This is a genomic window from Alteromonas hispanica, assembly GCF_010500915.1.
Taxonomy (GTDB): Bacteria; Pseudomonadota; Gammaproteobacteria; order Enterobacterales; family Alteromonadaceae; genus Alteromonas; species Alteromonas hispanica.
In genome coordinates this window covers 144143-259485 of sequence record NZ_JAAAWP010000006.1, presented here as the reverse complement: position 1 = coordinate 259485, position 115343 = coordinate 144143, and the positions used below count along the sequence as shown (strand labels likewise).

Annotated in this window: 94 protein-coding genes and 1 pseudogene (2 of these 95 running past the window's edge); 50 read left to right on the top strand and 45 right to left on the bottom strand. The window is 44.0% G+C overall.

What is annotated here, in order from left to right:
- Together GTW09_RS11525 and GTW09_RS11520 are read right to left on the bottom strand one after the other, a co-directional pair.
- Window positions 1-702 carry the 5' portion of a sensor histidine kinase gene (locus GTW09_RS11525; RefSeq protein WP_163112005.1) on the bottom strand. The gene continues 300 nt to the left of window position 1, outside the view, so 702 of the gene's 1002 nt are visible here — the first part of the coding sequence; its start codon is at window positions 700-702; its stop codon lies off the left edge, out of view.
- A 251-nt stretch (window positions 703-953) separates the two neighbouring features.
- Complete coding sequence (locus GTW09_RS11520; RefSeq protein WP_163112004.1) at window positions 954-1343, bottom strand: DUF4168 domain-containing protein; 390 nt, start codon at window positions 1341-1343, stop codon at window positions 954-956.
- Window positions 1344-1633: 290 nt separating this feature from the next.
- On the opposite strand from GTW09_RS11520, the gene GTW09_RS11515 reads away from it, so the two are divergent.
- The 4 genes from GTW09_RS11515 to GTW09_RS11500 all read left to right on the top strand — a co-directional run bounded on the left by GTW09_RS11515 (window position 1634) and on the right by GTW09_RS11500 (window position 9549).
- Window positions 1634-3100 (top strand): sensor histidine kinase, encoded by a 1467-nt coding sequence (locus tag GTW09_RS11515; RefSeq protein ID WP_163112003.1) that lies wholly within the window; start codon window positions 1634-1636, stop codon window positions 3098-3100.
- Between the two features lie 4 nt (window positions 3101-3104).
- Complete coding sequence (locus tag GTW09_RS11510; protein ID WP_163112002.1) at window positions 3105-4463, top strand: sigma-54-dependent transcriptional regulator; 1359 nt, start codon at window positions 3105-3107, stop codon at window positions 4461-4463.
- Between the two features lie 228 nt (window positions 4464-4691).
- Window positions 4692-7625: a bifunctional diguanylate cyclase/phosphodiesterase gene (locus GTW09_RS11505; RefSeq protein WP_163112001.1), complete on the top strand. Its 2934-nt coding sequence runs from the start codon at window positions 4692-4694 to the stop codon at window positions 7623-7625.
- A gap of 220 nt (window positions 7626-7845) precedes the next feature.
- Window positions 7846-9549 carry a PAS domain-containing protein gene (locus GTW09_RS11500; RefSeq protein ID WP_163112000.1) on the top strand — a complete coding sequence of 568 codons (1704 nt, stop codon included), beginning with the start codon at window positions 7846-7848 and terminating at the stop codon, window positions 9547-9549.
- Here the strand turns inward: GTW09_RS11500 and GTW09_RS11495 are convergent.
- Entirely contained in the window at window positions 9546-9890 is a 345-nt protein-coding gene (locus GTW09_RS11495; protein ID WP_163111854.1) for a hypothetical protein, read from the bottom strand. The genes GTW09_RS11500 and GTW09_RS11495 overlap by 4 nt on opposite strands.
- A pseudogene (locus GTW09_RS11490) lies at window positions 9876-10060 on the bottom strand (IS5 family transposase); the annotation flags it as partial. The gene GTW09_RS11495 and the pseudogene GTW09_RS11490, both read right to left, overlap by 15 nt.
- Window positions 10061-10399: 339 nt before the next feature.
- Between GTW09_RS11490 and GTW09_RS11485 the strand changes: the two are divergent.
- Window positions 10400-11938: a methyl-accepting chemotaxis protein gene (locus GTW09_RS11485; RefSeq protein ID WP_163111999.1), complete on the top strand. Its 1539-nt coding sequence runs from the start codon at window positions 10400-10402 to the stop codon at window positions 11936-11938.
- 50 nt (window positions 11939-11988) lie between these two features.
- On the top strand, window positions 11989-14541 hold the full coding sequence (locus tag GTW09_RS11480; protein WP_163111998.1) for a sensor domain-containing protein: 2553 nt from the start codon (window positions 11989-11991) through the stop codon (window positions 14539-14541).
- Between the two features lie 267 nt (window positions 14542-14808).
- Here the strand turns inward: GTW09_RS11480 and GTW09_RS11475 are convergent, their stop codons facing one another.
- Window positions 14809-14985 (bottom strand): hypothetical protein, encoded by a 177-nt coding sequence (locus tag GTW09_RS11475; protein WP_163111997.1) that lies wholly within the window; start codon window positions 14983-14985, stop codon window positions 14809-14811.
- Window positions 14986-15552: 567 nt separating this feature from the next.
- Here GTW09_RS11475 and GTW09_RS11470 point away from each other — a divergent pair.
- The gene (locus tag GTW09_RS11470) at window positions 15553-15939 is read left to right on the top strand and encodes a nucleotidyl transferase AbiEii/AbiGii toxin family protein (protein WP_163111996.1); all 387 of its coding nucleotides are present in this window, start codon (window positions 15553-15555) and stop codon (window positions 15937-15939) included.
- Window positions 15940-15959: 20 nt separating this feature from the next.
- Here the strand turns inward: GTW09_RS11470 and GTW09_RS11465 are convergent, their stop codons facing one another.
- Window positions 15960-16781, bottom strand: coding sequence for a MipA/OmpV family protein (locus GTW09_RS11465; RefSeq protein WP_163111995.1), 822 nt, complete (start codon window positions 16779-16781; stop codon window positions 15960-15962).
- A 368-nt stretch (window positions 16782-17149) separates the two neighbouring features.
- Between GTW09_RS11465 and GTW09_RS17770 the strand changes: the two genes are divergently transcribed.
- Together GTW09_RS17770 and GTW09_RS11455 are read left to right on the top strand one after the other, a co-directional pair.
- Window positions 17150-18034 (top strand): LytTR family transcriptional regulator DNA-binding domain-containing protein, encoded by an 885-nt coding sequence (locus GTW09_RS17770; RefSeq protein WP_163111994.1) that lies wholly within the window; start codon window positions 17150-17152, stop codon window positions 18032-18034.
- Window positions 18035-18231: 197 nt separating this feature from the next.
- Window positions 18232-18624 (top strand): OsmC family protein, encoded by a 393-nt coding sequence (locus tag GTW09_RS11455; RefSeq protein ID WP_163111993.1) that lies wholly within the window; start codon window positions 18232-18234, stop codon window positions 18622-18624.
- A gap of 70 nt (window positions 18625-18694) precedes the next feature.
- On the opposite strand, the gene GTW09_RS11450 is transcribed toward GTW09_RS11455, so the two are convergent.
- Both GTW09_RS11450 and GTW09_RS11445 read right to left on the bottom strand, forming a co-directional pair.
- A complete protein-coding gene (locus tag GTW09_RS11450; RefSeq protein WP_163111992.1) occupies window positions 18695-20008 on the bottom strand; it encodes a type II toxin-antitoxin system HipA family toxin in 1314 nt (437 codons plus the stop codon).
- Window positions 20008-20274, bottom strand: a complete 267-nt coding sequence (locus tag GTW09_RS11445; protein WP_163111991.1) for a helix-turn-helix domain-containing protein — start codon at window positions 20272-20274, stop codon at window positions 20008-20010. The genes GTW09_RS11450 and GTW09_RS11445 overlap by 1 nt, the downstream gene beginning before the upstream one ends.
- Before the next feature lie 296 nt (window positions 20275-20570).
- Between GTW09_RS11445 and GTW09_RS11440 the strand changes: the two genes are divergently transcribed.
- Window positions 20571-21362 (top strand): hypothetical protein, encoded by a 792-nt coding sequence (locus GTW09_RS11440; protein WP_338024950.1) that lies wholly within the window; start codon window positions 20571-20573, stop codon window positions 21360-21362.
- Window positions 21363-21368: 6 nt separating this feature from the next.
- On the opposite strand, the gene GTW09_RS11435 is transcribed toward GTW09_RS11440, so the two are convergent.
- Window positions 21369-22223, bottom strand: coding sequence for a transporter substrate-binding domain-containing protein (locus GTW09_RS11435; protein WP_163111990.1), 855 nt, complete (start codon window positions 22221-22223; stop codon window positions 21369-21371).
- Window positions 22224-22298: 75 nt separating this feature from the next.
- On the bottom strand, window positions 22299-22952 hold the full coding sequence (locus tag GTW09_RS11430) for a hypothetical protein (protein ID WP_163111989.1): 654 nt from the start codon (window positions 22950-22952) through the stop codon (window positions 22299-22301).
- A 410-nt stretch (window positions 22953-23362) separates the two neighbouring features.
- Here GTW09_RS11430 and GTW09_RS11425 point away from each other — a divergent pair, with 410 nt between their 5' ends.
- Both GTW09_RS11425 and GTW09_RS11420 read left to right on the top strand, forming a co-directional pair.
- Window positions 23363-23866, top strand: coding sequence for a hypothetical protein (locus GTW09_RS11425; protein WP_163111988.1), 504 nt, complete (start codon window positions 23363-23365; stop codon window positions 23864-23866).
- Window positions 23867-24249: 383 nt separating this feature from the next.
- The gene (locus GTW09_RS11420) at window positions 24250-26790 is read left to right on the top strand and encodes a DEAD/DEAH box helicase (protein WP_163111987.1); all 2541 of its coding nucleotides are present in this window, start codon (window positions 24250-24252) and stop codon (window positions 26788-26790) included.
- A 63-nt stretch (window positions 26791-26853) separates the two neighbouring features.
- On the opposite strand, the gene GTW09_RS11415 is transcribed toward GTW09_RS11420, so the two are convergent.
- Window positions 26854-28011 (bottom strand): replication endonuclease, encoded by a 1158-nt coding sequence (locus GTW09_RS11415; protein ID WP_163112036.1) that lies wholly within the window; start codon window positions 28009-28011, stop codon window positions 26854-26856.
- A gap of 276 nt (window positions 28012-28287) precedes the next feature.
- On the opposite strand from GTW09_RS11415, the gene GTW09_RS11410 reads away from it, so the two are divergent.
- A complete protein-coding gene (locus GTW09_RS11410; RefSeq protein WP_163111986.1) occupies window positions 28288-29949 on the top strand; it encodes a DUF262 domain-containing protein in 1662 nt (553 codons plus the stop codon).
- A 195-nt stretch (window positions 29950-30144) separates the two neighbouring features.
- On the opposite strand, the gene GTW09_RS11405 is transcribed toward GTW09_RS11410, so the two are convergent.
- The 4 genes from GTW09_RS11405 to GTW09_RS11390 form a co-directional block, all read right to left on the bottom strand.
- Window positions 30145-32727, bottom strand: a complete 2583-nt coding sequence (locus GTW09_RS11405) for a DEAD/DEAH box helicase (RefSeq protein ID WP_163111985.1) — start codon at window positions 32725-32727, stop codon at window positions 30145-30147.
- A gap of 27 nt (window positions 32728-32754) precedes the next feature.
- Window positions 32755-33384 carry a class I SAM-dependent methyltransferase gene (locus GTW09_RS11400; protein ID WP_239059359.1) on the bottom strand — a complete coding sequence of 210 codons (630 nt, stop codon included), beginning with the start codon at window positions 33382-33384 and terminating at the stop codon, window positions 32755-32757.
- Between the two features lie 167 nt (window positions 33385-33551).
- Window positions 33552-34763, bottom strand: a complete 1212-nt coding sequence (locus GTW09_RS11395; protein ID WP_163111983.1) for a type II toxin-antitoxin system HipA family toxin — start codon at window positions 34761-34763, stop codon at window positions 33552-33554.
- Window positions 34753-35001 (bottom strand): helix-turn-helix transcriptional regulator, encoded by a 249-nt coding sequence (locus tag GTW09_RS11390; RefSeq protein ID WP_071978217.1) that lies wholly within the window; start codon window positions 34999-35001, stop codon window positions 34753-34755. Before GTW09_RS11390 ends, GTW09_RS11395 begins: the two co-directional genes overlap by 11 nt.
- A gap of 356 nt (window positions 35002-35357) precedes the next feature.
- On the opposite strand from GTW09_RS11390, the gene GTW09_RS11385 reads away from it, so the two are divergent.
- The gene (locus GTW09_RS11385; protein ID WP_239059366.1) at window positions 35358-37427 is read left to right on the top strand and encodes a TonB-dependent siderophore receptor; all 2070 of its coding nucleotides are present in this window, start codon (window positions 35358-35360) and stop codon (window positions 37425-37427) included.
- Between the two features lie 61 nt (window positions 37428-37488).
- Entirely contained in the window at window positions 37489-38598 is a 1110-nt protein-coding gene (locus tag GTW09_RS11380; protein WP_163111982.1) for a PepSY-associated TM helix domain-containing protein, read from the top strand.
- 15 nt (window positions 38599-38613) lie between these two features.
- Here GTW09_RS11380 and GTW09_RS11375 read toward each other — a convergent pair whose 3' ends face one another.
- Window positions 38614-39345 carry a hypothetical protein gene (locus tag GTW09_RS11375; protein ID WP_163111981.1) on the bottom strand — a complete coding sequence of 244 codons (732 nt, stop codon included), beginning with the start codon at window positions 39343-39345 and terminating at the stop codon, window positions 38614-38616.
- A gap of 278 nt (window positions 39346-39623) precedes the next feature.
- Between GTW09_RS11375 and GTW09_RS11370 the strand changes: the two genes are divergently transcribed.
- From GTW09_RS11370 to GTW09_RS17815, 4 genes are all read left to right on the top strand, one after another.
- The gene (locus GTW09_RS11370) at window positions 39624-40769 is read left to right on the top strand and encodes a sensor histidine kinase (protein WP_163111980.1); all 1146 of its coding nucleotides are present in this window, start codon (window positions 39624-39626) and stop codon (window positions 40767-40769) included.
- Window positions 40770-40789: 20 nt separating this feature from the next.
- A complete protein-coding gene (locus tag GTW09_RS11365; RefSeq protein WP_163112034.1) occupies window positions 40790-41440 on the top strand; it encodes a response regulator in 651 nt (216 codons plus the stop codon).
- A 69-nt stretch (window positions 41441-41509) separates the two neighbouring features.
- Window positions 41510-41758 (top strand): type II toxin-antitoxin system Phd/YefM family antitoxin, encoded by a 249-nt coding sequence (locus GTW09_RS11360; RefSeq protein WP_163111979.1) that lies wholly within the window; start codon window positions 41510-41512, stop codon window positions 41756-41758.
- A 1-nt stretch (window position 41759) separates the two neighbouring features.
- Entirely contained in the window at window positions 41760-41939 is a 180-nt protein-coding gene (locus GTW09_RS17815) for a type II toxin-antitoxin system RelE/ParE family toxin (RefSeq protein WP_163111978.1), read from the top strand.
- 150 nt (window positions 41940-42089) lie between these two features.
- Here GTW09_RS17815 and GTW09_RS11350 read toward each other — a convergent pair whose 3' ends face one another.
- From GTW09_RS11350 to GTW09_RS11325, 6 genes are all read right to left on the bottom strand, one after another.
- On the bottom strand, window positions 42090-42452 hold the full coding sequence (locus tag GTW09_RS11350; RefSeq protein ID WP_239059358.1) for a hypothetical protein: 363 nt from the start codon (window positions 42450-42452) through the stop codon (window positions 42090-42092).
- Between the two features lie 49 nt (window positions 42453-42501).
- A complete protein-coding gene (locus GTW09_RS11345; protein ID WP_420809552.1) occupies window positions 42502-43770 on the bottom strand; it encodes a sulfite oxidase in 1269 nt (422 codons plus the stop codon).
- 108 nt (window positions 43771-43878) lie between these two features.
- Complete coding sequence (locus tag GTW09_RS11340) at window positions 43879-44883, bottom strand: YeiH family protein (protein WP_163111976.1); 1005 nt, start codon at window positions 44881-44883, stop codon at window positions 43879-43881.
- A 5-nt stretch (window positions 44884-44888) separates the two neighbouring features.
- Window positions 44889-45896: a TauD/TfdA family dioxygenase gene (locus tag GTW09_RS11335; protein ID WP_083595145.1), complete on the bottom strand. Its 1008-nt coding sequence runs from the start codon at window positions 45894-45896 to the stop codon at window positions 44889-44891.
- A 9-nt stretch (window positions 45897-45905) separates the two neighbouring features.
- A complete protein-coding gene (locus GTW09_RS11330; RefSeq protein WP_083595147.1) occupies window positions 45906-46859 on the bottom strand; it encodes an aldo/keto reductase in 954 nt (317 codons plus the stop codon).
- Between the two features lie 216 nt (window positions 46860-47075).
- Window positions 47076-47825, bottom strand: coding sequence for a GntR family transcriptional regulator (locus GTW09_RS11325; RefSeq protein WP_163111975.1), 750 nt, complete (start codon window positions 47823-47825; stop codon window positions 47076-47078).
- Between the two features lie 241 nt (window positions 47826-48066).
- Between GTW09_RS11325 and GTW09_RS11320 the strand changes: the two genes are divergently transcribed.
- From GTW09_RS11320 to GTW09_RS11305, 4 genes are all read left to right on the top strand, one after another.
- Window positions 48067-50136 (top strand): glycoside hydrolase family 31 protein, encoded by a 2070-nt coding sequence (locus GTW09_RS11320; protein ID WP_163111974.1) that lies wholly within the window; start codon window positions 48067-48069, stop codon window positions 50134-50136.
- 16 nt (window positions 50137-50152) lie between these two features.
- Window positions 50153-51877: a solute:sodium symporter family transporter gene (locus GTW09_RS11315; protein WP_071978229.1), complete on the top strand. Its 1725-nt coding sequence runs from the start codon at window positions 50153-50155 to the stop codon at window positions 51875-51877.
- A 314-nt stretch (window positions 51878-52191) separates the two neighbouring features.
- Window positions 52192-54573, top strand: a complete 2382-nt coding sequence (locus GTW09_RS11310) for a TonB-dependent receptor (protein ID WP_163111973.1) — start codon at window positions 52192-52194, stop codon at window positions 54571-54573.
- 136 nt (window positions 54574-54709) lie between these two features.
- Complete coding sequence (locus GTW09_RS11305) at window positions 54710-56047, top strand: alpha/beta hydrolase family protein (RefSeq protein WP_163111972.1); 1338 nt, start codon at window positions 54710-54712, stop codon at window positions 56045-56047.
- Between the two features lie 61 nt (window positions 56048-56108).
- Here the strand turns inward: GTW09_RS11305 and GTW09_RS11300 are convergent, their stop codons facing one another.
- Window positions 56109-57317 (bottom strand): alanine racemase, encoded by a 1209-nt coding sequence (locus GTW09_RS11300; protein ID WP_163111971.1) that lies wholly within the window; start codon window positions 57315-57317, stop codon window positions 56109-56111.
- A gap of 86 nt (window positions 57318-57403) precedes the next feature.
- On the opposite strand from GTW09_RS11300, the gene GTW09_RS11295 reads away from it, so the two are divergent.
- A complete protein-coding gene (locus GTW09_RS11295) occupies window positions 57404-57637 on the top strand; it encodes a CcdB family protein (protein ID WP_163112032.1) in 234 nt (77 codons plus the stop codon).
- Here the strand turns inward: GTW09_RS11295 and GTW09_RS11290 are convergent.
- The 3 genes from GTW09_RS11290 to GTW09_RS11280 form a co-directional block, all read right to left on the bottom strand.
- Window positions 57573-57929 carry a DUF6768 family protein gene (locus GTW09_RS11290; RefSeq protein WP_071978232.1) on the bottom strand — a complete coding sequence of 119 codons (357 nt, stop codon included), beginning with the start codon at window positions 57927-57929 and terminating at the stop codon, window positions 57573-57575. The two genes, GTW09_RS11295 and GTW09_RS11290, sit on opposite strands and share 65 nt — an antisense overlap.
- Before the next feature lie 3 nt (window positions 57930-57932).
- Window positions 57933-58415 (bottom strand): RNA polymerase sigma factor, encoded by a 483-nt coding sequence (locus GTW09_RS11285; RefSeq protein ID WP_239059364.1) that lies wholly within the window; start codon window positions 58413-58415, stop codon window positions 57933-57935.
- 305 nt (window positions 58416-58720) lie between these two features.
- Complete coding sequence (locus GTW09_RS11280) at window positions 58721-59293, bottom strand: outer membrane beta-barrel protein (protein WP_163111969.1); 573 nt, start codon at window positions 59291-59293, stop codon at window positions 58721-58723.
- Between the two features lie 507 nt (window positions 59294-59800).
- On the opposite strand from GTW09_RS11280, the gene GTW09_RS11275 reads away from it, so the two are divergent.
- The gene (locus tag GTW09_RS11275; RefSeq protein WP_338024949.1) at window positions 59801-62527 is read left to right on the top strand and encodes a TonB-dependent receptor plug domain-containing protein; all 2727 of its coding nucleotides are present in this window, start codon (window positions 59801-59803) and stop codon (window positions 62525-62527) included.
- Window positions 62528-62675: 148 nt separating this feature from the next.
- Here GTW09_RS11275 and GTW09_RS11270 read toward each other — a convergent pair whose 3' ends face one another.
- Window positions 62676-63896, bottom strand: a complete 1221-nt coding sequence (locus tag GTW09_RS11270) for an acyl-CoA dehydrogenase family protein (RefSeq protein ID WP_163111968.1) — start codon at window positions 63894-63896, stop codon at window positions 62676-62678.
- A 318-nt stretch (window positions 63897-64214) separates the two neighbouring features.
- Here GTW09_RS11270 and GTW09_RS11265 point away from each other — a divergent pair, with 318 nt between their 5' ends.
- The 4 genes from GTW09_RS11265 (at window position 64215) to GTW09_RS11250 (ending at window position 68564) form a co-directional block, all read left to right on the top strand.
- Window positions 64215-65138, top strand: a complete 924-nt coding sequence (locus GTW09_RS11265; RefSeq protein WP_163111967.1) for a LysR family transcriptional regulator — start codon at window positions 64215-64217, stop codon at window positions 65136-65138.
- A 40-nt stretch (window positions 65139-65178) separates the two neighbouring features.
- Window positions 65179-65940, top strand: a complete 762-nt coding sequence (locus GTW09_RS11260) for an MBL fold metallo-hydrolase (RefSeq protein WP_163111966.1) — start codon at window positions 65179-65181, stop codon at window positions 65938-65940.
- A gap of 210 nt (window positions 65941-66150) precedes the next feature.
- Window positions 66151-67530, top strand: a complete 1380-nt coding sequence (locus GTW09_RS11255) for a YcjX family protein (RefSeq protein ID WP_163112030.1) — start codon at window positions 66151-66153, stop codon at window positions 67528-67530.
- A complete protein-coding gene (locus tag GTW09_RS11250; protein ID WP_163111965.1) occupies window positions 67527-68564 on the top strand; it encodes a YcjF family protein in 1038 nt (345 codons plus the stop codon). Before GTW09_RS11255 ends, GTW09_RS11250 begins: the two co-directional genes overlap by 4 nt.
- Before the next feature lie 58 nt (window positions 68565-68622).
- Here the strand turns inward: GTW09_RS11250 and GTW09_RS11245 are convergent, their stop codons facing one another.
- From GTW09_RS11245 to hemC, 5 genes are all read right to left on the bottom strand, one after another.
- On the bottom strand, window positions 68623-69849 hold the full coding sequence (locus GTW09_RS11245; RefSeq protein ID WP_071978239.1) for a threonine/serine exporter family protein: 1227 nt from the start codon (window positions 69847-69849) through the stop codon (window positions 68623-68625).
- 176 nt (window positions 69850-70025) lie between these two features.
- Window positions 70026-71201, bottom strand: a complete 1176-nt coding sequence (locus GTW09_RS11240; RefSeq protein WP_163111964.1) for a heme biosynthesis HemY N-terminal domain-containing protein — start codon at window positions 71199-71201, stop codon at window positions 70026-70028.
- Window positions 71198-72445: a uroporphyrinogen-III C-methyltransferase gene (locus GTW09_RS11235; protein ID WP_163111963.1), complete on the bottom strand. Its 1248-nt coding sequence runs from the start codon at window positions 72443-72445 to the stop codon at window positions 71198-71200. The genes GTW09_RS11240 and GTW09_RS11235 overlap by 4 nt, the downstream gene beginning before the upstream one ends.
- A complete protein-coding gene (locus GTW09_RS11230; protein ID WP_163111962.1) occupies window positions 72446-73240 on the bottom strand; it encodes a uroporphyrinogen-III synthase in 795 nt (264 codons plus the stop codon).
- 10 nt (window positions 73241-73250) lie between these two features.
- Complete coding sequence (gene hemC / locus GTW09_RS11225; protein ID WP_071978243.1) at window positions 73251-74189, bottom strand: hydroxymethylbilane synthase; 939 nt, start codon at window positions 74187-74189, stop codon at window positions 73251-73253.
- A 405-nt stretch (window positions 74190-74594) separates the two neighbouring features.
- Here hemC and GTW09_RS11220 point away from each other — a divergent pair, with 405 nt between their 5' ends.
- Entirely contained in the window at window positions 74595-75653 is a 1059-nt protein-coding gene (locus GTW09_RS11220) for a GGDEF domain-containing protein (protein ID WP_163111961.1), read from the top strand.
- Here GTW09_RS11220 and GTW09_RS11215 read toward each other — a convergent pair.
- On the bottom strand, window positions 75650-76321 hold the full coding sequence (locus tag GTW09_RS11215; protein ID WP_163111960.1) for an alpha/beta hydrolase: 672 nt from the start codon (window positions 76319-76321) through the stop codon (window positions 75650-75652). The two genes, GTW09_RS11220 and GTW09_RS11215, sit on opposite strands and share 4 nt — an antisense overlap.
- Before the next feature lie 128 nt (window positions 76322-76449).
- On the opposite strand from GTW09_RS11215, the gene gmk reads away from it, so the two are divergent.
- The 12 genes from gmk to GTW09_RS11155 all read left to right on the top strand — a co-directional run bounded on the left by gmk (window position 76450) and on the right by GTW09_RS11155 (window position 89081).
- Window positions 76450-77091 (top strand): guanylate kinase, encoded by a 642-nt coding sequence (gmk, locus tag GTW09_RS11210; protein WP_163111959.1) that lies wholly within the window; start codon window positions 76450-76452, stop codon window positions 77089-77091.
- 177 nt (window positions 77092-77268) lie between these two features.
- Complete coding sequence (gene rpoZ / locus GTW09_RS11205) at window positions 77269-77541, top strand: DNA-directed RNA polymerase subunit omega (RefSeq protein ID WP_071978247.1); 273 nt, start codon at window positions 77269-77271, stop codon at window positions 77539-77541.
- A 142-nt stretch (window positions 77542-77683) separates the two neighbouring features.
- Window positions 77684-79795 carry a bifunctional GTP diphosphokinase/guanosine-3',5'-bis pyrophosphate 3'-pyrophosphohydrolase gene (gene spoT / locus GTW09_RS11200; RefSeq protein WP_071978248.1) on the top strand — a complete coding sequence of 704 codons (2112 nt, stop codon included), beginning with the start codon at window positions 77684-77686 and terminating at the stop codon, window positions 79793-79795.
- A gap of 24 nt (window positions 79796-79819) precedes the next feature.
- On the top strand, window positions 79820-80206 hold the full coding sequence (locus GTW09_RS11195; protein WP_071978249.1) for a RidA family protein: 387 nt from the start codon (window positions 79820-79822) through the stop codon (window positions 80204-80206).
- 3 nt (window positions 80207-80209) lie between these two features.
- A complete protein-coding gene (gene trmH / locus GTW09_RS11190; protein WP_163111958.1) occupies window positions 80210-80917 on the top strand; it encodes a tRNA (guanosine(18)-2'-O)-methyltransferase TrmH in 708 nt (235 codons plus the stop codon).
- Window positions 80918-81049: 132 nt separating this feature from the next.
- Entirely contained in the window at window positions 81050-83122 is a 2073-nt protein-coding gene (gene recG, locus GTW09_RS11185) for an ATP-dependent DNA helicase RecG (protein WP_163111957.1), read from the top strand.
- Window positions 83115-83930 (top strand): class I SAM-dependent methyltransferase, encoded by an 816-nt coding sequence (locus GTW09_RS11180; RefSeq protein ID WP_163111956.1) that lies wholly within the window; start codon window positions 83115-83117, stop codon window positions 83928-83930. Before recG ends, GTW09_RS11180 begins: the two co-directional genes overlap by 8 nt.
- A 9-nt stretch (window positions 83931-83939) precedes the next feature.
- Window positions 83940-84413, top strand: a complete 474-nt coding sequence (locus GTW09_RS11175; RefSeq protein ID WP_071978253.1) for a peroxiredoxin — start codon at window positions 83940-83942, stop codon at window positions 84411-84413.
- A gap of 269 nt (window positions 84414-84682) precedes the next feature.
- Window positions 84683-85492, top strand: a complete 810-nt coding sequence (locus tag GTW09_RS11170; RefSeq protein ID WP_163111955.1) for a hypothetical protein — start codon at window positions 84683-84685, stop codon at window positions 85490-85492.
- Between the two features lie 9 nt (window positions 85493-85501).
- On the top strand, window positions 85502-86536 hold the full coding sequence (locus GTW09_RS11165; RefSeq protein ID WP_071978255.1) for an extracellular solute-binding protein: 1035 nt from the start codon (window positions 85502-85504) through the stop codon (window positions 86534-86536).
- Complete coding sequence (locus GTW09_RS11160) at window positions 86533-88053, top strand: ABC transporter permease subunit (RefSeq protein WP_163111954.1); 1521 nt, start codon at window positions 86533-86535, stop codon at window positions 88051-88053. Before GTW09_RS11165 ends, GTW09_RS11160 begins: the two co-directional genes overlap by 4 nt.
- The gene (locus tag GTW09_RS11155) at window positions 88053-89081 is read left to right on the top strand and encodes an ABC transporter ATP-binding protein (protein WP_163111953.1); all 1029 of its coding nucleotides are present in this window, start codon (window positions 88053-88055) and stop codon (window positions 89079-89081) included. The genes GTW09_RS11160 and GTW09_RS11155 overlap by 1 nt, the downstream gene beginning before the upstream one ends.
- Window positions 89082-89166: 85 nt before the next feature.
- Here the strand turns inward: GTW09_RS11155 and GTW09_RS11150 are convergent, their stop codons facing one another.
- Both GTW09_RS11150 and GTW09_RS11145 read right to left on the bottom strand, forming a co-directional pair.
- Window positions 89167-91077 carry a putative bifunctional diguanylate cyclase/phosphodiesterase gene (locus GTW09_RS11150; RefSeq protein ID WP_163111952.1) on the bottom strand — a complete coding sequence of 637 codons (1911 nt, stop codon included), beginning with the start codon at window positions 91075-91077 and terminating at the stop codon, window positions 89167-89169.
- Window positions 91078-91098: 21 nt separating this feature from the next.
- Window positions 91099-91314: a YgaP family membrane protein gene (locus tag GTW09_RS11145; protein ID WP_163111951.1), complete on the bottom strand. Its 216-nt coding sequence runs from the start codon at window positions 91312-91314 to the stop codon at window positions 91099-91101.
- 228 nt (window positions 91315-91542) lie between these two features.
- Here GTW09_RS11145 and GTW09_RS11140 point away from each other — a divergent pair, with 228 nt between their 5' ends.
- Both GTW09_RS11140 and GTW09_RS11135 read left to right on the top strand, forming a co-directional pair.
- Window positions 91543-92724: an aminoacetone oxidase family FAD-binding enzyme gene (locus GTW09_RS11140; RefSeq protein ID WP_163111950.1), complete on the top strand. Its 1182-nt coding sequence runs from the start codon at window positions 91543-91545 to the stop codon at window positions 92722-92724.
- A gap of 423 nt (window positions 92725-93147) precedes the next feature.
- Complete coding sequence (locus GTW09_RS11135; RefSeq protein WP_163111949.1) at window positions 93148-95061, top strand: tetratricopeptide repeat protein; 1914 nt, start codon at window positions 93148-93150, stop codon at window positions 95059-95061.
- 94 nt (window positions 95062-95155) lie between these two features.
- On the opposite strand, the gene GTW09_RS11130 is transcribed toward GTW09_RS11135, so the two are convergent.
- Window positions 95156-95788, bottom strand: coding sequence for an MCP four helix bundle domain-containing protein (locus GTW09_RS11130; protein WP_163111948.1), 633 nt, complete (start codon window positions 95786-95788; stop codon window positions 95156-95158).
- Window positions 95789-95977: 189 nt separating this feature from the next.
- Window positions 95978-96205, bottom strand: coding sequence for a hypothetical protein (locus GTW09_RS11125; protein WP_163111947.1), 228 nt, complete (start codon window positions 96203-96205; stop codon window positions 95978-95980).
- A 208-nt stretch (window positions 96206-96413) separates the two neighbouring features.
- On the opposite strand from GTW09_RS11125, the gene GTW09_RS11120 reads away from it, so the two are divergent.
- Together GTW09_RS11120 and GTW09_RS11115 are read left to right on the top strand one after the other, a co-directional pair.
- Window positions 96414-97880, top strand: coding sequence for a RimK family protein (locus GTW09_RS11120; RefSeq protein ID WP_163111946.1), 1467 nt, complete (start codon window positions 96414-96416; stop codon window positions 97878-97880).
- A 19-nt stretch (window positions 97881-97899) separates the two neighbouring features.
- Entirely contained in the window at window positions 97900-99072 is a 1173-nt protein-coding gene (locus tag GTW09_RS11115; RefSeq protein ID WP_338024948.1) for a GNAT family N-acetyltransferase/peptidase C39 family protein, read from the top strand.
- Here GTW09_RS11115 and GTW09_RS11110 read toward each other — a convergent pair.
- From GTW09_RS11110 to GTW09_RS11100, 3 genes are all read right to left on the bottom strand, one after another.
- Complete coding sequence (locus GTW09_RS11110) at window positions 99062-99256, bottom strand: hypothetical protein (RefSeq protein WP_163111944.1); 195 nt, start codon at window positions 99254-99256, stop codon at window positions 99062-99064. The genes GTW09_RS11115 and GTW09_RS11110 overlap by 11 nt on opposite strands.
- A gap of 76 nt (window positions 99257-99332) precedes the next feature.
- Entirely contained in the window at window positions 99333-100376 is a 1044-nt protein-coding gene (locus GTW09_RS11105; RefSeq protein ID WP_163111943.1) for an AraC family transcriptional regulator ligand-binding domain-containing protein, read from the bottom strand.
- Complete coding sequence (locus GTW09_RS11100) at window positions 100351-101250, bottom strand: GGDEF domain-containing protein (protein ID WP_163111942.1); 900 nt, start codon at window positions 101248-101250, stop codon at window positions 100351-100353. Before GTW09_RS11100 ends, GTW09_RS11105 begins: the two co-directional genes overlap by 26 nt.
- 314 nt (window positions 101251-101564) lie before the next feature.
- Between GTW09_RS11100 and GTW09_RS11095 the strand changes: the two genes are divergently transcribed.
- The 3 genes from GTW09_RS11095 to GTW09_RS11085 are packed head-to-tail and all read left to right on the top strand — an operon-like array spanning window position 101565 to window position 106892.
- Window positions 101565-104267 carry a TonB-dependent receptor gene (locus GTW09_RS11095; RefSeq protein WP_163111941.1) on the top strand — a complete coding sequence of 901 codons (2703 nt, stop codon included), beginning with the start codon at window positions 101565-101567 and terminating at the stop codon, window positions 104265-104267.
- A gap of 16 nt (window positions 104268-104283) precedes the next feature.
- Entirely contained in the window at window positions 104284-105270 is a 987-nt protein-coding gene (locus GTW09_RS11090) for a purple acid phosphatase family protein (protein WP_163111940.1), read from the top strand.
- Window positions 105270-106892: a phytase gene (locus tag GTW09_RS11085; protein ID WP_163111939.1), complete on the top strand. Its 1623-nt coding sequence runs from the start codon at window positions 105270-105272 to the stop codon at window positions 106890-106892. Before GTW09_RS11090 ends, GTW09_RS11085 begins: the two co-directional genes overlap by 1 nt.
- A 65-nt stretch (window positions 106893-106957) precedes the next feature.
- Here GTW09_RS11085 and GTW09_RS11080 read toward each other — a convergent pair whose 3' ends face one another.
- A complete protein-coding gene (locus tag GTW09_RS11080; protein ID WP_239059356.1) occupies window positions 106958-107515 on the bottom strand; it encodes a hypothetical protein in 558 nt (185 codons plus the stop codon).
- A 268-nt stretch (window positions 107516-107783) separates the two neighbouring features.
- Between GTW09_RS11080 and GTW09_RS11075 the strand changes: the two genes are divergently transcribed.
- A complete protein-coding gene (locus GTW09_RS11075; protein WP_338024947.1) occupies window positions 107784-109040 on the top strand; it encodes a diguanylate phosphodiesterase in 1257 nt (418 codons plus the stop codon).
- Between the two features lie 235 nt (window positions 109041-109275).
- Here GTW09_RS11075 and GTW09_RS11070 read toward each other — a convergent pair whose 3' ends face one another.
- From GTW09_RS11070 to GTW09_RS11055, 4 genes are all read right to left on the bottom strand, one after another.
- On the bottom strand, window positions 109276-112155 hold the full coding sequence (locus tag GTW09_RS11070) for a M14 family metallopeptidase (protein ID WP_163111937.1): 2880 nt from the start codon (window positions 112153-112155) through the stop codon (window positions 109276-109278).
- A 340-nt stretch (window positions 112156-112495) separates the two neighbouring features.
- Window positions 112496-113317 carry an alpha/beta fold hydrolase gene (locus tag GTW09_RS11065; protein ID WP_163111936.1) on the bottom strand — a complete coding sequence of 274 codons (822 nt, stop codon included), beginning with the start codon at window positions 113315-113317 and terminating at the stop codon, window positions 112496-112498.
- Window positions 113318-113335: 18 nt separating this feature from the next.
- Entirely contained in the window at window positions 113336-113974 is a 639-nt protein-coding gene (locus tag GTW09_RS11060) for a chalcone isomerase family protein (protein ID WP_163111935.1), read from the bottom strand.
- A gap of 249 nt (window positions 113975-114223) precedes the next feature.
- A protein-coding gene (locus GTW09_RS11055) for a TonB-dependent receptor (protein ID WP_163111934.1) crosses the window boundary here: on the bottom strand, window positions 114224-115343 show its 3' portion. Its footprint extends 947 nt past the window's final position; 1120 of the gene's 2067 nt are visible here — the last part of the coding sequence; the start codon falls outside the window, past its right edge — the gene reads right to left on this strand; it ends in the stop codon at window positions 114224-114226.

Sequence of the window (115343 nt, the reverse complement as noted above, 5' to 3'; positions counted from 1 at the left end):
ATTATCAACCACGTTATAAATGGCTTGTTCCAACAAATAGCTACTCACCGTGACGTTAGGTAATGCGTTTCGGATAATTAGGCGAATGCGTGCTTTATCGAACCTATTTATCACATTATTTACAATCGGCAACAGGTCTTGTTGAACGCTATTAAGAGAAATCCCTTGATGTAACTTTGTTGCCTGAAGTAAATTTTCGATATAGCGATGTAACCGGTGACTATCATCTAGTGCCCCATTTAACAGCTCATCTTTTTCTTCTTTGGGTAATTTATTCTGATATTCCTGCATTGTGCTTAGTGAGCCAATAATGGTAGCCAGCGGTGTTCGTAAATCATGGGATACCGACATTAAAATGCTCGCGCGCAATTCTGCTTGTTCAAGAGCCTCTTGCTGTGCTCGATAAGAAGAGGCCAGAATACCAGTAAGCACGGCAACAATGAGGAAAATAGATAAATTTACTATGTCATCAACATTTGACATGTGCAGTGAAAAACGCGGTGTGGTAAAAAAATAATTAAAAATAACTCCGCTCACGATCCCCGAAAATATGGCGCTTTTTTTATTACCAGGCAAAGCCGTGACCACTACGGCCAACTGCAATATAAGCAAGGTTCCATGGGTGGGTAAAAACCAAGCATCCAGAACGTAAGACAAGAGTCCGGCAGCAATTACAACAACGAATGCAAACAAAAAAGGCATTTGTTTGATCAAGGTATAAATGTTTTTCAATGAAACCAACTATGAGTAAAACCGAAAACGCAGTGCTCAATATACTATAATTGGGTGCTCGATAACTGTAATAAACAAAATGATATCGTTGATGTGAGTAAACAGCCTTCAGATACAGAATTATTGCGGGGATTTATCGTGTTTTGCTTTTAAATGAAAGCCGCCTGCATAAAGCGGCCTCCACTAAAATTACACTGATTATTGACTACTTCTTCTGTTGATTAGTCGGCGTTCGACATGTTCAAGATTTTTTTGCGCAGCGCTTCGTCTTGCTGAGCTTGTTGCGCAATGCTTGTATACTCTGTAGCGGATAATCCTGCGGCTTCTATTGCATTTAGCATTTCACCCTGCGCTTCTTCTTGTAGTGCCTGCGCCTCATCTGCGTTTTCTACATCGTTGAATTTGTCTTCGTATTTTTGACGAAGCTGAGCAATATCATCCATTGCAATTGTGAATTGTAATAGCTTTTTGTCATCGTAGTTTTTAGCCGGTGCTTCGTATTTAGGCATATTATCTTGCGTTGTCTGCGCAATTGCACTGTTTGCAGAGAATAAAGTCATTAGTGCTACTGCTGCCGTTGCTACGTTGTTCATCACAAATTTCTTGGTCATCATAAGTCTCCTGACTACTTCATACGTTTATTTTCAATTAAATGCCGTGCAAAAGCGGTTGTGACTAAATCTTTAATGTCGCTTTTGTGCAGCACGCAATTTCATATTGCTAGCTTTCAGCTAACTACTACTTAGCAAATACTACTTAGCGAATACTGTGCCAAGTGAAGGTGTTTTTTGTAACTATATGAATATTAGAGATAAATCTTACTTTTTTGTTTGCGATTTATTTACTCGTTAATTTTGTGTATCATTTTGACACATCAAAAGAATCACAAAAGGTGACATTTTTGAACAGTTCAACATCACAGGTAGCACCGGGTTTGCAACGCAACGTCTTACTGTTCGTTATTATTCCAATGCTGTTACTTTCCGGTATTGCGGTTCGCGTAGGTCTTTATGTGGCCACCGAGTATGTGAATGATAATTTGCGCACCGAGCTTGATCTTATTGGCAGGGCTATTCGAATTCCACTCAGCGACGCTATGACTAACAATGATATGGCAACAGTAAATACCCATCTAGATTCTGTTTTTACCATTGGAAGGATTAATGGCGCTGCTGTTTACAACACCAACGGAGAGATGGTGGCTGCCACCGGCACGATAGAAAAAGACCTCTCTGATAGTAATATGGCAAATTTGGTAGTCACAACAGGCGAGCAAAAAGACAGTTATAGAACCAGCGAAGGAAAGGCTTTTTTCTCCCACTTTTTTCCCATCATAAATCGCAGCGGACAAATACATGGTTTACTGCAGATCAATAGAAAAGCCAGTGATTTCGAAGAATCGTTCAGCGCGCTATCGACCAAAGCATGGTTAGTTTGGTTATTGATTGCAGGGATTAGTTTATTAGTAATGTGGAAGGGATATCAGCATGCAATTGGTAATGCCGTTAACCGACTGATTTCCAGTATGCGTGAGGTGGCAAGTGGCAATCGCCAGCACCGAGCCGATGTGTCGGGCCCTACGGAAATTAGAGAAATTGCGAAAGGGCTTAATTTGATGCTTGATAAGATAAAGTTAAGTGAGGAAGAAACTGCGTTAGAACAAGATAAAAAGCTCCTTGCTGAAAAACAGTTAAAAGAGCAGGAAAGTTTGGCATTAATTGGTCATTTAGTAAGTGGTATCGCACATGAATTAGGCGCGCCGCTTAGCGTAATAAGTGGAAGAACAGAGCGCTTAAAACGAAGAAATAGACCCGCCGAGGAAGAAAAAGAACTCATTGCTATTGATGGTCAGGTAACGCGACTTATCTCTATGGTAGAGCAACTGCAAGCATTTGCTTACAAGCCGGAAGTTAACTTTGAAAAAATAGACCTTCAAGACTTAATTAGCCAAGCAATGCGGCGATTAAGTTATGAATTACCACTTGATGACATCGACCGTTGCGTGTCTCAACACATTCAAAACGACGTGATTTATGCGGACAAAATTCGCCTTGAACTGGCCGTGGTCAATTTATTGCGAAACGCGCTTCAAGCCTGTGTATCTAGCGTTATCATAAGCGCAGAGGTTAAACACCACCACGTTATTATCGCCATTACCGATGATGGCCCCGGCATTGCTGAGGGCTCCTCTTTAGATGCATTGATAAAACCCTTTTATTCCACTAAACCACAAGGCGAGGGTACCGGCTTAGGTCTTGCTATTGTCGATCAGGTCATGCAAGAGCATGGCGGTAAGCTAATGTTGGAAAATAACAAAAATACAGGGCTTTGCGCTACCTTAACGTTTGCTCAAAAAAGGAAGGAATAACAGCATGACACCCAGTGATCACACCATTGCTATTGTTGAAGATGACAGTGCCCTTGCCAATTTATTAGAGGATGAAATATTAAGTCACGGGTATGACGTTGTTACTTTTAATAGTGCAGAAGCATTTAGCGCTCATCATCCACATACGCCGTTTAGTTTGGTTATTACAGATATTAAGCTGCCGGGCATTAGCGGGTTAGCGTTACTTGAGAACGAGAAAAGGGCGGGAACAAAAACACCCTTCTTAATAATTACCGCATTTGGCACAGTGAATCAGGCCGTTGAGGCACTTAAAAAAGGTGCCGATGACTTTTTAACCAAGCCACTCAATTTAGAGCATCTGTTGTTTACGGTTAAAAGAATTATTAGCCACACTGTGGTGGTAAACGAAGTCAACCAGTTAAAAAAGCAAGTCAGCCACTCGTTTTATGGAATTGTTGGAAAAAGTCGTATCATGCGCCAAATGTATGACAATATTGAACGGGTATCAGCGGTTGACAGCGCTGTATTAATTACGGGTGAAAGCGGCACTGGCAAGGAGCTTGTAGCACGAGCAATACACGATGCCAGTCCAAGAAAAAATAGCAATTTTGTTGCGGTAAATTGCGCTGGTATTCCGCCCGATCTTATTGAAAGTGAATTTTTTGGTCATGTGTCTGGGGCATTTAGTGGAGCACAACGCAGTAGAAACGGCTTATTTAAAGAAGCGGATGGCGGCACGCTTTTATTAGATGAAATAGGTGAAATGCCCATGTCATTGCAAGCAAAGCTATTGCGAGTGTTGCAAGAGAATACGATAAGACCCATTGGTAGCGACAGTGAAACGTCGGTAAATGTGAGGATTATCGCTGCTACTCACAAAAACCTTGAAGCCATGACCGAAACGGGAGCGTTTAGAGAAGATCTGTTTTTTCGATTAGAAACGTTAAAAATTGCTGTGCCGCCGCTGCGTGAGCGAGGCGATGATTTAGAGTTACTGGCAGATTTTTTCCTTTCCCAATTAGCGAATGCACAAAATAAACAGGTTGGTTATTTAAGCAGTGATGCATGGCAATTGTTGTACGACTACCCTTTTCCCGGCAATGTTCGTGAGCTCGGCAATGCCATAGAGCGGGCGTTTATTTTTACCACAGGCCAGTGTATTGAAGCAGAACATTTACCCGACAGAATAAAGCACTACCGAAATGTGGGCCAACCCGAACACATCGCTGAACACACCGTGCCAACAATGAGTTGGCTTTCGTTACAAGAATATCAAAAAAGGTATGTTTCGCAGGTCATGAAACATACCAAGGGCAATAAAGCGAAAGCAGCAGAAATACTTGGCATTACGCGCAGAACATTGTATCGATGGCTTGATTAAGCGTTAGCTCAATTGTTCTAATCAGAAGTTCGCTATATTAGCATTAATTGGCTTAATGCTGTTTAACCGCTGTCGTATAAAGTTGACGTTAACATAGCTGAGGTGAAATTTTCAGCGCACCACTGAATCATGCCGTCGTATTCTTCATCAAAGTTCGTCAATTAATGGTTATGATGACAAATGGCTATTTACGGTTTACATTCATAAGCCGTATATACGGAGATGCGCATGAATTCACCAGATTTCCCTGCTGACGAAGCTTCAAGATTACTTGCGTTAAAGCGCACTGCGTTACTCGACTCACAACCGGAAGAACGGTTCGATCGAATTACTCGGTTAGCTGCGTCTGTATTTAATGTTGACATCTGCTTGGTTTCCCTTGTCGATAGCGACAGGCAATGGTTCAAATCAAAAGTGGGTACTGATGATTGCCAGACAAGCCGTTCAATATCGTTCTGCGGGCACGCGATATTACAAAATGACGTATTGGTAGTACAAAATGCTACCAAGGATGCGCGTTTCTCTGACAATCCCTTAGTACTACAAAAGCCAAATATTCGTTTTTATGCGGGTGCGCCACTGCGTGAACCTGGCGGGCAGCCCATAGGCACCTTATGCCTTATCGACCCTGAAGAGCGAGAATTTTCACAACGAGAAAAGCAGCAATTACGTGGGTTTGCTGATTTAGTTGAACATGAAATAGCTAAAATCGATATTGAGCATCTTGAGCATCTTGAGCAGCGCCTTATGGCGAGCAATCTGCGTACGGCCTCAATTATTGAATCGTTACCGGATATGGTCTTTGTTATTGACACACACCTTCGGTTTACCCTGTGTAATGAACATCCTGATTTGCTCAAGCCAAAAGATGAGGTTTTGGGGCAAAAGCTCTTCGATGTATTACCTATCGAATTGGCTAACCAAATGAATCGTTACGTTGAAAAGGCGTTTAATAGTAATACGCTACTTCAACACCAGTATACCCTCAATAAACTGAAGCAATCTTTCGAAGCTAGGTATCAAAAGTTAAATAACAGTGAAGTGCTAGTGATTGTGCGCAATATCACGAATGAGAAGCACAAAGATGACATCATCAACGATAACCAGCACTTACTTGATGCGGTTATTGATACCAATAATATAGGGGTATGGCGTTTAAATTTACAAGATGACCAACTCATTGTTAATGAGAAATGGGCAACCTTACTCGGCTACGAGTTATCTGAGCTCATGCCCATAAACAGGCAAACATGGGAGTGCCTGACCCATCCAGACGACTTGGTTTATGCCGCGCAGCAAATTGATGAATACGCACTGGGTTTAACATCGCATTACGATGTCAATATTCGAATGAAACACAAAAACGGCCAGTGGAAATGGATAAACACGAGAGGAAAAGTGGCGTCAAATTCATCAAATGGTGAAGTTGAATGGGTATTAGGTACGCACTTTAGTATCGATGAGCAGCTGCAAGCAGAAAGTCAGCTCAAAGAGACATCGTCTAAAATGAGCGCTGTAGTAGACAACTTACTTGACGGCATCATCACCATTGATTCAAGCGGCATAATGCTGACAGCTAATCAGGCTGCGCAAAGCATTTTTGGGTACTCACATCGCGAGCTTATTGGTCAAAATGTCAATATGCTGATGGGCTCGCCGCATCGCGAACACCATGATACGTATTTAGCAAACTACCTTAGTCGCGGTATCAGTAATATTACGGGACAAATTCGCGAGCTGGACGCACAGCGAAAAGATGGGTCAGCATTCCCTATTGAACTGGGCGTGGTTGAAGTATCCCTAGATGATGACATTAACTTCATCGGCATAGTGCGTGACATATCAGAACGTAAGAAGCGCGAAGACAAAATACACCAGCTTGCTTTTTACGATCCCCTAACATCCCTTCCAAATCGTCGCTTGTTGTTAGACCGTTTGTATCAAGCGCAATCCAATTGCAACCGCACGGGCGCTTATGCGGCATTACTGTTTCTCGATTTAGATAACTTTAAGGATTTTAATGACAGCGCCGGGCATGACAAAGGCGACTTGTTACTGTGTGAAGTGGCACAAAGACTGGCGCAAACCGTCGGGCATGGGGGTACGGTATCGAGACTGAGTGGTGATGAATTCGTCATCCTCGTGACAGAGTTAAGTGACACCGAAGAGGTGGCTGCGGCACAAAGTGACGCGCTCGCTGTAAAACTGTTAACAAAAATTGGGCAGCAATATGATATCGAGGCAATCACGTATCAGTGTTCAGCCAGTATCGGCATTACTATTTTCAATCGAAGCGCCGACGTCGTTGGCGACTTATTAAAACAGGCCGATATGGCGATGTACAAGGCCAAAGCAGCAGGGCGAAATCGCGTATGTTTTTTCGACCCGAAAATGCAGACTGATGTAAACACAAAAGCGGAAATTATTCAGGAGTTATATACCGCAATTTCAAACGAGCAATTTGAGCTTTATTATCAAAAGCAGATTGACGACCATGGCCGTGCTATTGGTGTAGAGGTGTTGCTGCGCTGGTGTCATCCCGTAAAGGGAGTTATTTCACCAGCGCAATTTATTCCCATCGCAGAAGATACCGGCCTTATCGTTCCAATAGGTCAATGGGTTCTACAGCAAGCGTGCCAAACGCTGGCCCGTTGGGCAAAGCAGTCTGCTACAGAAGCACTTACTATTGCCGTTAATATCAGTGCTATCCAGTTTAATAAAAACAATTTCGTGCAGACAGTGCTTGATGCGCTTCACCATACCGGCGCCAACCCTCATCACTTAAAATTAGAGTTGACGGAGAGCATGCTGGTCAGCGATATAGCTGATATCAAAACTAAAATGTCTGCATTACAGCAACACGGTGTGATGTTTTCTATAGATGACTTTGGGACTGGTTATTCATCGTTATTTTATTTAAAGCAGCTACCGCTAAATCAATTAAAAATAGACCAGGCCTTCGTACGAGATATCTTGGTTGATGACAATGACAGAGCTATTGCACAATCAGTGATAACACTCTCGCAATCATTGAAATTAGAGGTTATCGCTGAAGGCGTTGAAACACAGGCGCAGCGCGCGCTGTTACAGAGTATGGGCTGTAATGTTTATCAAGGATATTTTTTTGGAAAGCCGTGCAGCATCGACGAATTAGAAATTTAATACTGATCAAGCCCACGTAAGGTACTACGAGGAACCAGCCAAAAAATGGCAGCTGGTAGGTCTGCGTAACTGCGGCGAATGTATTTAGATTGCATATATGGCGTTGGATGAGGTTGATGATAGATATTTTGCCGCTTGAGCTTTGCGGCCTTAATAGATTTGGTGCTTCCAAAGGGCATCTTTTTATTCTAAATACAAAAAAAGACAGCGGTGAAAGAAAGTGGAAGAAATAAACAAGCTAAACGAATTGCACATGGAGGTTGCGCGTTTACGACAGATAATTGATGGAACAAACATTGGTACATGGGAATGGAATGTGCAAACTGGGGAAACACGCTTCAATGAGCGCTGGGCGCAGATTATCGGCTATACATTAGACGAGATTTCTCCAACCAACATAGACACATGGCTTAACTTTGCCCATCCCGATGATTTAGCTAAGTCGGAGCGCCTGCTGAATGCGCATTTTGACGGCCACACTCCCTTTTATCACTGTGAAATTAGAATGAAACACAGAGATGGCACCTGGGTTTGGGTAAGGGACCATGGCAGGGTGGTGACTCGCAACCCTGAAGGCTTGCCCGAGTGGATAGTGGGCTCACATATCGACATTACGCAAGAAAAACTAGAGCACATTGCTACACAACGCTTAAATAAAATAGCGAGTTCTGTACCCGGTGTAATCTATGAGTTTGAAATGGACGATGATGGGCAAATGGCCTTCCCTTATGCCAGTCCCGGAATTGTCGATATTTACGGCGTTACGCCGGAAGAGGCAATGGAGCAGGTTGATGAAGTGTTTTCAGCAATACACCCAGCCGATGTGGAATATGTTGAAAAGAGTATATTGCAGTCAGCACAAAATCTAGAGCCTTGGGTCGCAGAGTATCGTGTTGAGTTACATGGCCAAACTCGCTGGGTCTCTGGCTATGCTAGGCCGGAACGCCTCAAAAATAAAACGCGATGGTATGGGCTAATCGTAGATTCGACAGACACAAAAAAGGTGTCGCTCAAATTAGAAGAAAGTCAGCGTAGGCTTAAACAAGCACAAACGCTCGCGCAGCTTGGTCACTGGGAGGCGAATACTGAAACAGGCGATTTATTTTGGTCTCCACAGATTTTTGAGATTTTTGGGTTTGAGCCCGATAGTTTTCAGCCTTCGACCAAGGCGTTTTATGATGCAGTTCATCCAGATGATAGAAAGAGAGTGCAGGCGAGTGAAGAGCAAGCAAAATTAACAGGCATACAAGATGTAGAGCATAGAATTGTTCGACCTGATGGCACAATACGCTGGGTACATGAGTATGCTCATGTTGTTCCGCAGCGCGACAATGCTGATAGCTCGGTGTTAATTGGCACGGTGCAAGATATTACAGAGCGAAAAGCGCTAGAAATAAGATTGAGAGAACAGTCTAACACCGATGCACTCACACAAATTTTTAATCGCCGCTATGCTATGGCCTTTTTGAAAAAGCTGTTCAACGTCAACCATGCCCGTTTGAATGATAATGCAGAATGCGCGGTTATCAGCTTTGATATTGATTATTTTAAGAAAGTTAATGACACATACGGTCATGCCATAGGCGATAGAGCGTTAAGGCTTCTTGCCCAAACAGTGAAAGAAGTGCTTCGTTCAGATGACGTGTTCGCCAGAATGGGCGGCGAAGAGTTCATGATAATTCTTCCGGGTACAACCCTCAGCGAAGGCTACTGTTTAGCCGAACGTGTTAGGGAGTTGGTGGAATCTACCGCCATTTCGACCCGCTCGTGCGTCACCCATATTACAGTAACGCTGGCGGTTGCTTCTTATTCAATGAACGATTCGTCCGTCGAGGATTTCTATGTACGACTTGATGATGGCTTGTATAAAGGGAAAAGAGAAGGGAGAAATCGAGTGGTATTAGTGGAAAATGAAAGAGCTTAAAGTATATAGCCCATCATAGCCGACCGCATTGAGAAATTTTCGTTCACTTCTTCGATAACGCCGGTGACAAAAAATCGAATCATCACCATGGATTTATCTAAAGAGCGTTGAACGTTAGACAGTTTTGTTTCCGCTTGCCTCGCTGCTGTCACATCATTTGCAATTTTAAATATTTTCCGTATGTTTCCACCATTGCTGACAGGAACGCATATCGCCTCAAGCAAAGCTTCATTTCCCTGTTTGTTGATACGGGAAAATGTTAGGGAAGATGATTCACCGATTCCTAGGTCGTGTTGATTTTTGTTGTTCATGTTCTCATCAACCCACATCGGTAACCACATAAGCGCAAAGCCAATGCCAAAACACTGTGGTAGTTTCTGGCTAACTTATCATATCGGGTCGCTACGGCTCGATACTTCTTGATTTTCAACATTGCATTCTCGACTAAATGACGATAGCGATACATCGCCCAATCAATATCATTGTTGCCTGTTTTACTGTTCCCTTTCCTGCTTTTTTTGCTTGGCATAACGCCGTATCCGCATATTTAATGAGATCGTCAAGAAGGTGTCCACGCTGACAAATGATAATGCAGCATACATACTTTCAAGTGCTGGAAAATTGCAATCAATATGATGCCAGCCGATACAAGCGGAAAAAATAGCATTCCGTGTAAACAAAAACGTGCACATCGCATCACAGACTATCTGAAACAGGTATTAACAGTTAGTTTGGCTGCACTAAGTGAAAATTGAGCACTCGTGCTACCTCAAGTCAAGAGATAGCTTTAATTTAACGTTTTCAATATACTTTGAAATATTAAGTGTTTTTAATTTTCTCGGGGTCAATTATGTCTCGCCGTAATCAAGCTATCATCGATGAAGAAGTGACTTTTTCTGATGAGGAAGAGTTAGTTTCAGTCACTGATAAGCGAGGGGTCATCAAATATGTTAACAGTGAATTTTGTCGAGTTGCTGGTTTTACCAGCGATGAACTTATTGGCAAAAACCATAACATAGTCCGTCATCCAGATATGCCAAAAGCAGCATTTGCTGACATGTGGTCAAAGTTACAAGCAGGAAAGTCGTGGCGTGGTGCAGTAAAGAACAGGTGCAAAGATGGAAGATATTATTGGGTTGATGCGTTTGTTACACCTGTTTTTGAATCAGGTGAACTGGCTGGGTTTCAGTCGGTAAGGACGACACTTTCCCTTTCAGTTAAAACGCGCGCGGAATCACTTTACGCTCGCCTAAACAATGGCGAACGTATTAAAGAAACCATGTGGTCTTCTCATCAGTTTCGGCTATGTGGTTTTATACTGTTGTCATTGATTGCTTTGCTTTTGTCTTTTAAATCACCGTATTTTGCCCTTCTTTTCCCTATTGCGACATTCTTTTGTTTTTATGCCGAGCTCATCAGAACACCAAGCATACTCAAAAAGATGTGCCATGAATACGATAGCGTCTCCAGGCATGTTTATAGTGGCTCATCGCTTACTGATGTCATGCATTTTAGGGAGTTGCTACATCAAGGTCGAGCGCAAACGATTCTGGGCAGAGCCAGTGATGGCGCAAAAATGCTATTAGAGAGTGCGATAACTTTAAAGCGAGCCTCTTCCGAAACGCAAAAGGGAGTAGAGCGGCAAACTCGGGAGCTTCATCAGTTGGCTGCGGCAATTGAAGAAATGTCTACGACTATTCGCGATGTGGCATCAAATACTGCCAGTACATCAGAGCGTGTTGATGCTGTACATGCGGAGTGCAGCAAAGCAACAGACTCAATGAAAAATACTATGGATGCCGTTACGGTTTTATCAGATGAGGTCTCTGCGTCTGCTCAGGCGTCAAAGGTATTAGCTGATGAAGCAGAAAAAATTGGCAGCGTGACGAAAGAAATTCAAGGTATTGCAGATCAAACGAATTTATTAGCCTTAAATGCAGCTATTGAGGCTGCCAGAGCGGGAGAGCATGGTAGAGGATTTTCTGTTGTTGCAGAGGAAGTGCGAGCGCTATCAACGCGCACCCACGATGCCACAGAACAAATCCATCATTCCATGGCAGGTATTAGGGAAACGTTACTTGCGTGGGCTGGAAAAATGCAACAGGGTAAGCAAGCGGCAGAGCAGTGTTTGTTAGACTCTCAGGGAACCGTCAATATTATCAATAAGGTTTATGATGACGTCGCTACAATAGCAGGCTATGCAACACAAATTTCAACTGCAGCCGAAGAGCAAAGTGTGGTAGCAGAAGAAATTAGTAGAAATGTTGTTAACGTTAATCACGAAGCGGATAATAACCTTGTATTAGCTAGCAATGTGTCGGAACAATCGGACCAAATTACAGAACGCTCAGAGTCACTGGCTTCTTTACCACTCTCGTTCCGAGAATAGCAGTGTATCTTCAGTCCTATTGGTGCAGAGTGTTTTAGCTAGGGATATTAATGTTTAAATATAAAATAAAATTTGACAGCGATGCATTCACGGTATTGGTTTCCGATGAGGCAGTTTATCTTCAGGAAAAACTTGATACTCTGCTAAAAATACTAGGTGCTGAAGCCCTATTTATTGGTGTAGTTGGCAACCATAAGATCTCGACATTATTAATGGCTAGTTCTCGTGCCATTGAGCAAACAATTACATTTACCATAAATAATTCACATAACGACACAGCTGAAAGGGAAGCAAAAGACCCGAACCATATTCATTCTTCATCAATAATCTGCACTAACTTGCCTAACGAGATAGAGGTGAGTATGAATGCGCCCATTTCCAATGAAAACGCTGGTACTGTAGGTATGCTTATAGGGTGCTTTGCAGCTTCAGCCGATGTTGAGCCACTGAAAAAAAAGCTATTTGAAACCGTTGCAGAGCAATTGAGTGCTTACCTTCAAAAGTGCTTTCTAAATAAACAAACGACGGCACAGCTAGGACTGTTAAGCGACATTCAATCTATCGCAAAAATTGGGGCATGGGAGTATCACTATCACGCCAAAGACGTATTTTGGTCTGATGAAATTTACCGTATTTACGGAGTGTCAAAGAATCAATCACTCACGCCAAATGAAGCCATGAGCTTTTATGCGCCTCAATCGCAGGAAAAAATTAAGCGCGCATTTCACGACCTTACAACCAATCTTGAGGCTTATGATTTAGAGCTTGCTTTTACCGACGCCAGTGGCAATGCGAAGTGGGTGCGAACTACCGGAAACTCTGAGGTAGACCAACAGGGCAAAGTGGTGCGAGTTTATGGCACATTTGAAGATGTAACAGAAGCAAGGCTGATATCTGCTCGCCTTAAGGAGCATACCGAAACACTCGAAAATATTTGGAATAACTTGAACGATGCAGTCATCACTATTAACAGCGAAGGCCAAATACGGCAGTGCAACGAGGTAGCAGTTAGGCTGTTCGGTTATGATAAGAGTGAGCTAATAGGCGCGAATGTTGCCATGTTAATGCCACAGCCCTATGCCATGAAACACGATAGTTACATGCAACACTACAAAGCAACGGGTGAGGCTAAGATTATAGGTGTAGGTCGACAACTCCCGGCTAGAAGAAAAAATGGCGACGTTTTTCAAATGGAGTTATCGCTAACTGAGTCGGTGGAGAAGGGAGAGAAACAATACATTGGGCTGGTAAGAGATATCACCGAGAGGCTTGAAGCTCAAGATGCCATCTATAACTTGGCATTTACAGACAATGTTACGCAGCTTAGGAACAGTCAATGGTTTGAGCGAGAAGCCAAGGAACTGATGTTTGAAGCGATGCGAAAAAATCATTGCATTTATGCGGTGCTGCTTGACGTAGACAAGATGGCATCGTTCAATCAGCGCTTCGGCTTTAATGCGGGAGATAAGGCGTTGAAGCAAATTGCCGACAAGCTGCAAACGGTTATTGGTAACGAGTACGCTATTTTCAAGTTTGATGCCGATGCTTTCATTATTTTATCCCGTCGCACCGCTTGTAAATCAGAGATAAGTGCGTTTAGCGCTCATTTGTTGGAAAGTGCACTGCTAAACGCTGAAAATTATAAAATAAAAATAGGCGACGCGCGCCAAACACTCTCATGTTCAGCGGGGAGTGCTATATTTGACCCCAGTGAACATTCCTTTGAAACTATGCTAAGCGTTTTAGAGCACGCATTACGAAATGCAAAGAAATCTGCGCCTTTTGGGCTTTGCCATCTGGCTAAAGACGGCATAAGAGAGTATGACAAATTTGTAGCACTACAAGAAAAAGTACATTCGGTGGTGAAAAACGGCGAGCTACGTTTAGCGTTTCAACCTCAATTCAATGTTAGCGGAAATGTAGTGGCGTTTGAGGCGCTAGTTCGGTGGCACTCGCCAGACTTCGGTTGGGTAAGTCCCGCTGACTTTATTCCCATTGCCGAGGAAAATGGCGCTATTTATGTTATTGGTGAATGGGTGGTGTCGAGAGCATGTGACGCGCTAAACGAGTTAATCACTATGGGTATTCAAACTACGGTTGCTATCAATATCAGCGCGATGCAAATTGTTATACCCGAATTTTCCCTGTTTTTAATTCGAACACTAAAAGAAAAAAATATACCTCCTCAGCTTCTTATACTTGAGCTTACAGAAACAGCACTCGTATCTGATATGACGCTAGTTCGCAATACTATGCATGAATTGGCAGAGCTTGGATTTCAGTTTTCTATTGATGATTTTGGTACCGGTTATTCGAGTCTCGCTTATCTAAAAGAATTACCTATTTCAGAATTGAAGGTTGATAAATACTTTGTCGATGACATAGACAGTGACTCAGACAATGCAGAGTTTGTGATTGTGGACGCCATTATTAATATTGCCAAGGCCCTAGGCGTACAATGCGTGGCAGAAGGTGTTGAAAATGAAGTGCAACGAAATTATCTATCTCGGATTGGTTGCGATATCTTCCAGGGGTATCACTTCTCCAAACCGCTATTAGATGAAGATTGGAGGCGATTTATTCGCTCAGCGCACTTTAGCTAAACCGTCTTCCGTTGCTAGGGGAATTGAAATTACTGACTAATATTGAGCGATTCAAAGCGCTGCTAGCTTTTCTAAGGTAAAAGGCTTAGTGATGATGTTATCGATACTGGCAGTTTTGTTAACCCTGCATGAAAAGTGCGGGAAGGGCTAGGTCGCTAACCTCACCAGATTTCACGTACGTGCGCCTATTTTTTCACCGCAATCACACCGACTTACTATTCAACGATTGACACGCAACACCACGAAAAGAACGCTACCCATAAGATATTACAGACCACCTTCAAAAAGGTATACCAAAGAAAGGTGTCCCTCATCCACCACCGAGGTGCCCCCCTTGTTCAACTCGCGCGCGCCTTCGGCTGGTCGGGCAGGGCGGGTTTCAAGGTTGATGCTTCTACCTTTTGAACGATAATATTTTATTGCTTCAGAACCATTATTGCTCATATGCTATCAATAATTTGGATTTAGATGAGAGCGATTACGAACAACCTCTTAAACTATGATTTTTTAACAAAAACTGTTTGAATTACAACTGCATGAGAAGCAAACCTCTCTGCGTCATATGCTGTCATGATTGCTGCTGCTCGCATAAGTTAATTTGGCTGAGGTAAAAATTTTCAGCGCAACACTGAATCATGCCGTCGTATTCTTCATCAAAGTTCGTCAATTAATGGTTATGATGACAAATGGCTATTTACGGTTTACGGTTTACATTCATAAGTTGTATATACGGAGATGCGCATGAATTCACCAGATTTCCCTGCTGACGAAGCTTCAAGATTACTAGGTGAAAGCGAAGGTGAGGTAAGCTTGATGCCTAGTCCATGTAGCACCACAAATGTCGCAGCTAGAGTGCAATACTATTGCCATTTACAATTCGAGATAAGGCATTGATACCGACATAACATAGTGCGGCGCAATCAGCGAGTTTCATACCCATCGTCGTTCGCTTGGCTTTAATGTTTTGTCCCAACACGTACGCATCTTCCGGTACAAAGCAGCAAAGGGATAATGGCCGACAAGCTGATTGCGTTAGCGTTTCGAGAGCGCCAGATAAAACCACGGGACGTGTTAGACTTAGCATGGCTAAGCCAACAGAACGTTCCGATTGAAGCTTCACTGGTAAAAAAGAAGCTTGTGATGCGTGGTAAAACTCGGAAAGGTTTTCTCAAAAATCTACAGGTACACAGTGGATCCATTCTGGCGTCGGATGAGACGAAATTAGACTTTGAAAGAGAAATGTTACGATTTGTCCCTAAAGATATCCGCGAACGTACCTTAAATCGCAAGGAGTTTTGGCCATATGTGGGTGAAACGATAGCCTCACAAATCGAGACAATTGGATCGGCGCTGAATAGAAATTCCACAAATGGCCACGATTCATACATGAAGATGTAGAGAGCAAAGCTCAATACACCCTAGAAAATATAAATAAACCCCACGCCAACCTCTGTTTCGTAATCGCTTCGCGCGATAGGGCTATCTTGCACGTCACTGCTGTAATACTCAAAAAGTGCCTCGCCATAAAGCTGCCAACTGTCATTGATATAGTGTCGAAAACTATAGTCAACGCCAATGGAACGCAGGCCACCGCTTAAGTTAGTTTCAGCCAATCCAGAGGCTTGTGCTTGCTCGGCGTTTATGCCGAAACCTCTGTTAGCATACTCACTATCGTGGAACACAGCGACTAAGTTAATTTCATGACCGGTACCGTCAATTTGGTCGCCAAAGCGGCGGCCTATGCCAAATAACCCTAAATTTCCATCTCCGCCGGTTACTACTCGGCTAACCAACCAGTAACGCCAGTCATCAGTAAATGACCGTCGTGCTTGAAGCACCAATTCAAACCCTTCATCTTGTTCACCTAAGCCATCGAGGTTTCCATCGTCAGAATCACCTTCTTCGCGGCCTTCCTCAAAACCTAATAAGGCTTCTAACAGCCACTTGTCACCTTGAAGTCCTCGCCAGCCAAATGCCTCTCCGGCAAAATAAAAAATATTATTACCGCTGCGCCACTGCACGGCTCCTGCAGGTTGAAATTCTAACCCAAACTCATCCGAGCCTTCGTAGGCGGTTTCGTATTCAATACCTAAGCCTAGGCCGAAGCTCCAACCGTCTTCCCCCTTAGTAAAGTCGTCTAGCGATGGCAAAGGAACCAGTGCAGCATTATTCTCTTGTGCCGAAGCTAATTGAAAAATGAGGCAGTAAATACACAATACAAATGAGATAGCCTTTTTCATGTAACAGTAACTCCACATTGTTATTTTTAATTGTAAGTTCTTAGTTGCGTAACACATCAAACAGCCGAGTTTGCTATTGGGTTTCGCGCCATGGTTGATCAGTGTTTTTGAATCAGCCGATACGCTAAAAAACAGGCTACGCTAGTAACGCAGATATTTGGCTTAACATGGACATGAGTATAGACGACCGTTCAGCGATGCATATCGAAAATGTAGAAGCTGTTGATTTTATGTATGAATGGCCAATGATTATTCGACTAAACCCACTAGCAACGTGTGAGAAAAACTAACCGTTAATACAAAAAAGGGGTATTTCGTTGAGTGTTCACTGTATAAATACATGTGATACGAACCTAGGAGCGCAGTAAGTGTTAGTTAGCGATACAGTTTTAGGCAGGGCACCGTTAAAGAGTGGTTTTGCTCTTACAGCATTTGGTCTCACCCTGTTGTTTACGTTAATGGAGCCGGAGTCTTCTTACGGCCTAAACTTTTTCCAACGACTGCTATTCTGGTTTTTGCAAATTTCGGCTGCGTTACTGGGGTTAATGCTTGCTAGCTACATGACCACTAAGATGCCACCCAAGCAATTTCCCTTGTACTTATTGCTACTCATATCTGGGCTTTTAGGGGCGGTGCTGGTTTCTCCTATTTTTGCATCAATCGATTATTGGTTTCCGGGCTTAGAAGATGAGCCGGACAGTTGGGTTGATATGCTCGATCAGAAAGGCCCTTTCTTTCGGGTAGTATCAGAATTTCTTGAAGTGACACCTGGCATCATTACGCTATGGTTTTTAATAAACATTCCGTTACTTCTAAAGGTTACTTACAAGCTCCCTAACGAGAAAGATAATACGCCTGAACAACACAGCCGGCCTAAAACCGAAAAAGAACTAGAACTAGAAAAGCGGAAAAAGCTAAAGGCTGAATTTTACGGAAGGCTTCCGAAAGTGCTTGGCCGAGATATAATTTCCATAAGCTCCGAACTTCATTATGTGAACGTGAAAACCACAAAAGGGAATACACTCATACTTGGTGCGCTAAACCAAATAGCACAGGTGTTAGACGATGAAGGTATATTGATTCATCGTTCTCACTGGGTGCATAGAGATCACGTTATTAGGGTGCATATTTCAGGCAGCGAAGCGTGGTGTGAAATTCCTTATGGGGCAAAACTGCCCATTAGTAGAAGTAAGCGTAAGCTTGTAAAGCTGTATTTTGGTAATGAAACGAAGGTAGATAATGCAAAAAGTTGAATTTGTTTTTTGTTTAACTCCCCGTTAATGCGATACGTTGTTCATTAATTTGCGCGGCATTGTGTTGATAAATGCCGTTTAACAACGGTGCTTCACTATTGTTAGTGTCAAAGCGCACAATAACCTTGACTCCGCGTACAACTCCTTTCAGGATCAACACATCGTTTATTAGCTTAATTGAATATAAGGTTACCGTTATGAAAATAGATATCGCACTTTTGGAAGGGCAAAAACTACAGGCCAGTTTTGGCAAGCATCAAATCATCAGTGACCAAAGCGTATCAGCCGGGGGCGATGAGTCTTACCCTGAGCCGTTCGATTATTTCTTAGCTAGCATGCCTTTATGCGCAGCGTTTTTTATCCGCAAATTTTGTGACGCGAGAGACATCAGCACAGACGGGATCAGTATTAGCCAAGACCATAGCAGCAGTGCCGAAGATAAATTTAAAAAGGCATTTGCTATTAAAGTAACCTTGCCTGACGATTTCCCAGAGAAATATAAAAAGCCACTTTTGGCGTCTGCCAACAGCTGCACAGTAAAGAAAGTCATTCAGGCAATGCCAGAATTTAGTATTGAAATTGAAGAGTGATAGGCTAGAGATAGCTAACGTCAGTTAAAGTACAAAAGAAATGGCGCTGTGAGCTATCAGCGCCCACCAACTATCTCTTTAAAAAGTGAGATATTTTGCGCAAACATGTCAGTGTATTCTCGGTTATAGCCTCACCAACCTCTTTGTCAAAAAGCATATTGGCTTCCTGTAAAGATGCTCGTAATGCTGGTTCTACCTTGTCCACTAACGACGTCATAATAGCGAGCGTTTGAGCTTCACTTATTCCCTGCTTTTTACCATGTTCAGGCCAGTGCCTAGGCATAATTTCATTCCATCTGTAGAGTGTGTTCTTACTGTAGACTTTCATTGCCATCTTTATTTTTTGTGCCTGAATATTCCCTTGCCCAAAATAAGGATAAGCACTGAGCACGTCATAAAATGGAGCCAGTCGGTAGCCATCCTGATTGAGTGTAATACTGAAGTTCTTGCCATGACCATCAATTGCTGCAAGTAGCCAATACACAATCTGCACACGCAAAAATTCGAGTCTATCTTTATAGGCGTTTCTTGAGCCAGAAAGTAATTTCATAACTTCTTGGGAGCCCGGGCCGCCTTGTTCTTCATACTTTGAGCCACTTACTTTTCCTAGCGCCTGACAAATATCCTCTTGAGGAAGTCTTAAAATAACGTCTGATTCAACTTTACGATCAAAGCGCTCGACCACAAGTACCTTTTGATCTTCAAATTGTGCAATGTCACAATTGGCGACATCTAAACCCAAGTTTTTCATAAACGTCTGGCAAAACCATTCATTGTCTACACTCGAAGATAAGTCTACTCCCAAGCTTTCATGATGAAGAATAGGTGGCTTAAATATATGCGTTGTTGGCGTTGAGCCGTGTGGCCTGCACCATTTTCCTCTCCATAGAGTCAGTGCTGTTTTTTCCTGAGCACCGGCAAGAGAAATTCTAAAGTCATCGCCTGAGTGCATACCCAACATTTTTTCAAAGCGAGTGTCTCTGATAATTTGTGCTAATTCACCCTCAGACAATGGTGTAAGCCTTAGAGAGGGTATTCCTCCTGTTGCAGGAGTTTCTGTAAATGTAAGCGCACCCACACAATCTTTTCCAATCTTGGCTAACAAGTCGAAGGGGTTAGCACTATCTGCCCCTAATTGGTCTTTCATATGCTCTCTAATAGCGCCTGTATCGGGCAGCAAGTTATCAAAATAAGCATGTACAGCGTCTCCCGATATCTCAGCCCTTTGCATGGGCATGCTCAGAGAAATAGCACGGCTTCCTTCCACCTCTAACCAGTCTGGGGAGTACTTAAAGCTTATGCGCCCATTTTTTAAATATAAATCACCGACTGGAAATCCATTCATAGAGCAATAAAGGGTTTTGGTATGTGATTTTCGTCCCATTAGAATCTCAACGACTTTTTAGCAAGTGGAGTAACCTGCGTAGACTCTTCATCCTTGTTTACTTTGCCGACATTAAACTCTAAGTTTAGTGCCGCACACAGTTTGATGAGCATTTCGGCCGAGACTTTTTCAGTTTTTGTTTCACAGTTGGAAATATCCCTTTGATATACGCCAATGCGTTCTGCTAAATCTGCCTGAGTCCAGCCTTTGAGCTTACGACTGTCTCTAAAAACCGCGCCTAAATCTTTTGGTGTGTTAATTTTCATATCAGCTTTTATGCACAATAGTGAATAAAATTAGTTTATGCAGAAATGTGTATAAAGCAAGTTTATGCAGATTATTATATAAAGTTAAAATATACATTTCTTAGTATAAAATGTGACTATGCAGCATCTATTTCAAATTCAATATGGAACTTAGTTGTGCCTACTCATCATATTCAATAGACCAAAGAAATGACAACGATCGACTTACCGTTTGTCAGCGTAATTGAAAGAACGGTTACTTTTTATTGGTGAACCTGTAAAGCAGAAATGGGTGACTAAAAACAGGCGGTAAAAGCATGAACTACGAAAAATATTACGAGCCGCTGGTAGCCGTAAACTCTTCAGACTTTAATCGCTGCTTTTACTGTGGCTGCGAAGCTAATCATACCGACTACATTCCTCCTATATCCTTTATTCACCACTGGCGCGATGCAAATAGCGAAGCAGAATTTATTGCCGTTCCCTCCTGCAATGAGTGCTTCGATTTACTGAAAAAGAAAAATAACGGCACGTTGCAAACCCGTTTCGATGTTTTAAAAGCATTGCTTGAAGAGAAATACAAAAAGGCTATAACGGTATATAACATGTGGAGCCCAGAAGAGCTGGAGGAGATGGACAAAGCGTTTCAAATTAGCTTAAGCGCGGGCATAAACTTAGGCAAAGAAACTGTGTCGCGACTTAAATTCAATGGTTTCGACTACGAAATAGGCGGCAGCATTACCCGAGTGGGCAAAGCTCCAGACAAGCTTTACCAAGTATTTGACCAAACCTTTGAAAACTTCAAATTAGCACTAGAGTACGCCAGCAGTACCTATCAAATTAAAAAGGGCCGTTTAAGCGAGTTGTACTTTGAAAACGGTGAGAGCTTCGATAAAGCGATAGAGGCGTTTCATCGCTCGGTGGAAGCGCGCAGGTTATTAGACGCAATCGAGAAGCCCTGCGAAGCTTTTGCAAAGCAATACAATCAGAACAGAAACCTAGTTATTCGCGAGGTAAAAAAATATTTGCGAGCCGATGAAAACCTAACGGTACAAGAGGCGTTAGATAAATTTTATGTCTTAAGGGTGAAAGAGTTGCGCAGAGATTAAAGAGGCCTATTGTAATTCCTCGCTACTACTCCCATCAAAAGGTGTTTCAAAAACGCCTTTGTTTTTTGCGTAGCTGAGAGCTTCGCTGAATGATTCTGCTAAATCCGAATGTACAGAGTGTTTAGACAAAGCAAGGTACACCTTTCTGTCGTCTCTTATTGTATAGTTTTGCTGTAAAATTGTGTCTGTTAAGCCTTGTTCATGTAGCAAATAGTTGAACCTTTGTTCAGAGCCAACAAACGCATCAATGCGCTTATTAAGCAATAAATCGATAAGCTGCATGTGTGTATTGGCTTCAACTTTCGCAAAATTTGTGGCCTTATCAAATTCAGGGAAGTATAGGCTATGACGTAAAAGGCCGACAATTAAGCCATCAAGGTCGGCAAACTCATTAATTGAGATAGATGAACCCGCTCTCGCGAAAAAGGTTTGAACACTGCCTGGTGCAACAGGAGGTTCGATAAAGTGCAAAAACTCTGCTCTTTCGGCGCTGTACGTTAACCCAACAAAAACATCTACCAGCCCCTTTTCAAGTAACACAATACAGCGAGCAAACGGGCATTCCACAAACTTCAAACGCATGTTCAGTTGCTCGGCAACTATTTTCATAGCTTCAACATTCATTCCAGCTGGTGGCTTGCCTTCTGACAATATGGAGTAGGGAGGGAAATGATTTATTGCAAAGCGCAAAACGGGTTGGGTATTAGGCCATTTTACTTTATTTGCATCAGTTTGATGCGTGGGCTCAGCATTAATGTGTGTTTCACTAGCAAGCCCGAAACTCACAATCGCTAAAAAGAAAAACATTGTTGCCTTAAATACCATACACGCTCCACCGAAGCTCTCACGAATTAACTGCATTCGAATAATTTTACTTCGTATTTATGAGTATATCAGACTATACAAATCCTTTGTGCCGGCAACCTATAATTTAATTCAGTCGACAATAACCACAACGGCAGAGTGGTAGGTAATACTTAACGGGCCGCTGGTCACAAAGCGCTTAAACTCTGGGTTGTCTGTTCTATACAGCGTAACTTTGGTTGACGCCATAAAGCCAAGGGGTAGCGGCAATGGGTGGGTATCAAAAGAGAAGTTATACATTACGTATGCGCGAGCATCCTCAAAGCGCAGTTCGTAGGCAAAAAGCTGGTTAGCTACATCTACCTCATAAATGCGCATATCGGCGCGAGCAAGTGGGCCATACTGTTCAATAAAAGAGGTAAGCGTTAACACATCAGCACTCATTGTGTTTGATGGCGGGCTGGGTAATACCGTTACCGCCTGTAGCATTTCGAGCAAGCGTCTTTCGCGGCCCGATAGGCTAGAAGATAAATTAGACGGTAAGCCAGCGGTTAAGTTAGCAGATGAACTAGCAAGTGCAACGCAACCTTGCTCTGTAATCTTTGTGGGTTCAGCGGTGCTCTCTTTAGCAGCAGTCTCTTTAGCGACAGCCTCTTCATCAACAGCCTCTTCATCAAAAACAGGCTTTTCATCGCCCAGAGCGTTAGTTAATGCTTCATGCAGTAGTGCCACATCTCGCTTATCGCTATTTACCGTAAAAAAGTTGCACAAGGCGTTGTTCCACACGCTACTACGCCACGGCTCGGTATAGCCTGGCTTAGTGTTACTATGCTGGGTTTGAAAAAACCAAATAGCGCCAGCTAGTGTGCATAGTAGTAAGAAAAATATCAGACTTTTTTTGATAACAGCCTCGATTGTTTGAGTGTGCACAATTTGTGGGTTATGAAATTATGGGTGTTAAGCTTTAGGTAATAGATTAAAAGTTGTTACGAACTTGGGGGAGAAAAGGGGTATTTCCGATAAACATGCTAACAGCGTTATTTCTGCAGGGTATAACATTCCACTATTCAAATGGCTTGTTGAGCCTAGACTGCCCATTGCATATTGCTAGTTTTTAATTACAAGCAAGCAGCGAAAATGCGTACTATCAAGCATTAATCGGATACACAGAAAAGCAGGATAATTGGAGAGCTAACGTGGTTTACCGAGCGATTATTAACGCCTTTATCGACAACATTTCCCATCCACGGTTTTATCGGTCTATCGAAGATATCGCTATACGGCTCAATGCGGTAGACCCTGCAGTGCTATTTATGATGGCATGCAGCGAAAATAATGTGGCTCAAAAATCAACAGGCAATGAAAACAATATAAATAGCATTGCCTCAGCGGCAAAGCAGATTCTGGGTTATGCGCTTACCTCTGCTGGTTACACAGAAGCCATGATTGCTGAAGACTTTGAAATAATGAAAAGCAGACGAAGCAATGGGTTGTCTCCAAGTGAGCAAATATTACTGGAACAGCTCACTTTGCTTAATTCCCTTATAAACAACGATATCGATTTTAACTTCTTGGCGGTTTGCTTATTTTTGTATAAAGAGCAGCCCGATGCGTATAGTAAACAAAGCGTAAGCCTGGATGTAAAAAGTAATACGGCCACAAAAAGATTGATGTGTTATGTAAAACAGAGGCTGGGGTGAGAGAGCACTGAAAAGTTCTTGTGTGCTTTCTCGGAACGAAGTGAAAAAAGTATTCTGCCCTAGTTCAGTTGTATAAAGCTCAGCCCTCCGGAGGCAAAGGTCATAGGTTCTAATCCTATCGGGTTCGCCATTTATAAGGGGCTGTAGCCTGATTCATTTATCCGAAAAACTCCCGTTTTGAAATATGTAGCAAATATGTAGCAGCTTGACGCTTATTTTTTCTGCTCTGAAGACGTGTCTATTTAATTATCACTGTCATCATCAACTCTTGCTGGTGTACGCTCTTACGATTATGACTCTAGTGATACTGTCAGTTATCCTGTTCGAGTACTGTTATTACTTGTGATAACATTTTGAGTATAAAATTTATCAAAGGATTGAAAATGCCTATCAACTTCAAAAAGAGAACCCCGAATAAAGGCGCAGAGAGAAAAACACACCCTAGAGAAATATACGACACACTTGACAGGCATGCGAATAAAGGCCCTCTCAGAGTTCCGGTACAAAACACTATTCTTGATGAATGGTTCTCGGATCGAAAAGACCAACGTGACGTAATACTAAAGTTACCTACAGGAGAGGGGAAAACTTTGATCGGTCTGCTCATTTTGCAGTCAAAGATAAACCAGAAGAAAGGAAGCTGCTTATACGTTTGCCCAAACAAATACTTAGCTGCTCAAGTTCGAATTCAAGCCGATGAATTTGGAATACAACATTGTGATATAACCGCTCATGGCTTGCCAGAAGACTTTATTAATGGTGAGAAAATACTTATTACCCATGCCCAAACCATTTTTAATGGTCGTAGTGCAAACTTTGGTATAGGCCGCGATTCTGTAGAAGTAGAAAATATCTTACTAGATGACGCGCACAGCTGTATTGAAGCTATTAAAAGCGCTAGCAAGTTTAAAATTCCTCGTAGTTCTGATTGTTACCATGAATTGTTACAGCTGTTTGGAGAAAGCCTGGCTGGTCAAGGGGCTGGTACATTTGCTGATATTCAAAATGAATCTCGGAACGCTATTCTAGCAGTGCCTTATTGGGAATGGGAGGCAAAACAAGATGAGGTAGTCCAAGTACTATCAAAGTATAACAAAAGTAAAGACAAACATGTTTGGTTTGTATGGGAGCTATTAAAAAATAACCTTAGTAATTGTGTTGCTGCTTTTTCTGGTATGGAATTGGAAATATCCCCACGCTTATTGCCAATAGAAATGTTCGGTACATTTGATAAGGCATCACATCGTGTTTTTATGTCCGCAACTATCTCAAACGACTCATTTTTTATACGAGATCTCGGCTTAAAAAGAGAAGTAATAGAGAATCCTCTGACGTTTGAAAAAAAATGGTCAGGCGAAAAAATGATACTGATTCCCTCATTGATAGATGGGACTTTGACTAGAGAAGAGATCATAAATTGGATCGGGCAATGGGGAGAAACAAATTATGGTGTAGTAGCCATTACCCCAAGTAATTGGCATAGAAAGATATGGGAAAGTATAGGTGCCCAAGCTGTAGATAAAACGAATCTTATAACGGAAGTAGAAAAGTTAAAACAAGGCAAATTCCCCCATCCTTTAGTAATGGCTGCAAAGTATGATGGGATAGATCTACCAGACAATATGTGTCGTATTCTCGTCTTGGACTCACTACCAATCACAGAAACAATTTCTGAAAAGTATCTCGAACAATGCGTCCCGAACAGTACATTCACTCAAATCAAAACTGCTCAGACAATCGAGCAGGGATTAGGTCGCGCTGTAAGAGGGGAAAAAGACTATTGCGTTGTTTTAGTGCTTGGGAACGATTTAGTCAAACAAATACGCTTCAAGGGCTCTCGACCATTTTTATCCCCTCAGACAAGAAAGCAAATTGATATTGGGTTGGATTTAGCTAAATTCGCACGTGAAGACATGGATGAATCGAAAGGTTATATCCACATGCTTTTGTCTGTTATAAATCAGGGGCTTGGTCGAGATGAGTCATGGAAAGAGTTTTATGTGGAAAGCATGAATGCTATCAATCTAGATGACGGCAGATCAACGCGAACGAGTGACGAAATGCTTATTCAAGAGCGAAAGGCTGAAATTTATTTCTCTGATGGAAATTATGATAAAGCTGTCGAAGCTATTCAGAGTCTTCTGGATCATCACGCAGATAAGATATCTAAAGATGAAAAAGGGTGGTACCTACAAGAGATGTCTAGGTTTTTATATGCGAAAAACCGAGTGGACGGCATGGCTATGCAGGTAAACGCTCATCGCACAAATAAGCGTCTTTTTTTACCGCCGGATGGGTACCAGGTTACAAAAATAGATCTGAGAGCTCATGAACGCCTATCAAATATTAAGAGCTTTATTGGGGAATATGCTGACTTTGAGGATTTTCTTGTATACATGGACGAAGTTTTTTCTCGTTTGGAATTTGGCATAAAGGCTGAAAAGTTCGAAAAAGCTATTGACGAACTGGGAAAATTGCTGGGCTTTAACACTGAAATGCCGGACTCAAACTGGAAATCCGGGCCTGATAATTTGTGGGCAATTAAAGACGGTGAATATCTTTTTATTGAATGTAAAAGTGAAGTGCTTTTAACAAGAGCTGAAATTCAGAAAGAAGAAACAGGACAGTTTAACAATAATATTGCTTGGTTTAACCGTTTCTATCCAGGAGCAAAAGTTTCTTACACTATCGCTATTCCTACAAAAAAAGTAAAAGCAAATACAGGATTCAACGAACCAGTATCGGTATTAAGGCAAAGGGGGCTGAAGAAGCTCGTTAGAAATGCTAGGTCATTCGTTTTAGGATTTAAAAACAGTGACCTAAAAGGACTGTCTGACGAGATGTTACACCAAAGCATTGCCCAGCATAAATTAAGCTCAGACCTCTTAGTCGAAGAGTATTTTGAACCTGTTCAATACATTTAAAGAATAAGACTAAAGTAGTTAGTACACTTATTTACAGAACTCCAAGTAAAAGCATCTGAGCCGCTATGCGGCTCTAGTGTCACGATTTTCCAAGCGCCATTCGTGAACTCTAGTAATCACTTCCTTTTCGCCTAGCTTTATCCCTCGAAGCGAGATAGAAACTACATCATCAAAGTAACTTTGTTTAAGTTCACCTGTTCCTGTATCACGCTTTTCTTTGTAAAGAGGGCGAATAGCTTGGTCGTTACGTTTACAAAACACGCCACCCATAAGTTTTACAAAGTCTGCCCACTTGCCTTTATCCGCTGCTTCGAAAATATCAGAGAAGAGTTCAGTTTCGTTGCAAAGCGCTTTAAGTCTTCTTAGTTCGCGCCACACAGTAACAGCCCCTGGACCTAATTGCTGAAACTGACGTATGCCCCAACAACTAGCCCATGCTTCCACACGTTGCGCTGCTTCAATTGCGTTGCCGCCGTCAATATCGCTATCTAGATTCGCACCGTTAACGTTTTTACTTACATATTTAGCAATGTAGCCCGTTGCACTGCCTCTTGAATAATCAATATCTTTAAAATCACAACGGTTTTCCTTAGCGCCTGCTTCATCGCCGTCTTCTCTTAGCGCGTAGTGTTCGATAACGTTTTTAAACTCGTTCGCTTGGTGCTGTTCTAGGAAAACAAGCATGTGCCAATGTGGTGTACCATCATGTTGCGGTTCAGCAATGCGGAAGCCGTATAGCTTAATATCCTTACGGTTTAAATCGGCGCGAACAAGCGCCCACATATCATTTAAATACTGCTGCGCTTCATAAGGCGTTGAACCATCCCACTTGGGATTTCGGTCTCCAGACTTAGCATATGTATTGTGAAAGCGGGAAGGGCAAGTAATCGTTACAAACAAGGCTTTGTGGTTTAGCTCTTTAGCAATATCCTCGTAACCAGCCATGCGTGTCATAAGTTCATTTTTACGATTAACAGGGTTAGATACATTTTTATCTGACAATTCAGCAAGCGAAAACGACTCATTATTTTCGTTAACGATAACGAGATTTTCGAGCATTTGCCTTTGCAGTTCTTTTTGAATTAAGCGATGTTTTACAGTGTTATCACTACAGTACTTTCCTTTTCTACTGTTTACCTGTCCTAAATGAATTTGCACTTTTTCTTCTGTACGGCGTAGTAGTTTCCGTAATTTCCGAAGCCACCAGTATTTGTCCTGCATTCTTTTTAGGTTGAGCACTCTTCGATCACTTTATCTCAACTAATAAAATGACCGATAGTAAGTTAAAACATTGTAAAGGCTAAGAAAATAATGGTAATTCTTAATGGTTTTGATATTGTTCTTCAGCTAAATCTTTATAACCTTTCTAGGCGGATAAATGTAAAACTTAATACAGTCAAGAGAGTTTAAGGACTGGCACTAAATACTTCTTGGTGCAAACCAAAGATAACTAGAATTACAAGTGGCTCAAGCTCAAATAATTAATGGATACTGAAAATGGAAGCAAAAGAATGCAAAGTTCAGGACATACTCACTGAAAACAAAAGGTTCGTTATACCTCCTTATCAGCGGCCCTACAGTTGGACGCCAGATAACGCTTATCAGCTTGTAGAGGATATTTACCAGAGCTTCATTTCATCTGAAAAAGAGTATTTCATCGGAAGTATGATTTGCATTAATAAGGGTGATAATTTATATGAGGTAGTGGATGGGCAGCAGCGCTTAACTACACTTAATATTATCGTATCTGAGTTAAAGACACTGATAACACATCAGGGTGTAAAAGACGATCTTCAAAAAAGAATTCTGCCGATAGATGTCTATTCAGATGAGGCTGACGAACCACGCCTACTAGTAAGAGAAAAAGAGAGAGAACTTTTCAAGTTTTACCTTCTACAAGGTAAGAAAGAGTATAAGCCAGAAAAGCCTACATCTACACAGCTTCTATTTATCGATAACTCAACTGCAATCAAAGAGTTTTTGGTTAAGTTCGACGAAGTCACTTTAAAAGGGTTTGCTAAGTATATTTTACAAAATGTTTTTGTCGTTTTCGTTCAAACGAACGATATAGCTTCCTCGTTCAGGCTATTTAATGTTCTCAATAATCGCGGCCTTCCCCTTGGAAACGCAGATCTCTTGAAAAACACTCTTTTTGAATACGCTTCGTCTAATAACAAAGACGCAGTACAAATCGAAAATGCATGGTCGCAGATCGAAGACTTAGTTGGTGTGAGCAGAATTGATAAATTTCTATCGTTACACAAGTTGTCGGAGAAATTAGACCGCGATAGAGTACTCGAAAAAGGATTGGAGTCCTTCATTTTTAATTTAAATGAAGAGTATGGTGGAGATCCGGTCGAGTTTGCACTTATGCTAGTCGGCTCAGCAAAAAACTTCACTAAAATTGAGGATGTTGATTTCGAGCATCCTGGTATTAGAAGAAGAATTTTTTCTTTAAGAAACTTAAATACAGATGAATGGTTACCGCCACTTTTAGCATTTCTGAATAGAATGACACGCAAAGAGAGTTTGGAATTATCACAATTCGCAGATTTTCTTGAGGCATTCGAGAAGGTTTATATGCATGGGTGGCTCAAGAAACAGGTTAAAAGCCAACGTGAAAAAGTATGTTATTCAGCGTTAGTAGCTATTAATAATAACCTCGATTTTTCCGATATTATAAATCATGTTTTACAACATGCTGATAATGAGGGAGTGAAGGCTGCTCTTGATGAGGATTTATACGAACCAAGACCTAACCAAGTAAACTTAATTAAAGCTCTATTATTGAGAGCTGACGTGGAACAACAGGATGAAAGTGTTCTTAAAACTTATACAGGCCGAATTACTATCGAGCATATCGTTCCTCAGAAGCTTGCTAATCAATATTGGAAAGATAGATTTGATACTGAACAACATGCCTTATGGCTTCACAAACTGGGAAACTTGACTCTGATAAGCGGTTCCAAGAACTCTGAGGCGCAAAACAGTGATTTCATAAAAAAGAAAACAATCTATGAAAAACTCAACAACCGAAGTTCTTTCGATATCACCAGGGACCTATGCAGAGAAGATGACTGGAATCTTGAGCGCTTGAAAACTCGCCATCAAAGGTTAAAGCAGTTGATTCAGACAGTTTGGCTAATTGACAATAAATAACTTATTTTGCACTGCGCATAGGCTCTGTAACTCTATACCTAAGCACGAACCTAATATACTTACTTCTGTTACCGTAGCCTTTTTTAAAAATTGAAGCCCTAGTGCCCAATGATTTACTTCACAAATTTTCTAGGGGGCATTCCGACTGCCCCTGCAATCCCCCACTCTTTGACTTTTAACCTTAAACTATTACAACTAGACGCTTTCAAAGACTTCAGTTCTGAACGCGCCAGCCTCAATATGCTTATCGAAGTAACTTCTCCCATCTTCAATCATCTGCTCTCTAATCAACTCAACATCGCCAATTTCAAGCTTTTCCCATAGAAAAGCATCAAATGCCAGCTTGTCCAAATCCTTGGCGTGGTACATAAAGCTTTTGCGCTCAAACTTCTCGAATGGATTTTGTAAAATACTTTTCGTTAGCAACTTCTTGTCATTCAAAAATTCTGGGTTGTTTAGCGGGCTATTACTCTTTTCTGCTTTTCCATATTTCGCTAATAGGCTCTTATAAAACGCCTGATAGTCATCTCTAAGCATTGGAAGAGAGACTTCTCCTGTCTTGTCGGCATGCTTTAGCATTAGCAGCAGAAATATAATTTTGAATGAGAACGTGTAATCACGCTGCTCCAAGAATTCGAAAAAGTCATCTCTTCTTGTCGTTTCACTCCGTAATTTTAGGTTTTTCTCATTGCGTATTTCATCAACTCTGTCTTGTTTGTAGTAGTTGAGTGTTTTATTGCCAAACGGCAATTGCTTGTCTGGTAATACACTTTGGTTTTTCACCCAATTTTTTACTGTGCCAGTAGAAACGAAAAGCTCGCGGGCGAGTTGTTCATCGTTAATAAAGTCACCAAATTCTTCCTCAAAATTAAATAATTTGATAGGCCGAAGGTTACGTTCGTGTTCGTATAAGTGGTCTAATATTATTTCTTCGCCCACAGGGGCTTCGTTTGGATTGAAGACATCAGCAAAAGGTCTGTAATCACTCAAATTAAATATGCTGTGTAGGCTCCATGGCTGAAGTGCTGCCGAGCCATAGCTATCAACAACGTCAATAGCGTATAGCGCCTCTTTGCCTGGGTGATTTCGTGTTCCTCTACCTAACTGTTGCATATACAACACTTTAGACATAGTGGGTCTCGCCATTACAACAATTGAAGTATTCGGTGCATCCCATCCTTCATTTAACAAGTCGCAAGCACACAAAAACCTGAGCTTTCCTTCTTTGTATTTTTTAAGACCCTCTCTACTCGTCGCAGAAACTGCCTCTGCGCTAATCATGTGCTCATTTAGGAGTACAGCAAGTCTTTTGGCGTGTTTCACATCTACGCAGAATATTACGCCTTGCAGTGCAGATAGAGACTGGCCGGTATCGGAATCTACCTGATCAAAATACTTAGAAATAACATCAACGATAAGTTGGTCGCGGGAGGGCAGTATTACGCTTCTGTTAAGGTCGCTTTTAACAAATTCTTTTCCGTTAAATCGTACTTGTGAAAAATCAATATTACTCTCTAATCGAAAAGCGCGTATAGGCGGCAATAGCTTTTGTTTAATAGCCTCTTCCAACGTCATGTTTAACTGATATCGACCAAATATTTCAGCTAAATCTTTCTGGTCTAATCGCTTATCGGTTGCAGTACAGCCAAGCAGTGTTTTCGGATTGAAATGCTCTAGTACCCTTTTAAGGCCTTGAGCTGGCGCATGATGTGCTTCGTCCACCACAATATAATCAAAATGATCCGATGAGAGAGAAGAGAAATGGCGCTGTATTGCTTGTGTCGTCTGTACGATAACATCTGCTTTCAAATCGGATATATCAGAGGAAGTGATCAGGGAATGGTCGCGTTCTAGAAATCGTTCTTTTGTTTGCTCCCGCAAGTCTTTAAATGGAACAATTACTAATGCGCGTTTGGCATTTCCCAAACGGCGCTGCTCACTATAGTCCGCGATAAATACTTCTGTTTTTCCTGTGCCTGTTGGAAGTACCAATAGGAAGGTGCTCTTTCCCTTTGCTCGTCCATTTTGAATATCTTCAAGTGCGGCTTGTTGATGCTTAAAAAGCGAAAAGCTTATGTCTCTAAATTGATTTGCGGATGGTTTTTCACAAAGCGTTCCTTTCTGACCAAAGTAGAGGCGCATTTGATCTGCAAATTTTTTTTCGTCCGACATTCCAGCATTCGACCAACGATATACTTTGATGCCGTCTTTCATTAAAGAATTTTGTTTAAGGAGTTGGGACTGATACTTTTTTCTGGATATAACTAATGGATGATGGAAAGCTTCGCCATTAAGCTCGATGGCTATTTTGGCGTTAGTGGTTTTCAGCAAGTAGTCTACATAACGACTTTTCCCAACTAAGTCTACGTACTGATGCTCTCGTTCTAGAGCATGTAGATATTGTGAGCCATAAACCTGTTCAAAGAGACTTTCAAAGTTGTATTCGGGCCTTGTTGGATCTATCTCGTTTATCTGTCTATCGGTTCCAAATTGTCTAAAATCATATTCGTCGTCAATCTCATCTAAAATTAGGGCAACGTGCCTTCTATTTTCAGGATCTTCATCATCAATAAACCTATATAGTCTGGCAAATTTGTGCATAAGCATATTTTGCCACCCAGTGTATTCGTGGTAGGGATAGCTAGGTTTATTCTCACCGTATAAATGTGTATCTAAAATTATGCCGGTTTCTTGTTCTGCATCGGTGTATAAGAGTGAAGTATATTGCGAGTTAATGAGTTGAAAGCCTTTACTCTCCAGTAATTTCGAAAGACTCATTAACTTCTACCTGTAAATAAATAATTACTAGCTGTCATTTCTTCCCTGTTTCATCAACTCAACCGTCACCCACTCAACATCACTTCGCTGTAACCCATCTTTACTTGGCACTGGGTTTAAATTGCGAGCCGTTAAACCATTTTCTGCCGCTAATGCTTGCAGTTCCTCATAGCTAACTGGGTACATAGGCCGTTCTGGGTCACTTGGTCCATAGCGCAGGCTTATATACATGCGGCCAGTGTTAGAAAGCAGTTCGCTTAAGCGTTTTATAGCTGCTGGCCTTACTTCGCTGGGCAGGTGCATCCATACGGCAGAAAGCAAAATAAGGTCGAAGTGTTGGTGTTTGTGTTGGTGTGGGGTAGGTAAATTTGCCAGCGCGGGTAGGGCGGCGTCACACCAAGTCACTCTTTCGTTGGAATGTTGCTTGGCTAATTTCAGTAATGCTTCGGCAGGCTCTGTTGCAGTTACTTGCCAACCTTTTGCGGCCAGCCAATTAGCGTCGCGCCCACTGCCTGCGCCAACGTCTAATGCAGTAGTGGGCTGTGTGTTAGCAAGTGCTTGTTCAAGGTAGCCATGCACACTGTCTGCACTTATCGATTGATAAAGCGAGTAGTAGTGTTCTGCGTTAGCACTGTAATGGCTAATGGTTGTTTTCAATACTAAAAATCCCTCTTTGTATGCAGTGCAGGTGTATTTGCGCGCCGTATGCATTTGCTGATTTGGCCGCTTCCTAACTACAAACTAGCATACCATTAATACCCTTTAAGGTAAGTGATAAGTGGGAATCCAAAAAAGGTAAGTTACCAGTCTGCCCGCATTATAGTTTATTCATACTTTTTCTTCTTATCATGTCGATAGACACTATATACCTGCTGCTTAGCCATAGTGTCACTTACATGCTTTTCTATCGACTCCTTTAATCCTGCCATAAGAGAAACCTCATTCATTGATGCAAGGCATTCGAGAATACCCTGGGCTATGTTATCAACCTTATCTGCAGCAAAAGAGCGAGATACCCCTGCATTAAAGGCAAACTCGATTAAATCCCGCCTCGTAGGGAAAGCTTTGCTCTTGCGCATTTTCAGTGCCATTGCGTTATCAATGGTTGGATATATGAGCGTATGAGTAACGTCATACACTGGGCTGAGTTTTACATTTGACTGGTTTGTGTCGTATTGCAGTGAGAAATTTTTAAGGTGCGCGTCTCCGTTTCCAATCAAGCAATTGAAGGCTATAAGCGCGAACATCTTGTCCGTCTCTTCAGGGGAGTGCGTATTGCGCAGTGTGGCCCTCATTATATTCTCATAGCTGCCCAAGTACTTTTGGTCGCCCGGGCGCCCCATGAGCGTGGCGTAGTCCTCGATACCCATTTTATTTCCGTCATTATCGACGTCGAAACGTTCTACCACGTAGTGCTGTAAATCATCGGATAGCCATACTTTAGGAGTTTCAAGGCCACAATATTCAGCGCATTTCATACACACGAACTCGTTCACTGTCAGCAGCGGGAATTCATCATCATAGGTTTTAACAATAAGGTCTTTTTGTAAGAGAGTTGAGCGGGATACCACCACCTTAGGCTGAACGCCGGATGCCATACCATTTAGGTAGTAACGATCTAACAGTTGTGGAAATAAACTTCCCTTGCCTGACCAGTGCAGTATGTCGTTAATGGCGATGGGCTCAGGCTCTGACAACGCAATCCCCGCATTATAGGATAAGTGGCCTATGCCTTTGTCGCCCATGAGCGCCAACAAATACATATCATCAACATTAGCGTAGCGGATAAGCTTTTCAGAAATATACCGGCGCAAGTAACCCTCAGGCAGATTCTGCGTGAATATTGGATGCAGTGCACCCCGCGTATACGGCTCAACTTGATATGGCATCGTTAGGGATACCGGAAAATCCTCATTGGTATACGTATAGTTAAACTGAGCTGTCCGATTTAAAGTACCAGAAGGTTGCCCGGCCACATGAACCTTCATCTGTCGAACCCTTTCAGGCAGGCTTGCGAGAATTGAATCAGTCGTCATCGTAAATAGACTCCAGTTCATCTAATGTCGGCCGACGCTTAATAGGGGTGGCTGTTAACTCTAACCCCATCAGAGTTAAGTAACGCTCAAGCAATTGTAATGACCCTTGATAACGGCCATTCTCAATTTGCGAAATCCGGGGGCGTGCTGTTTTGAGTTTGTTGGCAACGTCGTCTTGGCTCATCCGGTGACGTTTTCGTTCTGCCTTTAACTGATTACCGATAGATTCTCTGCTCATTATCTGCACCATAAATGTATCTATATATGAACAAATAGCACTTTTACACAATTATGTACATATATAGATACATAAAATTGATTGGGAAGGAGATTTATTTCTGCGCTAATCATTTACTAACCTTTCTCGCCTAACCTTAAAAGCTATACAAATGATAACGATTGCTATTTACATTACTGTGGCGATGTGTAAAATCTTGCGACCATAAATAACCGAACAACAAAAAGTGTGTACTTATGAAATGGTCAATCCTTACCTTGGCAATTGCTTCTGCAATGAGTTATTCCGCAACCGCAAATACAAGTGCTGAAGCAGACAGCTCTGAAGTGAGCGGCTCTGAAATAAACAGCACTGAAATGAATGGCTCTGATATCGACAGCTCTGAAATAGAAAATATTGAAGTAAGAGGCTCTTACATTGAAGGGTATGGCGCGCACAAGGCCAGCGGTGCGTCGCGTATTAACTTGCCCATTAAAGACATTCCTCAGTCGGTATCGGTTATTACCAGTGCGCAGTTCGACGACTATCAGCTAAATGGCATTAACGATGTGCTCGATACCGCCACCGGCGTTAACGTGCAGCGAGTAGAGACCAGCCGTACCTATTACAGTGCACGTGGTTTCGACATTAACAATTTCCAAATTGATGGTATTGGTCTGCCGCTTATTCGAGGCAACAACCACGGCGATGAAGACTCGGCCATTTACGATCGCATTGAAATTATTCGTGGTGCAAACGGGCTAATGACCGGCGTGGGCAACCCGTCTGCTACGGTTAACTTTATTCGTAAGCGCCCAGGCATGCAAAATGGCCTAACCGTACAAGGCTTAGTGGGCAGCTGGGACAACCGCCGTATTGAAGTAGACGGTACGTATCGCGTAAATGAAGATTTTGGTATTCGCGGCGTGGCGGTATCTCAGTCGCAAGAGTCTTATCTAGACCGTTACGAGCAAGAGCGCCAAGTGGCGTACTTGTTCGCAGAGTACAATATTTCAGATAGCACCACGTTCTCGGTAAGTCACTCGTATCACACCAACAATGCCGACGGTAATAACTGGGGCGCTAACCCGCTGTTTTATTCCGACGGTACAGCCACCAATTTTGATGTGTCTACCAGCACCTCAGCCGATTGGTCGTATTGGGATGTTGAAAAGCACAATACCTTGGTAGAGCTAGATCATGTGTTTGCCAACAACTGGTACATGCGTGCAACTTACTCTCGTAAAGTGACCGATGAAGACTCTGAACTATTTTATGTATTTGGCACACCAAATCGCGAAACAGGTCTTGGCCTCACCGGTTATGCCAGCGAATATGATCACGATGAAGAAACCGATTTAATTGACGTGTATCTAACTGGTGATTTCAATCTTTTTGGGCGCTCGCACGAGTTTGTAGTAGGGGTAAACCATGCCTCTATGACCTTTGAAGATATGTCTTTGTACGATTTCACAACGGGCAATGGCTTCCCTGCAATGCCGCCGCTTGAAACATGGGATGGCAATGCACCCATTCCTACCCTTGTAGATGGGCTAACGGGCGCCGATGTTGATACCGAGCAGTCGGCAGTGTATTTCACTACGCGCTTTAGCTTAACCGATGATTTGCACGTTACCGCGGGCGGCCGCCAGAACAGATGGGATACCAGCGGCATGTCTTACGATGTTGCACAAGACGCTGAAGACAGCGAATTTATCCCTTATGTTGGCGTGGTGTATGCGCTAAACGATTCCATTTCAGCCTATGCCAGCTACACAGAAACCTTCTTGTCTCAAACCGAGCTAGACATAAACAACAATACCCTGGCACCTATTGTGGGCGAGAGTAAAGAAGTGGGCTTTAAAAGCGAGTTTTTTGAAGACCGCCTAATTGCTACAGTGGCTTACTTCGACATTGTGCAAGAGAACTTAGCTATACCCGACCCAGCAACAGCCAACCTACCGCCAGGCGAACAGCGTTTTGTTGGCGCTACCGGTATAGAGTCTAGCGGTTATGAATTTGAAGTGGCCGGCGAGCTATTACCAGGCCTACAAACCAGCATTGGTTATACCGATTTCACCATTGATGGTAACGAGCTGGTGGCCGACTACACGCCAGAGCGACTGCTTAAGTTTGCTGCAACCTACACGCCTGCAAGTTTCGACAAACTGTCTGTAGGTGTGAATGCGCGCTGGCAAGACGACACGTCGCGAGTACAGGGCGTTGTGGGTGAAGGGTTCGCAAACGCAGGCGACACCATTGTTACGCGCCAAGATGCCTATGCCATTATCGATTTAATGGCCAGATATCGTGTGTCTGATAACTTTTCTGTTGCCTTAAATGCCAACAACGTAACTGATGAAAAATACATTAATAGCTTGTACTGGGCCCAAGGTTTTTACGGTGCGCCAGCAAGTTATATGTTAAGCGCAACCTGGTCGCTGTAACGGCATAACGGTTTACCGTGTGCCTCGTTTGGGGCACATGGGCTAAAGATGGAAGGTAAACATGCGCAAAACTCTGTTTAAGTGGCATTCAATAACGGCACTCATTGCAATGGTGCCGCTTTTTGTTATTTCGATTACCGGTAGCATACTGGTATTTAAACCTGAAATTGATACGTGGTTAATGCCCTCGCACATGAGCGTGCAGGCAGCAGAAGGCCAGCCTCGTGAAAACTTAAATCAGTTAATTAGCAAAGTAGAAGCCACCCATCCCGATTATGTATTGGGAAGTTGGGAGCTATTTGATAACAAGCAGCGCAGCGACGCGGCGTACCTTATTAGCAAGTCTGAGGGCGAATGGTACAAGCTGTATGTCGACCAGTATTCGGCCACGCTGTTATCTACTCCTGTGCCTGTTACTCATGATATTACCGACTGGTTACTGTCGCTGCATTACACCTTTTTGCTGGGCGTGATAGGCACATCCTTCGGGTTTGTGTTTTCTCTTATGCTGCTAGTGCTTAGCGTGACAGGCATAATATTGCATCGCAAGTTTTGGACTAAGCTATTCACTCTGCGCTTGCATGCGGCTAAGCGCATCTTTTTTAGCGATGTGCATAAGCTAATAGGCATATTATCTTCACCGGTGCTGCTTATTTTGGCGTTTACCGGGGGCTATTGGAATGCCTCTGAAGTGATACATGAAACCTTAGAGCATGGCGACGAACACGCCTATGTTACCGAGGCCATTTACAGCCCAAATCTCGATTTTCAGCAGCTGGTTTATGGGTCGTCTAAGGCTATTGAAGGTCACCGGCCTACTTATCTTACATTTCCCTACGAGCCTGAAGCGCACATCAATGTATTTGGCGAGGTGCCTAACAAGCCGTACCTTTCAAGCGAATATTCCTCGGTGGTTACCTATAACCGCGACTCAGGTGAGGTATTGGCCACATTTGATGTAAGAGAAGAGTCGGGCTGGGCGGTATTTGTTGATATGTTTAGAAAGCTGCACTTTGGGTACTTTGCAGGGTTACCTAGTAAAATACTGTGGTGTGTGTTGGGTTTAAGCCCTGTCTTGCTTGCGCTGACAGGACTGTATTTTTACCTGTTTAGGAAATCGCCTAAAAAGCCTCGGCGTAGGGTTGTAGCCCATTCGCCTGTGAAAAGCTAGCGCCGCTAAATGAGATCACGTTCGCCGCGTATTTTCTGCAGTGCTTGTTCTGTACTGCCGTGATAGGCGGCTTATCGCTATGCCACCTATCAGTCCTGGCAAAACCCAGAATGCATACTGCCATGCGCCAATATCGCTAAATAAGGTGCGCCCGCCAAATGCTGCAAACGCAGTATACGCGGCAATGCCAGACCCGATATAGCCGCCAAGATGCTCTACCAACCAAGCTTTGGGCGCTACTTGCTTGGCAAAAATAAAGCGAAGCTGACCAATACTAATTGAAAGCCCCAGCGGAGCAAAAATGAGCATGAGAATATGCTGATTCATAACGCCGATAACTCCGATATATAGGCTTGTAGCGGTTAGTAGTACCGCTGGTGCAGTACGGCTAAAACAGCGAAGCGAACGGCGGCTTTGTTTAGCATCAAGCGCCCACTGTCCCATCATTACAGACGCGTGCATTTGCACCGCCAAATGCAGTAGAAAGATGGCAAAGCGCTGCAAGTTTGCCACGCCAGCTGGGTTATCGGCCAAATTAGGGTTAACGGCAACGGGTATAAATAGCCACACGCCAGCCAGCACTGCGCCGCTGGCAATGGTCCACAGCATTGCGCGGCGATAATGCGCGCCAAACTTTTTGTGGTTAAACGCGCCTTTACGAGCGGTAACCGGTACCCAAAAAAGCACCAGAGCAATAGCGCCGGCTAGTATGTGGCTATATAAAATAGCTTGGTATGAATAGCTCATCTAAAATCTCCAATTGTTCTGGTAAAAATCACAGCCTGTATAAGTGCCTGCCTTGATAACGCCCTAGTACTAGTAAAATTCGCCGCTTATAAGTGACTGTCCTAATAAGTGACTGTCTTAATAAGTGCTCGTTTAAAAGTGACTGTCTCAATAAGCGAGGGCGGTGTATTGAGAAGTGTATCTAGAAGGAAACGGGATCATCAGTGGCGAAAGTCACGATGTGAAAAATGACTTTTGGCCTATTCCAAAAAACGCGTTATTAGCCAATACTGAGCCTTATGAAACTATCTCAATTACGTATTGCTTCCGAACAAAGTGGAGCGCTCATTACTATCTTGGTTGTGGCTGCAACCAATGCTTGGTTACTTATAGGTTCCGAAAGGACTAGCACAACAAACATCGTTGCGATTATGTTGTGCTTTGTTCTGTTCAGCTTTGGCTTTTTGCTGATTACTCAAGACAAGCCTTTTGGGAAAAGTGAAGTAATTCGCAGCGTATTAGTGGGCATTGAATACGCGCTTGTTTTGGTACTTTTTGCTTTAAGCCCAATGACCTTTAACGCTATTTTGCTGGTAATTTGGTCTGCGCTACTACCTTATTTTATGCCGTTTAAACGGGCACTTTTACTGTCGCCAATTTGGTCAGCTGTACCGTGGCTGGTGTATAGCTGGGTATGGCAGGCTAATAGCAGTTTGTGGATAAACGCACTGCTATTTTGGACATTCAATTTGTTTGCCTTGGTAATGATGGAAAGCCGAAAAAACGCGGAACGACAAACCGAACGAGCGGAAGAGGCGAATAGAGAGCTACGGGCGTTACAAGATTTGATGCAGCAAGCTAGCCGAAAGGATGAACGCACCCGCATTGCTCGCGATATTCATGACTTGGTGGGGCATCATTTAACGGGGTTGTCGCTGCATTTACAGGTGGCGTCTCGCACAGCGTCGCCTGATCAGCGCCAAACTATCGACCAGTGCTTAAGCATTGCCAAGCTGCTGCTTGCAGATGTTCGCGAGGCGGTATCAGACATGCGTGAATTTAATCAGCTTGATTTACTGCAAGCCCTTGATGCGCTTACCGAGCCTTTAAAAAATAAGATTCGGGTAGAGGTTGATTGCCAAACTGATATCAGCAATTTAACGCTGCTTCAGGCCACTAATTTGCTGCGCTGTATTCAAGAAAGTCTTACTAACACTATGCGCCACAGTAAAGCCGACGAGCTGGTGATTAGCATTTATAAAAAATCCGACCAATTATGCATAGATATAAAGGACAATGGCGCTAGCGCTAATTCTAATAATGTTATTCAGGGAAATGGCCTCAAAGGTATTCAAGAACGCATTAGCGAGTTAAATGGCAGTGCAACGTTTATCAACAGCGGTGAAGGTTTTCATACCTTGCTTACATTGTCGGAGGCGAAATGATGAGTACCGCCGGAGGCGCAATGATTAAGGTATTGGTAGTAGACGACCAGCAACTATTACGACAGGGGTTATGCAGCCTGCTGGGCCTTTCTGACAAAGTAGAAGTGGTGGGCCAATCTAACGACGGACTCGAGGCCATGAAGTGGTTACAAAACAACCCCGGCTGCGCTGATGTTATGCTGTTGGATATTCGCATGCCGCGCATGACAGGCATAGAGTTACTTAATGCGCTTAAACAAGCCAATGCGCTTATTCCAACCATTATGCTTACCACCTTTGACGATCATGAAAACCTAATGGGCGCGTTACGCGCTGGCGCAAAAGGGTATTTGTTAAAAGACGTGTCGCTAGAAACGCTAGCAGAAGGCATAGAGGCAGTTTATGCCGGTGAATCACTTATTCAGCCTGCCATTACCACTACGCTGATTAATAGCCTGCAAGGGCTAAACACTGAAACGGAAGAGCCCGAACAGGTAGAGCCTCTATCGAGCAAAGAGAAAGAAATTTTGCGCTTAATGGCTTCTGGCTGCAGCAATCGAGAAATAGCGGCAGCGCTTTATAAATCGGAAGGCACAGTAAAAAACCAAGTGTCGACTATTTTAGCCAAGCTGGGCGCGCGCGACCGCACTCGTGCCGTACTTCGGGCGGTAGAGCTCGGTATTATTGGTTAGTGCTAATTGCGCTATCGCGTATTTTAGCTAAAATAGCTAAAGTAATTAAGGGCAATGAGTGGTTTTCGTATGAAGTCAGTTTCGGCGACAGAAGCAAAGAATAATTTTGGTGAGCTACTACTTGGAGCTCAGGCTAGTCCTATCTCTATAACGCGAAACGGAAAAGAGCAGGGAGTTTTAATGTCAGCAAACGATTATGCTTTACTCAAGAAAAAGGCGATGCAAGCTGCTGTAAATGAGGGGATTAGCAGTGGTTCGGCGGGAGAGCTGGATATTGAATATATTAAGCAAAGTGGCAGAGAGCTATTAGGTAAGTAGCTTGAAAACAATACAAACTAATGCAGCAAGGACAGATTTGATTGAAATCTGGCTTTATGGCGCAGAAAATTGGGGAATAGAGTGTGCAGACGAATACTTGGATGAACTAGGTAGTTTCATAAAAAGCTTGTGTAATTTTCCCGATAAATATCGCCTACAAAAAATTATGTACCGCCAGTGAGAATTGGCTTGTATAGGAGTCACTTGGTCACCTATACCAATGAGATTGATACAATCTCGATAATTCGTGTCCTTCACAAGACTATGGATGTTCCAGGTCAATTAGATTAAAAACAGGTCTGTCGATACGTTGACTTACTCTCAAGGTGAGTTACTTTTCCGGCATAAGGTGAGGGGCAAGCAGCGGTCGTCTTGCTGATTCTTTTGGCCCATACCACTTCGCCAAATAATCTAAAATAATCGGCTCGGCGTCACCTAACGGCCACAATTTTTGTGTGTCTTGCATCCACCTGATAGTTTCTAACCAACGTTTTTTACTCATGGCGTTTTGCGTAATAAGCGAGGTTGAATGGCATGCGCTACAATGGGCTAAAACTAGATTTGAGCCTTCAGCTATTACTAAACCCGACCGAGGATCTGTTGCAGGTTCGGCTACCGCTGATCTACTTGCAAAAATGACGGTAAGCCCGGTTACGCAAAGCGCAATACAAATTGTACGTAACGCTAAAGACATAGCAGAGCTCCTGTGATTGGTAGGTTTGTATCTTCTACATCATTCATCTTTACGCTACCACTTTTACAGCAATGCGATGGCATGCATTGTTCAAATAACCTTTTGGATTCCAACCAGGTAGCACCATGGGTTGGGCTTTACCTGTTTCATCTACCGCTTTTGCCCATATTTCATAGTAGCCTTTTTGAGGGAATGAAATATTAGAGGTGAAATGTTGCCAAGCATGTCTGTTTACTGGACGAGATAGCTCGGCTCGTTGCCAAGTTTGGCCAAAGTCGATAGAGGTAAACATCTCTTTTACGTTTGTTGAACCGCACCACGCGTGCCCCCTTACCGTCAAAGGTTTTGAGAGCTTTTGTTCTACGCCCGACTTAGGGTAGGTGATAAGCGACTTTACCGGCATAGCTTCAATAATACACATTTCGTTGTCGGGAACGCTGGCTCCTGGTGCCACAGGCTCGCACGGAACACGGTAGGCTTTACCTAGCATTTTTGCGCCATCGTGTACTTGGTTTCGAATAACAATTTTGCTTAGCCACTTGCCGCTTGTGGAAGCAGGCCAGCCACCAAACACCAAGCGTAACGGAAAACCATTCATAACGGGTAACGGCTCTCCGTTCATTTTCCACGCAATAAGCGACTCATCTTCCATGGCTTTACTAATAGGAACGCCTCGCGAAATTGCGGCTTTGCCGGGCGTTCTGCTTAAATGCTGATCGTTGCCATAGTAACCAATATATACGGCGTCATCTTTTACGCCCACGGCTTGCAATACGTCTTTTAGCCGAACGCCCGTCCATTTTGGGCAGCCTACTGCGCCGGTGGTCCACTGATTCCCCGTGGCAGCTGGAGAAAACTCAGCCCTGCCGTTACCGCCGCACTCTAACGTGAGTTGGTAGGTGTAATGTTTAAAGCGTTGTTTTAACTCATTGAGGGTGAATGTTATTGATTGTTTAGCGGATTCACCTTCTATGGTGAGTGTCCAGGTATCTGGGTTTGGCGCGGTTGGCACAATACCGTTGTTACGCACGAAAAGACGGTTTGCCGGTGTAACCTTGTCATCAAGCAGGTGCGCAGGCGTTTCCGCATTTACTGGACGGTCGTTTAATACGATCAATCCGTCTTTACCTTCTATTTTAAAAGGGGTGTCCGATTGTGCGAAAGCAGCGGGAATAAGCCCTGCCGGCATGAACTGACCGTAAACCACTTCGGCGCCAAGCAGTACCGACAGGGTTTTTAACCCAGATAAAAAGCCTCGACGGCTCAGTGGGTTACTGGTTCTGCCAAATACGGTGTGGTCTGCTTTTTCAGCATTGATGGCGTAAAGTTCATGAAGGCCGCGTTTTTTCACTGCTTTTACCTTTTAAAATTACAGACGTTTTGTTTGGTTTGTATCGCTGCGCTACTGCCTATCTAAACAGGCGAATTATAGAAAGTACAAGTAGCCCAAAATGAGTAACGCTATCCAAATGGTTTCGGCTAATATCATCATTATGGGTAAAGCGCCTACTTCGGCAAGCTTACCCAAGTTAGACTTCATGCCAATAGCGGTGATCGACACAACTAAAAAGAAACGCGATACTTGGGACCCTGTTTCAACAATGTAGTCGGGTAACGTAACAAAGCTATTGAGTAGCATCATGGTAATAAAGCCCACTAAAAACAGCGGGACTTTAGGCACGTCGCCTTCGTCTAACTGCTGATTTGCTGTGTAAAAACGTTTTATAATCAGCATCATAATAAGCACCACGGGCATGAGCATGGCCACGCGCACAAGTTTGGTTAATGTGGCCATATCTCCAGCTTCTTCCGAAACTGAATACCCTGCGCCCACAACCTGTGCTACATCGTGAATGGTTCCACCTAAAAATATTCCTGCATCTACATTGTTCATGTTTACTTGTGCAGCAATGATAGGATATACAATCATCGCGATAGTCGACATGGCAGTAACGCCAATAACAGTTAGCAGGGTGTCTCGTTCGTGGTTCTCCCCTTTGGGCAGAATTGTTGAAATAGCCAGTGCGGCCGATGCCCCGCAAATGGCTACCGAACCACCAGTAAGTGCGCCAAAGCGCTTTTGCAAACCAAAGGCTTTAGCAAGAAAAACGCCCAGCACTATGGTGGTAAATATAGCGCCAGCCAGCATGAATGCTGTTTGCCAACCCAGCACTACTAAATCGCCAAGTGCAACCCGTAGGCCTAGAAGGACCACTCCCGCTCGCAGTAATGTGCTTGCGGTAAAATCGATACCGCAAGCACAGGGAGCGTCTTCTTGATACAAAAATGACACCGCCATACCAAGCAGTAGAGCAAATAACATAGCAGGTGCGTTGTAATGTTCACTGAGAAAAAGCGCTGCCATTCCGGTAATGGTAGCAATGCCTAAGCCCGGCCAAATATTTTTACACTTAACTGCTATGTCATTCATGTTAATTACCGATCAGAAGCCACGAGTGCTACTAGCACTACACGTTTTCTGTCGCCCCCGTAAGGACGGCGGCCGTGCATTGTTCGGTAATTATCGACAATAGCCACATCACCATCTTGCCACTCAAGGTCGAAGGTAAAGGTTTCCGCTAGCTCTGAGATACGCTCTAAACCCTCTTTAGGTATAGGTGTACCATCACCAAAGGTAATAGCTGAAGATGGGTTTTCTTTTACGCCCTTCCAGCCTTTATAAGCAGCGATAAGCTGGTTATAGAAAACTTCCGCGCCGTCGCCAAGCTCAACAACAGCTGGTAAAACAGGCGTTATAGCCTTTAAACTACCATCGTCGAGCCACTCCCATGAATAACCCAATTCACTCAGCTTGGTCTCTGCCTCTTCCACTGTTTCAACACTTAGTGTGCTTTTCCAGCTTCTGCCTTGGCCTGAATTGGCATCGTCTGCGGCCGGCATGGCAGTGGTATATTTCAGACCTTTCTCTTTAAAGTCGTTAGCAAGACTTGGGTCTTCGGCTTTCAATGCTTCAAACAACTTATCAGAGCGGCATAGCGGAGTCGCTCCACCTTCGTCAGCAGCAGACTGACAAAAGAAGAATACCTTACTAGGTGAAATTGGTGTTTGCGCCATTTCATGGTGTAGAAATATTTCTATGTCTTTAGGCGCCTCGTTGGCGGTGAAAACCCGTTCGGTAAAGTTAATTCTTACTGCGTTAGATAACGATTCTTGATAAGTAAAATTAGGATAGCCAAAGCCGGCCGAAAAGACGTCGAAGGCCTCTGCCGAATCGAGTGGAAAGCCGCGAAACAATAGGGAACCAGTATCGGCCAACTTAGCCTCTAGTTCAGCCTGATTAGCCCTTACAAACTCTACGGTATCTGCAACTGTTTTGCATCCAGTGCTATTTACAACAATAGCCGGAAATTCTTCACCGTTGTATGTGTGCTGGGTTGCTATGTTGGCATACTCAACACTGGAGGTCTCATTAACGCTTTTCATTTTTAGCTCCTAGTCGTAAATAGGGTGGAAACGGTTAAAGGCTGCTTCGCAGAAGTGTCCAGGATCATTAAAGCGTCGGTTCATATTTAGCGCAGATATAGCCTGCATTTCTTCATCGGTTAGGTTGAAGTCGAAAAGAGCAATATTCTCTTTCATACGCTCAACTTTTGACGTTTTAGGGATAATGGCGTTACCGCGTTGAATACCCCAACGCAGCACTATTTGAGCGGGGGTTTTATTATGGGCCTGTGCAGCTGCTATCACTACGCTTTGCTCTAGCACAGACTCTGTCTTATCTGCCATTTCTAGTTCTAGGTAAGAGAGGGCACCAAGAGGAGAGAAGGCTGTGACCGCTAGCCCATAATCTTTTGCCAGTCTTATTAACCTTTCTTGTGTAAGGTAGGGGTGAGATTCTATTTGCAGCATGGAAGGTTTCACGCGTGCGTAGCTCATTAGGTCGTGAATGAGGCCGGTGTTGTAATTACACACACCAATCTGTTTTACTTTGCCTTCATCAACCAACTCTTCCATTGCAGCCCAAGTTTTGTATAGCGGGATAGGCGCTAATTCCATTTTTGGTTCTGAGGCTTCTGGGTCGTAAAACCACTCTGGAGGATAGCGAGTTTCAATGGGAACAAACTTCTGAGCTATCGGGAAATGGATAAGATATAAATCTAGATAGTCGAGCTGTAAATCACTCAGTGTTTTATCTAGCGCAAGTGATACGTGTTCTGGCGCATGAAAGGTGTTCCACAGTTTCGACGTGATCCACAACTCTTCCCGTTTACAGATACCTTCAGAAATGGCGCGCGCTATTCCCTCACCAACTTCTTTCTCATTGCCGTAATCTGTAGCGCAATCTAAGTGACGATATCCTGCTTTGATAGCCTCGTAGGTAGTGTCTGCACATATGGCAGTGTCTACTTTCCAAAAGCCAAACCCTACCTCTGGTATTTTATCCATCGCGTTATTCACCCTTCATTATTAAATAATGTCGCTAGTATGCTTAATTCAAACATTAGTCTTGTATAAGACATAAGTTATTATACAGGTAGGGTTAAGTCAACAATCTGTTAACAAAGTTAATGGAGTAAGGTAGGTTTTAGGGCTGGTAAGAGGAGCTTTATAAATTGGAAAGTCAATTTTGGTAGAGAAAGTGGATACTAAATCATTCTAAGGCTAATCTAGTTCCACCTGATAATGATAATGGTCGGTACGACATTTACTCTCGCGGTATTCTATTAATTTACCTTCTATCGACTCTGTTATTCGCGTGACAAGCAAAAGCGGTGTGCCCTCCTCTACGTGTAAGCTCTCAGCATCTTCTTTAGACGCTAAAATAGCCTTTATGCTGTCGCGGGTTTTAAACACCGTTAAGTTATAGTCGGTTTGATAAAAGTGATACAGCGTGTGCGGAATGTCTTCGCGGTTGTTTATGCCGGTAAACATCTTGGCTGGTAAAAAGATGGTTTCCAGCATACAGAATTCGTTATCGAGTATACGTCTGCGCTTTAATTTAATTACCTTGTCTTTAGCAGTAATAGAAAGGGCCTGCTGAACGGCATTGGTAGGTGAAATACGTTCTTTACTTAACAATTCTGCCTTTGGAAGGTCGGCTCCTTTGCCATCAGCTTGAAGAGGAAAAAAGCGAAATAGAGCGTCTTGCGCTGTGTGTTCCGAAACAAACGTACCTACGCCTTGTCGCCTTGTGACTATTTTGGTGTCTGTGAGTAGTGTGAGCGCTTTTCGCACCGTTCCCTGGCTTACATTAAATTCGTCGGCCAGTTTAAATTCACTAGGAAGCATTTCGCCAGGCTGCCATCTGCGTTCAACAATGAGCTGCTTAATATATTCGCCAACTTGCTGATAAAGAGGCTGAAAGGCAAGGCTAGGCCCGCCGAGCTTATGGTCAAATTGAGAGGAAGACATAAATCCGAAACCTAATGACTATTTTTCTTTTGTTATATCACACACAAGATGTATAGCGTACTTTTTACTGTATTTGTACTTTTATTGAGAAGATTGCTTGCTCGGCATTAGTTCAATTGATTTCCCTTTGAGGGTTTTGCCTGTTAGTTTACGTTTCGTTATAAAGAGAAAATGCTGATTGACACCATAGTTACATTTCATTAACTTATGTCTTATACAAGACATGTAGAGTAGTGATGAAATGAGTAACGCTTTTAGTGTAATTGAGCCAGATTGGAACGCCATTGACCCGGCAGAAATTGTCCAACCACCACACCTTGAGAGTGACGAAATTCTCATTGTACCTACTCAGCTAGGCGAACTTAGAATGTCCATAAGTAATTATGGGTTAAGAATTCAAAGTGCTGATGATAATCAAGCGGCCTACGGCATGCTCACTGCCACACCAAAAAATGAATCACTGACACTCTCTGGTGATAATGATAAATACTGTGTGACTGGTGGCCAGTATCGCTTGGAGTTATGCACTTCACCTCTGCATTTCAAGCTTTATAAGGGCGAAACCTTGGTGCAGCAAAGTGCAACAGATGGACATTTTGTTCGCCAGCATCGCTTACCGCCTTTTGCAAAAACAGATGCTGGCTGGTTGATTAGCTTAGAACTCGGATATGATGAGGCCGTATATGGGCTGGGCGAAAAGTGGGCGAAGCTAGATAAGCGAGGTCAATTAATTCGGTCATACAATCACGATGCGTTGGGTGTTAATGCGGAAAAATCTTACAAGAATACGCCTTATGCGTGGAGTCCCGATGGCTGGAACTTATTTGTACATACTACATCGCCTGTCACTCACGGAGTAGGTTATGCGCTTTGGTCTCAGCGCGCTTATGTATGTTTAGTCGAAGACTCGCTGCTAGATATGTTTCTCTATCATGAAGATACTCCAGCAAACAGCATTCACACCTACAGTCAGCTTACCGGCTTCGCACCAACACCACCAACTTGGAGCTTGGGCGTCATTCTTTCAAAGGCGTATTACAAAGACGCAGAAGAGCTTTTAGCGGTAGCGCGAGAGGTTCGTGAAAAGGAAATGCCCTGCGACGTGATTACTCTCGACGGCAGAGCGTGGCAAGACACAGATACGCGCTTTGCATTTGAGTGGGACCCGTCACGCTATGCCGATCCGAAACCCGTTATTGATAAGTTAAAGGCGTTAGGGTTTAAAATTTGTGTATGGGAATACCCAATGATTTCAGTGAAGAACCCTTTGTTTAAAAAGGCCGCTGAAAAAGGTTGGTTAATTAAAGACAAGCGCACAGGCAAAGCCTATCGCTACGAATGGGACCTAAGCCCGTTTGGTGAAGTGCTCACCCCACTGCCAGATTCGGGTATTCTCGATTTTACCCACCCAGAAGCCTACGAATTTTGGAGGGAGTCGCATAAGCCTCTCTTCGATTTAGGCATAGATATGATAAAAGCCGACTTTGGTGAGCAGTTAGAAGATGACAATATGCTCTCGTACAGCGGTGACTCCGGAAATCGCCTGCACAATGTTTATAGCATGCTCTATAACCGCTGTGTATATGAGGCAGCCGAAAAATACTGCAAAACAGGCCCATTTTTATTTAGCCGTTCTGCGTGGACAGGCAGTCAGCGTTATCCGTCACAGTGGGGAGGAGACCCGCAGGCCGATTGGCAAGGTTTAGCGGCCAGTATCCGTGGTAGTTTGTCTTGGGGACTGTCTGGTGGTCCTTTCTTTGCAACCGATATTGGCGGCTTTTATAAAGATACACGAGATGCAGAGTTGTATGTGCGTTGGACCCAAGCGTCTGTATTCAGCGCTCATATGCGGCTTCACGGTATAGGCCCTCGCGAACCGTGGTCTTATGGCGAGGCAGCCTCAGCTGCCGTATTCGAGGCAATAAAGCTAAGGTATCAACTTATCCCTTATCTACAAAAAGTGGCGAAACAGGCAACAGAAACAGGGCTACCGGTGCAACGTGCCATGGTACTCGCGTTTCCAGATGAACCGCTATCTCACAGTTTCGAACAGCAATTTATGTGTGGTGATGACTTGCTCGTTGTGCCATGCGTGGTGCCGGGTGGGAAGTTGAAATATTACCTCCCGAAAGGAGAGTGGGTGCGTTTCGGAAGCGAAGAAGTGGTAAGCGGCGGCGTCTATAGAGAAGAAACACTGGCGTTGAACGACATTGCAGTATTTGCGAAAAAAGGCAGTCGCATTGAATTAGGGCCTGATGTTCAGCATACCGACATGGATATGTCGAATGTAACCTTATGGCCTGCACAATAGCTGGCGAGGAGTAATAATGGATATCACCCTTACATTGTTGTCATGTATGGCGTTTATGCTTTTAGTGGCCGTCATTTCTTATATGAAAACAAAAGGCGAGGTGAATACTCAAGATGGTTACTTCCTCGCTGGTCGAGGACTAACCGGAACCTTTATTGCCGGCTCTATGATTTTAACCAATTTGTCTGCTGAACAGCTGATTGGGCTAAACGGTTCTGCTTTTGGCTATAACTTAAGTGCTATGGCGTGGGAAGTTACCGCGGGTGTTTCAACTATTATTATGGCCCTGGTATTTTTACCCCGCTACTTAGTAGGAGCATTTTCCACTTTACCAGAGTTTTTAAGAGATCGATTTGACGACAGTGTACGCCGAATGACTGTGGTGCTATTCATGGTGGGATACTCCTTGGTTACAATTCCTTCGGTACTTTATTCCGGCTCTATTGCTGTATTGCGGTTGTTCGATGTTCCGGGCCTGTTAAATTTGAGCTACGAAGCAAGTCTCGTATTAACGATTGTCGTTGTAGGTACTGTAGGTGCGCTTTACGCAATTTTTGGTGGTTTAAAAGCGGTGGCGGTGTCAGACACGATTAATGGTGTTGGCCTACTTATCGTTGGGTTACTGGTGCCAATACTTGGGCTTATAGCTTTAGGAGATGGCAGCTTTAGCGCCGGTTTGACTACTATTGCTACTACGGAAACTGAAAAGCTGAATGCAATAGGTGGGCCCGACGATCCCGTACCCTTCGGCACCATTTTTACCGGAATGATATTAGCTAACCTCTTCTATTGGGGCACCAACCAGTATGTTATCCAGCGTACGCTTGGGGCTAAAAATTTAGTAGAAGGTCAAAAAGGCGTGCTTTTTTCAGGATATTTCAAAGTACTAGTGCCCTTTATGATGATGCTTCCGGGTGTAATTGCATATCACCTATATCAAGATGAAAGCCTGCAAACTATCGATCTCGCCTATCCGCATTTAGTGAAAGATGTTCTACCACAATATCTGTCTGGCTTCTTTTTAGCCGTGCTTCTTGGTGCCGTGTTTAGTTCTTTTAATTCACTGCTTAACAGCGCAGCTACATTGTTTTGTTTAGACGTGTATAAGCCCTTTAAGAAAGACAATGTGAGCGATGAAAAGATAATTCGCGTTGCGAAAATTACCAGCTTGGTTATTGCGTTGCTGTCTTTTATTACCGCGCCGTTACTTATGCTAGCCCCTGACGGGTTGTGGCAAATAATTCGTATATTTACCGGCTTTTATAATATACCGGTTATCACAATTGTATTAGTGGGGCTATTTACAAGGCATGTCCCTGCATTAGCAGCAAAGGTGGCTATTATTTTCCATGTTATTGCATACGGGTTGCTAAAATTTGTGTGGGAGGTAGATATTAACTTCATTCATATTTACGCCATTTTATTTGTGATTGAACTGGCAATTATGCTGACCATTGGGCACATGTATCCAAGAAGCACCCCATGGCAGTTTACATTAAAAGCAGAAGTGAATATGACGCCATGGCGCTACGCTATTCCATGCGCCATTGTGCTCTTAAGCCTTATAGCAACGCTATATTTAATGTTCTCACCAATAGGCTTTGTGGGCGGTTTAAGTCAATCGTTTATCCCTATTTTAATTTCACTATGGGCAACATGCTTTATTGCCATTGGAATTAGTTTGAAATGGTGGCGAGCAAAGTATGTGCAAAGTCTTAAGCGCTTGGCAGTGGGCACGTAATTAATACGCAGAGACACATATATTGTCTCTGCTTATCCTCGCCATACTCAAAAACACATCAAAAAAATTAACATACCGTTTGCAAATGCATTTACAATTGTTTAACTTTATATCTCTTATATAAGACATCAGACATAAGATTTCTTCTATAAGACAATAATTAAAATGAAATGGCAATGTAGCCAATCATTAAAAAATAAAACACATGCTTCGGCCCTGCAGTTAACACGCCTTTCAATGTTTCGAAGTTGGATAAGTTCAACGTAAATAGTGAATGGCGAGAAGCATAAAAGGCGAATTCCTTGGAGAACAACATGAAAACAAGAAGGTCGATTGTTAGTCGAGCGGTAACGCTTGCAATGACATCAGGATTACTCTTCAGTGCACACGGCTATGCGCAAGACAATGAACAGGTTGAAGACGCTGTTGACGAAAAGTCACTCGAAAAAATTGTAGTAACGTCACAAAAGCGTGTGGAGAGTATTAGCGATATTCCTGTTGCCGTTTCAGTATTGCGCGAAGACCAAATTAATGCGGCCTTCGCTAATAATATTGAGGGCCTTCAGGCATTAGTGCCTTCTGTAAGCTTTCGAAAAGGAAATACAACGCGTAACTCGGCAATCACCGTTCGTGGTGTTGGTACTATATCTTTTAGTGTTGCTGCAGAACCAAGTGTATCAACCGTGGTAGATGGTGTTGTTCTTGGTCGTTCTGGTCAGGCATTTATGGATCTTTACGACCTTGAAAGAATTGAGGTTTTGCGTGGCCCTCAAGGTACCCTGTTCGGTAAAAATGCATCGGCCGGTGTAGTTAACATTACAACCAAACGTCCACGGGATGAGTTTGGTGGAATGCTAGAAGCTACGTTATTCCAAGGTAATGAATATCGTTTACGAGGCAGTATGCATGGTGCCTTGAATGAAGACGCCAGCGGCAGTATTACTGTTATGAAATCTGGCTTTGACGGCTACATTGAAAACGTTTTCAACAATGAAATGGTTAACGGTTACGACAGAGAAGGCGTGCGAGCTATGCTCGATTATCGTATTTCTGATGATACCGAAATGCTTTTCATATTTGAAAATATGAAGTCAAATGATGACTGCTGTGCAGATTTAGAGTTAACGCCAAGTGGTCGACATCAGTCTGAGGCATCGCCTGATAGCACTGGTGTAGGAGACTTAGATTTAAGCCAACGACAAGTAGATCACGATTTTGAAACACGCACCATCGACGAGCATACTGCTTTCTCAATGCAGTTTGACACGATGATAGGCGACCATCAGTTTACCTCTATTACCGCATATCGCGACTGGGCAAACACTGAATTCCGTGAGGGTGATTTTACCTCTACCGCTGGGGATGACCCGTTCCCTGTATTTGGAGTGCCATTTCAATTGCACGATATAGGTCCACAAGACTGGAACCAAGTGTCGCAGGAATTCCGTATTGCCTCTCCACTTGGGAACGCACTTGAGTATCAAGGTGGTGTGTTCTGGTGGCAACAAAAATCAAACCGTAGCTTTACGCGAGACGCAAGTTGCCAGAACAATAACGGGCAATTCCCTGCAGCAATTAGTGCTTATTTAAGCGACACGTTAGGCGTAGAAAACCCCAGTGAAGAACAAGTAAATCAGTTCATTGAAGATGAGTCTTTAAGTTGTTTGGCAAATGATATTGTAAGCGCCACAGCCTTTATGGAAACTGAGTTTCTAAATTACGCTGTATTTGCTGACGGTAAATACCACATTAACGACGATTTGCGCTTATTATTTGGTCTTCGTTACACGAAAGACGAAGTGAGCTTTTCTCACAATCGCCGCAGTAACGATGAGTATGCGAGGACCGGTGTGGGCGTTCGTGGTTTTGACACAGACTTTGATGGTGAAACCGACGAAACCGACTTGTCTGGTAAGCTTGGCGTGCAGTACGACATTAACGATAACAGCATGGCGTATTTTACCTTCTCGCAAGGTTACAAAGGTCCTGCGTTTAACGTGTTTTACAATATGTCGCCAAACGATACGCTCCCCATTGGCCCTGAAACCTCTGATGCCTATGAATTAGGATATAAATACGCTAGCCGTGACTTCGTTTTTAATGCGGCAGTATTCCGCACAGAAATTGACGGTTTCCAGGCTAATAACCCAGAATTGTTAGACGGTGTCTTCATTACTCGTTTAACCAATGCAGGGTCTATTATTACCGAAGGCGCGGAAGTTGACTTTATTTGGCAAGTGAGCGATCAATTTAGCTTGTTCGGTGGAATGGCTACCGTAGATGCTACCGTTGATGAGTTTAGATGCCCTGTAGGTTTAGATACATGCGATGGCAGATCAGGTGCCGACTTACCATTCTCACCAGATTTAAAATATTCTCTAAGCGGTGAATACGTTTGGGAGCTTAACGATATGGACGTTTACTTAAACGCATCTTACGTTTATACCGACGAAATATTTGCGGGTGGTCCAGGTACAACTGCCGAGACAAACCCTGAAGCATTGTTGCCAGATTATGGAATTGTAAACGCGAGCCTAGCGTTCTCGTTTAACGATGATGACGTTCGTATATCTTTAATTGGTAAAAACCTCACTGATGAGAGCTTTGTCACTACGTATAGCGGTGACAACTTCCGATATCAGATACCTCGCGATGCAGACAGATACTTTGGTATTCAAGCGCGCCTAAGATACTAGAATTGGCAATAAGTATAAGCCAGCGGTGATTTATTACCGCTGGCTTTTTTGTTTTTACTGATAGCTAAAGAGTATTACTTTTTACGTACTATCAATAGCAAACCAACTACTACTGCTTTTAAAAAGAGTGCATTCAATGAAAAATTTGTACCCATCTAGCTTTGTCACATTACTTACTTTCTTGTCCATGACGCTGGTAATAAGCACAAGTGTGAACGGCCAAAACAGAATTGATACACAGCGACCCGATGCCCCCAAATTAGCTGCTTATGGAAAACATAAGGTGGGTGTGCGTACACTTGAGCTTGTTAATCCAAACCAAATTGATGTGGTCAATATTGATACCACCGACCCAGATTCCCCCGTGATCCCAAGATACGACAGACCGCTCTCAGTGGAGCTTTGGTACCCAGCAGCTGACGATGCTAACGGTGGTAAGATACAAACCACTTATTTGCGAGATGGAACAACAGAAATTGAGATTAGCGGAAAGGCAATGCGCGATGCGAAACCGCTAAAGGATAGTGAGGCTTTTCCTTTCATTGTGATTTCTCACGGTTACCCAGGTAACCGCTATTTAATGGCGCATTTGGGAGAAAATTTGGCATCTAAAGGGTACATAGTTGCTGCCATTGACCATACTGACTCTACCTACCGTACTCTCGCAAGCTTTCAGTCAACGCTGGTTAATCGCCCATTAGATCAAGGATTTGTTCTAGATGAAATGGAAAAAATGAACGCAACGCCCAGCTTCTTTTTGCATGGAATGGTGGATATAAACAATAGCGCCATCATTGGTTACTCTATGGGCGGATATGGTGCTGTTATCATGAGTGGAGCAGGCATAACTGAACAAGCAGTAACGTCTGATATGTTGGTACCATCGGGTCTTTTGAGCATGTATCAAAGTGGGGCAGCTTCACAATCGAGCAGGCCAGACCCACGCATTAAAACAGTGATAGCGTTTGCGCCTTGGGGAATGAATTATCGTTTGTGGAATGAAAAGGAGTTAGGGGAAATTGATATTCCTATGTTGTTTGTTGCGGGTTCTGTCGATGATGTATCGGGCTATGAGAATGGTGTGAGGGCCATATGGGGTAAGGCGCAAAATACTGAGCGCGCACTTCTCACTTATGAAAACGCCAATCACGGTGCAGGAGCACCGATGCCGGCGCCCGAGGAAAGTTTTTACTTTAATACCGAGCTAGGCATTAATGTGAGTGAACATTACACCGACCCAGTTTGGGCCAATACACGAATGAATAACATTGCCCAGCACTTCGCAACTGCATGGTTAGGAAAGTATTTAAAAAACAACGATGCAATGAATAGATATTTAGATTTGGTGCCTTATTCAAATGAAGGCGTTTGGGCTAAAGATGAAAGTGGCCAAGAAAAACCAGAGCATACGCACTGGAAAGGCTTTAAAAATCGAACAGCAAAAGGTTTAAGGTTTGAATGGTTAAGGCCTTAACACTGCGAGATTAAAACCAAAGCAAAAAAACCGCTTGCCACTTTTGTGGCAAGCAACTTCTTCACCATCCCCCAATCGACAGCCACTTATCTATGGCAACCCCATTTTCTACAACATAATAATGGTCGTATTGCGCCGCGGTGGCGCATGCATGATTAGGCAAGATTTCTATGGCTTTTGCTGCTGGAAATTGAGTGAAAATACTGTCGTTGTTCTCTGCAGAGCTATTTAAGGAACTGTCTATATGCTTTTCTGAATGGCTTTCTGGGCTTGCATTTGAAACCTCAGTAATAATACCGTGCTCTTGATTGGCGTCGCTCATAATATAGCGCGCCTCGTGGCTGCCTGAAGGGGAGACTAACCCGTAGCCATAATCTTGCGGGTGGTCGGCAGTACCTCTATCTCTCGACATGGCCATCCAACCTGCATCGGTGATTACCCAGCCTTTATCTTTTTGATGGCCTATTACCGTGCCTAATACCGACATGGCAATATCGTCTATGTCGCATACACCTAATCCCGCCATAACCAAGTCGAAAAAAACGTATACGCCTGCGCGTACCTCGGTTATTCCGTCTAGTTGGTCAACCGCAAATGCGGTAGGGGTAGAGCCAATAGAAACTGTATTGCAATGTATTCCCACCTCAAATAAACGCTTTACTGCGTGTAAGGTAAGGTCACGCTCTTGTGCCGCCATGTTTTGCTTTGCTTTTTCAGTAAAGCAGGCATAAGACTCACCCGCGTGGGTCATAACCCCCTCAAACTTTGCATGAGCACTATTGTTGATGTGTTTGGCAATAGAGAGAAGCGCATGTGAGTGAGGGTTTACCCCAGAGCGATGCCCGTCGGTGTCTAGCTCAATAATGACTTTGAACACGCAGTTGTGCTCCGCCATTTTATCAAGCACTAGCGACAGCATATCTTCGTTATCAATGACTATGGTTAGGTCACAGCCTTGCTGAATAAGCTGCGCTACGTGAGCTATTTTGTTTGGTGTAATACCCACCGCATACAAAATATCGTTCATGCCGTGTTTAAAAAAATAGTCTGCCTCTTTTAATGTTGAAACCGTAATGCCTTTAACGTTGCCAGCATCAATGATGGCTTTAGTTACCTCAATCGACTTATGAGTTTTTACGTGAGGGCGTAGCGTGCATTGCAAATTACCAATATGCGCGGATAGCCGAGCGATATTCCGCTGCATTTTGGCTTTGTCTATCAAGCAGCACGGAGTGGGTAAATCTTCAATGTTGGTTGGAGTAAAATGCATAAGCGCCACACTGTAATTTAGATATCATATACAGTAATGCACTAGCACTCATGTTTCGAGTTTAATTCTCTAGGCGAGCTTAGAGAATTACACTAACTCCTGAAATTGATTTTGACGGTGTCGACTATATTTTTCTCTCACAGCAAATAACAACCGTTCCAATAGACACTCTTAAAGTCACAGTTGGAACGCTTGAGGAATCAAGAGCTATACTTATCGACGCGATAGATTTTGCGATTACGGATTATTTAAACGCTAACCGTTCGAATTCTGACGTAGCTGCATTAAACGCAGTTCTTTTGACAGAATATTTTGATTAGTCTGCATAAAGATCCACAGCTTCACTGCAATTTGTATATTAACGCTCAAAATAAAGCACACTCCCCAAAAAACCTGATTATCGCTCGACGCATTAAAAAATTCATATCCACACCAAACAAGCAAAAAGGTAAATAGAATGGCCAGTAGGTAGCCAATTTTCATTATTCCGACGAATCTAGATTCGAAACCAAGCTTGAGGTAACTTTTAAGCCCTCCGTCTATAAGCTCATCGAGTTCTTCAGATTGCTTTTGCAATTCACGTTTTATTTTTTCATCGATTTCATTTTTCATCGCTTATTTCCTCTCATTTTTTTCAATAACTGCTTTGAGCGTAGTTCTTGCCCGATGTAACCTCGACTTTATGGTTCCCTCAGGGACGCCAAGTACCAGACTCACTTCTCGAACAGAAAGATCGTTTACATAGTAAAGCTCTGCGGTTTCTCTCTCGCTACTGTCTAATTGTTGAAGCAAGGGAAACAAATCGAAGTCTTTCGAACCATCGGTTTCGTAAACGTGTTCATTCTGTGGGTCGGGTAACAAAACTTCTCGATTTGACTTTCGATACCAGTCATTTAACTCCCAAATTAGCGCCTTAAACAACCAACTTTTAAACAGTGAAACGTTGTTCAACCTATTTATCCTTCGATAAACTTTAAGCCATACATTTTGCGTGATGTCCTCGGCTATCATTTTATTTTTAACGCGAACGTACACATACTTTTTAAGAGAGTGGTTAAAATGTTCATACAATTTCTGCACGGCAGAGCGGGAGCCCATCTGAGCCTCTAATACTAAAATTTCAATTTCTAAATCATCCATGACGTAAAAGAAGTTCGATAAGCTCAGTTAAAAACACGATCACCATCCTCAAAATTTGAACTAGCATACATACTCCATACCTAATTAATGAAGTAAAGACGTATCAAGGGGCAAAAGGGTTCGTGGTTTGTAAAATATTTTGAGAAGCAAGTAAGGGAAAAAATAAAAAAAAGCCAGGTATGAAATTCACATACCTGGCTTTACAGTTAGCGCTTAAAACAACAACATTGCAAAACGTAACGCCATAATGGTGCCGCTACTAATTAGAAGTTATAACGTGCATTTAGTGCAAATGTATTTAAATCATCAGATGCTTCATAACCTACACCCACAGCGAAAGCAGGAGAAAAGAAGTAATCAGCTCCAATAATAATTGACGTGTCGCTGCCGCTATCGCTGTCTATATATTTCACCGCACCGCGCAGTTCTACATTGTCCATTACCATAGAGCGTGCACCTGCAGTCAAGCCGTAACCATCTTCACCGTCAGATTCACCCACACCAGATACTTCAATATCTTCATAGCTAACAATACCGAACAAGTCTGTTTGGTTAGAGAGGGCATAGCGATAGCCTAAGCCCAATGTCAGCATGTCTAAATCTACTTCTAAACCAAAAATATCGTCGTTTTGTTGAGAGTAGTCACCGGTAACAAAAACCCTGTCGGTAACAAGCTTCGATGCAGAAATAGCGAAGCCATCTGGCTCGTATTCAAAATCAGAATCATCAAAGTCGGTCATTACGTAGCTGCCTTGCACGAAATCCCATGCAGGAGCTGCAGCGAAAGAGCCTGCAGAAATAGCACTTAATGCAGCAGCAAGAATTAGTTTTTTCATATATTCATTCCTTTTTTATAACGTGTTGATGGTTGGGAAACCAAAAGTACGCAGCGGCTGGAATGTACGCTTTTCAAAAAGCTATGTCTCTAAGTTTCAATGACTTATATGTTACTGGATGTTTTCATTTATACAGGGTTGTCATTTAATTTATGACGCAAAAGGAAGGGGTAAAGACCGGATGAAAATAGGAGAAATACGTAAAGTTTGAATCGTTTAAGAATGTAATTTTATTGTTAATTTTAATGGGTGTTTTTTAATCAGTTGTGTCCCCTTGGTTAATTTTTATATAAAAATATTCATCCTAAATTTATATATTTTTAATATATAAAAGTTACAAGTCTTTCATCTGAATCAAATTAACGAAATGTTTGTACTAATAATCTATGTTGTTGTAGCATGAATTGCACGCAGGTTGAAATGACACGTCACCGCGTCGTATTACACATCACCAAACATAATAAGAATAATATTTATACAAACACCACGTCTTGAAGGAGACACACAGTGAACAAAAGTAACTTCCCAAAGGGTCGCAAACTTAATCGTATTACGTCAGCGCTGCTTGCTGGCTCATTACCATTATTTGCCGCACTTTCTTTCCCCGCATTAGCGCAGGAAACGGAAGAAGAAAAAGAAAGTTTTGAAAATATTATTGTCACTGGTACGCGAATGACCAACCGCTCTGCGGCAGATTCTCCAGTACCTGTTGATGTGATTAGCGGTGATGAATTCCGTCAAAACTCGTCTTCTGACGTTCAAGATATGCTTCGTACTAACGTACCGTCTTTCGATGTAAACACACAGCCTATTAGTGATGCGGCAACCATTGTTCGTCCGGCGAACATGCGTGGTTTATCACCAGATAACGTGCTTGTGTTGGTTAACGGTAAGCGTAGACATCGTGGCTCTATTATCTCATTCTTAGGTGGTGGTATTTCTGATGGTGCACAAGGTGTAGACATTTCAGCGATACCTTCACTTGCCCTTAAGCAGGTTGAAGTATTGCGCGATGGTGCATCGTCTCAGTATGGTTCTGATGCCATTGCCGGTGTACTTAACTTCTTGTTGCGCGACAACGACGAAGGTTTCGAATTGCGTGCAAACTACGGTTCTACCTATGAAGGCGATGGCGACAATTACACCATTTCTGCCAACGCAGGTTTCTCCCTCGGCACCAGCGGTTTTGTAAACGTAACGGCTGAAGTTCGCGATGTTGAAGGCACTATTCGCTCTGTGGTTCGTGACGATGTGGCCGGTATGGTTGATGCGGGCTATCTTGCTCAATCAGACTTCTCTACCATTAACGCTTACACCAACGAAGTTCCTCAGTACTGGGGACAGCCAGACGTTGAAGACGACGTAAAAGTATTTATCAACTCAGGTTACGAGTTTAGTGATGCGGCTGAATTATATCTTTTCGGTAACTACGGTCAGCGTACAGTAACCGGCGGCTTCTTCTATCGTAACCCGGTTACAGAAGGCAGCCAGCGCGGTGGTGTGTATGCAGGTCCATTGGTTGATCCACTCACTGGTCTTGAAGATCCGAACGGTGTTCACTCTGTGCTAGTGGGTGATTTAGACGGTGTTGGTGTCGGCGGAAGCTGTATTGCCGGTATTCCAATTGGCGGAAACGGTAATGTCTTCCCAGACCCAGATTTCCTTGCACAGGTTCAAGCAGACGATAACTGTTTCTCGTTCATCGAAACCATTCCAACGGGCTTTGTTCCTCGCTTTGGTGGTGACAATGAGGATATGGCTTTCACTGTAGGTTTACGCGGCGACTTAGAAATAGGTAACGGCCTTTACTACGATGTGAGCGCACAGCGCGGCTCTAACAGAACCGACTTCTTTATCAACAACACCATTAATGCGTCACTTGGTCCAGATACGCCTCGCGACTTTAAACCGGGTGGTCAGGAACAAACAGAAACCTTGTTTAACCTTAACTTTGTGTACGGTGTTGATGTTGGCTTTGAATCAGATTTGAACGTGGCATTTGGTGCCGAATACCGCAAAGAAGAGTTTGATTTGTTCGCCGGTGATGCAGCGTCATTTGCGTTAGGTCCATTGGCAAGCCAAGGGTTTTCCTCAAGCTCTAACGGCTTCGGTGGTTTCCCAAGCGACACCAGTGCTTCGCAAGACAGTACTGCGTTCTATGTGGATTTAGAAGCTGATGTTACTGAGTCTCTTACGTTACAAGCGGCGGTTCGTCGTGAGGACTTTAGTGAATTTGGTGATACTACCGATTTTAAATTAGCGGGTATCTTTCACGTAACTGACGATTTCCGTATTCGAAGTGCTTATTCAACTGGCTTCCACGCACCAACAGCTGGCCAGGCGAATATCACTAACGTAACTACGCAAAACGTAAACGGCGTGCTTATTGACCAGGGTACATTGCCACTGTCATCAGCAGCCGGTCAGTTAGCTGCCGACTTCATCGAAAGCCAAGGTAACGGTCGTCCAGACTTAGGCCCAGAGGAAGCGAAAAACTTCTCAATTGGTTTCTCTGCTGATATCGCAGATATGAGCTGGACTGTCGACTTCTACAATATCGAGCTTGAAAACCGCGTAGCACTAGGTGCTAACGTAGACTTCCTGGATGCACTTAACTTTGCAGGTGGCGGTGCTAACTATGGCTCGGTATCTGAAGCATTAACTGAGCTTGATTCTGCGGGCATTATCGACCGTCAGAACTTTATTGGCCTAGATGATTTATCGCAGTTCAGATTCTTCTCTAACAGCTTTGATACCACAACACGCGGTATCGATGTTGTAGGTAACTACAGTTTTGATGCATGGGGCGGTAGTTCTCGCTTAACACTTGCGGCTAACTACAACGAAACAGAAGTTGATGATGTAGGTACACTCAACCCAATTGGCGAAGGACGTGTTGCTGCCATAGAAGATTTGCTGCCTAACTTGCGCGGTAATATTTCTTGGACACACACTCAAGGCGACTTCAGAACCCTAGTAAGAGCTAACTACTTCGGTGGTTGGGACGACACGGGTAACGGTGTAGACGATATCGATGCGGAAGTATTGATTGATGTTGAAGTGGTGTATAGCTACAACGAATATCTTGACTTAGTAGTGGGTGCGAACAACTTGTTCGACACTTACCCTGAAGAGAACCCAAGTGCGGGTAGCCTGGGTCAGCTATATTCAGAAGCAAGCCCGTTTGGCTTTAACGGCGGCATGTACTACGTGCAGGCACGCTATACTTACTAAGCCTTTAAAGCTTTAGGTAAGTGAAAAGCTAAAAGTAACAACATAAAGAAATGCCGCTTTGTTTGTGCTCTTTTTATAGAGTATAAGCTAAAGCGGCATTTTTGTGTTTGGCATAAAGCGCTGAAATACGCGGTAATTTAACCCTAGCTTACTGGTATTTCTTAAGCTCTAGTCTAGATACCATACCTTTGTGCACTTCATCCGGTCCGTCGGCTAAGCGCAAGGCACGCGCCCCTGCAGCAAAGCGCGCTAGTGGGAAGTCGCTGCACATACCGGCTCCACCATGTAATTGCAGTGCCATGTCTACTACATCTTGCAACATATTAGGCACTACCACTTTAATGGCTGAAATTTCTGTCATGGCGTGTTTTACACCAAGGTTATCGATCTTCCAGGCAGCGTGAAGGGTTAGCAGTCTGGCTTGTTCAATGGCCATACGTGCATCGGCAACCCGCTCTAAATTACCACCTAAGCGAATAATAGGCTTACCAAAAGCCACACGTTCATGGCCTCGCTTAAGCGCCAATTCTAACGATTTTTCTGCCATGCCGATTGCGCGCATGCAGTGATGAATTCTGCCCGGCCCTAATCGGCCCTGCGCTATTGCAAACCCTTTACCTAAACCGGCAATTACGTTGGCTTTGCTTACCCGCACGTTGTCGAAATGCATTTCGCCGTGGCCGTAGGGGGCATCAAAGTCGCCATAGGCATCTAGCATGCGTTTAATTGTAATTCCTGGTGTATCAAGTGGCACTATCACCATGCTGTGGCGGCTGTGCTTATCGTTATCTGGATTCGACAGCCCCATAAAAATAGTAAACGCTGCATTAGGATGGCCTAACCCGGTAGACCACCATTTCTTGCCATTGATAACAACATCGTCGCCATCTTCAATAATGGTTGCCGCCATATTTGTAGCATCGGACGACGCTACATCTGGTTCAGTCATTCCAAATACTGAGCGTATTTCACCAGCTAATAACGGCGTTAACCATTTTGCTTTTTGTTCGTCGTTACCAAAGTGATAAAGCACTTCCATATTGCCAGTATCTGGTGCATTGCAATTGAAGATCTCAGGCGCAAATAAAAACTTACCCATACGCTCAGCCATAGGCGCATATTCGAGCGTGGTAAGCCCTTTACCTAATTCGCCATCGGGTAAAAACAAGTTGGCTAAACCCGCGTCGCGCGCTTTTTTCTTCAGCTCTTCAGTTTTTGGGTGAAGCTTCCAGCTCTTCCAGTCGCTATGGTTATTTTCTTTATGATGAAAATCGTAAACCTCGTTTTCGATAGGCTCGATATGCTCAGCAATAAACGCATCTAGCTTTTCCAGCATTGCGTTAGTTTTGTCGTTATGTGAAAAGTCCATAGCTACCCTCGATAGTGAAATTGTATTCGGTTTTAGTCTGCGTATATGGCGGCAAGCATATTTTGCTAATAGTTTGCTAATAATTTGCTAAATGATGGCTTGCCTTACTGAATCGGCTCAACAACACGATTAATGCATCTTTTATTCACACAGCTTAGTAAAATAAGAGCGTTGAATGAAATGAAATATAATCCCACTACACTATGAATGCTGTTCACATCGTGCTTAACTAGTTCATGAAGCCTAGTTATTTAACTGGATATACGCCATGCACTTTTTGTAGCACGTTCAAGCGGGGCACGGTGAGGAAGAAAAAACATGATCGATAGTAGACAATTTGAAAAGCTCGACCTGAATTTATTAAAAGTATTCGAAGCCCTGTGGCAGCAGCGCAATATGTCGAGAGTTGCGGAAACGTTGCACATTACGCCCTCTGCAGTAAGCCATGCTATGCGCCGGTTCAGAGAAATACTGGGCGACCCGCTTTTTGTAAGAGACAAGCAGCACATGCTACCAACAGCGGCTTGTGAGCGACTTGCTCCAGATGTTTTGCATGCACTTACGCAAATACGAAGTGCGCTTGGGCAGTTTAATCATTTCGACCCTGCGCTCAGCCACCAAAGGTTTGTAATTGCGATGCAAGAATCACTGGAACTTGGAGTGCTTCCTACTTTGCTGGCAACACTAGAAGAAAAAGCGCCAAATATTGAGATAGTAAGTACACGCTTACAGCGAGACTCGATGCAGGCAGACTTAAGTAATCGCAATTTGCATCTAGCCATTGATATCGGACGAGCAGTACCCAAACCTATTTCTCATAGTTTACTTCGCCGCGATAATTATAGGGTTCTTATGAACCGCAATAATCCGTTGGTGAATAATGTAGATAAAAAAGCCTATTTAGAGGCCAGGCATATCACTGTATCTAACAGAACGAAGGGAGCGTCGGTTGAAGAGATTGCTTTGCAACAACTTGGCGTAAATAGGCCTTCACTTTGGCGCTGCCAAAACTACCGTGCCGCTGCCGACGTAGTCGCCTGCACTAACGCAATACTTACTTTACCTGGCTCTGTCGCCGATGCCATCTCCGGCGACAATCTAATTTCTGCACCGCTTCCTTATGGGCTACCCGCCTTGGAAACTCATCTGTATTGGCACAGTCAACACGAAGGTGAGCCCGGTTTAATGTGGTTAAAAGCACTTATGTTACTGCTGTTCGCCGAATCTGGTCTAACCAGATAATTTTTGCTAGCATGCAATACGTGCTTATTTAGGTGAGTTTATGAAAATTCATACGTTGCCAGGTTATATACAACATATTTATCTCGCAGAAGACAGTGAGGGACTGCTTTTGCTAGACGGTTGTAGCCGCGCCGATGTTGATAAGGTGTGTCTGTATATCACTAGCACGTTGGGCAGGCCGCTAAGCGATCTCAAGCTAATTGTGGTTACTCATATGCACCCCGACCATGCCGGTGGCGCAATGCGACTTCGCGCTCGAACCGGCGCGCAGGTGGCAGCACATCCTAAAGCAGCCGCATGGTATACCGGATTAGGTGGGCGCACAGCGCATGTTATCGACTTGCTATTAACCTGGTGGGTAGCAGACAGAATAGGTAAAGAAAGAGCGCCTATTTGGTATAACCCAGTGTTAGCGCCCGATATTATTTTAAAAGACAAACAGCGTTTGCCGGTGTTCAAACAGTGGCAAGTACTTTACACGCCAGGCCATACCGATCATGACCTGTCTGTAGTGCATGTTCCTAGCAAGCAAGCTTATATTGCCGATGTGTTGGTGAAGGTGAAGGGAAAGCTTGTACCGCCATATCCGCTTTGCCACCCCAATCAATACAGGGAGAGCCTGAAGACGTTGGCCCAATCTTCGATAGAAACCTTTTTTTGTGCCCACGTTCCGCCTACCGCAAAAGCCGACATCGACTTTGAGCACGTTATCGACAACGCGCCGAAAAAGCCCAAGAATCACTGGCATTCAAGTAAAAATCGCATCAAGAAAAAGCTATTTGGGCTGACTGAAGAGCACTAACTCTGTTTACCGCCTGTTACATTTTTGCACGGCTTGAAACTGTGGCACCAGCCTTGCTTTTATCGCAAGAAGAACCACTATAGTAAGTAGAGTCTACGCAGCTTGTGTAACGCTGTTATGGCTGTATTTAGTTATCGCTTGGCCAATAACGAGAAGCAAATCACCATCATGCAGAAAAAAGTGGCGCAAAAAAAAGTGGCGCAAAATAAAATGGCTGCACTGTTAGAGAAAACAATGACAGCAGCGTCGCTTACAGGTAACACTCTAGCCGACGTTTTCAGCAAGGAAACTCACAGGTTTACCATTACTGGGCTAAGTCGCAGCGGAAAGTCGATGCTATTTACCAGCTTGGTCACTATGCTTAAAAGCAGAAGTGAGGAAGGTTATGCCTGCTTACCACTACTGCGTTACTTGCCGCCATCACAGGTGTTAGACATACGCGTTGAGCCCATTGATGGCTACACGCCTTTTCCCCAAGAAGAAAATATTGCCGCCCTTGAACAGGGGAAATGGCCAGCAGCAACCGAGCAAGCCTTTGGGTTTAAGCTCATAGTACGGTTAAAGCAAACGGCCTCTATTAAAAAGCACTTGCTGCCTCATACCGATGTAGTTTTTGAGTTTATCGATTATCCTGGTGAGTGGATAACCGACATTCCCATGTTGAGCAAAACGTATGCGCAGTGGTCTGATTCCTCATGGGCTCAGTTAAGCGGAGGGCCTCAACAGCATTTTGCCAAAAACTGGAAGCAGGTGGTTAATGCCTTTGATTTTGAGCAACCGCCCACAACAGAGCGTATTCAACAGTTAGTTATGGCCTACCGAGAATATCTGATAGAAGCCAAGCGCCATGGCATATCGCTGTTACAACCGGGCAGTTTTTTACTCGACGCCAGCGATTTTGATTGGCAGCACTTTGGCTTTACGCCATTGCCTTCTAGCATTACCAGCGACGTATCTCACCCTTGGTATAAAGCATTCGAAGAACACTTTGGTACGTTTCAGAAGAAGTGGCTAACGCCGCTTAAGCAGTCAATTTTTAAAGAAACCGATAAACAAATCATTTTGGTCGATTTGTTCGAAGGGCTTAATCATAGCCGTCAGCATTTGTATCAGTTAAAAGAAACGTTAAGCCATTTGGCCGATACCTTTGTGTATGGCCAAAGCAGTTGGTTTTCGCGCAATGTGTTAAAGAAACAGCAAATTGGCAAAGTGGCGTTTGTGGCTACCAAGGCCGATCTTATTCCGGTAAATCAGCGTGAAAACTTATTAAGCTTACTTACCCAAATTACAGAGGGCGCAAGAGCGCGCTTTACCGATAAGCCCATAGAATTTGAGCACTTTCTGGTATCGGCCATGCAAGTTACAGATGAGGGCAGCACGCCGCAGGCTATTCGCTACAAAAACCGCGACGGGGCCTATGTTGAATCTGTGTTTGAACCTGTTCCAAGCACATTAAAAGAGATGGAAGAGGGGGCGCACTTTCCTGTTCCCAATGCACGAGTACCATCAGATTTTAAAGCAAGAATATTGGCCGGCAAAGGTGTAGACAGGTTGCTACAGTTCTTGCTGGGCAAAGGAGAGCAACAATGAACGAGCGCAAAGACGGGCCGTTTTACACAAGTCAGTCAGATAGCCCTTCAGACAGTATGTCAGATAATGACAGCAAGGTGTCTGAGCAAGCACCAGAGACAGCCAGTGAACATAGTGGCTACAAAGCACCGTATCGCTCGAAGGTTACTACCCATACCCTTGATATAGAGCCGCCAGAGACTAAACTTCCCGCGCAGGTTGAAAAAGACAGTTGGGTAGTAGACTCAACAGATAGCGGTATCTCGCTAGGGGGCGCTACGCTTATTTTTGGTGTGTTGAGTGTGCTTGGCTTTTTTACCTTCGACGCTTACACCACCTTGGTCGCTAATGTGAGTGAACACCCTGTGGGCACGGGAGTTTTGGGCGCATTACTGATTGGCTTTGTAAGTAGCTTTAGCTATTTAAGCTTTCGAGAGTGGCGAGGCTATAAGCAAGTCAATACTGCCATGAAAGACGCTTCTGCTATTCGTACATTATTTACCGAAAAAAACGATGCTATGGCGCAAAGCAGCATCAGTAAAAACCATGTCCAGAAAGTGCTTAACGCCCACGGCCAGCGGTTTTCGAAAGGCTCTTATGCCCAACAGTGCTTTGCTCGCTATAAGCAGTTGGTGCAGGATGATATGAATGCCACTGAGTTGTTGGGGTTGTATGAAGATACTGTGCTAACGCCGGTACAAGCCAAAGCTCATAAGGTGCTAAATAAAGAATCGGTTACCGCCGGTAGCTTAGCTTTTATAAGCCCTAACAACTTAATTCAAACCTTCGCTGTTATTTGGATTAGCTTTCGTACTATTCGCCGCATGGCGCGAGTTTATGGCTTACGCCCAAGTACGGCGGGAAATTGGAAGCTGCTGAAAGTACTGGCACAAAACATTGCTGCGCAGGGTATTTTCGATTTAGCTACTGACGAAGTGGCGAATCAAATTGGTGGTAGTTTATCGGCTAAGTTTATGGAAAATTCCGCCGAGGCCATTGCGGCAGGGGCATTAAACGCAAGATTAGGCAGAGCATTAATCGCGCTGTTGAAATAAATGAGAGATAAGCACTAGTGCTTGTGTGGCTTTAAACGATAGCCAGCTAAAAGGCGCTTTACAGCGCCTTTTTCGTGGGCATAACTACGTTGGCAAATATAAGCCCTGCCACTAACGACATAAAAATGAGAAAGACTTCTTGGCCTAAATGATCTGCCTGCACAAAGTCTTTTCCCGTCATAAACGAGTTGAGTCCAATATAGGTTTTAGAGCCCGGTACCAGCACAATTAACCCGTGCATAGCAACAATGGTGGCGGGCTGATTAGCAATGCGAGTAAAACCATTTGCGAAAATACCTAGCGCAAATGCGCCCACAAACGCACCTAGTCCGGGGCTCATAAAGTCAGCGCTGTACGCTGTAGCGCTATAGGCAATGAAGGCCGCAGCTAACGCCCATGGAATGTGCTTAACTCGCGTTCTAAAAATGGCGACTAGAGCAATACAAAGCAGTAAAACCGATAGCCAAGTTGCCCAATAAGGCAGAGACTGAGCGGGTGTATAAATATTCTCACCAAACAGATTAAAGCCTGCGGTAACACCTAAAAATGCCCCAAAATACAGCTTAAATAACTGCATAATAGCGTCCATAGTGCGCGCAGTGCCAGACACCATGTTGCGAGAAGATAGCTCGGCTAAACCCATAGTAAGCGCTAACCCCGGCACAAAAACAATAACAGACGATAGCACCACCAAGGGAATATTAATGCCCGGATCTACGTAGCTGCCAACTGCGCAGGCTAGCAAACCTGCAATAAATGCGGTCATGGGTTCAAGCATAAGGTTAACGCGTTTTGAGCGCTCGGCCCACAGTGTCCATACAAACGCTAATAACCCAAGCGCGCTCGACCAACCAATTTCAGACCAGCTTGCACCCATTAGCATAGCAAACGCACCGGTCGCCATGCCAAATGCAATACCGGTAGGAATTTTGCCATACGGACTGCCCATGGCATCTATTTCGTCTAACCGGGTATTCGCTTCGCTTAATGACAGTTCGCCGTTAAGCAGTGAACTGGCAAGTTCGTCGGTGAGCGAAAGGGCATTCATATCTAACTCACCAGGCATAAGGCGAGCAGCATGATTATATTCGTCTTCGTGACGATCGCTCCAAATAACAATAGTTAATGACGTGGGCGTAGAAATAAACGACGCATGCACACCAAGGTACGTGGCGATTTCCGTAAGGTAGGCTTCTAATCTAAATGCAGGCGTACCGTACTTGTGCAGCATTTTGCCAAGTTTAACAATGAACTTTCGAATTTGAATAAATTCAATCGTATCCAACAGGGTTCCTTAGTGAGCTGTAGCAGCTTGTGGCTGCTTTATACATAAACTTAAGATAAGAAAAAGCCAGATAAACATCAATTTATCTGGCTAAATTTTGTGCGGATTGTACGGAGCCTTCTTGGTGAAAGCAAAACAAATTTTCTCTAAAAGTGCATTAGAAAAAGTTATGGTTTTTATCCAGCGATTTGTTGTCCTTCTTTATAAAACTGAAGTGCTGTTGCAGTATCTTGTTTACGTTCACTAATGGCTGAAAGAAGGAGTAAGTCTTCTTTGCGTGAAGCCATCTTCGTGGCTTTCAACAGCGCTTTCTCAGCTAATACATCGTCGCCAGAATTAAATGCCACTTGCCCTAAGGTAGAGTAGAGCTGAATGTTTTCTTCGTCTTGTTTTATCCAGCTTTCTAATAAACGCAGTGAAGGTGATGCATCAGGAATATTGAGCTGAGAAAACAGTGGGAATAAAAGGCTATTTGGACCGCGCTTTTGCCAGTCTACTAGTAGCTTCTGTGCATCAGCGTGCATACCTTGGTCGAGCAATTGCTGAACATAAGCTGCTTGATAAGTATCGTCGTGACGCATTTTACGTGGGAGGTTTTCCCAGTAATTTTTTAGCTCAACCGCACCTTGTTTACTGGCTATCTCAGCAAACTTGCCTTTTGCAATGCGTTGCGACCATGTTTTGTAATCATCTTTTGGCAGTGACTTGCGCCAGCTTGAAAGGTTGTTTTGAAGGTCTTGCCACTTGCCAAGTTTTGCAAGTATTTGCGCTTTCAAGCGAATCACTTGTTTATTTTCTTGCTCTTTTTCACCAAGAGCGTTTAGTCTTTCCAGCGCGTCATTGTGTTTGTCTTCACTCACATCAATACGTGCCTGCATGATAGTGGCGGGAAGAGCAGCGTTGGCAAAATCTGACGCTTGCTCTAAAAAATAACGCGCTTTACTTAATTCACCGTTGGTGTGGGCTATTTGTGCCGAAGCCAAATAGTTAACCCCCTCAAAATCGCCATTGGTGGTTTTAGCGAGGGACTTTTGAGCAAGTTCGGTATCGCCTGCTGCCATTGCATGTAGGCCGTCGTAAAAGGCGCGTCTGCGTTTGCGCTCTCCCAGCGTTCCAAACCAGCGGTGCGATCCAGTAACCAAACTAAGCGACCAAAGCACTAAACGAGATAGTACATACCAGGCTATCAGCGCACCTAATACCAAAATACAAAAACTGATAACGGTCATTTCAACCGCGGTTTCACCTAAAGAAATTAACACATAGCCTTTGTCTCCCAATATCATTGGGCCAACAATAAGCGCGACAACAAATGCGGCTAATACCGCTAGGGCAATAGCTAACCATTTCATAGTGCGCTTGCTCCTTGACCAAAGACTTGTTTAACGCGGCTGTCTAACAATCGCTCTAGCGGCTGCTGCGACACAAGCTCTGTGGGAATTGGGCGAGAAATATCAGTTTCTAATAAGTTTTGAACAGCGTTGACAAAGCCGCTTACCTGACTTTTCTCTATATCAAACTTTTCGATAAGAAGGGTTTGCGAATATTGTAACGACTGCTTGTAAAGTCCAGCATCGCCAGTGAGGGCGGCAGACTGAGCGTGCATAAGCTGCAGGCGAAGCTGCTCTTTAATTAGAAACTGAGCTTCTAACGACAGAACCGGTTCAATAGGGCCTTCAATAGATTTTACCGTTAAAAAGTCATCCACCAACGAATGCCAAACTTTAGCAAGGTTGTCTTTCCAGTCGTCGGTAGATTCAGAGAGCGCATTGTCTTGCGCTGATGTGTCTTCTGGCTTTTCAAAGGTATCTAAAGGTAGCTTATCTATTTGCGCTACCATACCGGTTAACGCAAGGGCAACTGAACTTTGCGACACTGGGTTTAGCTGTTGTAGAGTTTGAATATCTTCTGCTAGGCTGGCTCTTACCGGCAGAACAGAGGGGTCAGCAAGAGACTTTAAGCGTTTGTCAGCATTCACTAACAATAAAATGGCTGTGCGAACATCATTTTCTAACCATAATTTTCTGCCGGCCATGCGCACTAGATAATCTGCTTCTGCAATTAGCCAGTCTGCTGGGCGACGGCCTTCCATTTGATTTAATTGCTCTAGGGTAGACTCCGCTTGCAGCGACAGTTTTTCATTTTCTTTTTGCAGGCTAGAAATGGTGTCTTTAAGTGTTTGGTTATCTTGAGCTATGCGGTTGAGTGCAGTGTTCACTTCATCTCGTGCAGCTACCAATGCTTGCACCTGAGCTGAGTTTTGCTGTTGTGCTGAGGTCACCTGGCTACTCGTTGCCTGTTGTTGGGTATAGTACCAATATCCAGCGCCACCAAGACCGATAACCAACACAAAGAGAATGAAAACAACAAACCATAACAGACCATTGCCAGATGATGATTTTTTCGCTTTGTTATTGTCACCTTTGGCTGTGCGTTTAGATGCACTGGCATGAGTGGGTTGGTCTGTGCTGTTTTTCACGTCAGCACCAGCAGCACCAGTCACGCCGTTATCTTGTGAGCTATCTTTAATTAGTGAAGTACTCTTACTTTTCGAGGCGCTTTCATCTTGTGAGCCATTTGCTTTATTATCGGCCATTCAATACTCCCAGTTATCCTTTACCCAAGCAATGAGCGCTTGGTCAGTGGCACGGTGACAAACACACACCTTAGACACTCCAATTTCTTCTAGCGATGCTGCAACTCGCTCGCTAACCGTTAACCAAGGTAACGACAAAATATGATTGCCTTGGCTTCGTAATAGTTGTGCTGCCATTGCTTCGCTTGTAGCGATAATGCCGCGAACATCCTCAACTTTCCAGCCTTTTGTGTAAATTGGGTCTGCAAGTTGCTCTGTTCTGTAAACGCAGAAGCTCTGGCACAACGCACCCTTTGCATCTAGCCCATCAGCGATAGCCTGTCTACCGCCTTCGCCTTTAATAATAACCACTTGTTTGTCATTTGCCTCATTAAGTTGAGGCATAGCCAATATACCCTCGGAAGTATGCTTTTCTGGGGTAAGGATGGTGAGGTGTTTTATCTGCGAAAGTGCGCTAGTAAGCTTTTTCTTCGTGGCGTCACCTACTGCGATAATAAGCGGTAGGTTTCTTTGTATACTCTGAGCATGTTGAGAATGAGTATGTTGAGAAGCAGTAGAAGAGCCATGCTCTTTTAGTAGAGACTTTACTGCATTTTCTGCTGCCGCGACAGCGTAAACGCTGGTAACAATAATAATATCGACAGGGTTGTCTGCCATAAATGTGGTAATGGCGTAATACTCAGACTTAACATCAATGATGTCGCAAGTAGCTACGCCCACCGCATTTATCCCAGCATCGCTAAATGCTTTTGCACTCGTTGCTAGTTTAGGAAGAGGGCGTGTAAATAAAAGCATGACGAAGGGTTTACTCGTAAAGCGCTTTTAAAATTTCGCCAGCGCCTTGTTCAAGCAATGCTTCGGCAACTTCAATACCAATATCTTTCGCTTTTTCTGCCGAAGCTGTGGCCGAGGCAAATAGCAGGGTGCTTCCATCGGGCTTGCCTACCATGCCTGTCAGTGTAAGCGTGTTTCCGTCCAAAGTAGCGAAACTGCCAATAGGTACCTGACATCCGCCCTCTAAGCGTTCATTCATGGCTCGCTCTGCGCTAACGCGAACGTGGGTTTCACTGTGATTTAGCGCGCTGAGTAATTCAATAAGTTGGCTATCGTCATTTCTACACTCAATGCCAACTGCGCCTTGGCCTACCGCGGGTAAAGACACCTCGGCGGGTAATGCCATTTTTATTCTGTCTTGCATTTTTAAGCGGATAAGCCCAGCAGAGGCCAAAATAATAGCGTCGTAGTCACCGGCGTCCAATTTGGCTAAACGGGTATTGACGTTACCGCGAAGATCTTTAATCACAAGATCTGGGCGATGTTTACGAATTTGACACTGTCTGCGCAAACTACTGGTTCCCACCACAGCGCCATTAGGCAGAGCATCAAGACTGTCGTAGTGGTTAGAAACAAACGCATCAAACGGATTTTCGCGCTCGCAAATGGCGTGTAATCCAAATTCTTCAGGGAATGCTACCGGCACATCTTTCATAGAATGCACAGCAATATCTGCGCGGCCTTCTAACATGGCAATTTCTAGTTCTTTTATGAACAAGCCTTTACCACCAATTTTTGCTAGCGGCGTGTCTAGAATTTTATCGCCTTGGGTACTCATTGGCACCAACTCAACGGTGAGAGAAGGATGATGCTCTAGTAACTTTGCTTTCACATACTCAGCTTGCCACAGCGCAAGTGCGCTTTTTCTGGTTGCAATTCGAATGGTGCGAGAAGTGTTGAGGTTACTCATGATAATTCCAGACTATAAATAAGATAAACGAATACGATGCTAGCATTAGGTTATTATGATTTCCAAAATGCTGCTCTAGTTGATTAGCGCGTATTAACCTTACGTTATTACAAGCTATGCTAATATTGACAAAAAAGTTTACTAATAAATGTAAGCCGCATTATACGCATATTACTTGCAAATGTTCGTTTTCGGCTGGTTTTCCTCATATTTATATGGAATAACAACACTTAACAAATGTGCTGAATAAATACGCCGAATAAACACGTTTAGGCAACTGCGTTAATTGCTTTGTTACATTAACGGTAGGCGAGTAACGCCGAGCGTTATTATAAAGTCTTAAATACTATATTTGTGAAGACAGATTGACCACTGTCCTCACGCTTTATCGAAAAAGAAGGTTATATGGAACATTCATTTCTGCGTAATTTATTGCAGAGCGTTCACAAGGACGAGGCTGAATCTAAACGACGACGCTTAACGCTTTATTTTATTTCTTATGTTGGCGGCACCATTATGGCCGTAATGGCAGGAATAAACTATGGCGGGGACAATCCCTTTTTAGTTGGTTCACTAGCCCTATCTGCTGTCATAATTTACCTGAATCTGTTTTTATCGCATAAGTTCCCTAAAGCGGATTTTTCTTATTATCTCGCTGGGTTCATTGTGATGTTTACCATCAATGCCCTTGTTTACACCGGTGGTTACAACAATACCGGGCTGTATTTTCTTTACCCTCTCATTTTCATTCAGATAATTGTGGTGAGCTTCAAGCCAGCAATGTTGTACGTGTCAGTCACCATGGCACTGGCTGTGTTTATGTTGTTTAACCAAGAGCTGATTCACGCACAATATTCTGAAGCAGACGTGTCTCGGTTTCTTATCTCCATGGCATGCTTTATCTGTGTATCGTTTATTGCTGAAAACTTCTGGCATCAAAGCCGACGTGAAATGCTAGAGGAAAACTTAGAGCGAATGCGTCAGGCTAATACAGATCCGCTTACTAAGCTGCCTAATCGTCGTTTTTTAGAGGCAGTGTATTTTGAAAAAGTGACGAAAGACCCCGCAGACTATTTTCCACTTAGTACGGTGGTAGTAGACATTGACCACTTTAAAGTCATAAACGACTCCTACGGGCATGATGTGGGTGATGAAGTACTGCAATACTTTACTGGTTTGATGAAAAGTGCCGTGCGCACCACTGATATCGTGGCGCGTACTGGGGGCGAGGAATTTTTAGTTATTTTCCCTAAAGCAACACTTACACAAGCAATAAAATTGGCTGAAAAGATCCGCATTAAAGTAGAGCAAAACCCCTTCGACAAAGGTGACATTCATCACCCCATTACTGCAAGTTTCGGAGTAGCCACGGCGCTTACCGATGGCAATATTAACGCCACGCTAAAACACGCAGACGATAATTTATATCAGGCGAAAAAGACTGGCAGAAACAAGGTAGTTTAGGCCAATACTTTTTGAAGCCATACGCTGATGTCGTTTAACTCTTGCATGCACACGTTGTGCTGCATAGTGTAAGTTTGCCAGGTAGCGTTGTAACCGTTCTCCACCATGGTTTTATACGCGGCATTACCCATAAATACCGGCACTACTTCGTCTTGCTCGCCATGGGCCATCATAATCGGTGTTTCTTTGTTTACGTCATTGGCTTGGTTAGCAAGTAGTGAGGGCTCGCACATATAAGTGGATAATGCCATCACGCCGGCGAGCTTTTCGCTGAAACGCGGAGCTAAATGCAGCGCAATAACGCCGCCTTGAGAAAATCCAGCCAGCACAATGCGACTAGCAGGGATGCCACTTTCTATTTGTGCGCGAATTAATTGCTCTACTTGCAGTGCAGATGCTTCAACGCCGTCTAAATCGGCACGACTTTCAAAATCGAGGGATTTAATGTCGTACCATGCCCGCATTCGCATACCGCCGTTAATGGTAATGGGGCGTTCTGGAGCATGAGGAAATAAAAACTTAACCGCCATAGAACCGGGAAGCTTGAGTTCAGGGACAATGGGGGCGAAGCCATGGCCAGAGTCGCCAAGCCCGTGTAGCCAAATAACGCAGGCGTCGGGTGTTGATGCGGGCGTATTTTCTACGCATTGTAGTAGCGGCTCGATCATTGTTTTTATTCCTGTTAGTCGTATTTTATTGGCTTTATGCACAACTCAATTGTTGTCTGCTGGACAGCAGATTTATATGCTATCATCGACATATAAAATCACCACAGTTTAACGAAACTTTATTACCCATGGCTTCACTACTCGGTAACTTATTTATTCTTGCAGCACCTTCAGGCGCTGGGAAATCAAGCCTTATTAAGGCGTTAATGGAAAAATACGAGGGCAACACCAATACTCCAATGCAGGTGTCTGTGTCTCACACCACGCGGCAACCCAGGCCTGGCGAAATAGATGGCGTGCATTATCACTTTGTTACTAGAAAGCAATTTGAATCACTTATTGAACAGGGCGTATTTTTCGAATATGCAGAAGTGTTTGGCAATTACTATGGCACTTCTCGCGTTACCATAGAGCAAACTCTTTATCGCGGTATCGACGTATTTTTAGATATCGATTGGCAGGGCGCCAGGCAGGTGAAGGAGCTTATGCCAGACACGTGCGGTATTTTTATCTTACCGCCCTCGCTTGAGGTGCTAGAGCAGCGATTAAACCATCGCGGCCAAGACAGCGAAGATGTCATCGCAGGAAGAATGGCCCAAGCCGTGGATGAAATGTCTCATTTTAATGAATTTGGCCATATTATTGTTAACGACGATTTTGCCACCGCACTTAGTGAGTTAGAAGCTATAGTAAGTGCGCAGCGTCTGCGCTCGGTTAAACAGCAAATTCGCCATCAGCCTTTGCTCGACGCATTACTTGGTACGGCGTAATTGTAACTTGTGGTTGCTAATACTTAATCTACTATTGGTAGAAGGGAAAAAACAGTAAGATCACCGCGATCACGCTGTGTTATATTTCAACAAAGTACTAGGATCGCAAAGCCTATGCGTGTATACTGCGTGGCTGTTTTTTGTATTCCTCGCTCAACCTGATTTTCGGAGAAATAGATGGCTCGCGTAACTGTAGAAGATGCCGTAGATAAAATTGGTAACCGCTTTGACTTAGTGCTTGTTGCTGCACGTCGTGCTCGTCAATTAGCCACTGGTGGTAAAGATCCTATGGTTGACGTTCAAAACGACAAGCCAACCGTAACGGCTTTGCGTGAAATTGAAGAAGGTTTGGTTACAGCTGCATCTCTTGAACAAGATGAGCTTCACACGCAAGAACAGCAAGACAATGCTGAATTCGCGTCAGTAGCTAATATCCTATCTGATCAGTAACTCTCCCTTTTTAGGGGTTTTACAGGTGAATTAGCGCCAGTGCTTTGAAAAAAGCACTGGCGCTTTGCTTTTAGCGTATTGGATTAATGCGAAAATAAACGTATTCTTAAGGAAGTAGTGTAACTAGGGGCCGTTTGACGCTGTGTATTTGTTTGAAGGTTTAAAGCAGAAAGTTGTTGAGTACTTGCCCGCTGACTTGGTGCAGCTGGTTCAAGATGCCTTCGTTTTGGCGCAAGAAGCCCACGACGGACAAATGCGCTCAAGTGGCGATCCGTATATTACTCACCCAGTTGCAGTGGCCAGTATTCTTGCCGACATGCATTTAGACCATGAAACTCTCATGGCCGCATTACTTCACGATGTTATTGAAGATACCCACTACAGCCAAGAAGATTTAGCGAAAGCTTTTGGTAATACCGTTGCCGAGTTAGTAGAAGGCGTTAGCAAACTCGACAAAATTGCATTTAGCAGTAAGCAAGAAGCTCAGGCAGAAAACTTTCGAAAAATGATGATGGCCATGGTGCAAGACATCAGGGTTATTCTTATCAAGCTTGCCGATAGAACTCATAACATGCGAACCCTAGGCTCTCTTCGCCCAGATAAGCGCCGCCGTATCGCACTGGAAACGCTAGAAATATATTCGCCTATTGCCCATCGCTTGGGTATTCACGATATTAAAAATGAGCTTGAAGATTTAGGTTTTCAGGCCATGTACCCCATGCGCCATCGTGCGCTTAAATCGGCGGTGCGTCAGGCCCGTGGAAATCGAAAAGAAATTATCGAAAATATCCGAGAAGAGTTAAATACGCGCTTAGACGCCTATAACATCGAGTCGAAGGTGTTGGGTCGCGAGAAGCATTTGTACTCTATTTATCGGAAGATGAAAAACAAAGAGCTGATGTTTAGCGAAGTCATGGACGTTTACGCATTTCGTATTGTCGTAGACTCGGTAGATAATTGCTATCGCGCCTTTGGAGCCATGCACGGGCTTTATAAGCCTATTGAAAATCGCTTCAAAGATTACATTGCCATCCCTCGAACTAACGGTTATCAATCGCTGCATACCTCGCTTATTGGGCCACACGGTATTCCGGTAGAAATTCAAATTCGTACCCATGAAATGGACCAAATGGCAGACAAAGGTGTTGCTGCACATTGGCTGTACAAAGAGCCGGGCGATAATGGTACTACCGCGCAATTGCGTGCTCGCAAATGGACTCAAAGCTTGTTAGAGCTACAGCAGTCGGCCAGCTCTTCTTTTGAATTTATTGAATCGGTAAAAACAGACCTGTTTCCCGATGAAATTTACGTGTTTACTCCCGACGGCCGCATTATCGAATTGCCGATGGGTGCCACTGCGGTCGACTTTGCTTATGCTGTTCACTCAGATATTGGTAACACCTGTGTAGGGGTGCGTGTTGAGCGTCGTAACTTTAGCCTAAGTAAACCTCTTGAAAATGGTCAGACGGTAGAAATTATTACCTCTCCAAGAGCAAAACCAAACGCCAACTGGCTTAATTTTGTGGTAAGTGCCAGAGCGCGAACCCGTATTCGCCAATATCTGCGTAAGCAGCATTCTCAAGAAGCTGTAAATATGGGCAATAGGCTGTTACGACATGCGTTAGGCAGCGTAAAGTTAGACGAGATACCCCATGAAGATATTGAGCGTGTGGTGGCAGAAACCAAGCACAATGATTTTGACGAACTGCTAATAGACATTGGTTTAGGAAACGAGCTGAGTGCCATAGTAGCAAGGCGATTGTTGGGCGAGAGTACAACCGATCTATCGAATAAAAAAGGCAACGTGGCCATTCGTGGTACCGAAGGCTTATTAGTAAATTATTCGCGCTGCTGCCATCCTATCCCCGATGATGAAATTGTAGCGGTATTAAGCCCCGGTCGAGGCATGACCATCCACCAAACGGGCTGTAACAATATTCGCAAGCTTAGCAAAGAAGAACCTCAGCGTGTGTTACCCATGCAGTGGGATGACGAACCTCAGGGCGAATTCAAAGCATCACTGCGTATCGAGCTGTTTAATCACCAGGGTACACTGGCAACATTAACGAACACCATTTCTGGGTGCGATTCCAATATCATTGGTCTGCAAACCGAAGAAAAAGAGAGTAACATCTACTTTATTGACCTAGAGCTTACCACGCATAATCGCGTGCACCTGGCCCGCGTGATGAAGAAAATACGCACTATGCCAGAGGTTCAAAAAGTGTCTCGTCATAGTCAATCTCGACACTAATTTTATAAAACATTAGGAATATTTATGTCTAAGTCTATTATTCAGACCGATAAGGCACCTGCTGCTATTGGTACATACAGCCAAGCTGCAAAAGCGGGTACTACGGTATATCTTTCAGGGCAAATTCCACTGGTTCCTGAAACCATGGAAATGGTGTCTGAAGAATTTGAGGCGCAAGCGGTACAGGTTTTTGAAAACGTTAAAGCGGTATGTGAAGCCGCCGGTGGCAGTACCAATGACTTAGTTAAGGTGAATATCTTCCTTATCGACCTAGGTCACTTTGCGTTGGTAAACGAAATTATGGCTCGTTACTTCAATAAGCCTTATCCAGCCCGCGCTGCTGTACAGGTTTCTGCGTTGCCAAAAGGTGCGCAAATTGAAATAGACGGCGTTATGGAATTACCGGAGTAAACTATGTCGCCTGAGCGTTACCAGCGCATACGATCCGTGCTGGAAAAAAGGCAAACCGATCTTACCGTTTGCCTTGAAAACGTGCACAAGCCGCATAATGTATCGGCCATAGTGCGTACCTGCGATGCCGTAGGTATTCATCAAGTGCATACGGTGTGGGAAAAGAAATACCAAATACGTCGCGGTACGGCGATGGGCAGCCAAGACTGGGTGCGCCAAACAAATCACGACAATATTAGCGATGCCATGCATATGCTCAAAGCCCAAAATATGCAGGTGCTGGTAACACACCTGTCTGACACTGCCGTAGATTTTCGCGACGTAGATTACACCAAGCCGACTGCGATTTTGTTCGGTCAAGAAAAGTACGGGGCCACCGACGAAGCCATTGCTATGGCCGATCAGGATATTGTTATTCCTATGATGGGCATGGTGCAGTCGCTAAACGTATCGGTTGCTGCAGCCCTTGTGCTTTACGAAGCTCAGCGTCAGCGCACCATAGCCGGTATGTATGAACGCCAACAGTTGCCGGAAGAAGAGTGCCATGCGTTAGCGTTTAAAAATGGATACCCTAGATTGTATAAGCTCTGTATGCGAAAGGGCCTGCCTATGCCGCGTATTAACGACATAGGTGAAGTAGATGCCGACGAAAGCTGGTGGCGCGAAATGCAAATTACCAAAGCCGAAGCTGAGGCGTTAGAAGCAAGCTAAACTCTGATTTATGCAAATGGCCAGTTGTTCAAAACTGGCCCAAAGCGTACTCGCCAACTCAGTGACAATCCTTTACACTTCATTTATTGTTTTTTTACGCTAATCAACCGTTTGACTTGAGGATAAGGCTGCATGCAAGCACTCGCCACCACACCTATTACTGCCCTTAAAGGGGTTGGCGCAAAGGTGGCAGAAAAGCTCAATAAAATTGGCTTGTTTACCCTTCAAGATATCCTCTTTCACTTGCCGCTTCGCTACGAAGACCGAACCAGAATATATAGCGTGGCTGAATGTCGTCCTTTTACCCATGTAAGCGTGCAGGGCGAGGTGATGAACGCCGATATTCAGTACGGCAAAAAACGTATGCTGGTGGTAAAAATAAGCGATGGTACAGGCACCATTACGCTGCGTTTTTTTCACTTTGGTGCCGTGCAGCGCACTATGATGACACCGGGTAATATTGTGCGCTGCTTTGGTGAAGTGCGCACGGGCAAGTGGGGCATTGAAATGATGCACCCCGAATTCAAAGTGGTCGACGAAGATGCTCCGCCCTCAGAAGAATCCTTAACTCCGGTATACCCTACAACCGAGGGTATTAAACAACTTACCTTGCGTAACTTAACCGAACAAGCGCTAGCCCTATTAGACAAAGGTGCGCTAACAGATTTGCTGCCAGAGGGTATTTACGACAATCAAGTGTCGCTCAACGAGGCACTGCATACCGTGCATCGGCCGCCGCCAGATGCTGATGTTCATGAAATTGAAGAGGGGCTTCATCCGGCTCAATATCGTCTTATTCTTGAAGAGCTACTATCACACCACCTCAGCGTACTAAAAGTGCGTAAACAGTCTGACGCTCAGCCTGGAATAGCGATAGAGGTTGATTCTACGCTAATAGAAAAAATGCTGGCTCAGCTTCCTTTTTCGCCTACCGGTGCACAGCAACGAGTAGTAAAGGATATTCAGCAAGATATGCAAAAAGCCAGACCCATGATGCGACTGGTACAAGGGGACGTAGGCTCTGGTAAAACGCTGGTTGCCGCCTTAGCAGCGCTGTCGGCTATTGGCGCAGGCTATCAAGTGGCGTTAATGGCACCTACTGAATTATTAGCAGAACAGCACGCCAATAACTTTAGAGAATGGCTAGCGCCTTTGGGTATAGAAGTTGGGTGGTTGGCCGGAAAGCTTAAAGGTAAAGCACGCAGCGAGGTACTGGCAAGGCTTGAGGCAGGAGATGTTCAAATGCTTGTGGGTACTCACGCTATTTTTCAAGAAAGCGTGAATTACCAACAGTTAGCCTTAGTTATTGTTGATGAACAACACCGTTTTGGAGTGCACCAGCGATTAGCCCTGCGCGATAAAGGTGAACAGCAAGGGCGATATCCGCACCAGCTTATTATGACAGCCACACCAATCCCGCGAACCTTGGCTATGACGGCGTATGCCGATTTAGATACGTCAATTATTGACGAACTTCCGCCTGGGCGTACCCCAGTTACCACAGTGGTACTGCCTGACACACGCCGTGGCGATGTTATAGAGCGTGTGCGCCAAGCGTGCAAAGACAACGACCGGCAAGCTTATTGGGTGTGCACGTTAATTGACGAATCTGAGGTTCTGGAATGTCAGGCTGCAGAAGACGCAGCGGTAACGCTACGAACGGCGCTTCCAGACTTACAAGTTGGACTGGTGCACGGGCGCTTAAAGCCCGCCGAAAAAGCACAGGTGATGGCCGACTTTAAAGACGGAAAGCTAGACTTGCTGGTAGCCACTACCGTTATTGAGGTAGGTGTAGACGTACCTAATGCAAGTATTATGATCATTGAAAACCCCGAACGACTTGGTCTTGCTCAATTACATCAGTTGCGTGGGCGGGTAGGCCGAGGCGCTGTAGAAAGTCAGTGCGTGCTTATGTATCAAAGTCCGCTTTCAAAAACTGCGACTCAACGTTTAGGTGTGTTAAGAGAGAGCAGCGATGGTTTTTACATTGCTCAAAAAGATTTAGAAATACGTGGGCCGGGTGAGTTTATGGGAACGCGCCAAACCGGTTTAGCAGAGCTTAAAATAGCTGATCTGGTGCGCGATGCCGCCCTTATTCCCAAAGTTCAAGATATTGCCTATACCATGTGGGACAAATATCCCTCTCACGCGCAGGCTATTATTAATCGATGGATTGGACACAAGGAGCAATACGGTAATGCCTGATAACTCGCCCTCTTCTTCGACACCATCGTCTATTCCGTTAGTTTTAGCTACCCCTAAAGATAGCAAATTCTACGAAAGTGACTGCTTACTTACTAAATGTTTAGTGGAAAAGTGGCACCACGCCTTACATGCGCAAGAGGAAAAGCCAGAGTCAGGCTTATATCTACACATTCACAATAATGTGTTGGGTTTGGCAGATGCAAGTGAGAAAAAAGTACTGCCGGTAGAGGTCGATTTTGCTTCTCCCGCAAGCCTGTATCGCAAACAGCACGGCGGTGGGCGCAAAGAGCCTATTGTAAAAGCCATTGGTTTGAAAGGTAATGACAGCTGGCATGTGATAGATGCCACACCGGGGCTTGGCCGTGATGCATTTGTACTGGCTAGCGTTGGCTGTAAAGTTACTATGATAGAGCGTTCGCCTATTGTTGCTGCATTATTAGAAGACGGCATAAGAAGACTGAAAGTAGATTATCCAGATTTAGCAGACCTATTATCACTTCAACATGGAAATAGTGCCGATGTAATGCAATACTTTGAAGGTGAGAGCGTAAACGCCATTTATCTAGATCCTATGTTCCCACACAAAAAGAAATCGGCGCTGGTAAAAAAGGAAATGCGGTTGTTTCAACAACTGTTGGGACACGACCCAGACGCAGATGCGCTTTTATCGCCTGCACGGAAGTTAGCTACCCATCGCGTGGTGGTAAAACGCCCAAACAGTGCTGAGGTGTTAGCCGGAGAAAACCCGACTATGGCGATAGAAAGCAAAAAACACAGATTTGATGTATATCTATGTAATAACAACTAGGAGAGTAGCATGATACGAGTTGGTAGTACCTTGCCCGAGGTAGACTTTAGTTTGTTGGTAGACGGTGAAATTACTAACCCCGGCACTAACGAGCTTTTCGCAGAGAAGCGGGTGGTAATGTTTGCTGTGCCAGGAGCTTTTACACCAACCTGTTCACACTCTCACTTACCCGGTTATGTTGCCCTTGCCGATAAATTTAAGGCGAAGGGTATTGATAGCATTATTTGTTTGTCGGTAAACGATGCGTTTGTGATGGATGCATGGGGCAAAGCGAGTAATGCTGAAGAAATTATAATGTTGGCAGACGGCAATGCATTCTTCACACGACAAATAGGCATGGATATGAACACCAGCAACTTTGGTGGCGTACGCTCGCTTCGCTATTCTATTTATGTAGAAGATGGCGAAGTGAAAAAGCTGAACGTTGAAGATCCGGGCCGCTTCGATGTGAGTGATGCTCAAACCATGCTAGACAGTTTGTAGCAGCCACATGGTGTAAACCTCACGCATATAAAACGCCCGCAAACAATGCGGGCTTTTTTTGGCCGCATACAAATCTACTTTGCTCGACCTAGCATATAAGCTTGGGCAGATTATTATGTCCAATAGTTTATTTCCTCAACCCCCTGCGCTCTTGCATAACCTGTAGGTATACGACCAATGGGCGAGATGAGTTGCCTTTACTTAGTTAATGATAATAAGTATCATTTGCGCAGATGCCAACGTGAAAGAACAATGTTTTAGGAACCAATATGACAACAACATTGAAAAAAATAAGTACCCTTTTGACTGCGTCGTTTTTGTCGCTATCAATGGTATCCACCAGTGCGCTAGCCAACGGCGAAATTGGCGATCACGTAAATAATCTTCACGCACATATTGGTGAATATACTGAAGAAGTTCATTGGTTGGAAAGCAAGTTTGGCTCAGTTGTTGATGCCTATGCAAGCAAAGACAAAAATCTTAAAACCGATGCCCTTATGGAATACTGGGAAGAGGTCGATTTTCACTCTGCAATTGAAACGCAATACGTGCCTATTTATGCGTCAATTTGGCAGGGAATTTACGGCGTAAAAGTTGCCATTGATGAAAGCAAACCTATTGATGTTGTTCGAGAAGAGCAAGAGAAACTGAATCACGCCTTGTGGCAAGCATTAGGCGCGGTTAAACTTGCATCCCAATATCAACAGCGAGGACTGGTTGATCAAGTTCGCACTACTGAAGTAGAGCCAACTACCGGGCCGGCTGTTATCGACGATATAAAAACGCGCTTAGATCGCGTTGTTGCCAAATATGCCGAGCAGCTTAACGAAGTAGCGACCACTTTGGTTCACGACACTTACCTCCAACGCTTTGAAGGTGTAGAAGGTGATTTAATTGCCAAAGACGCCGACTTGGTTGAAGCACTAGAAAAAGACTTCAACGTGACTTTGCCACAAGCTATTTCCAGCAATAAAAGCGTTGATAGCGTAAGAGACGTGGTAGAAGCCATGCAGGTTAAGCTTAATAAAGCACGTGCACTGCTGGTAGAAGCAGAAAAAGGTCGTAAAGACGTATTTTAAGGAACCTTAATGCAACGAAGAACATTCTTACAAGGCCTAGCTGCTGCCGGAGTATTGGGCAGCGTACCCTTTAGTCTAGCGCATGCAGTCTCTGCCGCTGGCAGTGTTTCTGTTGAAACTTTGCCAAAGCTAGAAGGCGACCTGACCTTATATTTAGGTCGTGGTGAGGGCGGCTTGTATGAAAATGTACTCGATGCCATTAAAAAGAGAAATCCAAAACTCAATCTTAAAGTTCGTCGCGGCGGTTCCGCGGCACTTGCCAATACCATTGTGGCTGAAACCAAGGCGGGTGTTAAACGCGCCGACCTTTTTTGGGCAGTCGACACTGGCTCAATTGGTATGGTGACAGATTCAGGCGCCGCTAAGCCACTTCCATCTACCGTTACCAGCCAATTAAAAGACGGCTTTCAATACCCAAGTTGGTCGCCGGTAACGGGTAGAGTGCGAACGCTTCCTTACAACACAGAACGCGTAAAGCCAGAGCAAATTCCAGACAGCATTATGGCATTAGCCGATAGCGATTTAAAAATTGGGTGGGCGCCTGCCTACTCATCGTTTCAATCGTTTGTTACTGCAATGCGTATACTGGAAGGCGAAAACGCTACGCGCAGTTGGCTTAAAGGTATTAATAAAAATGCTAAAAAGTACGCTGGCGAACTTGGTGTGGTAATGGGCGTGGAACGCGGTGAAGTAGATGTCGGCTTCGCCAATCACTATTACACATTACGCTTAAAATCGGGCAAGCCAGACGCTAACGTTGCATTGGCTTACACCAATAACGACGCCGGCTGTTTGGTGAATGCATCGGGTATTGTGGCGTTAAGCGAGGGCGACTTGCCTGTTAACTTTATCCGTTACTTGCTTACCCATGAGGTGCAAAGCTACTTGGCTCGCGAAGCCTATGAAATTCCGCTTGTGCAAGATGTTGCAGCGCCGGAGGGCTTGGCAAGTTTAAGTTCGCTTTCTCCGCCAGAGTTAGATCTTCGTAAATTAGCAGACTTACGTCCAACCCTTAACATGATGAGGGATGTCGGCGTACTGTGACAAATTGGCCAAAGTCGTATCCACTGGCATTAATTATCGCGCTAATGGCTTTATTGCCCGTTGGCGTTTTGTTTTCTTTAGCACAAGATAGTGCCCAACTTTTTGATACGCATAATTTAAGAGTGCTAGGAAACACGGTGGCCCTAATGGTGCTTACCATCATTGGCTCTGTGTTGATTGGTGTGCCGTTAGCCATATTCACCGCGTACGTACATCTTCCCTTTAAACGTTTTTGGCTAATTGTTCTTGCTGCTCCCCTGGCCCTACCCAGCTATATTGGGGCATTTGCTATGTATTTCTCATTTGGCCGAGGCGGCGAGATAGAAAACGTACTTGGCATAAGTACTCCACCCATAAGCGGGTTATGGGGTTCTGCATTAGTCATGAGCCTCTACACTTACCCCTTTGTGATGATGACAACTCGCTCAAGCCTACTCAGTTTAGATGCCAGCCTTGTGAACGCCGCTAGAACCCTTGGATTGTCATTAGGTGAAAGCTTGTGGCGCGTAGTGCTGCCCCGGGTAGTTAACAGCATTGGTGCAGGTGCATTGCTTGCGGCCCTTTACGCATTGTCCGACTTTGGTACTCCCGCCATTATGGGGCTAGATACTTTTACCCGCGTTATTTTTGTTGAATACAACGCGTTTGGTTTAAGTCAGGCCGCTATGCTGAGTTTGCAATTAATGGTGATAGTGGGGCTCATTCTGTTTATAGAAAGCCGTATAAGCGGCGCGACCGAGCGACCTGGCCGTCATCTTTCTTTGTTCCCGCCACGCTGGCAGTGCAACCTTATGCTACTAAGCGCTATGCCCATTGTGCTGATGGCGATTGTATTACCCCTTGCTATTTTCACCTTATGGTTGGTTCGCGAAGGAACCGGAGGGTTTGAATTCAGCTATGCGTGGAACTCTGCTCACGCTTCTTTCTTAGCTGCGCTGGTAGCCGTTCTCTTGGCAATTCCGGTGGCACACGCGGCTATTGCCGGCAAAGCCGGGCGGCTTATGGAGCGCATTACCTATTTTGGCTTTGGTGTACCTGGCATCGTTATGGGTACCGCTCTGGTTTATGTAGGCCTTCAGCTTCCTGCGCTATATCAAACTTTAGGGCTATTAGTTATGGCTTACGTACTGCGCTTTTTGCCATTGGCAGTAGGCAGTGTAAGAACTACCGCTGAAAATATCGATTCAGGTTTAGTCAAAGCGGCAAGAGTACTTGGCGCAACGCCTAAAGAAGCCTTTATGCGAATTACGCTACCTTTAACCCTTCGTGGTATGATAGCAGGCGCTGCATTGGTGTTCTTAGAAGCCATGCGAGAGTTACCTGCCACCCTTATGCTTGGCCCAACAGGGTTTGAGACCTTGGCTACCTACATGTGGCGAGTTTACGAGGCAGGTTATTTTGGTCGCGCCGCAGTGCCAGGGTTGTTACTAGTGCTATTGTCAGGTGTTGGTTTAGTGCTAATGCTGTCGGGTGAGCGAAAAGCCCAATTTACTGTTACCGAGGATGAACGTTCGTAATGCTAAGTGTAAGTAATTTGTCAGTGAATTATGGGGCTACCCGAGTAGTCGACAAGTTAAATTTAGAACTTGGTCAAGACGAGATTCTCATGTTGGTGGGGCCTACAGGCTGTGGAAAAACCACCATATTACAAGCATTAGCAGGGCTAATTCCTGTTTCAGAGGGCGAAGTACGCTTAGGTAATTGGGTAAGTACTCCTGCGAAGCATGTTCCGCCAGAAAAGCGCAACGTGGGAATGGTGTTTCAAGATTTTGCTTTGTTTCCGCATCTAACTGTGCAGCAAAATGTGTGTTTCCGTTTAAAAGACACGTCCCTTGCCGATCATTGGCTAACACTGTTGGGGTTGGATAACTTTCGCAATGTAAAGCCTGCCAGTTTGTCTGGCGGTCAAAAGCAGCGGGTGGCATTAGCCCGTACACTTGCTCATGAGCCAGCGTTTGTTCTACTAGATGAGCCGCTGTCTAACCTAGATGCAGCGCTGAAAGATAGCTTGCGCTGGGAAATTCGAGATGCCCTTAAAAAAGCCGATGTCCCCGCTATTTGGGTTACTCACGATCAAGAAGAAGCTCTCAGTGTGGGCGACAGAATAGGTATACTGAATAAAGGCGTATTAGAGCAGTTAGACACGCCGGAAGTGTGTTATTCAACGCCGAACAGTCGTTTTGTGGCCCGCTTTATGGGCGAAGCTAGCTTTCTGAAGGCTCAATTCGACAATAGCGAAAACAATGTAGATAACACCGTTATTACGGATATCGGCAATGTTCCTGGAACACCGCTCCAAAATGCTCATGGCGACGTAGATTTATTGGTAAGACCCGATGACTTAAGTTTAGATGCAAGTCATGCCTCGCCAAACGGTACCGTAGACTGGGTACGCTATGAGGGTGAAAGTCGCTTGTATGCAGTTATGCTCGATAACGGAAGTCAGCTGAAAGTGAGAGTAAGCCACGAAAATGCCATAAAGCCTGGTGAGCGAGCCCATATGAGCTTGATTACCACCCATCCATTAGCTGTATTTCCACGGTAGTGAAATGCTCTTTTGATGGCTAAGCCTACAAATTGCCTTCAGATTGTAAGTAGCTGCAAAACTCAACAGATAAGGTTGGCGCGCTTTATTTTTGCGGGCTCTTACTGTTTTGAATGAACTGTTTTATATTGTCCTCCGGCATTGGTTTGGCAAAATAGTAGCCTTGAGCAATATAGCATCCTAAAGAAACCAACATGTCAGCTTGTTCTTTCGTTTCTACACCTTCTGCAACCACCTTGCAATCGAAGGATTTCGCCAAAGTCACAGCCGCTGAAACTATAGCTCTATGTCCGCGATTCGTATCTACATCATCAATAAAGGCTTTGTCTATTTTAATAGTATTAGCATTGAGGCTATCTAGATAAGCCAACGAACTCATACCCGTACCAAAGTCATCTATGGCAACTTCTACCCCAAGCTTTTTAACTTCGTTAAGTGCCGATTGAATATGAACTATATTTAGACACGTTTCGTTTTCTGTAAGCTCAATTTCTAGTACATCGGCGGGTAAATTGTATTCGTTGAGCAACTGCGAAATGTAGTTTGGCAACTGTGGGTCGAGTAAGTTGTAAGGCGATAAGTTAATTGCAATAGGCACATTAAGCTGCTCCTGCTTCCACGCTTTTGCATGCTCAAGTGCGCTTTGAATTATATAACGTCCAAAGGCCTGCACTTTTCCGCTGTGTTCAATCAGATCGATAAACGCAAACGGTGTAAGCAGACCAAGTTCAGGGTGTTGCCAACGACATAGCCCCTCAACGCCTAAAACGCTTCCGGTTCGCATATCTATCTTAGGCTGAAAATGTAATATGATCTGACGGCTGTCCATTGCGTTATTCAATGCGCCTCGAAGCATCATATCTCGTTCGTTATTTAGCGCACTTTGAACGTCATATAGTTCCCAGCCACTGCGCTGTTTTTTCGCTTTATACATCGCAGTATCTGCATATGATATGAGCGTTTCTACGTTACGGGTGTGCGATGGATAATGCGAAAAGCCTATACTTGCGCCAATGCTCAATTCAAGACCGTTGAAAGGTAAGCTGGTGTCGCACACGGCCACAATACGCTTGGCGAGCTCTTTCCCTTTATCAATGGTGTAATTTGGCGCCCAAACGACGAATTCATCACCTGCAACGCGGATGAGTGTGCAAGTTGGGTCTAGCGAAGCCAGTATACGCTTAGATACGGCGTTAAGCAGTTGGTCGCCTGTACTGTGCCCAAAGGCATCATTAACGTCTTTAAATTTATCTAAGTCGATAACCAGAAGGCAGCTTTCACTTTTGACTGGTTTGTTGCGTTCTTTGACATCGAAAGCAGTTAGTATCTCTTTCAGATATAAAATATTAGGAAGTTCGGTTAACGTATCGTGGGTGGCTAGCTTCTTTAACGTACCGTTAATCTCGTCCGCGCGCTTTGCGATAATAGATGATAGTGTTAGGGCCAGCCATACTGCTATCCAAAATACTATAAAGGTAGTAATGATAAGCCTTTTAGCCATAAGCCGGCGCGCATCATCAAGAATAACTGTTTCTTTAATAAAGGTGGCGGAGAAGCGTTCGGTACGTACTTGATACCACAGGTAGCGTGTTTCATTGAGTGAAATTATGCGTTCTGAGTTTTCAGATTCCGCTAAGTTGCCATCAATATTGTTTAAAAGTGTAGTACTTTCGAGCTTACTAATTTGATGAGAAAAATTTCTTTCTTTTTCCTTGTATTGAACCCTAATAACCGACGCGATATCTTTTTCTTCAAGCAATGCGCCAATGCTTTGTAAGTAACTAGGCGCCAGTGTCTCGTTGGTCTGCACCTCTTTTTCTAAGAAAGCGAGTGCAACCCTCATGCTATTCAACTCCGCTTTAATCGCCATATCTGACGTTAGCCGATACGAAACGGTGACATAGATTGCGGAAATAAGCACAGACACAGTTAAACACGCCAAGATAAGCCTTGAACGCATGGTTGTATCACGGGGAAGTTTTGAAAGTAGTTCCAAATTTACAGCTCGACGATGACGTTAATCTGATTTAGTGCTTATACCGGCTAGTTGATAAACAGGGCACCAGCCAAACACTAAAGAGATAAGATTTAATAATCCAAAAATACCAAGCAATATTTCAATGAAGACATCTTCGATGAGGTTGCCATTGAACAGTGCAAATCCGGTAACCGCAACGCCTATGACACCACGTATAAATCGATCTATTTGGCTAAGATTAGATGTTATTGCCACGCTTTGAACCTATCACTAGTGTAATATCTAGAGCTTAGCGCTCTTTTGATAAAGAAAGAAGTAAACTTTAGACGCTTTTCTGTGTAAGCCTTTCTATTAAATTCTTCATGGAATTAGCACAGACATTGTACGTGTCCCGATATAACGTATAATTCGCCGCCGATGTGGGAGTGTATTTGCTGTTGTTTTAACCCCCCGCTTTTAAGTGAAAACCTAGGGTGTATAAGTGTGATTAAGCGCGACGTTATTGTTATTGGTGCAGGAGCTGCAGGTCTTTTTTGTGCTGCGCAAGCGGGAGCAAGAGGGCGTAGCGTAGAAGTACTTGATCACGCCAAAAAGGTAGGGCGCAAAATCCTAATGTCTGGTGGTGGGCGCTGCAATTTCACCAATATGTACGCAGGCCCAGAGAACTTCCTTTCGCAAAACCCCCATTTTTGTAAGTCTGCCCTGAGTCGATATACCCAGTGGGATTTCATTAGCTTAGTTGCCGAGCACGGCATTGCTTATCACGAGAAAACCCTTGGCCAATTGTTTTGTGACGACAGTGCAAAAGACATTGTAAATTTATTGCTTAAAGAATGCGAAAAGGCGCAGGTGACCGTCACCACTCGCTGTGACATTCTTTCTGTAGAAAAAAGTGAAAGTGGGTATTCACTCACTACCAGTAATGGTGATTACCAGTGCGAATCCTTGGTAATTGCTACCGGCGGGTTAAGTATGCCCAAATTAGGCGCTACGCCTTTCGGTTACAAAATTGCTGAGCAGTTTGGCTTAAATGTGTTGCCAACCCGAGCCGCACTGGTGCCATTCACCTTGCATGACAAAGACAAAGAAACACTGGCGGATTTGAGCGGTGTTGCAGTAGATGTTTATGCAAGCTGTAACGACACTACCTTTAAAGAAGCTATGCTGTTTACCCACCGAGGGCTGAGTGGCCCTTCTATGCTACAAATATCCAGCTATTGGGAAGCAGGGGATACGTTAAGTATTAACACTACTCCCGATAACGACCCTCACGAGCTATTAAATAACGCGAGGGCACAAACTCCTGATGCGTTGCTCGCTACCTGCTTAAATAAAATTTTCCCTAAACGTGTTTCGCAAAGTTTTATCGAGTTAAACGAATGGCGCAACGTGCCTGTGAAGCAACTCTCTCACGGGGAATGCGAGAGTATCGCAAACACGTTAGAAAACTGGCATATCAAGCCAAACGGCACAGAGGGTTATCGCACAGCTGAGGTCACTATTGGCGGCGTGAATACCAATGAACTGTCGTCAAAAACCATGATGGCCAACAACGTGGAAGGGCTCTATTTTATTGGTGAAGTAGTGGATGTCACCGGCTGGCTAGGGGGCTACAATTTTCAATGGGCGTGGAGCAGTGGCTGGGCAGCCGGGCAGGTGGTGTAAGCTATTTCTCCCGCCGATGCTACAGCAATCCATGACAAATTAGATATGTACATTAAAGGCTAGTATCTACCATAGATTCTACCTATACTGGTTGAGTGTATTTTGTACAGCAAAAGGACTCGCATGTCGTTTATCACTGAGTTAAAGCGCCGCAACGTGGTAAAAGTAGCCAGCGTGTATATGGTAACGGCATGGCTTATTTTACAAGTTATTGCTGTGGTCTCTCCTTACTTAAAGCTGCCCACTGCTTTTGGAACCGGTGTTACCGTTGTACTTATCATAGGTTTGCCCGTAGCCTGCATTTTTGCATGGGCCTTCGAGCTTACCCCCGAAGGCGTAAAGCCGACCCGCAAAGTTCCCGATGAAGTTTCAATTGCACACGAAACCGGACAAAAAATAAATCGCCTTTTAGTAACGCTTATTGTGCTTTTGATTGCTTATGTTGCTGTAGATAAAATATGGCTTTCAACATCGCCTGCCACAGCAAAGCCAGCTTCGGTCTCGTCTGCTGCTGAAAATCAAAGTGTATCGGCCAACGAAAACGAGCCCGCTGCATCAAGCGAACTTCTGGCGCAAAACGTTGAAGCGGACTCGCAGGCAGAAGAAGTCAAAGTTTTAGCAGTATTGCCTTTCTTAAATCTGAGTACCGAAGACGACCAAGACATCTTTGTTGATGGGTTAACAGAAGAATTACTTAATACGCTAGTGCGTATTCGCGAGCTAAAAGTGCTGGGGCGTACGTCTAGCTTTGCTTATAAGGGCGTAAACAAAGACCTGAAGATTATTGCCAATGAGCTTGACGCAGATTATCTCATTGAGGGTAGCGTGCGAAAAAGCGGCAACAATTTGCGCATAACTGTGCAACTTATTGAGGCCGAAACTGGCAGCCACTTATTTTCCGATAATTTTGACCGTACCCTCAAAGATATTTTTACGCTGCAAGAAGAAGTGAGTGATCAGGTTGCAGCCGCACTTAAACTCAATCTTATTCATAAAGACGACCGCTATTCAGCTGCATTAGATAAACTAAGTTATATCGAGGTGGAGCAATTGGTGAAAGCAAGAGCATTGGCCAACCGCCGAACTAGCGAGGGCATAAAGCAAGCAATTAATATATTAGAAGAATTGCTTCAAAAATATCCGGATGCGCCGGCAATACTGGGGCTGGGTGCGTATGTTGCCATGATGGAGGTTTCTTTTACAGAAAATGCTAGTACGAGCGAGGAGGACAGAACTGCAATGGCAGAGCGTACGTTAGAGCTCGACCCACTTAACCGAGATGCTCTGTTCACTTTAGCTGTTACATATGATGATTATGAATATTTAGTTACTAAAGCACAGCAATTATACCGCAAGGCAATTCGCGCTTACCCTTACGATTCTTATTTTATAAAGGGTTATATACTCACATTGATATCATCGTTTACGCCATGCGAACAGATAAATGAGAATGTCAGCAATTTAGATATAAGTGGCGCAGAAAAAACGCTTCAAAATCAAATTCGGTACTTAATATTAAAGTGCTTGGAGCCGGGTAAAGCGAAAAAATTCTTTGCGACGGCTGCTACCGAAGATGTTGACTTTTTTACAATACCACTGGATTTCGAAGCGAGTTTTAAAAAATATAAGGTGCTTTATGAGCAAAATCCGAATCAGCGACATATTTTCTCTTATATTACTAGTTTATCATTTTTAGAGGATCACTCGACCGCTCAATCACTGATGAGCAGTATTGATATGAATAGTAAAGGGTTCTGGTCGACTAATACCTATCTTGATACCTATTTTACGCCCAATCAACTGCCGGCAATCAAGTTTGAGGAGCTTTGGGAGCGAATGCAAATAAAGGATCATTTTGAGCTCGGTAGCATATATGCCTCGATACTTTTTGACCGGGCACAAAAAGAGGAAAAATTATCTGAATTGCGAAAGCGATTTTACGAACTGATTCCACCAGAAAATACTTTGCCGCAAATACATAGTGTGGTTGGTTATGCTCTTATATTAAAAAAGTTGGGTGAAAATCAAGAAGCGACTGCAAGAGCTCATAAGGCTTTAAATGTACTGCGGAAATATAAAAAGCAGTACCCCGAATCTAATCAATTCTACGTACTCGAATGGTGGGAATTAGAATTACTCATTATTGCAAAGGAGTATGAGCAAGCCTCGGCTTTGTTAGAAAGCTATTCATATAGACCAGATCTTGTTTGGTTTAATATCCCCGCACTGCGTTATGCTTATAAAGATGAACTCGGTCATCCCTTCTTCAAAGAATTCTTTTCTCAAGTTGAGCTAGCAAAACAAAAAATGCGCGAGAAGCTGGGTGTGAAGTTATAAGCCTGTTCTTAAGCTGCCATTACCGCACCGCAGTTACTTAACAGCTTAAAATCTGCGGCTATAATTGCACAGCTTTAAACTCACAGCGATAAAACTACTCAGAGACAAACTCATCTTTTTCCTTCGAAGAAGGCAGTAAAATAATGATAAAGATAAGTCCCGCTGTGATGATTAAAAAGTACTTCTCAAGTGAACGGTAGGTATTCATCGATTCAGCAGCTTTTTTGCTGATTGCTAACTTGTTCTTGCCTTCGGCGAGCTGAATATCAGACAGTTTATCTAAATCGCTATTTAATGCCTTAAGGTCAAGTAGCAGTGTTGCGATGGCTGCGGAGTCAGCTGGCTGGTCTTCAGAGAATGGGATATCTTTTTCTAACGCTACAAGCTCATTAAAGCTGGTTTCAAAATGATTTAGCGTGAAGGCTTCAAAGTCTGTTAAATAGGTTTTCTTGAACGCGTTAATAATGGCGAAAGCTTGTTTGTTGATTTTTGCGTTTTGGTTGGCAAAGAACTCATAGTTTTGAGAGGCAAGTGCAACTTCTTTTTCGTGCAGGAACCCAGCAAGCTCGTAAATCATGCCGTTAACCACAAGGCGATCTTCGTAAATCTCCTCGATAGAGTCTTTCACATTGTTAAAGCTATTTAAGTTGGTCTCGCCCATTGCATACACCAACGCAAGCGATGTAAGAAAAACAACGGTACATAGCCCTTTACTTGCCCAGCTCATAATTTCTCCTTTCACGAAAATACAGCGCGAATAGCTATCTAGATTTTTAGCGAGCTGTTACTTAACTGTTTATTTTTCGTTAAATCATAAACGCCAGAGCAAAGCGATGCAACCTTACTATTGACTGCAACTATGGCCTTAAAAGTTGGCAAACAGCGGCACTTAAGCCGCTGACCAAGAAGAGGTGGTTTAACTTGGTACTACAGTGATGGGTTGGTATCCCTCAGCTTCTAGTTCCTCGTTAATACAGTCTAGTAGATACTCATTTAGCGACTTATTGTCTGTGCCTTCATCTTCTGCAAGCTCCATACAATAGGCTTTTAACTCTAAAACTAATTCTTTATCAGCTACAGGTCGTTCTTGAGCTATGGCTAATGTAGATAAGAATAGACTTGCTAATAATGTTAAATACTTCATGTAGTCTCCTAGTAATCGTTCAATTTAGCTTTCAAAGTTTAGGAGTAATAGAGATAAATACGAGCAAAATAATATGACCGTTAAGGACAAATTATTTCATTTAAATACTGCTTCCCATCCATTGATATAGCATCAAAAAAGTCTATATTCCGCGCAATCAACTCAATGTCGCATGTAGTGTGTGACATGTACCTATTTGGAATTAAAAATGATAACAACGTTAATTGTTGTCGATTCACTATCTGATGCTCATCAACTGCACTTTCAAAACTGCGAAGTGGTTGATTTTGAGCAATATCTTTCGCAATTCCCCAAGCGTGGGGAAGGCAAAATGCGCGTTATTAATTTGTGCGCAACCGACCGCTATTTAAGTAAGGGCTATTACTGTTCATTGTTAGCCGAAGCGCGCACGCACAAAGTACTGCCAAGCGTGAATACCATTAATAATTTGATTATTGAAAGTGAAGAACAGTCGCTTCAAATGAAAACCGGTACGCTACCAAAATCGTTGAGCGATGAAGCCATTGATGACAGTAGCTGTGATGTATTTTTTGGAACAACTAAAAAAGCGTCAATGAGCGCAATCGCAAAGTTTGCCTTCGAACGTTTTCCAGCGCCCTTTTTGCGTGTTTCGATAAGTAAACAATCGAGCGCTACGGTAATGACGGTAGCATTCGGCGATTGGTGTACGGCGAACGCTGAGGATAAATCGGCATTAGCTGATGCGCTTCAACACTACGTAGAAAAAACCTGGCTTCGTGGAAGTAAGCAAAAGCAAGCCCGCTGGGATATGGCGATTTTATGTAATGAAAATGAAGCGACACCGCCTAGCGACGCTAAAGCAATTAAGCATTTTATTAAAGCGGCAAAGCTCGTTGGTATTAACGCTGAAGTAGTCAATGCGGCCCAAGCTGCAGCTAACATTACTCATTATGATGCGCTATTTATTCGTGAAACTACCGCCATTAACCACCCAACTTATCATATTGCTCGTAAGGCAGAGCAGGAAGGGTTAGTGGTGATAGACGACGCGACCAGCATTTTAAAATGTTGTAATAAGGTGTATTTGCACGATGCGTTTAGCTATCACAAGGTGCCCTCGCCACGCAGTCACTTTGTGTCTGACAACACGACATCAACGTGCCAAATGCTAGCCGATGAATTTGGCTTTCCGATGGTACTGAAATTGCCAGAAAGCTCATTTTCAATGGGCGTATTTAAAGTAAAGGATAATGATGAGCTGAAAGATAAGCTTGAAACCATGCTTAACGAATCTGCACTGGTGTTAGTTCAAGAATATATCTTTACCGAATTTGATTGGCGCATTGGCGTATTAAATGGCCGACCTATTTACGCATGTCGGTATCACATGGCGCGGGGGCATTGGCAAATATATAACCATGATGCAAAAACCAATACGTCGGGTGGTTTTGAAACTCTGCCAACCTTTGAGGTGCCAAAGGCCGTGTTAGATGCGGCAATTAAAGCCTGCTCAATGATAGGTAAAAGCCTGTATGGCGTTGATATTAAGCAGGCCAACGGCAAAGTATACGTGATAGAAGTAAACGACAACCCTAGTATTGAGGCAAAAGTGGAAGACCTATACTTAGGTAAAGAGCTTTATATGATCATTATGCAGGAGTTTGTTAATAGGTTAGAAGCCCGTGGGCGTTAGTAACAAATGGGAGCCTGTGGTGACTAACGCTGCCGTAAATTTGCGCTTGGCAGAAATTAACGACCTTGATGCGCTAGAGCGAATTGAGCTTAGCTGCTTTGATAGCGATAGGCTTTCACGCAGGCGCATGCGCTACTGGATAAAAGCTGAACACGGTATATTGCTAGTTGCTGAAACCGAGAGTGAGGTTTTAGGTTATGGCCTGGTTATTTTGCGCAGAGGCAGCCGTTCTGCTCGCTTGTATTCACTGGCGGTGCTTGCAAAGGCTAGGGGGCAAAACATTGCTCCAGCGCTGCTGATTAAGCTAGAAGAAATGGTGTTAAGTGCAGAAAAGTTGTTTATTCGCCTAGAGGTTGCTGAAGATAACCTTGCAGCCATTCGTATGTATAAAAAGTTGGGATACCGTAAATTTGGTATTTATCGCCAATACTATGCCACAGGTGTAGATGCTCTTCGTTTTCAAAAGCCTGTATTACACCCGAATATGGCGAATGCTATGAAGCATTATCCGTGGTACAAACAGACCACGGCGTTTACCTGCGGCCCAAGTGCGTTGATGATGGCTATGAAGCATGTGCGAGGCGGTACTCCGCTCGATCAAACCACTGAAATTGATATTTGGCGTCAAGCTACTACTGTTTTTATGACGTCAGGACACGGCGGTTGTCATCCGTTAGGTCTTGCTTTAGCTGGCCATCAGCGCGGGTTCGCTGTTGAAGTATACTCCACGCAGATAAACGATCTGTTCTTGGATGGCGTGCGCAGCGAGCATAAAAAATCGATTATGCGTATTGTAGAGAAAGACTTTATTGAGCGGGCGACGAATGCCCAAATACCGATATATCAAAGAGAAATTGAGCTCAGCGAAATTGAGACGGCGTTGAACAAGGGCTATGGCGTTATTTGCCTTATAAGTACTTACCAGTTCCATGGAATTAAGGCGCCCCATTGGGTGGTGATAACCCATGCCGATGACCGCTGTTTGTACTTGCATGATCCTGATGGCAGTGAAGGGTTTTATGACGAATCTGGAAATCGGTTAGACCGGTCCTCTCACGCCAATATTGATGAGCGCGAAGATGCCGATTTAGACTATCAGCATCTTCCTATCTTAAAACAAGATTTTGGTTCGCTGTCAGTATTTGGCAAAACCAAATTGAGAACGTGCTTGCTTGTTAAACCTAATGAATAGCCGATGAGGGTTGTGGAACACTGGGAGTTGGTGTGTTGTCACCGCTTAAGTCAACCTTTGCTGCGTCTTCAGCCAGCGCCGTCATGGCGTCAATAATGTCGAGGAAGTGGGTTAGCTGTGCAGGCGATAAGCCTTTAGACAGGTGTTCGATTTTATTAATTAGCTGTTTGGTAGGTAAGCGCATAGTCAAATTCTCGTCGTTTAAGCGTTTTTTGCGTTCTATGACCACAGACTTACAATATGCTTGCCAAGTTTTTGTTTTAAGACATTGAGTCTCGTATTTGCGTGAGTGTCATTCCTGTTAAGCGCTTAATAAAACGCCGCAGGTTGGTGGTGTCGCTTACTGAAAAGGCTTCGGCGAGTTCTTGTGTATTCGCTCTACAAGTTTGCAGCATCATTAGGGCGTGCTGCTTTTGAATGTCATCGCTAAGCTGTTTGAAACTCATATTGTGCTCCGCTAAGCGACGCTTAAATGTGGCTAAACTCATAGCGAGAGAGTCGGCTATTTGTGCAGCGGTTATATCTGGCTGTTTAAGCAACATATCTTGTACATGTTCGGAGAGAGCAAACATGGGCTGCTTTTTCAACGGGGCCATACCCGTTGTAATCCAATCGTTGTCAGCCATTAAAAAGTCTGTATCCCATGCCTCTTGAGGCATTCTTATCAGGGTAATGGCTTGATCGAACCGAAGGCGCGTGCCTAAGAACTCTTCATAGTCATAAATGTTGCGAGGTCGAGACCAAGCGAAATCGATGTTTACTGGAAACCGCTTTCCTGTTCCTTGTCGAAGGATAGATACAATCCATGCAAACGCTATTTCAACTAAAAAAGGCCATTGTTCAGTTACTCCAAAGGTATTTTGCGGGACAACGTATACAGAATCGTCGTGAATATAGCTTCGCCAATGGACAAGAGGCATGCACCCCCATCGCAGTTGGGGAAGCAACGAAAAGCAATGTTCCATACTGCTACATCGTAACACCAGCGATAATGGACCTACCATATGACTTGAAGTTAGCATGCGACCTATCTGCAAGCCTGCGTCACGATTTTTTATGCTTTTATGTGCTCGCATGCTGAGTTGAGAAAGCTGCCTTGCACTCATGGAAGAGCCGTTTGCAACATCTTCGAGAAAAAGGCCCGTGCCTCGTAATAGAGATGCGCTTGAAATACCCTGAGAAACTCCAACATCAATCATAGCCTGCGCCAATGGCCATGCCGTAAGCCGCTTATCGTAAGCGCCAAGCAAAGTAGGTCTTGAAGCGAAAGTACTACTCTTAGGCGGCATGGGTATGTTGGTCATCTAAGAGTCGATTGAGTCTGTGTATTAGTGGTTGAATTTGCTTCAAATTACCTATGTGCTCTGACGCATATCGGGCACTTAAGCAAATAGGCGAATTACTCTGTTGAGGATAAAAAGCATAGTGTTGAATGCTTATGATGAGTTGAGAAATACAGTTTGTTGTCGCAGTCTCGGAATCTTGCAGTAGCAGTATGGCAAACCTATCACCTGCAAACCTGCAAACTAAAGCATTTTCAGGTAATGACAGGGATAGCATAGACGCAAGCCCGCGCAGATAGCGATTCCCCTCGACGTGCCCGTAATGACAATTGAACTGGCTAAAATCATTAATATCTAGCAATACCAAGGTTTTAAACTTGCAGGACGTGTGGGTGATGGCTCGCTCCATTCTTTCCATCCAGTGCTCGCCACTGTAAAGTTGGGTTATTGGGTCTAGATCTTTAGTATTACGGACGAACCCCTCTCGAGTTTTCCATTGTGAATTAAGCGCTAGTTGCTCTTTGTGCCACTGCCATACTGCAAACGTAGTCATTACCATGCCGATAGAAGCGGGAATCGATTCCATCATCGAAATCCAATTTGATGAGGCAGAATAGTCCATAAACTCATCCATTAAATCCAGTAGAGACGAAAACAATATGAGGTTAAGGCCTATCACCAAAAGGTGAGTTAACTTGCCCGCTGGGCGGCTGATTAACAGCGCTAGTATCCAGAGTAAGAGCACCAAGCTTACACTTCCTTCTCCTAACACATCTAGCCATTCAATGTTTGAAGGTTCTGCATTGCCGGCTACAACGCACATAAAAAATGCAAGTAGAGGCAAAATGACTGACATCAGAAACAAACCTTGATGTCGAGTAAAATGTGAAAGCATGATGACTACCTAGTGGTGAAGAAAACTATTGTGTGTTGTTTACCGCAAACCGCAATTAATGCGTAGCGTTATTTTGGCTCACAAATATGACACTTTAACGAAATATTACCGCGTTACACCCTTCTAAATTGTCTTTTTTCTTTTTAAAACAATTGGATATGTGGGGGTTATTTTGGCTCAGAAAAGTCAAAATTCTCAATGAATTCGTGCATAACCAGGTCCGTAAGCAGTACCAGTCAAAAAAATGTCACGGAAACGTCATTTTTGAACTCTACTTTGACGGGGCTTTCACACAACCACAAAAGAACTCGGTTATGCACACTAAAAAATTATCTCTCCTTGCTATGGCCTGCACAGCAGCCATGCAATTTGTTTCGCCGCAAGCACTTGCGGAAGAGTCGTCCCAGTTAGTGGGAAAAGTCACTAACGTGAATAGTAGTAAGCTATTTGCCGGCGCAAAAATTGATATCAAAGAGCTTGGTATAAGCGTTTATGCTGACAAAGAAGGCCGTTTTAACATTCCTCGTATAGCGCCGGGTACTTATACCGTAGAAATTGATTATTTAGGCACGCAGCCATCAACACAAACGATAGTGGTGAAAGACGAAATTACTAACGTGACATTATTGGTGGGTACAGCAAGCGATACGTTAGAAGAATTGCTGGTTCGCGGACAACGAAGCGGGCAAGCCAACGCCATTAATAAGCAGCGTATGTCAGATGGTATCACCTCGGTAGTATCTGCAGATGCGATTGGTCAGTTCCCTGACCAGAACGCTGCGGAGTCTTTACAGCGCTTACCGGGCCTTTCAATTGAGCGTGATCAGGGTGAAGGTCGTTTTGTGGGAATTCGCGGTATTGACCCTAATTTAAATAACGTCACTATCAACGGTCTTAACATTCCTTCCCCAGAGGGCGGTGTAAGATCGGTGGCGCTAGATGTTATCCCCTCTGAGTTAATCAGCAGCTTAACCGTGTCTAAGTCGGTCACCTCTGATATGGATGCCGATACAATCGGCGGTAATATTGAAGTTAAAAGCGTGAGCGCCTTCGACCGCGCAGCTGACAGCGCCTCATTTACGGCACAATTAAGTCAAAACGAACTGCGCGATGCATTAAGCCCTAAATTAGCAGGCAGTATTACGCATAAAATTAACGATAAATGGGGTATTGCTGCAGCATTAAGTTATTTTGATCGTGAATTCGGCTCGGACAACATTGAAACCAATGGCGATGATGAAATTGAGCAGCGTCATTATTCCATAACGCGAGAGCGTCTAGGCGGTGCAGTTAATATTGATTTTAGACCAGACTTTAATAATCAATACTATCTTCGTACGTTATATAGCCGCTTCTCAGACGATGAATTCAGACAAGCCAACGTTTTCGTATTAGATGGCGATGACTCAGAAGTAGAGCGCGAAAGTAAAGACCGTTTTGAAGAACAAAGTATTCTGAGTATATCAGCCGGTGCTGAGCACGAACGTGACACGTGGACGATTAGCTATCAGGCCGGTTATTCGCGCTCTGATGAAGACGAGCCAGACGCACTTTACTATGTTTTTACCGGCGCTGATGCTGGCCTTGATGGTGATCTTGAGCAGCGCATTCCACAACTAACTATTCCGGCCTCGCTCAACGATTTTAGCAATTATGAGCTTGACCAAATGAGCCTCGAGCGTGGAAACGCTAAAGACACGGAACTTAGTTTCCGTCTCGATATTGCCAAACGAATAGAGTGGTTAGGCAGCGACGGCGAACTAAAATTTGGGTCGAAATACCGCACGCGAGAAAAAATAGCGGTAGCAGATATTGCCATATTTGATGGCGGTTTTGATAACTTCGACAATGCGTCGTTTGCTACTTCATCACCCGATTACGGCTTAGGTGATTTTGGGCCGGGCTTTAACCGCGGTGCACTGAGAAGTAACTTTAATCAGAGTCGTGAGCAGTTAGAGCTTGCGGAGTTAGACTCTCGCATCGAATCTCAAGGAGATTCTTTTACTAACGACGAAGATATTTTTGCCGCCTATGCCATGACGCGATTTGACTGGGACAAGTTGCGTGTGGTCGCGGGTTTGCGTTATGAGAGCACATCTTACAGCACGTCTGGCTCTCAGGTATCGTTAACTGAAAATGAAGACACCGACAGTCTTGATTTAACGATAGACCCAGTAAATGCTTCACGTGACTACGACAATTTATTCCCTAGCGTTAATCTGCGATACGCGTTTTCAGAAAAACTGATAGCCCGCGCGGCATTTACCCAAACCCTCTCGCGCCCCAGTTTTGAAGACGCCGCAGCGTTTCAGATTATTGAAGCTAACGTGAGAACCCAAGACGGCGAACAGGTGATAGAGCGTGAAGCAAGCGTAGGTAACCCCGAGTTGCAGCCCTACGAAGCGGATAACTTTGACTTAATGCTGGAATATTACCCAGGTGACATCGGCGTCCTTTCTGCAGGCATCTTTCACAAACGTATCGATAATTTCATCGTGGAAGCGAACGTTGCGGGCTCTGGCGCTTTTGAAGGGTTTGAAGAGGCATTTCAGCCTATTAATGGTGAAGAGGCAACGTTAACGGGCTTAGAGCTTAGCTGGGTTAAGAGCTTTAATAATGGCCTGTTGTTCTCAGCAAATGGCACATTTTCAAATTCAGACGCGGTGACTATTTTAGATGGCGAGCGTTTCGAAACTAATTTGCCTAATCAATCAGACACCGTCGGCAATGTCGCCGTTGGTTATGAAACTGATTCGCTGAGTTTGCGCTTGAGCATGACCTATAAAAGCGACAACTTAGAAGAAATTGATGACGGCATGTTGCGTATTGAAGACGACCACCAACAAATTGATTTTGTTGCCAAGTACTACATAAATAATGATATGCAGTTGTACTTTAACGGCATTAACTTAGGCGATGAACCGTTATATCACTACTTCGACGAGCGCAACCGCAACGCGCAGTTCGAGGAATATGGTCGTACGTTCGAAGTTGGCTTCATTTGGCGCATGCAGTAATAGGAAATAGATAAACATGAAATTGAAAAGCTTCCTTACTGCAGTTCATGTTTTTCTTTGTCTTGCCAGCTTTTCGCTGGCAAGCCAAGAGAATATAAACAGCGACTATTATCAGCAGCATCCTATTGTGGGCCTTGAAACATCAGATGACAGTTTTAGTTTTTTGGTTATCGGGGATTGGGGGCGCAACGGTCACTACCATCAACGCACAGTGGCTAAGTGGATGGACATCGCCGCTCAAAAGGTCGATGCAGAGTTTGTAGCAACCACGGGGGATAATTTTTATAGCAATGGTATCGCCTCTACTCAAGACCCTTATTGGCGCAGCTCGTTTGAAGACGTTTACACCGGTCCGCACTTGTTCATCGACTGGCATGCGGTATTGGGGAATCACGATTATCGCGGCAATTGGCAGGCGCAAATAGATTACAGCGAAATAAGCCGACGCTGGGAAATGCCCGCGCCTTATTACGCAAAAAACGTCGATGTTTCAGAAGATATCACCGCTTTGTTATTGTTTATTGATACCAGCCCTCTTAATCCTGCATATCGGGAAAGAGATAAATATGCTGAGGCGATGCGGCAAGACGGGGAAACTCAACTTAAGTGGATTGATAAACAGTTAAGCGAGTCTGATGCTGACTGGAAAATTGTTATTGGTCATCACCCACTTTATTCAAGTGGAAAACGCTATGGTAAAACCAGCGGTATTCGCGATGTACTCGAGCCATTGTTCGAAAAGCATGGTGTCGACGCCTATTTCGCAGGACACGAGCATGATCTTCAACATAATCGTGCCGCCGATTTGAAGGTTGAGCACTTTGTTTCAGGGGCGGGTTCTGAGCTTCGGCCTGTAAAGCAGCGTGAATTTACGAAGTTTGCCCAGTCCCAGGCGGGTTTTGCCGTTGTGTCAGTGAGTAGCGCTAAGTGCTTAGTGCAATTTGTTAATGATAGCGGAGAGGTGATTTATCACTATGCCCTCTCTTTAAAAAAGGACAAGTAATGTTACCCCGTTTTCCTTTAAGTGGGCTTCTTGCCCTATCTTTAAGTCTGCACTGCTATGTGGGCTATGCATCTACACAGCCTTTGCCAGCGCCTTTTTCTGACGATATTGAAACGTATGCCATTCACAGTATTGACAAGCAACGTCACGTCGCCGCTCACATCGACCCGCTCACTCAGGCGCTAGTTGTGAGCACGTTAGACGCTGGTCACGAACATAATGGTGCGCGAATGTCAGAGAAGTATCGCACCTCATCACCACAGGCCGATGTAGAAACGCTGTGTTTGTTTGAAGACGAACAGGGTGTCGGCGCATTTCTCTTTGATGTGCGAGGCATGGCAAAGCAGCACTACCTCTATCGTAAAGCAACAAAACAGTGGGAGCTTTTACCCATTAGAGAGTTTGCCGTTGGTGGCGAAATTGAATATTGCACTGTAGATAACGCATCTGGTCGCGTTTTCATGGCCGAAGAGGGCATGGGAGTGTGGCAAATATCACTGGCACCAGAATCTGAGTTGGTGCGTCACTTAGCGCCTTTAGCGTTAAATGAAGATACGGTAGATATAACACTTACCTCTAAAGATAGTGTTAAGGTCACGGATGAAAAAGGTAAGGTTTTTACCTTCGACGCTGAGCCTGTGGCTTATGTCCGTGATGATCTTTCACTATTGGTGGTAGATGGACAAACCGACCCGGTACAACGCTTTGGCGATGCCGCCGACGACCCAGCCATTTGGGTAAATAATGATGATCCCGAACAAAGCCTTATTATTGGTACCGATAAAAAGGCGGGATTAGATGTGTACAATCTCAGCGGAGAGCGGCTTCAGCATCTGCCGATAGGCAAAGTGAATAATGTTGATGTGCGTCAGTCGGTGCGCTTTGGCACACAGTCTGTTGATCTTGCTGTAGCGAGTAATCGCACTGGTAATAAACTTAGTGTTTTCAACATTGACGTAAAGACTCGCCAAGTTTCTCATCTTGCTGATCTTCCTACACCGCTCAATGATGTGTACGGCTTATGTCTCTATCAGCCAAAGGAAGGCTTAGAGGTGTTGGTCAACGATTCAGATGGTACCTATTTGCGATATGCACTTAGCGTGGATAATGGTGAGTTTGGTGCATCTTTGATGGAGCAATTTAGCGTACCGAGCCAACCGGAGGGCTGCGTGGCGGATGATCAACATCAGCAGCTTTTTTACGGTGAGGAGGCCTCGGGTATATGGCTTCGCAGTTTAGCCGATATTAACTTGTCTAGTGAAAAAGTGGCTGATCTGAATGACAAAGTGCACGCAGACATTGAGGGCATGGAAATTTATACTTTCGATGGCCAACGTTATCTGGTTGCATCAAGTCAAGGAAATGATAGCTACGCTGTTTATGCAGTCGATGACGACATGCGCTGGTTGGGAAGCTTTCGTATTGCCCCAGACATTGAAAAGGGTATTGACGGTGCGTCGGAAACTGATGGGCTTGCTATTAGCAGTGCCAACCTTGGCGCGGGTTATCCCGAAGGACTTTTAGTGGTGCAAGACGGGCGCAATGTGATGCCTAGCGATAAACAAAACTTTAAATTGGTATCGGGCGTTAAATTACGCAACTTCATTCGCCAGTATCGCTGATACAGTTTCAACACTGAATATTTAAAGCCAGAGACATGTTTTCGACGTGCCGATGGCTTTACGTTTTAAAAAGCAATACCAATTGCTAAACCTGCCACTATGGCATCATCATGATTGTGGTGATAATCGTAATGAAGCTGCGGGGATAGCGTAAACCCTGATATTTCAAATTCGTATAATAGACCTAATCGCGCCACTGCTATTTCTTCACCTTCAAAAAACTCAACGCCTGGACCCACTTGAGCAATAAAACTATTGGTAATGTGTAAGTCGGCTACTGCAAGATAAGTGTAAGCGTCAAGTTCACCAAAAGCATATTCGGCAACCACCCCTACGCCAAGGAAGTCATTTATGCGGTATTCGTAATCTATCCCGAGAGTAAAAGCATTACCGTGACTATCGGTGTATGTGGTGGCAGCGAGCACTGAAAGGTGATGTGGTGACTGCTGCCAGTGGTGATGGCTGTCTTCAGCAACTGCTGCGTTGCCAATTACGGTATAGCCAATAATGCATAGACATAAGCTTCTGCTCAGAAAGCTGCGGGGTCGTCTAAAAAGAGGGACAAGAATAAGTTTAAAGAGCCGGGTAAGGCCGCAATGAAGGGGAATTATACTTTTGTTCATGTAGATACTCGCTTAACTTCTTGGTTAGATACAACAAAGCGATTTTTAAGGCTGAACTTAACTTTAGTGTAGAAATTAATTTTTTGCATTTTTTTGCATAGTGCGGCATGTCGTTATCTCTGCAAACCACCGGCAAAAGGAAATTCAGAGATATTTTTACAAGCATTAATGGTTGGGTTTTAAATTTGTAATCTATGAAAATTAGAAAAAACAGACAAATGGCGCTACATTTTGTTTGGGAGGTATTTTTTTCATTATTAGAAGTTAGGTGAAAAAGCAGGGGCAATCAATATCTCACATAGAGGGTTTTAGCGTGATAAGACAGCTGGTATATCGTAGTAGAGCGTCTGCACAAATGAGTCAAGTTGACCTTGATAAGGTAACTAGCGACTCTTTGCCCTTCAATCTAAACAATGATGTAACGGGTATTTTGCTCTTCGACGGGGAATATTTTTTTCAGGTTCTTGAAGGTGAGTCGAATTTAATCGCAGGCCTTTATGAACATATTCAAAAAGATCCGCGACATGGCAACATCGTTAAAATTACAGATAACGCCATACATCAACGTGATTTTGGCGATTGGGCATTACGCACAATAAAGCTCGACCAAAAAAGCGGTGCCTACTGGTTGCCGTCTGATCTTTCCCTTCATCGTGATAGCCGGATTTTTGGCTTACTGAACGGTTTTGCCTCAGGGAAATGGCGCATGTGCTTATCTAATAAGGATTTGAAGGCGCTGAGGGCGTCTGTGGTTCAAGATGAGATCAACATAGCGGCCTATGCTCAGTCCGACATTCAATTTGCCTTTCAACCAATCGTGGATACACATAAAGGTGTTATTGTTTCTTACGAGGCGCTATTGCGCAGTAACGATGGACGTTTTCCTGAAGATGTTTTAGATAGTTTTCACGGAAGTGAAAAGTATCAGTTTGATTTGAATAGTAAGGCTATTGCTGTTGCGCAGGGTGCACAAATACTGCGCCCAGACCAAGCGCTAGCCATTAATCTATGTCCCGGTGCTATAACGCACTGTCCTGATATTACGAATTATCTTCTCGGTTTAGCATCAGACAACAACTTAAAGCCACAGCAGTTGATTTTGGAAGTTACAGAATCTGAAATTATAGAAGAGGGAGCGCTTTTTTTTGACGCTATAGAGAATTTGCGTTCTAGAGGAATTCGGGTTGCCCTAGATGACTTTGGTGCCGGTTATGCGGGGTTATCATTACTCGCCGATTTTCTTCCAGATAAAATTAAACTCGACCGCAGAATTACCACCAATATTCATGAAAATGGACCGCGACAGGCTATTTTTGAAGCGGTATTTGAATTTGCCAACTCTATGGGCATTCCTCTTATTGTTGAGGGAGTAGAAACCATGGACGAATGGCTGTGGCTTCAACATGCTGGTGCTCAGCGGTTCCAAGGCTATCTTTTTGCTCGCCCTAAATTAAACGGAGTAGAGAAACTTAATTTTGTAGTGAGTGGAATAAACAAAGCCGTGAACGTTAGGAGGGTTGGTTAATCTAGACGACTGCGGTAAATGCGGTAAATGCGGTAACTGCAAAGAGTGCAGAGAGTGGTCACAAAACTGCGAAACTACGCCCCTATCAAATATGTCACTGGAGCATCGTAGCGCTTTATACACAGCAACGGAATATATCAGCTAAAATTAAAAAGGGGCCGTGTACTTTATGCAACAGGACGGCCCCTTCGGTTTTTTATAACTCTGCTATGTCTCAGTGGTGCCTCAGTGCTGATTAAAGCGACACATGCTTTTGACTACCTAGGCCCGGGCCATACACAATAGCATTGAGCAATAGCCTGTTTGTGCCTAGTGCCGCACCTCTAAAGTTAGGCTGGCCAGAGAACAAGATAATTTGCCCTTTGCCACTGCGTTCACGAGTCAAGTAAGCCGTATTCGCAATACGCTGCTGAGCTTCCGGCCACAACAGGCCACTCATTCTTACGTTTAGTGCTTTATTCTCTGGTAGGGTAAACCAAAGGTCGGCAGTCTTTTTGCTCTCACCAGCTGTTTTCTTCTTACTATCATTTGGACCAAATACGCCCGCTCTAACCACAGCTTCGCTATTATCTGCCGACATAAGTAGCGGCTGATTGCTGTAAAGTAACGGCAGCACTTCAGGGGTACCTGCTGTCAACCAGTGCTGTTGGTCAGTTCTGCCAGCTACCATAGCCCCACTTGGCATAAAATGACTTAGCCATTTGTCGCGACGCGTTAGCTCGTCTTCTTTCAGTGGCTTAGGAAGGTCGTCCCAAGGGAATGTGTAGTCTGCATCCAGGGTATGAGACATAGCTGCCTTTCTATCAACCTTGTCTTCACCTGCCATATATTCTCGCGTAAGAGAAATATCGTAATCGAGTGCCTTTTCAAAACTGTTTTCAATTGTTTTGACTTTAGCTATACCGTCTTTATTAGCCAATGCAGCCGCACTTCGTCCGTGGGCAATAAGGGTTCCGCCATTTTTAACCCACTCGTCTAAAAGCGCCTGCTTTTGCTTATCTAGCGCGCCGTAGCTGGTAGGTAGTATAATAACGTTATATCTGCGCAAGTCGGTGCGATTTAGCGAGTTTACATCTATTTGGCTATGACGAATGCCCAGATGCGTGTCTAAGCTATACCAGGTAGCGCCTACATCGTAGCTAGCAAAGTTACCATGACTTAAAATGGCAATTTGTGGCTGGGTGAGTAAGTCAAAGTGCTTGCCACCCCACTCAGGCAAATCACCTTCGCCAAACCCACTAGTCGTTGCTGTAACAGATATTTTAAGTTCGTCAGCCGTTTGTTTGATGGTTTGAGCGAGATCTTTTTTGTTGGGGTTGTCTGTAACGGTGACGGCGATTGAACCACGATTGAACGTGGTATCTTGAAACTCAGAATCGCGATCGATATAGCGAACATGAACACCGCGTTCCATAAGTCTTGCAGCAAAAGCCACTGAACGGTCATCAGCACCATCTACTATCCATGCAATCGCGTTATCAACAAACGCATGAGAAGGTGTGCTTAGTGAATAGGGGCTAACATTACGCGTTATATTCTCGGGTACAGTAACGCTTTCAAGGCCGTACATCATGGTCAGGTTCCATGCTGTTGTATCGTACATAAGCGATGAGCCGTCACGTAAAGTCTTCTGGCGCTCTTCTAGTAATACTGCGTCATTAACGCCAGCGTCAAACTCCATGATAGCGGCAATAAGCGGTGCCTCAGGCTGGCGGTTGGGTATAACAAGGCTTCCCTTGGGAATGATGAGGTCTTCTTTCACTTCACCTAATTGAGTGGTAGCACGGTCTACTTCAATATCTTTATCCGCAACATACACATTAATATCCTGTGCCAGCAAACGGCTTACCAGTGCGCTTGTTCTTCCCACGTTATCATTTGCCATTACCACGTAAGTGCGATTGGCGAATTTGCCTTTTGAGGCCACATTATTTTTGCGCCCCTGCCAATAATCTCGATACATGGCTTTGCTGTTTTTATCGAGTGTTTTTAAATTAGCTAGCGTAGAAACAAACTGATGGTGAACCGATTCGATATAAGTTTGCACTGTGCCCTCAGGGCGGCGAACGCCGTCTTCTGCCATGCGAGACTGTTCATATAAAATATGCATAGTTCCGCGGTATTCTGAGTAATTTGAATAGCCTGGGTACCAATTTTCAAACCACTCACCCGTGTAATAGCGCCAGCCTTTCTTATCGAACGCTGAAGATTGATCGCGCGCAAAAGTTTTTGCCCATTTTTGCAAGTTAGGATCTATATTCTGATTTAGTGGCTGGCGGGGTGGACCCATTAAATAGGTGTCTTGGCTTCCCATTTCGTGACCATCAATCATTAGCTGGGGGCGCCAGTCGTTTATCATTTCCACTCGACCGACGGTTTCAGGCTGCGTGAGATAAAAGAAGTCTCGGTTTAAATCGAAAAAGTAGTGGTTTGTTCTGCCGTAAGGCCAGTCACCACGGTGCAGCAAGGATTGATCGTCAACATTAGGTGCTGTGCCGCGATACTGCTCCAGTGATTTGGCAAATCGAGCGCGCCCGTCTGGGTTCATCATGGGGTCGATAACAACCACCATATCATCAAGCAGGGCTTCCACGTCTTTGTCTTCACTGGCAATCAGATGATAGATAGCGGTTAACGCTGCATCTGCGCCTGATGTTTCATTACCGTGAATAGAATATGCCATCCAGGCAACGGCGGGCAGTGAATCGATGATGTTGCTGGCTTGGCTATCGCTGGTATTTAAAGGGTTAGCAAGCTTATCGATATTACTTTTGATAGTATCGAGTTCACTGAGTAACGCCGGTGTTGATATAAAAACAGCTACAAGGGGGCGCCCTTCGTGAGTGCGTGCATATTCAACTACTTGCAGTCTGTCACTTTGCCCGGCCCAGTGCATAATGGCGCTGTGTATTTGCGTTGGGTCTGCAACGCGAGACCCTATAGGAAATCCCAGCAAGTCATCTGGGGGGGTAATGTTTTCGTTGTAAGTGCCGGTAAGTAACTCACCCTTGTATTGTAGGTCTGGATCCTTGATAGGTTTCATGAGAATAGCTGAATAAGCAGGCATTACTGCTATGCCTAGCAATAGCACGAACCACTTTTGTATAGATTTCATGTGTGTCCCTTGTCGCTTTCTGATTTTTCTAAGTAATTACTAGCCAGCCTATCGTTTTTGACCATTCAGGTGTTAGACAAGTCATGCGTACGACAATGACTAGCTGAATTTTTACTTACTTTGTTGTATGACTACTCAATTCATAGTGTAGCGTATAAATTAAACAGTCAATGAGGCTGCGATGAACGAATGAGTTATCACGATTTTAGTGAGGAGTGTACAAGCTAGTGCAACGCAGTGAATAACGCATTGCTGAAACAGTCAACACTGTAAGTCAGCAATACGAATTAACAACTAGGCACTTAAATTAACAATAAATTCCACTGTACTTGTAAATTAATCAGGCGCTTTCTGTAGAGTGTAGAAAATTACTGTAAGTGTCTAATATAGCGGGTTTTTCCCAGTGAAGGAAATGACCGGTATCTGGCACTAGTTTGTATACACAATTGGGTATTTTGGTTACTGCAGCACGTATGCCTTCGTGGTCTAAAATGGTGTCGTGCTCTCCGCAAATTACCAAGGTTTTTGCTTTTATTTCCCGTAGATTGATAAGTTTGCTTATATCTCGGCTTGTTTTTACAAACTCGCAGTGTTCGTAAAAGTTCAACAGCTCTTTCTCGTCCATGTTCGAAAATTGGTTTATCATTTGCTGTTTTTGCGATTCGGGAATGTACTGCCCAAAGCATTCGATCATAAGTGGAGCAATACTTTCAAAATCACCGGTCTTAAATGCCGACTGACCCTGATGAATAAGCTCTAAAATGGTATCGTTGGTCGATACGCCAAAGCTGCCTAATATCATTTTTTCGATTTTGGCAGGATATTTTGCCGCAATATAAGCCGCAAGTATGGTTCCCCAAGACGCCGCGGCTAGCACCACTTTGTCGGTCTTTGCGGTATCTGCGATAACATTCAACAGTACCTGCTGTTGTTCTTCAAACGTTACCTGTGGTTCTCCCGATAGAATTTCCGCTCGACCTGTACCGGGTAAATCAAATACAACTACCGAAAAAGAGGGAACAAAACGCTTAACAAATGTTCGCCATACTGCCATCGTTTGTTTAGCGCCGCTAATGCATACAATGGTGTTTGGTTTGTCTCCATAAATACGGTAGGGCACAAGAAACCTATCACAACGTATACTGCCTTTTACAACCTTCACACAATCGCCTCATTACTCTTAGCGCAGTTGATTTGCTATCAATGCTTTATTATCTACTATTGGTTTTTGACCAAACCAAATTGACCAGAGTGCCTCAGTGAGTTCTCTGTTGTCTGTTTCTACAATTCTTTGTTCATTAAAATGTACGATAAGTTTCGTTCTATTTATACGAGATAACACCAATCGGGACTTCTCAGTTATATCGTTATCGAAGCCTTCTGACAATCGTATTATGTCGTTTTTAATTTTGCTCAAATCTTTACCGGGGTTATTACGCTCAATACCGTCGATAAGTGCCTCTTCTACTTGCTCTCGTGAAACGTCGCGTAAAAACTCTATTTCAACCCGTTGCGACAGGTCGCCAGCAGCGATGAGTTTTATAAGTTCGTCAGGATCGCTCGACTTTTCTGCGGGCCAGGCCATGAAGTGACTGATTTTGTAAACACTGAAAAAAAAGCGTTTTCTAATTGTTGAACCGCTGAAGACTAAGGGTATTGAACGCGCCTCAGCGCGAGAATTAGGCGTTGTTTCTGCATCTGCTGCAGACGCGTTGGTACAATGTATGCTCAAAAAAAACAGAAAAGGTAGCAGCAACGACGAAATACCAGTGGGTAGGAATAACGATTTATAAGGCATATTTCCAGCGAATGAATTCAACGAATGCTCCAACAGACCTACTAAAAAAGCTCTTAGAGATTACGTTGTTAAACTACATTAAAAAAGCATGTTAACAAATAATTAATGTTTATGTAGCCTAGAATGAATTCAAGGTTTATTCGCTTGATAAGAGTGTTGAAAAAAGGGCAGAAACTTTTAGTTGTTCTTGAGTTTGCAATCACAAATTAACAAAACAAACACTACAAAGAAAATGCCCAAACAAAACAACGAGAGTGATGGCTTACAAGCCTAGTACCTTAGCGCGAATGTTAAACGCACATTTCTTGGCTCTACTGGGTGATAGTGTAAATCTTCAATGCCCCCCTCGGGCTCACCGGGTAATCGCGAAGCATAGAAATAGTCAATATCGTGGTCGTCACTATCAAGGGCGTTTAACACTTCCAAGGTAATATCCCAGTTGGGCTGTCTGTATACCGCCTGAGCATTAAGTAGAAAAGTTGAAGGTGGAGAAACTTCATCAAAACTTTCAACGGTGCGTGAACTCAGGTAGCGGGCACGCAATGTATAGCTCATGCCTAATTGATTACTGTTTTGGTAGTAAGTCGCGCCAGCGCTAATAACACCAGGAACCGTACCGTCGATATGTCTTCCCTCGCCCTCAACGCGGTCGCTAAAGCGTGCTTTTGTATAGGCTGCTTCTATGTCGGTAGTAAGGTGGTGGTTTACCCAATAATAGGCGCTTATCTCTATACCGTGGCGCTCGGAAGGGCGGCTGGGTTCGGTGAAGCCTGCATCGCCAACGTACAGTAACTCGCTATCAAGTTCTAACCGCCAAAGCGCCGCCGAGATGTTAAAGGTTCTTCCGTCTGTGTAATTTAATCCGGTTTCATATCCTAAAGATTTTACTAACAAAGGCGAAGGGGGGGTAGCGTCACCTGTGGACGGGTCAATACTGATCGTTGCTCCCCTTGCATCGTTTGAGTGAAAGCCCTGACCCACATTGGCAAACGCTGTTAAGTTTTCACTTACTGCGTACTTTAGTGCGGCTTTAAGAGTAAATAATCCGTCTCCTTCATCGCCGCTGTTTGCTGCTAAGTCACTATCTACCTCAACGTCTAAATAATCATAGCGGCCACCTAATGAAAGACTCAGATCATCTGAAAGTACAATATTCGATTGTGCGAATAATGAATAACTGCTGCTCTTAACTGCGTCTTCTCTGATTGTGCTAAGGCGTTTAAGATTTTGCGTACGGTATAAGCCAACATTATCAATATCGTCGAAGCGCCATTGGGTGCCCATGGTAATAGTGCTTCCCTCGGTTACTTCTAGGGGAAGGGTAGTAAAAATTTCGCCGCCGTAGATTTTTCTGTCATCGGCTTGTTCAAACTGGTCGCCGGTGTCTGGG

Coding starts and splice junctions, on each gene's coding strand:
- GTW09_RS11520 (WP_163112004.1), bottom strand. CDS start 1,343: ATGACCAAGAAATTTGTGATGAACAACGTAGCAACGGCAGCAGTAGCA.
- GTW09_RS11510 (WP_163112002.1), top strand. CDS start 3,105: ATGACACCCAGTGATCACACCATTGCTATTGTTGAAGATGACAGTGCC.
- GTW09_RS11505 (WP_163112001.1), top strand. CDS start 4,692: ATGAATTCACCAGATTTCCCTGCTGACGAAGCTTCAAGATTACTTGCG.
- GTW09_RS11495 (WP_163111854.1), bottom strand. CDS start 9,890: ATGTGGTTACCGATGTGGGTTGATGAGAACATGAACAACAAAAATCAA.
- GTW09_RS11485 (WP_163111999.1), top strand. CDS start 10,400: ATGTCTCGCCGTAATCAAGCTATCATCGATGAAGAAGTGACTTTTTCT.
- GTW09_RS11480 (WP_163111998.1), top strand. CDS start 11,989: ATGTTTAAATATAAAATAAAATTTGACAGCGATGCATTCACGGTATTG.
- GTW09_RS11475 (WP_163111997.1), bottom strand. CDS start 14,985: ATGAGCAATAATGGTTCTGAAGCAATAAAATATTATCGTTCAAAAGGT.
- GTW09_RS11470 (WP_163111996.1), top strand. CDS start 15,553: ATGGCCGACAAGCTGATTGCGTTAGCGTTTCGAGAGCGCCAGATAAAA.
- GTW09_RS11465 (WP_163111995.1), bottom strand. CDS start 16,781: ATGAAAAAGGCTATCTCATTTGTATTGTGTATTTACTGCCTCATTTTT.
- GTW09_RS11455 (WP_163111993.1), top strand. CDS start 18,232: ATGAAAATAGATATCGCACTTTTGGAAGGGCAAAAACTACAGGCCAGT.
- GTW09_RS11450 (WP_163111992.1), bottom strand. CDS start 20,008: ATGGGACGAAAATCACATACCAAAACCCTTTATTGCTCTATGAATGGA.
- GTW09_RS11445 (WP_163111991.1), bottom strand. CDS start 20,274: ATGAAAATTAACACACCAAAAGATTTAGGCGCGGTTTTTAGAGACAGT.
- GTW09_RS11440 (WP_338024950.1), top strand. CDS start 20,571: ATGAACTACGAAAAATATTACGAGCCGCTGGTAGCCGTAAACTCTTCA.
- GTW09_RS11435 (WP_163111990.1), bottom strand. CDS start 22,223: ATGCAGTTAATTCGTGAGAGCTTCGGTGGAGCGTGTATGGTATTTAAG.
- GTW09_RS11420 (WP_163111987.1), top strand. CDS start 24,250: ATGCCTATCAACTTCAAAAAGAGAACCCCGAATAAAGGCGCAGAGAGA.
- GTW09_RS11415 (WP_163112036.1), bottom strand. CDS start 28,011: ATGCAGGACAAATACTGGTGGCTTCGGAAATTACGGAAACTACTACGC.
- GTW09_RS11410 (WP_163111986.1), top strand. CDS start 28,288: ATGGAAGCAAAAGAATGCAAAGTTCAGGACATACTCACTGAAAACAAA.
- GTW09_RS11405 (WP_163111985.1), bottom strand. CDS start 32,727: ATGAGTCTTTCGAAATTACTGGAGAGTAAAGGCTTTCAACTCATTAAC.
- GTW09_RS11395 (WP_163111983.1), bottom strand. CDS start 34,763: ATGACGACTGATTCAATTCTCGCAAGCCTGCCTGAAAGGGTTCGACAG.
- GTW09_RS11390 (WP_071978217.1), bottom strand. CDS start 35,001: ATGAGCAGAGAATCTATCGGTAATCAGTTAAAGGCAGAACGAAAACGT.
- GTW09_RS11385 (WP_239059366.1), top strand. CDS start 35,358: ATGAATGGCTCTGATATCGACAGCTCTGAAATAGAAAATATTGAAGTA.
- GTW09_RS11380 (WP_163111982.1), top strand. CDS start 37,489: ATGCGCAAAACTCTGTTTAAGTGGCATTCAATAACGGCACTCATTGCA.
- GTW09_RS11375 (WP_163111981.1), bottom strand. CDS start 39,345: ATGAGCTATTCATACCAAGCTATTTTATATAGCCACATACTAGCCGGC.
- GTW09_RS11370 (WP_163111980.1), top strand. CDS start 39,624: ATGAAACTATCTCAATTACGTATTGCTTCCGAACAAAGTGGAGCGCTC.
- GTW09_RS11365 (WP_163112034.1), top strand. CDS start 40,790: ATGATTAAGGTATTGGTAGTAGACGACCAGCAACTATTACGACAGGGG.
- GTW09_RS11360 (WP_163111979.1), top strand. CDS start 41,510: ATGAAGTCAGTTTCGGCGACAGAAGCAAAGAATAATTTTGGTGAGCTA.
- GTW09_RS11350 (WP_239059358.1), bottom strand. CDS start 42,452: ATGTCTTTAGCGTTACGTACAATTTGTATTGCGCTTTGCGTAACCGGG.
- GTW09_RS11340 (WP_163111976.1), bottom strand. CDS start 44,883: ATGAATGACATAGCAGTTAAGTGTAAAAATATTTGGCCGGGCTTAGGC.
- GTW09_RS11335 (WP_083595145.1), bottom strand. CDS start 45,896: ATGAAAAGCGTTAATGAGACCTCCAGTGTTGAGTATGCCAACATAGCA.
- GTW09_RS11330 (WP_083595147.1), bottom strand. CDS start 46,859: ATGGATAAAATACCAGAGGTAGGGTTTGGCTTTTGGAAAGTAGACACT.
- GTW09_RS11325 (WP_163111975.1), bottom strand. CDS start 47,825: ATGTCTTCCTCTCAATTTGACCATAAGCTCGGCGGGCCTAGCCTTGCC.
- GTW09_RS11320 (WP_163111974.1), top strand. CDS start 48,067: ATGAGTAACGCTTTTAGTGTAATTGAGCCAGATTGGAACGCCATTGAC.
- GTW09_RS11315 (WP_071978229.1), top strand. CDS start 50,153: ATGGATATCACCCTTACATTGTTGTCATGTATGGCGTTTATGCTTTTA.
- GTW09_RS11310 (WP_163111973.1), top strand. CDS start 52,192: ATGAAAACAAGAAGGTCGATTGTTAGTCGAGCGGTAACGCTTGCAATG.
- GTW09_RS11305 (WP_163111972.1), top strand. CDS start 54,710: ATGAAAAATTTGTACCCATCTAGCTTTGTCACATTACTTACTTTCTTG.
- GTW09_RS11300 (WP_163111971.1), bottom strand. CDS start 57,317: ATGCATTTTACTCCAACCAACATTGAAGATTTACCCACTCCGTGCTGC.
- GTW09_RS11290 (WP_071978232.1), bottom strand. CDS start 57,929: ATGAAAAATGAAATCGATGAAAAAATAAAACGTGAATTGCAAAAGCAA.
- GTW09_RS11285 (WP_239059364.1), bottom strand. CDS start 58,415: ATGGGCTCCCGCTCTGCCGTGCAGAAATTGTATGAACATTTTAACCAC.
- GTW09_RS11280 (WP_163111969.1), bottom strand. CDS start 59,293: ATGAAAAAACTAATTCTTGCTGCTGCATTAAGTGCTATTTCTGCAGGC.
- GTW09_RS11270 (WP_163111968.1), bottom strand. CDS start 63,896: ATGGACTTTTCACATAACGACAAAACTAACGCAATGCTGGAAAAGCTA.
- GTW09_RS11265 (WP_163111967.1), top strand. CDS start 64,215: ATGATCGATAGTAGACAATTTGAAAAGCTCGACCTGAATTTATTAAAA.
- GTW09_RS11260 (WP_163111966.1), top strand. CDS start 65,179: ATGAAAATTCATACGTTGCCAGGTTATATACAACATATTTATCTCGCA.
- GTW09_RS11255 (WP_163112030.1), top strand. CDS start 66,151: ATGGCTGCACTGTTAGAGAAAACAATGACAGCAGCGTCGCTTACAGGT.
- GTW09_RS11250 (WP_163111965.1), top strand. CDS start 67,527: ATGAACGAGCGCAAAGACGGGCCGTTTTACACAAGTCAGTCAGATAGC.
- GTW09_RS11240 (WP_163111964.1), bottom strand. CDS start 71,201: ATGAAATGGTTAGCTATTGCCCTAGCGGTATTAGCCGCATTTGTTGTC.
- GTW09_RS11235 (WP_163111963.1), bottom strand. CDS start 72,445: ATGGCCGATAATAAAGCAAATGGCTCACAAGATGAAAGCGCCTCGAAA.
- GTW09_RS11230 (WP_163111962.1), bottom strand. CDS start 73,240: ATGCTTTTATTTACACGCCCTCTTCCTAAACTAGCAACGAGTGCAAAA.
- hemC (WP_071978243.1), bottom strand. CDS start 74,189: ATGAGTAACCTCAACACTTCTCGCACCATTCGAATTGCAACCAGAAAA.
- GTW09_RS11220 (WP_163111961.1), top strand. CDS start 74,595: ATGGAACATTCATTTCTGCGTAATTTATTGCAGAGCGTTCACAAGGAC.
- GTW09_RS11215 (WP_163111960.1), bottom strand. CDS start 76,321: ATGATCGAGCCGCTACTACAATGCGTAGAAAATACGCCCGCATCAACA.
- gmk (WP_163111959.1), top strand. CDS start 76,450: ATGGCTTCACTACTCGGTAACTTATTTATTCTTGCAGCACCTTCAGGC.
- rpoZ (WP_071978247.1), top strand. CDS start 77,269: ATGGCTCGCGTAACTGTAGAAGATGCCGTAGATAAAATTGGTAACCGC.
- GTW09_RS11195 (WP_071978249.1), top strand. CDS start 79,820: ATGTCTAAGTCTATTATTCAGACCGATAAGGCACCTGCTGCTATTGGT.
- trmH (WP_163111958.1), top strand. CDS start 80,210: ATGTCGCCTGAGCGTTACCAGCGCATACGATCCGTGCTGGAAAAAAGG.
- recG (WP_163111957.1), top strand. CDS start 81,050: ATGCAAGCACTCGCCACCACACCTATTACTGCCCTTAAAGGGGTTGGC.
- GTW09_RS11180 (WP_163111956.1), top strand. CDS start 83,115: ATGCCTGATAACTCGCCCTCTTCTTCGACACCATCGTCTATTCCGTTA.
- GTW09_RS11175 (WP_071978253.1), top strand. CDS start 83,940: ATGATACGAGTTGGTAGTACCTTGCCCGAGGTAGACTTTAGTTTGTTG.
- GTW09_RS11170 (WP_163111955.1), top strand. CDS start 84,683: ATGACAACAACATTGAAAAAAATAAGTACCCTTTTGACTGCGTCGTTT.
- GTW09_RS11165 (WP_071978255.1), top strand. CDS start 85,502: ATGCAACGAAGAACATTCTTACAAGGCCTAGCTGCTGCCGGAGTATTG.
- GTW09_RS11155 (WP_163111953.1), top strand. CDS start 88,053: ATGCTAAGTGTAAGTAATTTGTCAGTGAATTATGGGGCTACCCGAGTA.
- GTW09_RS11130 (WP_163111948.1), bottom strand. CDS start 95,788: ATGAGCTGGGCAAGTAAAGGGCTATGTACCGTTGTTTTTCTTACATCG.
- GTW09_RS11125 (WP_163111947.1), bottom strand. CDS start 96,205: ATGAAGTATTTAACATTATTAGCAAGTCTATTCTTATCTACATTAGCC.
- GTW09_RS11120 (WP_163111946.1), top strand. CDS start 96,414: ATGATAACAACGTTAATTGTTGTCGATTCACTATCTGATGCTCATCAA.
- GTW09_RS11110 (WP_163111944.1), bottom strand. CDS start 99,256: ATGCGCTTACCTACCAAACAGCTAATTAATAAAATCGAACACCTGTCT.
- GTW09_RS11105 (WP_163111943.1), bottom strand. CDS start 100,376: ATGACCAACATACCCATGCCGCCTAAGAGTAGTACTTTCGCTTCAAGA.
- GTW09_RS11100 (WP_163111942.1), bottom strand. CDS start 101,250: ATGCTTTCACATTTTACTCGACATCAAGGTTTGTTTCTGATGTCAGTC.
- GTW09_RS11095 (WP_163111941.1), top strand. CDS start 101,565: ATGCACACTAAAAAATTATCTCTCCTTGCTATGGCCTGCACAGCAGCC.
- GTW09_RS11090 (WP_163111940.1), top strand. CDS start 104,284: ATGAAATTGAAAAGCTTCCTTACTGCAGTTCATGTTTTTCTTTGTCTT.
- GTW09_RS11085 (WP_163111939.1), top strand. CDS start 105,270: ATGTTACCCCGTTTTCCTTTAAGTGGGCTTCTTGCCCTATCTTTAAGT.
- GTW09_RS11080 (WP_239059356.1), bottom strand. CDS start 107,515: ATGAACAAAAGTATAATTCCCCTTCATTGCGGCCTTACCCGGCTCTTT.
- GTW09_RS11070 (WP_163111937.1), bottom strand. CDS start 112,155: ATGAAATCTATACAAAAGTGGTTCGTGCTATTGCTAGGCATAGCAGTA.